General features: G+C 50.5%; 95 protein-coding genes, 2 tRNA genes, 2 pseudogenes and 3 riboswitches (1 of these 102 cut by a window edge). Of the genes and pseudogenes, 62 read left to right on the forward strand and 37 right to left on the reverse strand.

The window, feature by feature from the left end; translation table 11 throughout:
* Positions 1-18: the 5' end (the start) of a lipoate--protein ligase gene (gene lplA, locus KJS57_RS19265; protein WP_213656023.1), read on the reverse strand. Its footprint begins 987 nt before the window's first position; the window shows 18 of its 1,005 coding nt (coding positions 1-18); its start codon is at positions 16-18; its stop codon lies off the left edge, out of view.
* 372 nt (positions 19-390) lie between these two features.
* Here lplA and cobD point away from each other — a divergent pair, with 372 nt between their 5' ends.
* From cobD to KJS57_RS19355, 18 genes are all read left to right on the forward strand, one after another.
* On the forward strand, positions 391-1,488 hold the full coding sequence (gene cobD / locus KJS57_RS19270) for a threonine-phosphate decarboxylase CobD (RefSeq protein WP_505871468.1): 1,098 nt from the start codon (positions 391-393) through the stop codon (positions 1,486-1,488).
* Positions 1,489-1,490: 2 nt separating this feature from the next.
* Positions 1,491-2,219 carry an adenosylcobinamide amidohydrolase gene (locus tag KJS57_RS19275; protein WP_213656025.1) on the forward strand — a complete coding sequence of 243 codons (729 nt, stop codon included), beginning with the start codon at positions 1,491-1,493 and terminating at the stop codon, positions 2,217-2,219.
* Complete coding sequence (gene cbiB / locus KJS57_RS19280; RefSeq protein WP_213656026.1) at positions 2,216-3,187, forward strand: adenosylcobinamide-phosphate synthase CbiB; 972 nt, start codon at positions 2,216-2,218, stop codon at positions 3,185-3,187. The genes KJS57_RS19275 and cbiB overlap by 4 nt, the downstream gene beginning before the upstream one ends.
* Positions 3,188-3,200: 13 nt before the next feature.
* Positions 3,201-3,770, forward strand: a complete 570-nt coding sequence (locus KJS57_RS19285; protein WP_211021914.1) for a histidine phosphatase family protein — start codon at positions 3,201-3,203, stop codon at positions 3,768-3,770.
* Positions 3,771-4,067: 297 nt separating this feature from the next.
* On the forward strand, positions 4,068-4,673 hold the full coding sequence (locus KJS57_RS19290) for a MarR family winged helix-turn-helix transcriptional regulator (RefSeq protein ID WP_211021916.1): 606 nt from the start codon (positions 4,068-4,070) through the stop codon (positions 4,671-4,673).
* A 13-nt stretch (positions 4,674-4,686) separates the two neighbouring features.
* Complete coding sequence (locus KJS57_RS19295; RefSeq protein WP_213656027.1) at positions 4,687-6,132, forward strand: aryl-sulfate sulfotransferase; 1,446 nt, start codon at positions 4,687-4,689, stop codon at positions 6,130-6,132.
* Positions 6,133-6,152: 20 nt separating this feature from the next.
* On the forward strand, positions 6,153-7,241 hold the full coding sequence (locus KJS57_RS19300; protein ID WP_244861629.1) for an ABC transporter substrate-binding protein: 1,089 nt from the start codon (positions 6,153-6,155) through the stop codon (positions 7,239-7,241).
* 12 nt (positions 7,242-7,253) lie between these two features.
* Positions 7,254-8,063, forward strand: a complete 810-nt coding sequence (locus KJS57_RS19305; RefSeq protein ID WP_211021920.1) for an ABC transporter ATP-binding protein — start codon at positions 7,254-7,256, stop codon at positions 8,061-8,063.
* 13 nt (positions 8,064-8,076) lie between these two features.
* Positions 8,077-8,853 (forward strand): ABC transporter permease, encoded by a 777-nt coding sequence (locus tag KJS57_RS19310; RefSeq protein WP_211021922.1) that lies wholly within the window; start codon positions 8,077-8,079, stop codon positions 8,851-8,853.
* A 71-nt stretch (positions 8,854-8,924) separates the two neighbouring features.
* A complete protein-coding gene (locus tag KJS57_RS19315; protein ID WP_213656028.1) occupies positions 8,925-9,911 on the forward strand; it encodes a TRM11 family SAM-dependent methyltransferase in 987 nt (328 codons plus the stop codon).
* Between the two features lie 165 nt (positions 9,912-10,076).
* A complete protein-coding gene (locus KJS57_RS19320; protein WP_213656029.1) occupies positions 10,077-11,666 on the forward strand; it encodes a methyl-accepting chemotaxis protein in 1,590 nt (529 codons plus the stop codon).
* A gap of 117 nt (positions 11,667-11,783) precedes the next feature.
* A riboswitch (cobalamin riboswitch) is annotated at positions 11,784-11,988 on the forward strand.
* Between the two features lie 200 nt (positions 11,989-12,188).
* On the forward strand, positions 12,189-13,199 hold the full coding sequence (locus KJS57_RS19325; protein ID WP_213656030.1) for an ABC transporter substrate-binding protein: 1,011 nt from the start codon (positions 12,189-12,191) through the stop codon (positions 13,197-13,199).
* The gene (locus KJS57_RS19330) at positions 13,196-14,242 is read left to right on the forward strand and encodes a FecCD family ABC transporter permease (RefSeq protein ID WP_213656031.1); all 1,047 of its coding nucleotides are present in this window, start codon (positions 13,196-13,198) and stop codon (positions 14,240-14,242) included. The genes KJS57_RS19325 and KJS57_RS19330 overlap by 4 nt, the downstream gene beginning before the upstream one ends.
* Positions 14,239-15,045 (forward strand): ABC transporter ATP-binding protein, encoded by an 807-nt coding sequence (locus KJS57_RS19335; RefSeq protein WP_213656032.1) that lies wholly within the window; start codon positions 14,239-14,241, stop codon positions 15,043-15,045. Before KJS57_RS19330 ends, KJS57_RS19335 begins: the two co-directional genes overlap by 4 nt.
* A gap of 88 nt (positions 15,046-15,133) precedes the next feature.
* The gene (gene cobT / locus KJS57_RS19340; RefSeq protein ID WP_213656033.1) at positions 15,134-16,222 is read left to right on the forward strand and encodes a nicotinate-nucleotide--dimethylbenzimidazole phosphoribosyltransferase; all 1,089 of its coding nucleotides are present in this window, start codon (positions 15,134-15,136) and stop codon (positions 16,220-16,222) included.
* Positions 16,219-16,830, forward strand: coding sequence for a bifunctional adenosylcobinamide kinase/adenosylcobinamide-phosphate guanylyltransferase (gene cobU, locus KJS57_RS19345; protein WP_213656034.1), 612 nt, complete (start codon positions 16,219-16,221; stop codon positions 16,828-16,830). Before cobT ends, cobU begins: the two co-directional genes overlap by 4 nt.
* Complete coding sequence (locus KJS57_RS19350) at positions 16,827-17,669, forward strand: adenosylcobinamide-GDP ribazoletransferase (protein ID WP_213656035.1); 843 nt, start codon at positions 16,827-16,829, stop codon at positions 17,667-17,669. Before cobU ends, KJS57_RS19350 begins: the two co-directional genes overlap by 4 nt.
* 396 nt (positions 17,670-18,065) lie before the next feature.
* Positions 18,066-19,595, forward strand: coding sequence for a cobyric acid synthase (locus KJS57_RS19355; protein WP_244861636.1), 1,530 nt, complete (start codon positions 18,066-18,068; stop codon positions 19,593-19,595).
* A 57-nt stretch (positions 19,596-19,652) separates the two neighbouring features.
* Here KJS57_RS19355 and KJS57_RS19360 read toward each other — a convergent pair whose 3' ends face one another.
* The gene (locus KJS57_RS19360) at positions 19,653-21,344 is read right to left on the reverse strand and encodes a methyl-accepting chemotaxis protein (RefSeq protein ID WP_213656036.1); all 1,692 of its coding nucleotides are present in this window, start codon (positions 21,342-21,344) and stop codon (positions 19,653-19,655) included.
* A gap of 272 nt (positions 21,345-21,616) precedes the next feature.
* On the opposite strand from KJS57_RS19360, the gene KJS57_RS19365 reads away from it, so the two are divergent.
* Positions 21,617-22,318: a queuosine precursor transporter gene (locus KJS57_RS19365; protein ID WP_213656037.1), complete on the forward strand. Its 702-nt coding sequence runs from the start codon at positions 21,617-21,619 to the stop codon at positions 22,316-22,318.
* 63 nt (positions 22,319-22,381) lie between these two features.
* On the opposite strand, the gene KJS57_RS19370 is transcribed toward KJS57_RS19365, so the two are convergent.
* Positions 22,382-23,467 (reverse strand): M24 family metallopeptidase, encoded by a 1,086-nt coding sequence (locus KJS57_RS19370; protein WP_211021946.1) that lies wholly within the window; start codon positions 23,465-23,467, stop codon positions 22,382-22,384.
* A 214-nt stretch (positions 23,468-23,681) separates the two neighbouring features.
* Between KJS57_RS19370 and KJS57_RS19375 the strand changes: the two genes are divergently transcribed.
* The 3 genes from KJS57_RS19375 (at position 23,682) to KJS57_RS19385 (ending at position 26,195) form a co-directional block, all read left to right on the forward strand.
* Positions 23,682-25,208, forward strand: coding sequence for an MDR family MFS transporter (locus KJS57_RS19375; protein ID WP_213656038.1), 1,527 nt, complete (start codon positions 23,682-23,684; stop codon positions 25,206-25,208).
* Positions 25,209-25,220: 12 nt separating this feature from the next.
* The gene (locus KJS57_RS19380; RefSeq protein ID WP_213656039.1) at positions 25,221-25,799 is read left to right on the forward strand and encodes a PadR family transcriptional regulator; all 579 of its coding nucleotides are present in this window, start codon (positions 25,221-25,223) and stop codon (positions 25,797-25,799) included.
* A 135-nt stretch (positions 25,800-25,934) separates the two neighbouring features.
* Positions 25,935-26,195: a YczO family protein gene (locus KJS57_RS19385; protein WP_244861630.1), complete on the forward strand. Its 261-nt coding sequence runs from the start codon at positions 25,935-25,937 to the stop codon at positions 26,193-26,195.
* 88 nt (positions 26,196-26,283) lie between these two features.
* Here KJS57_RS19385 and KJS57_RS19390 read toward each other — a convergent pair whose 3' ends face one another.
* The 5 genes from KJS57_RS19390 to queC are packed head-to-tail and all read right to left on the reverse strand — an operon-like array spanning position 26,284 to position 29,734.
* Positions 26,284-27,252: a 2-hydroxyacid dehydrogenase gene (locus KJS57_RS19390; protein ID WP_211021952.1), complete on the reverse strand. Its 969-nt coding sequence runs from the start codon at positions 27,250-27,252 to the stop codon at positions 26,284-26,286.
* Positions 27,253-27,302: 50 nt separating this feature from the next.
* Positions 27,303-27,800, reverse strand: a complete 498-nt coding sequence (queF, locus tag KJS57_RS19395) for a preQ(1) synthase (protein WP_213656040.1) — start codon at positions 27,798-27,800, stop codon at positions 27,303-27,305.
* 17 nt (positions 27,801-27,817) lie between these two features.
* A complete protein-coding gene (gene queE, locus KJS57_RS19400) occupies positions 27,818-28,564 on the reverse strand; it encodes a 7-carboxy-7-deazaguanine synthase QueE (RefSeq protein WP_213656041.1) in 747 nt (248 codons plus the stop codon).
* Positions 28,557-29,051: a 6-carboxytetrahydropterin synthase QueD gene (queD, locus tag KJS57_RS19405; protein WP_213656042.1), complete on the reverse strand. Its 495-nt coding sequence runs from the start codon at positions 29,049-29,051 to the stop codon at positions 28,557-28,559. Before queD ends, queE begins: the two co-directional genes overlap by 8 nt.
* 2 nt (positions 29,052-29,053) lie before the next feature.
* Complete coding sequence (queC, locus tag KJS57_RS19410) at positions 29,054-29,734, reverse strand: 7-cyano-7-deazaguanine synthase QueC (RefSeq protein ID WP_213656043.1); 681 nt, start codon at positions 29,732-29,734, stop codon at positions 29,054-29,056.
* 116 nt (positions 29,735-29,850) lie between these two features.
* Positions 29,851-29,894, reverse strand: a riboswitch (PreQ1 riboswitch).
* 183 nt (positions 29,895-30,077) lie between these two features.
* Here queC and KJS57_RS19415 point away from each other — a divergent pair.
* Both KJS57_RS19415 and KJS57_RS19420 read left to right on the forward strand, forming a co-directional pair.
* Entirely contained in the window at positions 30,078-31,592 is a 1,515-nt protein-coding gene (locus KJS57_RS19415) for a copper amine oxidase N-terminal domain-containing protein (RefSeq protein WP_244861631.1), read from the forward strand.
* Between the two features lie 177 nt (positions 31,593-31,769).
* The gene (locus tag KJS57_RS19420) at positions 31,770-32,792 is read left to right on the forward strand and encodes an ABC transporter substrate-binding protein (RefSeq protein WP_213656045.1); all 1,023 of its coding nucleotides are present in this window, start codon (positions 31,770-31,772) and stop codon (positions 32,790-32,792) included.
* A 63-nt stretch (positions 32,793-32,855) separates the two neighbouring features.
* Here the strand turns inward: KJS57_RS19420 and KJS57_RS19425 are convergent, their stop codons facing one another.
* The gene (locus KJS57_RS19425; RefSeq protein WP_213656046.1) at positions 32,856-33,344 is read right to left on the reverse strand and encodes a flavodoxin domain-containing protein; all 489 of its coding nucleotides are present in this window, start codon (positions 33,342-33,344) and stop codon (positions 32,856-32,858) included.
* Positions 33,345-33,549: 205 nt separating this feature from the next.
* On the opposite strand from KJS57_RS19425, the gene KJS57_RS19430 reads away from it, so the two are divergent.
* On the forward strand, positions 33,550-33,960 hold the full coding sequence (locus tag KJS57_RS19430; protein ID WP_213656047.1) for a NusG domain II-containing protein: 411 nt from the start codon (positions 33,550-33,552) through the stop codon (positions 33,958-33,960).
* A gap of 31 nt (positions 33,961-33,991) precedes the next feature.
* On the opposite strand, the gene KJS57_RS19435 is transcribed toward KJS57_RS19430, so the two are convergent.
* Positions 33,992-34,903: a TIGR03943 family putative permease subunit gene (locus KJS57_RS19435; RefSeq protein WP_244861632.1), complete on the reverse strand. Its 912-nt coding sequence runs from the start codon at positions 34,901-34,903 to the stop codon at positions 33,992-33,994.
* 9 nt (positions 34,904-34,912) lie between these two features.
* Positions 34,913-35,929, reverse strand: a complete 1,017-nt coding sequence (locus KJS57_RS19440) for a permease (protein ID WP_213656048.1) — start codon at positions 35,927-35,929, stop codon at positions 34,913-34,915.
* Positions 35,930-36,097: 168 nt separating this feature from the next.
* Between KJS57_RS19440 and KJS57_RS19445 the strand changes: the two genes are divergently transcribed.
* Positions 36,098-37,342, forward strand: a complete 1,245-nt coding sequence (locus KJS57_RS19445) for a GTP-binding protein (protein WP_213656049.1) — start codon at positions 36,098-36,100, stop codon at positions 37,340-37,342.
* A gap of 42 nt (positions 37,343-37,384) precedes the next feature.
* Positions 37,385-37,535 (forward strand): annotated as a pseudogene (gene rpmG / locus KJS57_RS19450) (50S ribosomal protein L33).
* Between the two features lie 50 nt (positions 37,536-37,585).
* Here rpmG and speD read toward each other — a convergent pair.
* The 6 genes from speD to KJS57_RS19480 form a co-directional block, all read right to left on the reverse strand.
* Positions 37,586-38,392, reverse strand: coding sequence for an adenosylmethionine decarboxylase (gene speD, locus KJS57_RS19455; protein WP_213656050.1), 807 nt, complete (start codon positions 38,390-38,392; stop codon positions 37,586-37,588).
* A gap of 136 nt (positions 38,393-38,528) precedes the next feature.
* Entirely contained in the window at positions 38,529-38,879 is a 351-nt protein-coding gene (locus tag KJS57_RS19460; protein ID WP_211021977.1) for a DUF2087 domain-containing protein, read from the reverse strand.
* Between the two features lie 210 nt (positions 38,880-39,089).
* Complete coding sequence (locus KJS57_RS19465) at positions 39,090-42,080, reverse strand: glycoside hydrolase family 48 protein (protein ID WP_213656051.1); 2,991 nt, start codon at positions 42,078-42,080, stop codon at positions 39,090-39,092.
* Positions 42,081-42,177: 97 nt separating this feature from the next.
* A complete protein-coding gene (locus KJS57_RS19470; protein ID WP_213656052.1) occupies positions 42,178-44,913 on the reverse strand; it encodes a glycoside hydrolase family 9 protein in 2,736 nt (911 codons plus the stop codon).
* Positions 44,914-45,212: 299 nt separating this feature from the next.
* Entirely contained in the window at positions 45,213-45,614 is a 402-nt protein-coding gene (mscL, locus tag KJS57_RS19475) for a large conductance mechanosensitive channel protein MscL (protein WP_211021983.1), read from the reverse strand.
* 143 nt (positions 45,615-45,757) lie between these two features.
* Positions 45,758-46,102: a DUF805 domain-containing protein gene (locus KJS57_RS19480; RefSeq protein ID WP_213656053.1), complete on the reverse strand. Its 345-nt coding sequence runs from the start codon at positions 46,100-46,102 to the stop codon at positions 45,758-45,760.
* 274 nt (positions 46,103-46,376) lie between these two features.
* Between KJS57_RS19480 and KJS57_RS19485 the strand changes: the two genes are divergently transcribed.
* From KJS57_RS19485 to sdaAA, 6 genes are all read left to right on the forward strand, one after another.
* A complete protein-coding gene (locus tag KJS57_RS19485; protein WP_213656054.1) occupies positions 46,377-48,104 on the forward strand; it encodes a cellulase family glycosylhydrolase in 1,728 nt (575 codons plus the stop codon).
* A 207-nt stretch (positions 48,105-48,311) separates the two neighbouring features.
* Complete coding sequence (locus KJS57_RS19490; protein ID WP_211021989.1) at positions 48,312-49,088, forward strand: ABC transporter permease; 777 nt, start codon at positions 48,312-48,314, stop codon at positions 49,086-49,088.
* Positions 49,085-49,885 carry an ABC transporter permease gene (locus KJS57_RS19495; protein WP_213656055.1) on the forward strand — a complete coding sequence of 267 codons (801 nt, stop codon included), beginning with the start codon at positions 49,085-49,087 and terminating at the stop codon, positions 49,883-49,885. Before KJS57_RS19490 ends, KJS57_RS19495 begins: the two co-directional genes overlap by 4 nt.
* Positions 49,886-49,900: 15 nt before the next feature.
* Positions 49,901-50,890, forward strand: coding sequence for an ABC transporter ATP-binding protein (locus KJS57_RS19500; RefSeq protein ID WP_213656056.1), 990 nt, complete (start codon positions 49,901-49,903; stop codon positions 50,888-50,890).
* A 61-nt stretch (positions 50,891-50,951) separates the two neighbouring features.
* Positions 50,952-51,067: riboswitch (glycine riboswitch) on the forward strand.
* A gap of 164 nt (positions 51,068-51,231) precedes the next feature.
* On the forward strand, positions 51,232-51,897 hold the full coding sequence (sdaAB, locus tag KJS57_RS19505; protein WP_211021995.1) for an L-serine ammonia-lyase, iron-sulfur-dependent subunit beta: 666 nt from the start codon (positions 51,232-51,234) through the stop codon (positions 51,895-51,897).
* A 15-nt stretch (positions 51,898-51,912) separates the two neighbouring features.
* Complete coding sequence (gene sdaAA, locus KJS57_RS19510; RefSeq protein ID WP_213656057.1) at positions 51,913-52,794, forward strand: L-serine ammonia-lyase, iron-sulfur-dependent, subunit alpha; 882 nt, start codon at positions 51,913-51,915, stop codon at positions 52,792-52,794.
* Positions 52,795-52,888: 94 nt separating this feature from the next.
* On the opposite strand, the gene KJS57_RS19515 is transcribed toward sdaAA, so the two are convergent.
* Positions 52,889-53,473: an LOG family protein gene (locus KJS57_RS19515; RefSeq protein WP_211021999.1), complete on the reverse strand. Its 585-nt coding sequence runs from the start codon at positions 53,471-53,473 to the stop codon at positions 52,889-52,891.
* 177 nt (positions 53,474-53,650) lie between these two features.
* Between KJS57_RS19515 and KJS57_RS19520 the strand changes: the two genes are divergently transcribed.
* Positions 53,651-54,574 carry a GNAT family N-acetyltransferase gene (locus KJS57_RS19520; RefSeq protein WP_244861633.1) on the forward strand — a complete coding sequence of 308 codons (924 nt, stop codon included), beginning with the start codon at positions 53,651-53,653 and terminating at the stop codon, positions 54,572-54,574.
* A 60-nt stretch (positions 54,575-54,634) separates the two neighbouring features.
* Here the strand turns inward: KJS57_RS19520 and KJS57_RS19525 are convergent, their stop codons facing one another.
* From KJS57_RS19525 to KJS57_RS19535, 3 genes are all read right to left on the reverse strand, one after another.
* Positions 54,635-55,210: a 50S ribosomal protein L25 gene (locus KJS57_RS19525; RefSeq protein WP_213656058.1), complete on the reverse strand. Its 576-nt coding sequence runs from the start codon at positions 55,208-55,210 to the stop codon at positions 54,635-54,637.
* 554 nt (positions 55,211-55,764) lie between these two features.
* Positions 55,765-56,334, reverse strand: coding sequence for a YdeI/OmpD-associated family protein (locus KJS57_RS19530; protein ID WP_213656059.1), 570 nt, complete (start codon positions 56,332-56,334; stop codon positions 55,765-55,767).
* Positions 56,335-56,796 carry a VOC family protein gene (locus tag KJS57_RS19535; RefSeq protein ID WP_213656060.1) on the reverse strand — a complete coding sequence of 154 codons (462 nt, stop codon included), beginning with the start codon at positions 56,794-56,796 and terminating at the stop codon, positions 56,335-56,337.
* Between the two features lie 103 nt (positions 56,797-56,899).
* Here KJS57_RS19535 and KJS57_RS19540 point away from each other — a divergent pair, with 103 nt between their 5' ends.
* Complete coding sequence (locus tag KJS57_RS19540) at positions 56,900-57,811, forward strand: helix-turn-helix transcriptional regulator (RefSeq protein WP_213656061.1); 912 nt, start codon at positions 56,900-56,902, stop codon at positions 57,809-57,811.
* 69 nt (positions 57,812-57,880) lie between these two features.
* On the opposite strand, the gene KJS57_RS19545 is transcribed toward KJS57_RS19540, so the two are convergent.
* Positions 57,881-60,958, reverse strand: coding sequence for an EAL domain-containing protein (locus KJS57_RS19545; RefSeq protein WP_213656062.1), 3,078 nt, complete (start codon positions 60,956-60,958; stop codon positions 57,881-57,883).
* Between the two features lie 230 nt (positions 60,959-61,188).
* Between KJS57_RS19545 and KJS57_RS19550 the strand changes: the two are divergent.
* A pseudogene (locus tag KJS57_RS19550) lies at positions 61,189-61,882 on the forward strand (hypothetical protein).
* Between the two features lie 72 nt (positions 61,883-61,954).
* Here the strand turns inward: KJS57_RS19550 and rlmD are convergent.
* The 5 genes from rlmD to KJS57_RS19575 all read right to left on the reverse strand — a co-directional run bounded on the left by rlmD (position 61,955) and on the right by KJS57_RS19575 (position 67,617).
* Entirely contained in the window at positions 61,955-63,388 is a 1,434-nt protein-coding gene (gene rlmD, locus KJS57_RS19555; RefSeq protein WP_213656063.1) for a 23S rRNA (uracil(1939)-C(5))-methyltransferase RlmD, read from the reverse strand.
* Between the two features lie 111 nt (positions 63,389-63,499).
* A complete protein-coding gene (locus KJS57_RS19560) occupies positions 63,500-63,685 on the reverse strand; it encodes a CLC_0170 family protein (protein WP_211022018.1) in 186 nt (61 codons plus the stop codon).
* A gap of 12 nt (positions 63,686-63,697) precedes the next feature.
* A complete protein-coding gene (locus tag KJS57_RS19565; RefSeq protein WP_213656064.1) occupies positions 63,698-64,909 on the reverse strand; it encodes a Ger(x)C family spore germination protein in 1,212 nt (403 codons plus the stop codon).
* The gene (locus tag KJS57_RS19570; protein ID WP_213656065.1) at positions 64,902-65,999 is read right to left on the reverse strand and encodes a GerAB/ArcD/ProY family transporter; all 1,098 of its coding nucleotides are present in this window, start codon (positions 65,997-65,999) and stop codon (positions 64,902-64,904) included. Before KJS57_RS19570 ends, KJS57_RS19565 begins: the two co-directional genes overlap by 8 nt.
* Complete coding sequence (locus KJS57_RS19575) at positions 65,947-67,617, reverse strand: spore germination protein (protein WP_244861634.1); 1,671 nt, start codon at positions 67,615-67,617, stop codon at positions 65,947-65,949. Before KJS57_RS19575 ends, KJS57_RS19570 begins: the two co-directional genes overlap by 53 nt.
* A gap of 209 nt (positions 67,618-67,826) precedes the next feature.
* Between KJS57_RS19575 and recQ the strand changes: the two genes are divergently transcribed.
* The 4 genes from recQ to KJS57_RS19590 all read left to right on the forward strand — a co-directional run bounded on the left by recQ (position 67,827) and on the right by KJS57_RS19590 (position 77,479).
* The gene (gene recQ, locus KJS57_RS19580) at positions 67,827-69,671 is read left to right on the forward strand and encodes a DNA helicase RecQ (protein WP_213656067.1); all 1,845 of its coding nucleotides are present in this window, start codon (positions 67,827-67,829) and stop codon (positions 69,669-69,671) included.
* 11 nt (positions 69,672-69,682) lie between these two features.
* A complete protein-coding gene (locus tag KJS57_RS19585) occupies positions 69,683-71,455 on the forward strand; it encodes a B12-binding domain-containing radical SAM protein (RefSeq protein ID WP_213656068.1) in 1,773 nt (590 codons plus the stop codon).
* Positions 71,456-71,636: 181 nt separating this feature from the next.
* Positions 71,637-71,768, forward strand: coding sequence for a hypothetical protein (locus tag KJS57_RS26630; RefSeq protein ID WP_280520396.1), 132 nt, complete (start codon positions 71,637-71,639; stop codon positions 71,766-71,768).
* A 212-nt stretch (positions 71,769-71,980) separates the two neighbouring features.
* The gene (locus KJS57_RS19590; protein WP_213656069.1) at positions 71,981-77,479 is read left to right on the forward strand and encodes a HAMP domain-containing protein; all 5,499 of its coding nucleotides are present in this window, start codon (positions 71,981-71,983) and stop codon (positions 77,477-77,479) included.
* Positions 77,480-77,556: 77 nt separating this feature from the next.
* Here the strand turns inward: KJS57_RS19590 and KJS57_RS19595 are convergent, their stop codons facing one another.
* From KJS57_RS19595 to mnmL, 4 genes are read right to left on the reverse strand one after another with little or no spacing between them, the layout of a single operon-like run.
* Positions 77,557-78,486 (reverse strand): alpha/beta fold hydrolase, encoded by a 930-nt coding sequence (locus tag KJS57_RS19595; protein ID WP_213656070.1) that lies wholly within the window; start codon positions 78,484-78,486, stop codon positions 77,557-77,559.
* A gap of 43 nt (positions 78,487-78,529) precedes the next feature.
* Entirely contained in the window at positions 78,530-78,928 is a 399-nt protein-coding gene (locus KJS57_RS19600) for a VOC family protein (RefSeq protein WP_211022032.1), read from the reverse strand.
* A complete protein-coding gene (gene mnmM / locus KJS57_RS19605) occupies positions 78,918-79,529 on the reverse strand; it encodes a tRNA 5-(aminomethyl)-2-thiouridylate-methyltransferase MnmM (protein WP_211022034.1) in 612 nt (203 codons plus the stop codon). Before mnmM ends, KJS57_RS19600 begins: the two co-directional genes overlap by 11 nt.
* A gap of 3 nt (positions 79,530-79,532) precedes the next feature.
* The gene (gene mnmL / locus KJS57_RS19610; protein WP_213656071.1) at positions 79,533-80,483 is read right to left on the reverse strand and encodes a tRNA modification radical SAM protein MnmL/YtqA; all 951 of its coding nucleotides are present in this window, start codon (positions 80,481-80,483) and stop codon (positions 79,533-79,535) included.
* A 397-nt stretch (positions 80,484-80,880) separates the two neighbouring features.
* Here mnmL and trmB point away from each other — a divergent pair, with 397 nt between their 5' ends.
* Positions 80,881-81,588 (forward strand): tRNA (guanosine(46)-N7)-methyltransferase TrmB, encoded by a 708-nt coding sequence (gene trmB, locus KJS57_RS19615; RefSeq protein ID WP_213656072.1) that lies wholly within the window; start codon positions 80,881-80,883, stop codon positions 81,586-81,588.
* 70 nt (positions 81,589-81,658) lie between these two features.
* On the opposite strand, the gene KJS57_RS19620 is transcribed toward trmB, so the two are convergent.
* Both KJS57_RS19620 and KJS57_RS19625 read right to left on the reverse strand, forming a co-directional pair.
* A complete protein-coding gene (locus KJS57_RS19620; protein ID WP_211022040.1) occupies positions 81,659-82,795 on the reverse strand; it encodes an MGDG synthase family glycosyltransferase in 1,137 nt (378 codons plus the stop codon).
* Positions 82,796-82,846: 51 nt separating this feature from the next.
* The gene (locus KJS57_RS19625) at positions 82,847-83,374 is read right to left on the reverse strand and encodes a phosphatase PAP2 family protein (protein ID WP_213656073.1); all 528 of its coding nucleotides are present in this window, start codon (positions 83,372-83,374) and stop codon (positions 82,847-82,849) included.
* A 612-nt stretch (positions 83,375-83,986) separates the two neighbouring features.
* Between KJS57_RS19625 and KJS57_RS19630 the strand changes: the two genes are divergently transcribed.
* The 9 genes from KJS57_RS19630 to KJS57_RS19670 all read left to right on the forward strand — a co-directional run bounded on the left by KJS57_RS19630 (position 83,987) and on the right by KJS57_RS19670 (position 92,526).
* The gene (locus KJS57_RS19630; RefSeq protein WP_211022044.1) at positions 83,987-85,219 is read left to right on the forward strand and encodes a glycosyltransferase family 2 protein; all 1,233 of its coding nucleotides are present in this window, start codon (positions 83,987-83,989) and stop codon (positions 85,217-85,219) included.
* Positions 85,220-85,704: 485 nt separating this feature from the next.
* Entirely contained in the window at positions 85,705-86,199 is a 495-nt protein-coding gene (gene infC / locus KJS57_RS19635; protein WP_211022046.1) for a translation initiation factor IF-3, read from the forward strand.
* Positions 86,200-86,271: 72 nt separating this feature from the next.
* Positions 86,272-86,472 (forward strand): 50S ribosomal protein L35, encoded by a 201-nt coding sequence (gene rpmI / locus KJS57_RS19640; protein WP_211022049.1) that lies wholly within the window; start codon positions 86,272-86,274, stop codon positions 86,470-86,472.
* A 33-nt stretch (positions 86,473-86,505) separates the two neighbouring features.
* Positions 86,506-86,865, forward strand: coding sequence for a 50S ribosomal protein L20 (gene rplT / locus KJS57_RS19645; protein ID WP_108464861.1), 360 nt, complete (start codon positions 86,506-86,508; stop codon positions 86,863-86,865).
* Positions 86,866-87,230: 365 nt separating this feature from the next.
* Positions 87,231-88,307 (forward strand): BMP family lipoprotein, encoded by a 1,077-nt coding sequence (locus tag KJS57_RS19650; RefSeq protein ID WP_211022192.1) that lies wholly within the window; start codon positions 87,231-87,233, stop codon positions 88,305-88,307.
* 121 nt (positions 88,308-88,428) lie between these two features.
* Complete coding sequence (locus KJS57_RS19655; protein WP_211022051.1) at positions 88,429-89,967, forward strand: ABC transporter ATP-binding protein; 1,539 nt, start codon at positions 88,429-88,431, stop codon at positions 89,965-89,967.
* Positions 89,960-91,033 carry an ABC transporter permease gene (locus KJS57_RS19660; RefSeq protein ID WP_211022052.1) on the forward strand — a complete coding sequence of 358 codons (1,074 nt, stop codon included), beginning with the start codon at positions 89,960-89,962 and terminating at the stop codon, positions 91,031-91,033. The genes KJS57_RS19655 and KJS57_RS19660 overlap by 8 nt, the downstream gene beginning before the upstream one ends.
* A gap of 1 nt (position 91,034) precedes the next feature.
* Entirely contained in the window at positions 91,035-91,994 is a 960-nt protein-coding gene (locus KJS57_RS19665; RefSeq protein WP_211022054.1) for an ABC transporter permease, read from the forward strand.
* Positions 91,995-92,220: 226 nt separating this feature from the next.
* A complete protein-coding gene (locus KJS57_RS19670; RefSeq protein WP_213656074.1) occupies positions 92,221-92,526 on the forward strand; it encodes a hypothetical protein in 306 nt (101 codons plus the stop codon).
* A gap of 4 nt (positions 92,527-92,530) precedes the next feature.
* On the opposite strand, the gene KJS57_RS19675 is transcribed toward KJS57_RS19670, so the two are convergent.
* Positions 92,531-92,986 carry a GNAT family N-acetyltransferase gene (locus KJS57_RS19675; protein WP_211022058.1) on the reverse strand — a complete coding sequence of 152 codons (456 nt, stop codon included), beginning with the start codon at positions 92,984-92,986 and terminating at the stop codon, positions 92,531-92,533.
* A gap of 671 nt (positions 92,987-93,657) precedes the next feature.
* Between KJS57_RS19675 and ilvB the strand changes: the two genes are divergently transcribed.
* From ilvB to KJS57_RS19715, 8 genes are all read left to right on the forward strand, one after another.
* Entirely contained in the window at positions 93,658-95,406 is a 1,749-nt protein-coding gene (ilvB, locus tag KJS57_RS19680; protein WP_211022060.1) for a biosynthetic-type acetolactate synthase large subunit, read from the forward strand.
* Positions 95,403-95,888, forward strand: a complete 486-nt coding sequence (gene ilvN, locus KJS57_RS19685; protein WP_211022062.1) for an acetolactate synthase small subunit — start codon at positions 95,403-95,405, stop codon at positions 95,886-95,888. Before ilvB ends, ilvN begins: the two co-directional genes overlap by 4 nt.
* 184 nt (positions 95,889-96,072) lie before the next feature.
* Positions 96,073-97,065: a ketol-acid reductoisomerase gene (gene ilvC, locus KJS57_RS19690; protein WP_211022065.1), complete on the forward strand. Its 993-nt coding sequence runs from the start codon at positions 96,073-96,075 to the stop codon at positions 97,063-97,065.
* A 177-nt stretch (positions 97,066-97,242) separates the two neighbouring features.
* Positions 97,243-98,352: a glycerol dehydrogenase gene (locus KJS57_RS19695; RefSeq protein ID WP_213656075.1), complete on the forward strand. Its 1,110-nt coding sequence runs from the start codon at positions 97,243-97,245 to the stop codon at positions 98,350-98,352.
* Positions 98,353-98,564: 212 nt separating this feature from the next.
* Positions 98,565-99,644, forward strand: a complete 1,080-nt coding sequence (leuB, locus tag KJS57_RS19700; protein WP_211022068.1) for a 3-isopropylmalate dehydrogenase — start codon at positions 98,565-98,567, stop codon at positions 99,642-99,644.
* 193 nt (positions 99,645-99,837) lie between these two features.
* A complete protein-coding gene (locus tag KJS57_RS19705; protein ID WP_211022070.1) occupies positions 99,838-100,383 on the forward strand; it encodes a peroxiredoxin in 546 nt (181 codons plus the stop codon).
* A 242-nt stretch (positions 100,384-100,625) separates the two neighbouring features.
* The gene (locus tag KJS57_RS19710; protein ID WP_213656076.1) at positions 100,626-101,048 is read left to right on the forward strand and encodes a hypothetical protein; all 423 of its coding nucleotides are present in this window, start codon (positions 100,626-100,628) and stop codon (positions 101,046-101,048) included.
* Between the two features lie 301 nt (positions 101,049-101,349).
* Entirely contained in the window at positions 101,350-102,456 is a 1,107-nt protein-coding gene (locus tag KJS57_RS19715; protein WP_211022074.1) for an ATP-binding protein, read from the forward strand.
* Positions 102,457-102,540: 84 nt separating this feature from the next.
* On the opposite strand, the gene KJS57_RS19720 is transcribed toward KJS57_RS19715, so the two are convergent.
* The 3 genes from KJS57_RS19720 to KJS57_RS19730 are packed head-to-tail and all read right to left on the reverse strand — an operon-like array spanning position 102,541 to position 105,021.
* Positions 102,541-102,711 carry a FeoB-associated Cys-rich membrane protein gene (locus KJS57_RS19720; RefSeq protein WP_211022076.1) on the reverse strand — a complete coding sequence of 57 codons (171 nt, stop codon included), beginning with the start codon at positions 102,709-102,711 and terminating at the stop codon, positions 102,541-102,543.
* Positions 102,712-102,757: 46 nt separating this feature from the next.
* The gene (gene feoB / locus KJS57_RS19725) at positions 102,758-104,782 is read right to left on the reverse strand and encodes a ferrous iron transport protein B (protein ID WP_213656077.1); all 2,025 of its coding nucleotides are present in this window, start codon (positions 104,780-104,782) and stop codon (positions 102,758-102,760) included.
* Complete coding sequence (locus KJS57_RS19730; RefSeq protein ID WP_211022080.1) at positions 104,779-105,021, reverse strand: FeoA family protein; 243 nt, start codon at positions 105,019-105,021, stop codon at positions 104,779-104,781. The genes feoB and KJS57_RS19730 overlap by 4 nt, the downstream gene beginning before the upstream one ends.
* A 234-nt stretch (positions 105,022-105,255) precedes the next feature.
* Here KJS57_RS19730 and KJS57_RS19735 point away from each other — a divergent pair, with 234 nt between their 5' ends.
* The 4 genes from KJS57_RS19735 to KJS57_RS19750 all read left to right on the forward strand — a co-directional run bounded on the left by KJS57_RS19735 (position 105,256) and on the right by KJS57_RS19750 (position 108,866).
* Positions 105,256-106,218: an aldolase catalytic domain-containing protein gene (locus KJS57_RS19735; protein ID WP_211022082.1), complete on the forward strand. Its 963-nt coding sequence runs from the start codon at positions 105,256-105,258 to the stop codon at positions 106,216-106,218.
* Between the two features lie 214 nt (positions 106,219-106,432).
* Positions 106,433-108,556: a putative bifunctional diguanylate cyclase/phosphodiesterase gene (locus tag KJS57_RS19740; RefSeq protein WP_213656078.1), complete on the forward strand. Its 2,124-nt coding sequence runs from the start codon at positions 106,433-106,435 to the stop codon at positions 108,554-108,556.
* Between the two features lie 120 nt (positions 108,557-108,676).
* Positions 108,677-108,753, forward strand: a tRNA-Pro gene (locus KJS57_RS19745).
* Between the two features lie 39 nt (positions 108,754-108,792).
* A tRNA-Gly gene (locus tag KJS57_RS19750) sits at positions 108,793-108,866 on the forward strand.
* The last annotated feature ends 169 nt before the right edge of the window (positions 108,867-109,035 follow it).

Genomic DNA, 109,035 nt, shown 5'->3' on the forward strand with positions numbered 1-109,035 from the left:
ATTGTCGATAAACAGCATGGATCTCTGGTCCCCCATTTGCTATGGATTGGTAACGATTTTCTATATCCTATTGTAAACCAAATAATCCGCGAAATGAAAGACGGTCCTGTGATCATCTGCTTATTCCGTCTTGATTTCACGTCAGGGTGTGATAGACTTCACCTAAAAGTGTGTGTTCAAAAAGTCGGCTTTTCAGCACCGAGAAGGTTGCGAGAACCCGAAGAAGGAGGAACGGAGTGTAGGCAAAACCTACATGAGTACCGGACTTCGAGGGTGAACGGAAGATTCGATGTCGATTCAACGACTTGAAATGCTTCGTGATCAAAAGATGACTTTTTAAACTACCGCTAAAAGTTGTGTTCATTTGGGTAGGAAAGAGGAGAGTTTATGATACTGGAAGTTTACGGACACGGCGGGGATTTACGGACGGCTTCCGCCAGATACGGGATACCTGCGGATCAATTTATCGACTTCAGCGCCAATATCAATCCGCTGGGTCCTCCGCCGGGGTTGTTCGACCGGTTGCGCGAAGCCCTGCCGACAATAACGAGTTACCCGGACCCGGGCCATAGGGCATTCATTTCGCGCTTAGCGGAAACGCTCGATACGGAGGAAGCCGGTCTGGTTATCGGGAACGGGGCGGCTGAAAACATGGCGCTCGCTCTGCTGGCTCTAAAGCCCGAGAAGGTTGGCGTTGTTGAACCGTGTTTCTCGGAATATAAGACATTATCGGAACAATTCGGGGCGCAGGTTCTGTCGGCATACGGAAGAGAAAAACTGGATTTTAAAGCATCGCCTGAAGAAGTGGAAGAGCTGATCAGTGCAAGTGACTTCGTATTTATCGGACAGCCAAACAATCCGAACGGCGTCCAGTACAGCCTGGATGAGCTGCGGCGATTCGCCGAGGCGGGGGAGCGTTGCCGTACATATATCGTGGTCGACGAAGCGTTTATTGATTTTATTCCGAGATCGGAAAGAAAGTCGCTGCTTAAGGAGATCGGACGCTATCCGCGCTTGATTCTGATCCGGTCGTTGACGAAGTTTTATGCAATTCCGGGACTGCGTCTCGGTTATGCCGTTGCTCATCCGGAGACGGCGGCAGCGATGCGGGGAAAGCAGGTGACCTGGAGCGTTAATTCGCTGGCCCTGATTGCGGGAGAAGCTTGTCTTGCCGCTGGACAAGAGTATGAGGAGGAGACGATTTCGCAGATTGCCCGGCAGCGCGCGATGCTGCGGAAGGAACTGGACGGAATGGGGTGCCGGACTTGGCCCGGCGAGGCCAATTTCCTGCTTGTGCGTTTGCCCGGGGACTGGACGGCTGCGGGGATGCAGGCGGCATTAGGAGCTAAGGGGATATTGGTGCGTAGCTGCGCCATGTATCCAGGGCTCGGGGAGCGGGATATCCGGATTGCCGTGAAAGACCGGGATGCTTGCATTAAGCTGCTAGATGCTTTGAAGCAAGTGCTGAATGGAGAGGGAGGAAAATAGAGATGGCTACGCCTTTTTTGAAAACCGGCGAAAGCGGGAGCTATGAATCGGCCGTGTGGCCGGGCTTGAAGCTGACCCGGGGAGACCGCCATATTTTGCTGGAAGCTCCAGCGGTAATGGATGGATTGGGAAGCTCTGTCTATGGCGGCGGCATGACGCCGCTGAGACGGATCGTCAACATCTATGTGGATCGTTTTTACCGGTGCGATGATCCGGAAAGAGATATTGCCGATAGTCTAAGAGCTTGGGGGTATCCTTCAATGGATACGGCAGGCCTGCTTACCGCGGTCCAATTGCCACACGCCTCCGTTGCGGAGGAACGGTGCGACGATTACGGCGTGTTCTGCTGCGCCACGGCCGGGGTATCCAATGCGGCTCGTGCGGGCGTGAAGCGGACGACGTTTCCGGCTTCTTGGACGCCGGGGACGATCAATTTGATGCTGGCGGTCGACGGGCGGATGACGCCGGGAGCGATGGTGAACGCCATCATCACGGCAACCGAGGCAAAGGCCGCCGCGCTTAGCGATCTCGGCGTGCGCGACGCCGAGACGGGCCTTTCGGCCACCGGCACCACGACCGATGCGGTTGTGCTCGGCGTAAGCCAGCGGCCGGATTGGCCGCTGCTGCACAGCTACGCCGGCACCGCAACGGACCTTGGCGGCACGGTGGGCCGCCTGGTCTATGCCGCCGTGAGCGAGTCGCTGCGCGTAGCGGCGGAGGCGCGCGCTTGACGGCGGCGTGGTGGGTGCTGCCGGTCGCGTATGCGCTGGACCGGCTGCTTGGCGACCCGCGCTGGCTTCCTCATCCCGTTATCGGGATGGGGAAGGCGATCAAGCGGGTCGAGGCGGCGATCCGCCGCCTGTTTCCGCCCCGCGCCTACAAGGCCGCGGGGGTGCTGCTGCCGCTCGTTATAGCGGGCGGCAGCTTTGCATTGACCTGGGCCGCGCTGCGCCTGCTGGCCGGGATCAACCCGTGGCTCGCCGCTGCGGCCGAAGCCGCGCTCATCTGGACGACGATCGCGGCCAAGGGGCTGCGGGACGCCGGGATGGAGGTGTGCGGCCATCTGCGCAATGGCGACCTGCCTGCTGCCCGTCGATCGCTAGGCATGATCGTCGGCCGCGATACCGAGCAGCTTGATTCGCCCGAAGTGGCTCGCGGCGCGGTAGAAACCGTGGCCGAAAACATCGTCGACGCGGTCGTGTCGCCGCTGTTCTTCGCCCTGCTGGGCGGAGCTCCGCTGGCGATGGCTTACCGGGCGGTAAATACCCTTGATTCGATGGTCGGTTACAAGAATGACAAATACATACATCTCGGTTGGGCATCCGCCCGCCTGGACGATATCGCAAACCTCATTCCCGCCCGATTGACCGCGCTAATGCTCATCTTCGCTTCCTGGTGCTTGAGATTTGACGCCGCCGGCGCATGGCGGTCCGTGCGGCGGGACGCCCGCTCGCATCCAAGCCCGAACAGCGGCTATCCGGAAGCGGCGGTGGCCGGAGCGCTCGGCATCCGGCTTGGCGGGGAGAACTCCTATCATGGGGTCAAATCGTTCCGGAGTTACATGGGCGACAAAACGCGGGAACTGGAGCCCGATGATATTTCAAGAACGTCCAGGCTGATGTTCTTCGTATCCGGATTGTTCATCCTGCTGGCAACCGGGGTATGGATTTGGGTGACCGGCGGTCCAGCCTGGATTTGAAGGAGGAAGCGTGATGGAGTTATGGCTGGTTCGTCACGGCAAGACAGAGTGGAACTTAGCGCATAAATATCAGGGAAATAGTGATCCGGACCTGCTGCCCGGGGACACTTCGGGACTGTCCTCTTTGCAGGCGTTGCTGGCGGGGATCTCCTTCTCCGCCGTATATTGCAGTGATCTCAGGCGCTGCAGGAGCACATTGGAATATTTGCGCCCGGATTTAAAAGCCGCTACCCATTATGACGCGCGGCTCAGAGAGATGAATTTCGGAGAATGGGAAGGCCGGACGTATGAGCAGCTTAAGCACAACCCGCATTACCGCAACTGGATTGACAGCCCCCAAACCGTCGTGCCACCGGGCGGTGAATCGTGGCCGGAATTTGAAGGTCGGATTCGGGAATTTGCCGGTGAGGTGGCGGTAGATTATCGCAAGCACCGAGCTAAAAGGCTGGCGGATGACCCCTGTCTGATCGTAACCCATGGGGGCGTTATTTCCATGCTGGGGACAATCCTGAAGCCGGGAACCGATTTCTGGGACGCCAAATACAAGATCTCGACGGGGGAAGTGCTGAAATTAAAGGTTTGAAATTAAGTGAAGTGTCCACTTTTAAGTGGGCATTTTTAATTTAAATATAATTCATACTTGACAGGTGTGAATAATGGGTTTAATATTCGTGATATAAAATCTTTTATCAATCATTTTCTTAGTGCTAAGAGAATACCGGGCAGCCGATTGGACCACCAAAGGCTCCTGAAAGAATCCCTCACGGGATTGCTTTCGGGGGCCTTTTGCGCATGCCGGGAATGCGGATGTACGAGTGAAAATGTTGGTTCCGAACCCGGAACTCAAACAGGGAATACTTTCGGGTTCGATTGGAGGAGCATGAATTTTACAAAAGGGGATGGGGCCGTCATTAGCAGATGCAACGCCGAGTTGGAGTTGATGGAGGAAGCGGATTGGCTGTTCCGGAGAATGGTCAGGCGATTCGTGAAGGAACGGGACAAAGTTGAAGTCGAGGGGATCTCGCTGCCCGGTTTGCTGGTATTGCAAAAAATGATCCGGGAAGGCCCCCAGCGTCTTGGGGATTTGGCTGAAGAGCTGGACTTCACCTCGGGTGCCGTGACCGGACTTTGCGACAAGTTGGAGAGAAAAGGGTTCGCTCTGAGAATCCGGCGGGACAGTGACCGCAGGTCGGTATGGCTTGATATTACTACGCAGGGCAGGGAATTCGTGAGCCGCAATCGAAACATCGGCACCCGGTGCATTGCGATTTTGTTTGAGGAATTATCGGTGGAGGAGCTGGGGCAAGTCCATGATCTGTTCAAAGGATTGATCGACCGGCTGGAACATTTTTCAGATACGTTGAACTCCCTTGCGGAGAGCAATTTACGGCAACCATCGGTTCATTCCACCGGTGTTCGGCCTGAAGATATCGATGAACAAACGGCCGGGGAAGAGAAACGGCAGGGGAAATATCTATCTTACTAAAGGGGCGGTATAAATGGGACATCCGACAATATATCCTACGGGAGCAACGGTATACAAACCGGAGAAAGCATGGAGCGGTTACACGATCTATCAGGCGGCGGACACGGGAGCGCTGCTGATCGACATGAGCGGAAAGGAGGTTCATCTGTGGAAGGGCCTGCGCGGATTCCCCAACAAGGTGTTTCCGGGAGGCTACGTGCTAGGGAGCACGGCTGAACGGGACCCCAAGCACGGTTTTCAGGACGAGGCCGACCTGGTTCAGGTCGATTGGGACGGCAACATCGTATGGCGTTTCAATCGCCATGAATGGATCGAGGATCCCGGGCATGAACCGCAGTGGATGGCGAGAGCCCATCACGATTACCAGCGAAGTGGTAATCCCGTAGGGTATTATGTTCCCGGCGCCGACCCGGAAGTTGGCGGGGGAAACACGCTAATTCTGGTTCATAAAAATGTGCACAACCCGAAAATCTCAGATAAGTTGCTGTTGGACGATTCGATTATTGAAGTGGACTGGGAAGGAAACATTGTCTGGGAATGGAACTGCCATGAGCATTTCGACGAACTCGGCTTTGACGAGCAGGCTAAAAACGTGTTGTTCCGCGATCCGAACACCCGGTTCTTCGGCGATGAATCGGGAGACTGGATGCATATCAATTCCATCTCGGTGCTCGGACCGAACCGGTTCTATGATGCGGGAGACGAGCGGTTCCATCCCGACAATATTATCTGGGACGCCAGAGAGAGCAACATTATAGCTATCGTTGACAAAAAGACCGGAGCGATCGTCTGGCGGTTAGGCCCGGATTATTCGGCTCCCGAATTTAAGCATCTGGGCTGGATTATCGGGCAGCATCATGCTCACTTGATTCCCCGGGGATTGCCGGGCGAAGGCAATCTGCTCCTGTTTGACAACGGCGGCTGGGCCGGGTACGGCGCTCCGAATCCGGCTTCTCCAATCGGCCAAAAGAACGCGGTTCGGGACCATTCCCGCATTTTGGAGATCGATCCGGTCACTCTCGAAATCGTGTGGCAGTATACTCCGACCGAGGCCGGATTTATTGCCCCGCTGGACTCTTATCGTTTCTATAGTCCTTATATCAGTTCCGCCCAGCGGCTGCCAAACGGGAACACGCTGATTACGGAAGGGGCGGACGGACGGATTTTCGAAGTGACCCGGGAGCATGAGCTGGTTTGGGAATATATTTCACCTTACAAAAATAAACGGAACTCCAATATGGTGTATCGCGCTTATCGCGTGCCTTACGAGTGGGTGCCTCAGCTTTCGCGTCCGGTCGAACAGGCGATTGAACCGTTGGACGTGGCTAGCTTCCGGGTTCCGGGTGCCGCTGGGACGGGTGCCGAATCCGTTGCTGTTGTGGACGGCACGATCTCTTACGAGGATGGAGCTCTGTGTGTCGCCCGCATCGACGAGCGGCCTCAGAACAAAGAAGAATAATTAAAGGAGGGGAAAGGACCATGCTGAACCAGAACCATAAGAAAAATAGGACTCGATCGGTGACTATGCTTGTTTCGCTATCTTTATTATTTATCATTGCCTTGACCGGCTGCGGTTCGTCGCCGGATTCCACGTCATCCAAAGCCCGTGCGGCCGAAAATGGAGAGAGCGCGGGGACAACCGAAACCGCAAGTGAAAAAGCGGAGAAGGTGAAGCTGAATATCGCCGATATTTCCTCAAATCCCGTGCTGCGGGTTGCAGCGAATCAAGGGATTTTTGAGAAGCACGGAATCGAAGCGAAACTGGTTACGTTTGCCACGCCGGCGGAAGGAATTAATTCATTGTTTATCAAGCAGGCGGATATCGCTTGGGGAGCCGACTTCCCGATTTTGAACGCCGTCAGCAAAGGAGAGTACGCGATCATCGCGTCGACGGGAAACTCTACCGATCTGAGCGCGAAACAGTGGAAGCTGTACGTGCGGAACGAAATAGAACGTCCGGAGGATTTGGCCGGAAAGAACCTGAGCTTTTTGCGGGGGACCTTCATTTCTTATTTATGGGATGAATACTTGTCCGAATACGGGCTCGAACCCGAGAATGTCAAGTTCATCGGCCAAGGAGGATTTGATGAAGCATACATTGCACTGAAAAAGGGCGAAGTCGATGCCGTTTGGGTTACCGGTGCAGCCATGGTGGATAAGTTTGAAGCTTTGGAGGGAGCGCATCAACTGACCGATATGTCGCAAACGAAGGTGCGGATCGGCAGCCAGATTATCGCCCCGGAATCGCTGATTGCCGACAAGCCGGACGTCGTGGCGAATTTTCTGGATGCGCTGGATGAATCGTCCCGGTTTGTGAAGGAGAACCCGGAGAAGGTTGCGGATATTTTATACAAGGAAGTCAAACAACCGAAAGAAGCGACGCTGAAGGATTTATCCGTCATTAATTGGAACGTCGAATTCACGGATTCCGCGCTCGACAGCCTGTCCCGCCAAAAGCAATACATGGTGGAGAACGGGATCATACAGCAGGACTTCGAATTGAGAGATAAAATCAAGCTGGATCCGCTGCGGACTGTTTTTCCTGACCGCGTGACGGCGGCACCTTAAGGAGGGATCGGGATGTCCTTGGCGTCTGTTAAACCTGTGGCTTCAAAGAAACATACGATCACAATCGAAGGTTTGAACAAAAGCTATCATGATCATCCCGGGTCCGGTAGTGGAAACGGGGATATTCACTACATCATCAAAGATGTGGACCTGGTGATCAAGGGCGGCGAGTTTTTTGTTCTCCTTGGGCCGAGCGGCTGCGGAAAATCCACACTGTTGAACATGATCGCAGGCTTCATTTCAAAAACAAGCGGAAATCTGCGGGTTGGTGGGTCTGATATCGATAAGCCGGGTCGCGACCGGGCGGTCGTGTTCCAGCAGGCCGATTCCTCGCTGTTCCCCTGGCTTACCGTCAGGCAGAACGTCGAGTTCGGGCTAAAGATGAAGAAGGTTCCGAAGCGGGACAGAAGGGTCGTCTCCGAGCAGTATATCGACCTGGTAGGGCTGACAGGACATGGAGATAAACTGCCGAGGGAACTATCCGGCGGGATGAAGCAGCGGGTGCAACTTGCCCGTGTCCTAGCCAACGATCCGGAAATCCTGCTTATGGATGAGCCGTTCGGCGCATTGGATGCGATGACCCGCAGAACGATGCAGAAAGAGCTGGTTCGCATTTGGCGGCAAACGGACAAAACCATCGTGTTCGTAACGCACGATATCCAAGAGGCTATCCTGCTCGGAGGACGGATTGGCATCATGTCCCCGGGCCCTTCATCCAAAATATCGCATATTTACGATATTCCGCTCACTTATCCAAGGGAAGTTTCGGCGGCGGAGTTTTACGAGTATCATTCACGGATTCAGGCGCACTTTGACGAATAGGGGGGGAAGAGTGATGACTTGGTTAAAAAAGAAATGGGCTGGCCTGCTCCTGCTTTGGATTTTCGTTTTGGCGGCCTGGCAAACCGGGGCGTTGCTTTACGGCCCTGAAGTAATTCCCGGCCCGGTAGAGACCGTTAAAGGTGGGGTTGAACTGTTCAAGGACGGCTCGCTCCCGAAATATATCGGTATCAGCTTTTACAGAGTGTTTAGCGGCTGGGCGCTCGGCAGCCTGATTGCGATTCCGCTGGGCGTCCTCATCGGCAAGGTGGATGTCATCCGTCATTTTGCCGAGCCGTTGCTCAATTTCATCCGGTTTATTCCTCCCATCGCATTCATTACGCTGTTTCTTGTCTGGTTCGGCATCGGGGAGCAGTCAAAAATCGCCCTGATCCTGTATGCCACACTATTTATCGTGATGATGAACACGCTGACAGGGGTGCTGTCCGTAGAGGAGGATAAAGTCCGGGCGGCCCGCAGCATGGGGGCATCGGAATGGCAGATCATCCTGCATGTCATCATCCCGGCGACGGCGCCCTATATGTTCACCGGAGTCCGGCTCGCCATGGGGACATCGTATATGGCCATCGTCGGGGCGGAAATGATCGCTTCCAATGAAGGCGTCGGCTATTTGATTTGGAACTCGCGGTTGTTTTTCCGCACGGACTGGATTTTTGTCGGCCTCATCAGCCTCGGATTAATGGGCTTTGTCACGGACCGGCTGTTTGGCTGGTTCGGACGCAAAGTATTGTGGAGGTATGGAGTCGTCGGCTCTACCCCGGTTCGGAGATAGGGTTCATATTTGAGCTTCCCGATAGTGATTTTGATACAATAAGAGCAAGGTCTTATATTTCGGGAGGAATCATGGAAAGTGCATCCGAGTCATCTCAACAACCAAAGTTTTTGACGAATTTACATTCTGATCGATATATTTATCCATTTGCTTGTCATGAAAACGATCGCGAATTGTGTAATATGGAATTCCGTGCCCTATTCGGACAAACGCCGGGAGTATACCCCTATATAGACAGTAATGTGGCGATTGCGCCGGAACGGAGTCCATTTATTTCCATGCGGATAGACGTATTGTTCACAGGGGTGGAACTTGAGGATATTGTTGCCCAAGCGGGGGGAATTCAGCTTGATGGACATACGTTTAAAGTGCTGTATATCAAGCACGGGTTGAAACGGAGTTATGGGGAGCAACGGCAGTTGGAGCGGCAAGTAGGAGCTCGTATCCGGGGGACCGCAGAAATGCGCACTCCGGATTTTACGTTTGGTTTGCTTTCTTTGGAAGAGGGCTGGCTGCTTGGAGTTTGCCGAATGGTGGATCCGGCCTGGCAGGGGCATAAGCATAAGCCGCAAAATTATTCTACCGGGCTTTCCGCCGCGCTGGCCCGATCCCTTGTCAACATCGCAGTTCCTGACCCGGCAGGGATTAGGGCGATCGATCCCTGCTGCGGGATGGGCAATGTCCTTATCGAAGCACTATCTATGGGAATAGACATCCGGGGCCGGGATTTGAATCCGCTGGCCGTTAAGGGAGCCCGGGAGAATTTGGCGTATTTCGGATACGATGCCTCGAGTCTTGTTACCTTCGGAGACATGAGGGACGTGAGCGATCATTTCGATGCGGCGATTCTGGATATGCCCTACAATCTGTGCTCTGTGCTGCCGCAAGAAGTCAAACAATCTATGCTGGCCGGCCTGCGGGGATTCAGCGACCGTGCTGTAATCATCTCAACGGAGGAGATAGAGGAGGATATTCTGGCATGCGGATTTAGAATTATGGACTACGGCCGTGCAGCCAAAGGTTCATTCATTCGAAAGATATGGGTATGTCAGGGATAACCGAATCCCAGTCAAAAGCCCGGATAAATATCACACTATGTGTAAAGTATTTGATGTTTTCAAAGGAAATTTATGAATATTTTTAATTTTTCTATAAAATTCCCTTTTTAAGTTCAGAATCCCGCTTTATAATGTTAGATAATCTGACATGAGGTGGCGAGGACAATGAGATATTTTGGTGTGTTCGAAAAAAATGTACGTCTGCTTGGCTTTATAGCAGCTATCGTATTATTCGTGGCGGCTTTGCTGCAGGATTCTTCCTGGTACATTCCTTTGACGGCCCTGATTGCCGTTCTTTGTTTTGTAATGCTGTCCCTGAATCTTCCGGTATCCTGGAGGAAAGGACAAACCCCTTCCGGTTCTATTCCTCCGGCAGCTCCGCAGGGATCGCACGAAGAAGCGCAGACGGCAAGCCAATGGGGGGCGATGGTGAACGAATCGCGAGTAGCGGCGGACCGGTTGCAAGCTGCCGTCGGTGAGGTGAGTGAGAGTATCGGGGAGCTCCAGCATTTATCCGATATATCTTCCGTTGAGGATATGAAGCTGAAAGCCAGCAGCGAACGGTCTTTGGAACAAGTGCAGGAGAGCCTGGCCGCGATGGAGGAGGTAGCTTCTTCCGCATTCCGGATTCAAGAGGCTGCGGAACAGCTGCGTTACCGCAGCGAAAGGACGCTGTCGGAAGCTTCAAGGATGTCGGAGGCGCTCGTAGCTGCAGACGGTACGATCCGCTCGCTGGCGGAATCCCAGCAATCCATTGCCGGCCCTATGAATGATCTTGAGAGCAATACACGAAAGCTCGGGGCCCTGTACCGGGAGCTTGAGGGAATATCCGGCGAGGTGTCGTTGCTGGCGCTGAACGCCTCTATTGAGGCGGCCAGGCTGGGGGAGCAGGGCAAAGGTTTCGATGTGGTGGCCATGCGGATGAGGCAACTCGCTGAGCAGAGCGGCAAGGCTATCGGCAGCTCCGCTCCCTTGTTCCGGCAAATCGTGGATGAGGTTGACAGGGTCAAGGAAACGCTGCATGAGGGAAAGAAGTCGGCTTTAGACGGCATTGAGTTATTGAAAATCATGGGGAGAGACATCCTGTTTATTTCCGATGAAGTGGCTGCGATCAACGATCACGTAGCAGAGACAGGGAAGCGCAGCAGGGAACAGACTGAGATGACTCGGAATATGGAAAGTATGATGAATGATGTCCATGCCGCGCTTAGCCGCAGCATTTCCCATGTGGAAGGTGCGTTGTCTCGCATGGAATCCCAAAGAATACATATCGGCAAGCTGCAAACCGTAGCCGGTGGTTTGCACCGGGCACAAGCCGAACTGATCACCTCGCTTGACGCGGTCCGGATCGGTTCATCCGGTGGTGAGGAGTCGGCAGAACAACGGGAGGCGGTCCGGGCTCTGGGTTTGACTTACGCCCGCAAACTTCAGGAGATTGCGCAAACTGAGCCACTCACCGGGATGTTGGAGGCGGATCACCGGACCGCTCTGGAGCTGCTCTTGTCCCGGGAATCCGGTCTGGAGGCGGCATGGACAAACCGGGTGGACGGTTCATTTGTTATTTCGATTCCGGAGGCGGGATTGCTGAATGCCAAGGGGCGTGAATGGTTCCGCAGTGCAAAGAGCGGGGAGACGGTCATTTCGGAGAGCTATGTCTCGGCTATAACGAAACGGCGATGCATCACCTTATCTGTTCCTATTGTGAAGGACGATATCGTGATCGGCGTACTTGGAGCCGATTTGTCAATAGAATAAGAGTTCCTGGGTGAGTCTCGAGAAACAGGGGATTCGATCATGAAGCTTGCCCGGGAGTATTGTAAGTTTGAGTCTTTTCCCCTATAATCCTATAGAGAAAGAAAGCCTTGATTCAAGCGAATAGAAGTGCCCGTAGGTCCTGGAGCAAGCTTAACCGCAAGCTTCGGGTTAAAAGGGAAGCCGGTGTAAATCCGGCACGGTCCCGCCACTGTGTACAGGGACGAAGCTCATCGATGCCACTGCCATACGCCATAGTATGATGGGAAGGCGGACTTCGTCGCAACCTGATAGTCAGGAGACCTGCCAACGGGAGATTAGACGGTCCTTCGAGGAAAGGATAACGTTCTGCTTAGAACACGGAGCCTGCTTTTCCGCTAGGGCAGTCAAGCCATTAAGCCAAGGCCTCCGATATGACTTTGTAGACGTAACCCATCCGCTCAGGATGGGTTTTTTTCTTAAATAATAGGGCTTCGCTAGGGTTAAGGCGTTTCTTAATAAAGAAACCCGAAGGAGAGGGACAAAATGAAGAAATGGACTAAGATTTGGGGGATTTGGCTGCTGGCGCTGTTGTTGCTAGTTACGGCCGGCTGCGGTACAAACGGAAAGAATAACGCGGCGGATAATAGCGGCAATACGTCACAAACGGAACAGAGTCAAAATAACGAAACTTCCGCGCCGGAGCAGGAAGGGCAGCAGACTTCTTATCCGCTTACAGTAAAGGATGCTTTCGGAACGGAATTTACGTTTGAATCCGCACCGCAGCGGATCGTATCGTTGGCGCCATCGGAGACAGAAGGGCTGTTCGCGCTTGGTCTGGATGAGCAGGTGGTCGGAGTTTCCGATAATGACGATTATCCGGAAGCTGTAAAGGACAAGCCAAGAATGGGCGGGTTCCAGGTGAATGTGGAAGCTGTAGTTGCGGCTCAGCCTGACCTTGTGCTTGCCGGGAACCTGATCGGGGAAGATACGGTCAAGAGCCTGAGCGACCTGGGGATGAAAGTATACCGCTCCAATCCGAAGACGATTGACGGAGTGATGGAGAATATCCGGACGATCGGCGAGATCACCGATCATCAAAAAGAGGCAAACGAAGTAACCGCACAAATGCAGGCCGAATTGGATAAAGTGACCGAGGCCGTGAAATCTTTGCCGGCTGATCAAAAGAAAAAGGTATATATCGAATTTTCTCCAGGCTGGACGGTAGGCAAGGGAGAGTTTATGGATGAGATGATTCAGGTTGCAGGCGGGGAAAATGTGGCATCCGACATTACCGGCTGGAGCGAAATTAACGAAGAGAATATTATTAAGGCAAATCCGGACGTTATTTTATATGCGAAAAGCGTCGTAGATGAGAACAACCGGACGTTAGCCGAGATTATCAAAGGCCGCGGGGGATGGGATCAGATCACGGCCGTGAAGGAAGATCGCATTGTGGCAATGGACGACAATTTGCTCAGCCGTCCGGGACCACGGGTAACCCAAGGTTTGATTGAAGTGGCTAAAGCGATCTATCCGGACCTGATTCAGCCATGAGGACCAGGCTGGCAGGTTACGGATTTATCGGCCTAGGATTGCTTATATTCTCACTGCTGATCTGCATCGGGTTCGGTTCCGTTCACTTGCCTGCCGGGGAAATCGCTCGTATCCTGCTCCATCAGTTGCCCGGTCTCGGGCGGTGGATTCAGCCTGACTGGAGCGTGGCTTCGGAGCAAATCGTGATGCAGGTTCGCCTGCCGCGCGTGCTGCTCGGCCTGTTGGTGGGAGCTTCGCTTGCCGTCGCGGGCTCCGCATTTCAAGGGGTGCTCCGCAACCCGCTTGCCGATCCGTTCACGCTGGGCGTATCCTCGGGTTCCGCGGTAGGCGCGGCCGTATTGATCTTTTTCGGTTGGCAGTTTTCTTTGCTGGGGATATTCACGTTGCCGGTAGTCGCTTTCCTGACGGGGGCGGCAACGCTGTGGATCGTGATGTGGCTGGCGAGAGAGAATGGAAAAATACCGATCGAAAGCCTGATTTTGTCGGGGGTAGTGATGCAATCCTTTCTCGGGGCGGTCGTTTCTTTTCTTACGGCCATGTCGAAAAGGACGATCAACGAAATATTGTATTGGACAATGGGAAGCCTGAGTCTTCGAGGATGGTCGTATACGGCCATCCTGCTTCCATATTTATTGCTTGGCGGACTTTATCTCTGGAGCCGTTCGCGTTCATTGAACCTGCTGGCTTTAGGTGAACGTCAAGCGGCACATTCCGGACTGAACGTGGAGTCGACAAAACTGGCCGTTCTGCTCGTGGCCACGTTGATGACGGCAGCGGCTGTTTCCGTTTCCGGAGTAATCGGCTTTGTCGGGCTAGTCGTTCCTCATATGATCCGGCTGGTTACCGGTCCCGATTATCGTCTCATCATCCCGTTGTCTGCGCTTGGAGGCGGGATCTTCATGATGTGGAGCGACCTCGCGGCCCGTTCGCTGCTTGCGCCAACGGAAATACCGCTCGGCGTAATTACGGCCTTTATCGGCGCGCCGTTTTTTGCTTATTTGTTATATAGGAAGAAAAAAGCGAGAGAGAGGGAAATGCGATGATCGAGGTCCAAAACGCCGCTAAATCGTATGGCCGTCTCCATGCGCTGAAAGAGATCAGCTGGAAGGTTGAGCCCGGCGAGTTCTGGGGGGTTATCGGTCCTAACGGAAGTGGCAAAAGCACGCTGCTGAGCCTGATTTCCGGCATTGAAGCCCCGGATCATGGAGAGATCTCGTTATCCGGTCAACCCATAGCATCCTATAACAGAAAGGCGTTGTCCCGGAAGCTGGCCGTATTGCAGCAGGATGGGCTTCCTCCGGTTTCTTTTACCGTGCGCGAAGTGATCGAAATGGGGCGGTTTCCGTTTCTGGACTGGCGGGGCAGAGAGAAGGACGGACATGCGGAGAAGCTGATGCAGAGCATAATGGACAGGCTGGAGCTCGGGGACTTGGCGGATCGTCAGCTCAGCAGCCTGAGCGGCGGACAAAGGCAGCGGGCCGCGTTAGGAAAGGTAATGGCGCAGCAGCCGGAGGTAGTTCTGCTGGATGAACCGACGACGTATTTGGATATTCGCTATCAACAGCAATTTATGGAGCTTGTCGCGGGGTGGCAGCGTGAAGAAGGATTAACGGTCATCTCTGTCATGCATGATTTGAATCTCGCCTCACTTTACTGCGATCGCCTGCTGGTCCTGAATGCGGGTTCATTAGTGGCCATGGGCGCTCCCTCGGAAATATTGAATTCCGATACGATGGAATCCGTATTTGATGTCAAATCGCACATTGTTGCCCATCCTGATACCGGGGTTCCGCAATTGCTGCTGCAAAAGGATGCCAAGAACGGCTGGTCCGAAGCGGGCGATTAATTGTCAGGGCTTTTTTGTATTTCCTGAGGGCAGGAATGGTAGAATGGTATAAAAGAATCATAGGCGAGAAGAAGAGAGGGGTTATTGGATGAGTCGCTCTATTATGGATATAGCCGGATCGGTACGAGCGTTGGATCCGGCGGCTTCGGCAGCCGCGGCAGCACATTTGGACAGTTTGACCAAACCGCCGGGAAGTCTTGGCAAGCTTGAGGCTTTGGCGGTCAAGCTGGCGGGGATTACAGGCGAAATGCAGCCGAAATTCCCGGGACGCGGTGTGGTTGTTATGGCTGCGGATCACGGCGTATGCGAGGAAGGGATCAGCGCATTTCCAACTGAGGTGACACCGCAGATGGTGCTCAACTTTCTATCCGGAGGCGCGGCAGTAAATGTTCTTGCCCGCCAAGCGGGGGCGGAAGTCATGTGCGTCGACGTGGGCGTCAATGCGGAGCTGGAACATCCGGACCTCATCTCGCGGAAGGTTCGCTTCGGCACGGCTAATATGGTATCCGGTCCGGCTATGACCCGCGAAGAAGCCGAGGCCGCTATAATGGCCGGGGTGGAGATCGTGGAAGAAGCCGTATCGAGAGGGATAAGATGCTTTGTAACGGGTGAGATGGGCATCGGGAATACGACGGCCAGCGCCGCGCTTATGAGCGCGTTTACCGGGGTCTCCTCCCTGGAAACGGTCGGCCGGGGAACCGGAATCAACGAAGAACGGATGCGCCATAAAGTTCTGGTCGTTGAACGTGCATTGGAATGCAATCGTCCCGACCCGTCGGATGCGATAGATACGCTTGCCAAAGTAGGCGGCCTGGAAATCGCAGGATTGACGGGTGTTATCTTGGGCGCAGCCGCGAACCGCTGTCCGGTTGTTCTGGACGGGTTTATTTCCGGTGCGGCTGCGTTGGCTGCTGAGCGTTTAGCTCCCGAGTCGGTGAATTATATGATCGCATCCCACGTATCGCAGGAGCAGGGACATGTTCACCTGCTGAAGGCGCTCGGCCTGGAGCCGATGCTTCATCTGGACATGCGGCTCGGCGAAGGGACGGGAGGCGTACTCGCTTTGCATCTGGTGGATGCGGCTTGCCGGATTATGACGGAGATGGCGACGTTTGAAAGCGCGGGAATTTCATCGGGAAATGATCAGGCGGGGTCTTCCGGGGAGTCGCAGATATGATCGTCACGGTTACCGGCGGAGCCCGCAGCGGAAAGAGTGCATTTGCTGAAAAATGGTGCATGAAGCATGGCGATTCCGGGTTATACGTCGCAACCGCCCAAGCCTTCGATTCGGAGATGAGGCAGCGTATTGCGCATCACCGGCTGCAGCGTGAGGAGAGCGGGTTCCAATGGTCCACGTTAGAGGAGCCGCTCCATGTAGCTGACTTGCTGGAAGGAACGTCTGGTCAAAGGGGGATTATTCCTGCCACGGCTCAAACCGGGGAAGCATTAGCCCCGGTTGTATTGATCGACTGTCTGACGTTGTGGCTGTCAAACGTGATGCTTATGCCGGAAGACGGCGATACGAACGGAGATGGAATGGCCAGCGATCATGCGGTGCAAAAGGAAATGGACCGCCTTGTTTCAGCCGTGGCGAGCTATAGCGGCCAGTTAGTGATGGTAACGAATGAAGTAGGAAGCGGGATCGTGCCGGAATATCCGCTTGGACGTAAATACCGCGATTGGGCCGGAATTTTGAACCGGAAGATGGCCGAAATCTCCGATCAGGTGTTTCTGGTTACCGCAGGTATCGCCATAGAGCTCAAAAGCAGGGAGTATAAATTATGAGTCAAAAAGGACGGCCGATTTTGGCCGCTTTTCAATTTTTATCCCGGTTTCCGGTGAAGGCCGAGCTGGACTACTCGCCGGAACTTTTAAGGCGCAGCGCCAAGTATTACCCGCTGGTCGGTGCAGCGATCGGCCTTGCCGTAGCATTGGCGGGAGGACTTGCCGGCTGGGCGATTCCGTCCCTGCCTGCAGCGGCAGCGGCTCTGATCATATGGGTGTGGCTGACTGGCGGCCTGCACCTCGACGGCTGGATGGATTCAGCGGATGCTCTCCTTAGCTACCGCTCTCGCGAGCGGATGCTGGAGATCATGAAGGACAGCCGGGTCGGCGCGATGGGGGTGTTGGCCTGCGTGCTGCTGCTTCTGTTCAAAGTAACGCTGATTTCATCGCTCCTGGACTCCGGCCGATTTGCATTGGCCGCAGCGATGCTGACGGCACCCGTCTGGAGCCGGTGGTTTATGGCCTGGGCCATGCACCGCTTTCCGACCGCGCGGGCCGGGGAAGGATTGGCAGGACGGTTTCGCGGGCTCGGCACAAAGGACATGGCCATCGCTACCTTGTTGGCCCTGCTGCTGACCGGCGCCGGTCTCGGAATAGCCGGAATTGCAAACGGGCTAATTTCAGGAGTTATATCGGGCAGTGCTCCCGGCGGAATGGGTTTCTGGCTGCCGATCGGGGGGTATTTTGCCGCCGCGCCTTTGGTGACTTTGGCTGCAGGCTCTTTGGCTGCGAGTAAAATCAGTGCAAGGCTTGGCGGACTTACAGGAGATATATACGGAGCTCTGAATGAAGGCCTGGAGGCATTGCTGCTGCTTGTTGCGGTCATTTTTTTCTGCTAACGGACATAAATGACCTTAATTCTTACAAATACGCTGCTTTCATCAGCTAACGGACATCAGAGCTGTTATTTAGGGATGAACAGGCAGTTTAGGGTAGAAATTCGCAAAATAACGGCCGCTGTGTCCTTTAGATTAAAAAAATGATAAATTTAGGGCGCTAAGCGTCCGTCATGTCCGTTAGAGTTAAACACATAACGGGCATGTTTTAGATGAGCGCGAGAGATATCTTTTTACTGGAAGGGAGGCGATGGGATGAGTGAGCGAGTGTGGGACGATGCGGGGACAAGGGCCGAAATCAAAATGACGGCGGAATCGGCCGAAGTAATTGCGGATGCCGAGGCAGGTGACGAATTGAGAGCGGAGAAGGCGGTAACCAGTCCGCAAGGCGCAGTTCTGATGGTGCAAGGTACAGCGTCGGATGTGGGCAAAAGCGTGATTGTCACGGCGCTATGCCGCATTTTTACGCGAGACGGGCATTCCACGGCCCCGTTCAAATCGCAGAATATGGCCTTGAACTCGTACGTAACCCCGGACGGCAAGGAGATCGGGAGGGCCCAAGGCATACAGGCGGACGCCTGTGGCATTCCGGCAACGACGGATATGAACCCGATCCTGCTAAAGCCAACGGGCGAGATGCATTCGCAGGTCGTCGTTCATGGTAAGCCTTATCGCGATCTCAGCGCGGCGGGGTACCGGGAGAATTTCCTGCCGCTTGCCAAGCCGTTGGTGATGGAGGCACTGGGACGCCTGCGCCGGCAATTCGATATCGTGGTGATGGAAGGCGCCGGCAGTCCGGCTGAAATCAATTTGAAGCACCGGGATATCGTCAATATGAATCTCGCCGGATGGGCGGATGCTCCCGTCATCCTCGTAGGGGATATCGACCGCGGCGGCGTGTTCGCGTTTCTTGTAGGGACCCTGGAGCTATTGGAGCCGGAAGAACGGGCCCGGGTGAAGGGATTAGTGATCAACAAATTCCGGGGCGATTTGTCCCTGCTGCAACCGGGGCTGGAATGGCTGGAACATCGGACAGGCATACCGGTGCTTGGCGTGTTGCCGTTTATGCCGGACCTGGATGTCGAAGCCGAGGATTCGGTGGTTCTGGATTCGTATCCGACCCGGCCTATACCGGGCAAGGACCTGGACATCGCTGTAATTCGCCATCCCCGGTTATCGAATTTCACCGATTTTGATATTTTGGCCGCCGAGCCCGATGTTTCCCTCCGGTATGTGCAGAAATTATCTCAATTGGGAGAGCCGGATGTCATCATTCTTCCCGGTTCCAAAGATACGATCGGGGATCTGGAATATTTGCGGGAGCAAGGACTCGACGAAGGGATTGCGGAAATGATAGCAACGCGGCCGCATACCAGGCTTGTCGGTATATGCGGGGGTTATCAAATGCTGGGCGCGGAGCTTCATGATCCGGCTGCTGTAGAATCGTCCGTACCGCGCCATGCGGAAGGGCTTGGCTGGCTGCCGGTTGCGACGACCTTTATCCCCGGTAAAACGACTCTTCGGGTAACAGGAACAGCCTTCATGAATCATGAAGACTTTGCGGGGCGTCCGACCGGAGACATTTCTATCAGCGGATATGAAATTCACTCCGGAAGGACAGTAACATGCGGCGTCCATGAGAAGGAGACCGTGCCCGTTTTCCGAATCCGTGAGGAAGGCGGGACGGAGCGGAATGAAGGCTGCGCTACGCCGGACGGGCGGGTTTTCGGAACGTATTTACACGGCTTGTTCCAAAATGATTTATGGAGACGGACATGGCTGAATTCCGTCCGCAAGGATAAAAGGCTGTCCCCGCTGACCTCGGAGATTTCAGCGGAGTCGCGTAAAGTAGCCGCTTTTGACAGGCTGGCCGACCACGTTAGCCGGCATTTGGATATGGAGCGGATTTACGAATTGATTCGTAATTAGGCTAGGATCAAAAAAGACGTATCCCCTAAATAACAGGGATACGTCTTTTTGCACTTGTTACATTTTGAACTTTTCGACGGACGCCTTCAAAGTCAAAGCCTGATCAAACAGCGCCTGTACCGTCTTGGAATGGATTTCCGTTTCGGAGATTTGCTGTCCGGAATAATTGGCGATTTCTTCGATGCTTTGCAGCGATTTTGCCGTAATATTCGCGGCCTCTTCCACTGAAGCGGTGACCTCCTCGGTTCCGGCGGACACTTCCTGGGTGGAAGCGGAGACCGATTGGATGGTCATGTTGATGTTGTAAATCAAATCCGTCAACTGCCCGAAAGCTAAGCTGGCTTGGTTGACCCGCTCTCTGCCCGATTTGATCTCTTCGCTGACATGATCCATGGCATTTACCGAATTTACCGCCTCTTCCCGGATGCTGAGCAGGTATTCTCCGATTTGATCCGTGGCGTTTCGGGATTGTTCGGCTAATTTGCGGACCTCCTCGGCCACTACGGCGAAGCCCTTGCCGTGCTCGCCCGCGCGAGCCGCTTCAATCGCGGCATTCAAAGCCAAAATGTTGATTTGCTTGGTTATTTCCATAATGACGCTCACTACGCTGGCGATGGATTCCGACCGTTCGTTCAGTACGGCAATGGAATCCCGGGATTGAATGGCCGCTTGCTCCACCTGTTTCATCTGCTCGACGGCGGTCTTGGCAAGCTCATTGCCTGAGCCGGCTTCTTTCGAGGCCTGGCCGATCTTTTCCGAGACTTCCGCGGAAGAGGTGGCAATATGCTGTACGCCTTGCGAGATTTCTTCCATGGCCCGGGCGTTCTCGGCTGCGGTGGAAGCGATAGTGTAGCTGCCTTCTTTAATTTCAAGTGTAGCCGCTCCGGATTTTTCAGTAAGTTCTTTGTACATCGCGGTAGAATGAAGCAGTTGATCCGATCCGTTGACGACGGATTGAGAGGTCTCCAGCACTTTCCCGATCATCTCTTTGAGCTGAGCGGTCATCGTCCGGAAACTGTCGGCCAGATGTCCCACTTCGTCTTTGGCGACGATGTCGATCTGTTCGCGAAAATCGCCTTGCGCCATCTTTTCCGTAACAGCGGCGAGCTTCTTGATCGGGTTGGTGATTCTCCGGCTGTTGAGGTAGGCGACGATCATGCCGACGGCGATAACGAAGATTGAGATCCCGAAGCAAATCCAGTAGATTTCGGTTCTTTTTTCCTCGATAAATGTTGCATCCATACCGACGGCCAGAAGGGCCGTACTGCCGGGAAGAGCTATGTAGGCGGTTTTATGGGAGCCGAACTGGTCGGAATACAATTCGCTGATTCTGGCGTTCCCTTTGGATTCGGCGGCAAGCATGGCTTCCTGGATGGCAAGTGAATCGCCGATCTTCATCTTGGAGTTTTCGTTTACGCCGATGACCGTCGCTTTATCCTTCTGCAAATCAAGAATGTAAGCGGTATGTAACTGATATTCTTCCACTTTGTCCGAAAGGTAGGATTCCACGACAAAGCGGGAATTTTCTTTACCCTTCAGCAACTGGAGAGCCTGGGTTGTGTCCAGATTTTTGAAAATGTCTTTTGAACTGGTCTGAAGCACCTTGTCGAACTGAGGTAGAACGTTCTTGTTGATGATTCCCATGGAAACAACTAAGAAGCTGGTACTGAACAATACCGATGACAAAATGATGACGACAGCAAACGTGAACATGAATTTGCGGTTAATGGAATGTTTCGTCTTAAACATGGAAATCCTCCCCGTATCCTAATTTTCTGTTTAGTTCTCTCTATACAGTATGGTGCGCCTCAGGTCTTATTTGACCGGTGTTCATTATTGTTATTCTATAGAAAAAGTAGGCTTTTGAAAATGATGTTTTTCATTATTTTTCATTTTCAAAATTGAGCGGAATGTTAGGGGTAGAATCTTGAGCGGAGATATGGTATCTTGGGACTTGCTGTGCTAATTCACGGCCGCGGTTCGTAACCATCCCGCGTAATCAAAACTAGGAGGAATTCTGTTTGTTCAACATCGGATGGGGCATATTTTATATGCTCGTCAACTTTTCTTTTTTTCTGCTTTGTTACAAGCTGTTCGGAAAAAAGGGTCTTTATGCCTGGATCGGCGTGGCTACGGTCGTAGCCAACATTCAAGTCGTTAAGACGGTGGAGATGTTCGGCATCGTCATGACGCTCGGCAACACGATGTATGTCAGCCTGTATCTGACCAGTGATCTGCTCAACGAGAAATTCGGGCGCCAGGAAGCGAAAAAAGCGGTCTGGTTCGGGTTTTTTACGCTGATCATGACCACGATTCTGATGCAGATGGTCCTTGCCTTCCAGCCTCAGGAGACCGATATCGCCCAAGGTTCGCTCGAGACGATCTTTGGTCTGATGCCGCGGCTTGCCCTAGGCAGCCTTACCGCTTATTTCGTCAGCCAGTTCCTTGACGTACGACTGTACGCCTGGATTCGGAAGTTTTATCCGAAAAGGAACCAGTTGTGGATCAGAAACAACGGCAGCACGATGGTAAGTTCGTTCGTGGATACCGTGATTTTCTGCTCGATCGCTTTCATTGGAGAGTACAGTCTCCAAGTCTGGTTTGAAATTCTGCTGACGACGTATGTGTTCAAATTCGTCCTGACGGCGGCGGGGACTCCATTCCTGTATATCGCCCGGAATTTCCGCCACGAAGAAGACGAGCCGTCAACAGCTCCGCAATAAAACAACAAACCTCCAGGCTATTCAATATAGCCGGAGGTTTGTTTTCTTTTATAGGCCTATAGATTACAGATACGTCAGCTGTTTGGGGAAGCTCGTCAATACTTCCACGCCGGTATCCGTTACGAGACAATCGTCCTCGATACGCACCCCGCCTACGCCAGGAACGTAAATTCCGGGCTCCACCGTAAATACATTGCCCTCGCTGAGCAGGTATTCGTTTTGCCCGTGAACCGAAGGGAATTCATGCACATCAATGCCAAGTCCGTGGCCCAGCCGATGAATGAAATATTGGCCATACCCGGCATTCTCGATGACATCTCTGGCGGCTTTATCGATGGACGCATAAGTGACGCCGGGACGGATAGCCGCAATCGCTGCTTCGTTCGCGGCAAGCACGGTCTCATAGATTCGGATCTGCTCCTCAGTCAGCTCGCCGAACGCGAAAGTTCGCGTTATATCGGACGCATATCCTGAGGCATATACGCCGATATCAAACATGAGCATATCGCCGCGGCGAAGTTTGCGTTCTCCTGGAACTCCGTGGGGCAGCGCCGTTTTTTCGCCGGACAGCACCATGGAATCAAAGGATGGACCGTCCGCACCCAGCTTGCGGATCTGGTATTCCACTTCGGCTACGAGTTCGTTCTCGGATACGCCTTCTTTTACCTGCTTGAGCGATTCCTGAAGCACTTCCTCGATGAGCCGGACCGCATGGCGTATTTTGCCGATCTCTCCGGCCGTTTTTCGGACGCGCATATCACGGAGCCAAGGCCCCACGTCGTGATATGTAGTGAAGCCCAGCGACTCTTGAAGCTGTTCGAAGCGGGCTACCGTGAGGTTTTCTTTTTCCAGTCCGACAGTTCCGACCGGAGCGTGAAGCTTATTTTTTAACAAAAGATAAGGGTTATCCGTATCCAGGTGGGTGATGATCTCCATATTTCCGGTCGCGGCGCGCGCGGCCTCTTCGTCAAGAGCGGGGGCCACCAAAATCGGTTCATTGCCGGGTTGGAAGAGAATCCCCAGAAACCGTTCATGCGGATTGCTCAAAAACCCCGTCAAATAATATACATGCTTGGGATCGGTAATGAGCAGCGTTTGAATCCCTTGCTGCCGCATGCTTTGTTCTAATCCTGACCAATGTTCATTCATGTCGAATACTTCCTTTCTTACTCTGTTCCTATATATTATAGGCTACACCTTCCCGGAAAGAAAAAAAAGTTGCCTCAAAGGGACAATGTTGAACGGCAGCGGATTGCAATTGCAATAAATCGGAAATGATTTTTCAAAAAATATTTACTTTTTATCAATATTCACTAAAATAAAATAGGTATTCAAATTTGAATAGGTACAAGGGGGGCCAAGAATGGCTGCTGAGAAAAAGGACTACACCAAATTTATTCTGATCGGCCTCATGTTAGGCATCCTGATGTCGGCCATGGATAATACGATTGTAACGACGGCCATGGGAACGATCGTTTCCGAGCTTGGAGGAATGGAGCAATTCGTTTGGGTTACCTCCGCCTATATGGTGGCTGTCATGGCAGGTACGCCGATCTTCGGCAAGCTGTCCGATATGTACGGACGAAAGCGGTTTTTCCTGTTCGGAATCATTATGTTTCTGATCGGATCAATCCTGTGCGGGATGGCGGGAAGCATTGTGCAGCTCAGCATTTACCGGGCGATCCAGGGGATCGGCGGCGGGGCGCTGATGCCGATTGCGTTCACGATTATTTATGATATTTTTCCCGTGGAGAAACGGGGGAAAATGACAGGGCTGATGGGGGCCGTCTTCGGCACCTCCAGCATATTCGGTCCGCTGCTCGGCGCTTATATTACCGACTCGCTCGGCTGGAATTGGGTATTTTACATTAACGTACCGATCGGTCTCGTATCGCTGGTGCTGATCATTCTGTTCTACAAAGAATCCCTCACGCATGCCAAACAGCAGATCGACTGGAGCGGTGCGTTTACACTGGTTGGAGCTGTCGTCTGCTTGATGTTCGCGCTGGAACTCGGCGGAGAGAAATACGCCTGGGATTCGGCGGTCATTCTGGGCCTGTTTGCCGGGTTTGCGCTGTTGTTCGTAGTTTTCCTGGTTGCGGAAACAAGAGCGAAGGAGCCGATCATTTCGTTTGATATGTTCCGGAACCGGCTTTATGCGACAAGCAGCCTGCTGGCGTTGTTCTATGGCAGTGTCTTTATCGTGGCAACGGTGTATATCCCGATTTATGTGCAAGGCGTATTCGGGGGAAGTGCCACGAACTCGGGCCTCATTCTGATGCCGATGATGATCGGCTCCGTCGTAGGCAGCATGATGGGCGGCATGTTGACTTCAAAAGTGTCTTACAAGGGCGTTATGTCCATTTCCGTTATCTTTTTTGTATCGGGCATTTTTGCGCTCAGTACGCTGAGCGGCGATTCGTCGCGGATGCTCTTGACAATCTATAGCATTTTGACCGGATTTGGCGTCGGATTCTCCTTTTCCGTGCTTGGTATGGCTGCGGTACATCCGTTCGATATGCGCAAACGGGGTGCGGCAACCTCGACCAACTCTTTTCTCAGATCGCTTGGCATGACGCTCGGGATTACGATCTTCGGCATTGTGCAGCGAAATCTGATGGCGAATAATATGGCGGAAGCATTTCAGGGAATGGGGCAGGCAGGCCAGGCCTTTGGAGATACCCGGGAAGCATTGTCTCCCGAAAAGCGGGCGCTGATCCCGCCGGAAATTTTGGATAAATTGACGAATGCGATGGCTACTTCCATCGGTCATACCTTCATGTGGGCGTTGATTCCGGCCGTTCTGGCCGTACTCGTCGTAATCGCGATGCCTAACGACCGGATGGTAGCTAAGGCGAAGGCGTCCGAAGTGTCCAAACAGCGTGTTTGAGGACGGTTTGATATGCAAGCTTTATCGATCCGTCTAAGTATTCTCGGTTTGTTGATGGAAGAGGATATGCATCCTTATGAAATCCGGAGCCGGATGAAGGACCGCTTTCTGGATTTCCAGGGCAGATTCAAAATCGGTTCGCTCTATTATGCTGTTGATCAACTGGCGAAACAGTCGTATATCGAAGCGGTGGAAACCATACAAAGCGACACCCGTCCGGACAAAACCGTCTACCGGATTACGGACAAGGGGAGGGCTTATTTTCACAAGCTGCTGCTGGACCGGTTCAAGGAGGAGGATATTCCTTTTCATCCGATGTACATCGCCCTGGTGTTTGCCGGAAAAGGGGACCGCGAGAAGATCGCCGCTATTCTCCGGGACCGGGTACGGGAGGCCGAGCATCACGTGAATTACTGTTATCAGGTGTATTGCGAGCATAAGGGGACCGTCCCGCGGAGCGTTCTGCATTTAATGGCCGGGCGATATGAACATGCCAAAACCGAGCTCGCCTGGCTGGTCCGGCTGTTGGAAGATACCGAGGCGGGCCGGTTAAACGAAGTAGCTTTCTCGCCGCTGTTGGACGAGGATTAAGCGTTTCTATCGTAATGGCCTCGTTTCTGTTACTCTCGTTTTTGCTCCCGTTTTTGCTCTCGTCCGCGTTCCGTGTTTATTCCGGAAGGTTTTGAGGTATAAAGGAAGTACAAAGCCGTAGACGAGGTGAAAATAATGGACGATAAACAGAACGGTGCAGGTTTCCCGGATCGCTCGAAAGAAACCCGGAAGACCGGAGAGATACCTAACAGGGATCATCCTGAGCAATATCCTACGGAACAACCCAGCTTGTTCGATATGTTCGAAAGCGAGCAAAACGTCGATCCGATTCCGGTCGAGGATTTGAATCTTGAAGTCCGCGAGGAGAAGGACAAGGAAGCGACGAAGCACGCCTCTTCCAGCGAACGGAAGTATCATACGGGATTTGAAGATTAATTTACCGGAATGCCAAAAACTCCCCAAGCCCATGATTCATGGAGCTTGGGGAGTTTTTGAATTTAGGGATGATCGTTTCTCTGTTTCTCTACCTCAGTTCCTTTACTACATTCGGAGGAGTATGCCCTTGCAGCGCCAACACCAGGTTTTTGGCGGCGGCCATGGCCATCTCGCGGCGCGTATGCTCCGTGGAAGAGCCGATATGCGGCAGGGTTACGACGTTCGGTAAGGTTAGCAGCGGATGGTCAGCCTCGATCGGCTCCCGCTCAAATACATCCAGCCCGGCTCCGTAAATTTGTTTGTTCTTCAAAGCCTGGATCAAAGCCGATTCATCCACAGTTGCACCGCGCGATGCATTGATGAACACCGCCGTACGTTTCATGAGATCAAACTCCGGCTGTCCGATGAGTCCGCGGGTTTCCGGCGTCAACGGCGTCATTATCACGACGAAATCGGATTCACTCAGCAGTTGGTGAAGAGTGCGGTATTCCGCTTGCAGTTCTGCTTCGGCCTCCGGCTTGCGGTGACGGTTATGATAAAGCACCTCCATGCCGAAGCCGAGTCTGCACCGGCGTGCGACCGCCTCTCCGATGCCGCCCATCCCGATAATGCCGAGCTTTTTATGATGGACGTCCAATCCGAAGAAGATCTCGTCATCGCCCCGCTTCCAGCGGCCATCCTTTACATACTTGTCCAATTCCGCGATCCGGCGGGCCGTGGACAACATGAGCGCCATAATCAAATCGGCTACCGTTTCATTCAGCACCCCGGGCGTATTCGTACCGAGTATCCGCCGCGCCTTCATCGCTTCAATGTCGAAATTGTTATAGCCGACACTGATCGTACTGACCGCGCGCAACAGAGGGGCGCGTTCCAGCAGCTCTGCGTCGATTTTGCCGCCTGAGGTGAGGAGCCCCTCAGCATTTCCCAGGCTTTCAAGCAGGCGTTCGCGGGGAATGGGCTTGGGTTGATCCCACTTGCTGCAATCGCAATGTTCTTCAAGATAAGCTTCAACTTCAGGGGGAACTTTTCTGGCAATAAACACTTTAGGTTTCATGAGCGTTCTCCTCTCCAAGTCAGGGACGATAACGTGATCAAAACATGAATTTAGCGATTATCCACCTTTTCGGGATAAAGGTCATGATTCAGCAGGCGATGTTCGGCCATAGCTTCATATTTTGATCCGGGACGGCCGTAGTTGCAGTACGGATCGATGGAAATTCCGCCGCGCGGCGTGAATTTTCCCCATACCTCAATATATTTGGGATCCATCAGCTTAATCAGATCGTTCATTATAATATTAACGCAATCCTCGTGAAAATCACCGTGATTACGGAAACTGAACAAATACAATTTGAGCGATTTGCTCTCCACCATTTTGATATCCGGAATATAACTGATGTAAATGGTGGCAAAATCGGGTTGACCGGTAATCGGACAAAGGCTGGTGAATTCCGGACAATTGAATTTTACAAAGTAATCCCGATAAGGATGCTTGTTATCAAAGCTTTCCAACATTTCGGGCGCATAAGTCATCGGGTATTGAACTCCCTGATTGCCCAACAGACTAACATTTTGCATTTCTTCGGGTTGTCTTCCTGACATTCTTATATCCTCCTTTATTAAACTCCCCGCTTGTTGCCCCATACCAGGGCATGAAGCTGGGGAAGAACACGTACATCGTTCAAATCGCTCATAGACATAACCCGGTCTATGAGTGCTTCGTAACGATGCAGCAAGTCAGCGGCGTGGTGGCCGATGTCCATACGCCGCACATCGGGGTTGCCGACCTGCAGGAACATCGCAACGCCCGGATAACGGGCGTGCACCTGCTTGGCGTAGGCGAGGTCGGCATCGTCGAACACGACGACCTTGAGGCTCACCGCCAAGGGAGCAGGTCGTCCGTTGAGCCTGGCGACGATCTCGTCCAGCATGGCCCAATCGGTATTCATTCCCGAGCTGGGCGGCTTAGGGGAGATCGTCACATGGTGAATGTCGCTCAGCCAGTCCTGCCACCGGGAGCCTTGCGTCTCTACGGCCACCGTGATGCCTTTGCTCCGGAGCAAAGAGACAAGTCCCTCCAACTGAGGCAGGAGGGCAGGATTCCCGCCGGACAAGGTCACGTGCGAGAACCGGTCGCCTCCGATCCGGTACAGTTCGTTCCAAATCTCCGCAGGGGTCATCCGGGAGATCAACTCTTTGGCGCTGCCGTCCCAGGTGAAAGCGGAGTCGCACCAGCTGCAGCGATAATCGCAGCCTGCGGTGCGGACGAACATCGTCTTTTGTCCGATAACCATGCCTTCGCCCTGAACGGTCGGGCCGAATATTTCAAGCACGGGAATGTGCTGTTGTTTGATTTCTTCATTCATCCCTCATCCACTCCCGTCTAGCTTCCGCGTAACTTGTCGGTGTCTCGTACAGGCGTACGAATTCCGTACGGGCCTCCGGGAGAGAAGAGCGGTAGCGTTCCAAATCCATAGAGGCTTCCATTTTTTCAAAGAGCCAAACGACCATATTCTCGGCCGTCGTATTCATCGGAGGCAGCGTTTCATTCAAATAGCGGTGATCCAAATAGCCTTCAATTTCTTCCTTCCAAATTTGCTTGATCGTGCCGAAGTCGACGGTGATCCCCACCTCGTCGGGCTTTCCGCTGATACCAAAGACTACTTTGTACGTATGGCCGTGCAGGTTTTTGCATTTTCCGTCATAAGCGTGCAGATGGTGGGCCGCATCGAAGGTAAACTCCTTGCTGACGAGCACTCGCCGACGATGATAACGGAGCTGCTCTTTGGCGATGTCCTGACCAAGCACCTGCAACTGTTCTACGATGCGAAATTCTCCGGGTGTCCGTTCCATATTTAGAACTCCTCCTTGACGGAGCCGCCGGTACCGCGAGTCTGAAGATAGCTGTCCATTCCGGCTCTTCTGAGCTTGCAGGCGGGACAGTCGCCGCAGCCGTCCCCGATGATTCCGTTATAGCAGGTCAGCGTAAGTTCGCGGACAAAATCGAAGGCGCCCAGTTCATCGGCCAGTTGCCAGGTTTGGGCTTTGTCAATCCACATCAGGGGCGTATGAATGACGAAATCAAAGTCCATCGCCAGATTCAAGGTCACGTTCAGCGATTTAACGAAAGCGTCCCGGCAGTCCGGGTATCCGCTGAAGTCGGTCTCGCATACACCAGTTACCAGGTGGCGTGCCCCGACGCCTTTGGCCAGTACCGCAGCAAAGCTGAGGAATAGATGGTTCCGGCCCTCCACAAAGGTGCTGGGAAGCTCCCCTTCCTCATGCGTGATCGGGATGTCGCTGCGGGTGAGCGCATTTTGCGTCAATTGACCGAGGAGGGACATGTCCAGGACGGTCAATTTAACCCCCAATTCATCCGCGATTCCTTTGGCGCATTCGATTTCCAGAGAATGGCGCTGACCGTAATCGAAGGTGACGGCTTCGACTTCACGGAACTGCTCAAGCGCCCAAAACAAGCAGGTGGTACTGTCCTGGCCGCCGCTGAAAACAACGACCGCTTTTTCATTTTTAAGCATAAAAAAACCTCTCATTCTTCTTGGATTGATCCGAAGGCGAGCAAACGCCTTCTGGGAAGAAAGAGAGTTCTTGAACTTACACCGCAAAAAAACAAGCCCATGCTACTCAGGCAGGGGCACCATTAGTTTTTTATAGAGGGAGTTCGCGAACCTCTTCCGTGCGATAGCCGCAAGGATCCTTTTTTTCAATTGTCACAGGCTTACGCCCGCAGCCATTATAACATACTTGCCGCCTCAGGCGGTATGGTAATGTAAGCAAATAAATCCGCCTAATTCTCTATTTACAAACCCGAAACCGTTGGATGATAATGGAATAATATGATGAAGAGGGGGACTCATGGGGATGAAGACAATAAAATTTAAATGGCTTGCGCTTCCGCTGACGCTTCTGATGATTGCGCTCGCGGGCTGCCAGGCAGTGGCGGGCTTTGATATCAACAAGGCGTTGGTTCAAAGCATCCAGCCGACATCAAGTGAATCCAAGCAGACTCTGTCGGTAGAGCTTGTTCCGGCGACAGGAACGCTCTCTGCGGAAGATAAGAAGACGATCGATCTGATCAATTCCTTCTCGCTGAATGTGGATAGCGCCAAGATGCAGGATGCTTCCAATATTTCGATCAAGGGATCGGTCGGGTACGACGGTAACAAGCTGCCTTTCCATTTGTCGATGGACGATAAAGGAATGGCGATTCAGGTTGAAGGAGCCAAGCAGCCGGTATACATATCGCTTGATCCCGCCGACACAGGCATGCCGGATATGACGGAGTATCAGGATCAAATCCAGCAATTAACGAAGAAGGCGAGCGAGTTTGTTCTGAAGCATTTGCCGAATCCGAGCAAGGTATCGGTAAAGCAGGGCAGTGAAACCGTAAACGGGGAATCCTTGAATTTGACCAACCTGCAGGTTGAATTGCGGGGGGATGAGCTGATCGGTTTGATCAAACCGTTTCTGACGAGTGTCGCCAAGGATGAACAGGGAGTCAAAGACCTGATCGGAACTTTTTACGATGTATTCTATCCGCTGATGAGTTCGGGAATGGGTACGGATATCATCGATTCCTATGCAACGGACATTCTTCCCGAATCCAAAGCGGTAACTGTAGCGGCAATGGCTGCAGCTCTTCAGGAAGAGCTGAACAATCTGTTAGCCGATTACGACCAGCAAATGGCGGACCTGATGGCGGAGACGCCGGAGCTTTCGACGATACTGGGTAAAGACACTGTACTGAAGATGAATCTTTATTTCGACAGCAAGCTGAATATCCGCAAGGAAAAGGTGGAATTGAATATCGCCCTTCCTGCGTCGGAAGATTTGCCCGTTCAAGCGGTTAAAGTCCATGTGGACAGCGAGATATGGAACGTCGGTGGAACCGTGAAAACGGATGAAGTGAATACCGCGGCCGGAGTCATCGACGCCATGGACCCATACTTGACTCCTGGGCAAATTCTGCGCAATTTTGATACGAATTCGGTGATATACAAAATCTTGAAGGATGAAATGCAAATTTCGTATAAGTATATTTTGCTCGATCCTTACAACGACTATTATGAGGTCATCTCCAAAAAGAACACCTCCTTCGTACCGCTCCGCTACTTGTCGGAACAACTGGATGCCGATGTGAAGTGGACGCCGGGCTCCAATCAAATCGTCATTACCGACGATATCACCGGTGCGAAGATCGCCGTGACTAAAGGCTCTAACAAGGCTACCGTGAATGGCCAGCCGGTTACGCTGCCGCAGGCCGTGTTTGTTCATGAAGATGGAACAATGTATGTGCCGCTGCGTTTTATTGCGGAATCGCTTGGAGCAACGGTCAACGTTGACGAAGAGGGCTGGATTACGGTGGAGCGCCCATAAGCGCAACTGATTTTATGAAATTCCGGATTTCGAATATTATCCTTTAAAGAAGATGGATTTGCTTCGACTAAGCTCGAAGCATCCATCTTTTTTTTGTAGACAAGGGGGCGCTCCTGATATAATATGAAACCATAAAGAAAATGATAATCATTATCAGTGACAATGGAGGGTCAAACTATGCGTTACATGAAGCACAGCTTTCTATCTTTGACGGCGATCTTGTTACTGTCCATCGTCCTATCCGCTTGCGGGGGACAGAATGGCGGGAATAAAGCCGGAAATACAGACAATGCACCAGCAAATCAAACCAATCAGAATTCAGGCAACCAGGCCTCGAATACAGATGCAGCGAAGACGAAAACGTTCAAAGATCTGAACGGGGACATTGAAGTTCCGACGAACCCGCAGCGGATCGTTTCGATTACTCACCTGGGCGATTTGGCGGCACTTGGCGTTAAGCCGGTCGGCGCAGGCTCGGTGGCATTGGAGAATTCCGTGCTCTTGGAAAAAGAGCTGGAGGGTGTGGTCAATGTAGGCGATATCTCCGTCGAGAAGGTATTGGAACTGAATCCGGACCTGATCATTATCCCTTCCTATACACCTGCTGATATCGCAGAGCAATTGAAAAAAATCACGACGACAGTAACGCTGGCTACCACCGGATGGGAAGGCATCGATCCGATTGACGAAGTGAGAACGATGGGTGATTTGCTTGGCCGCGAAAAAGAAGCGGAAGAATTCATCGCACGTTATCAAAAGAAAGCGGAAGAAGCTAAGCAAAAGCTGCAAGAGGTCATCGGACCGGACGAAACAATCGGTACGTATTCGATCTGGGCCAAAAACTTCTGGGTATGGCCGGCTACAAGAGATGCCGGATTCAATTTGTATAAAATGTTCGGGCTGAAGCCGTTGCCGAAGATCGAATCCGAAGTGTTCCCTGGAACTGGCAGCGATATCTCGCTTGAGGTGCTTGGAGATTATGCGGCCGACCATATGTTTGTTACCGTATATGAACCGGACGGAGGGGCGGAACGGGCGAAGGAAGTCATGAACGGGGCAGTGTGGAAGAACCTCCCTGCGGTTAAGAATAATCACGTTTATATGCTGGATATGAAGCAATTCTGGATGGTTGACGGTCTGAACCTGGAGAAACAGATCGACATCCTGACGGATCTGATCATTAGCCAAAATCAAAAGTAAACCTTTAATTAAACGGGCTGCCGTATTCTTAAGATCCCTTAAGATTGCGGCAGCCCTTTAATTTTATGCTTTATTCATGGCAGTTGAAAAATCAACAATAGCTTCCTGCAGTATAGTTGAGGGGGGAGCGTTCTTTTTGGCGGCGGATCTCGCTACCATGGACGTAACGAACCGGTCCCACCAGTTCATATCGTCCGGTTTCAGTTCTCCTCCGAAACACGAGATCTTCAGGGCGGAATCCCGCAATTCGGACGGCAGGGCACGGGCGATAAACTGGTCTGCTTGCTCGGGGGACCCGCAGCAAATGAACACCCCGACCTTTTTTTGCAAGAGAGTCTTCAAATGTTCCTGGCAGAGCCGGACGCAAGGCTTTTGCCATTGCCCGTAGTAGATTGATCCTCCGATAATTATCTTTTCAAAAGCAGCGAGGTCGGGAAGGGGGTCATGTTGCAAATTAACGATACTTATCGGACCCGTCAACCGGCTTTCCAGCATAGACGCGCATTTTGCCGTACAGCCGTACTTTCCGGCATAAGCAATCAATACACTCATAGCGAACCTCCTGTTCAAATCGCATTTTCCAAATTATATATAATGGAGCTTCAAAGAGATAAGAGATTTATCATACTGCTAAGCTTGCGACCATATCTTTGCGCATTGACAAATGAATAAGAAATTTTTTAATATTGTCCTATATTCGTAATTATTACAATTAAACGGGATTGAGCCCGGATCCGTGAAGGGAAGATTGACATACATGCTGAAGTTGAAAAAGGGCGATCTCTGGCTCATCGCTGTGCTTGTCGCAGTAGGTATCCTCTGGCTGGGGCTCCGCTATTTTAACGAACAGAGTCATACATATAATCCGGCAGACCTGAATGCGGTCATCACGGTGGACGGTCAATTGTACAAAAACGTTCCCCTGAATGGAGCGACGGAACAAATCGAGATTAAAACCGAGTTCGGGCACAATATTCTTAAAAAGTTTGACGGGGGCATCCAGATGATTTCTGCGGATTGTCCCAAAAAAATTTCCATGGCCATGGGATTCATATCCCGTCCGAATGAGACTATCATCTGCGTCCCGAACCGAGTCTACGTGGAAATTGCCGGAAATAAAGGTAGCAAGGAGAATGAGGAAGATGAAGTGGATGCTTATGTCCGTTAAGCGGGAAAGCCCAAGCTTGGAGTTTGTGTTTTTACGAGTCATCCCCAGCCCCCGGCTTAATACCTCCAGAAGACTCCCTTGCCTCTTGGATCCATTGTTCCACCGCTTTACTGTTGAGATAAATATAAGGAGTATCCGGTCGTGGAATTTCGGTCACCAACTCAGCTTCAACCGCCATAACTTCCCTATCTTCGCGAATTACCGTAACCAAGTTCCCCTCGACTTCTAACCATGCATCGTTTCGGACGGCGGGATGGTTAGCCTGAAGAAGGACCGGAACGCCGAAGGGATAAGCATCTGCCGTGCAGCATTGCACGAGAAAACGTCCCAGGACAAATTCATCATCCGGCGAAACGCCCGCATCACGGTAAACAAAACCGCTCAGCCTGATCCTCTTTCCCTTGAACTCCTCTTTGAACAATTGTATTGACCCTACGATTTCCGAATATATTTCCGGTTTAACTTCGATTGGATCCTGCACATATAGCAGCTTGGCCAGTTCGGCAAATTCCACATTGTACTTGTCCGGTGCTTTGAATTTGCCGTCCAGCTGTTCTCTGGTCAGTACGGGCGATCCGAGAATCATGCCTTTTTTTGCTGCGGCCGTAACCCCGAGAGCCTGGTCGGGAAGCAGGCTTCCTAATAGTATCGGAAGAATAAATAGGGCATAAATCGCCGCATGTTTGAGTTTGGAACCGGTGACGGGGTGTTCGCAATGGCAATCCACACCGTGCTTCGTCCCGAACATAGTCCGGTACGCAAGATTGACGGATAGCATGACGAGCGGTATGACGCTCAGCCGAAGCCAAGGATACATTTCCGGTGCAACGTAATATTGAAGATATCCTGTGGCAGACAGACGAGCGATATATATGGCGAAGCCGAGTAAGATGAGACTGCGGAACAGTTCATGGCTCTGGAAGACGGGCTCTTCATTCATCATAATTCCCTCCTATTGGCTTAAAAAGAAAGCATCTACAGCAACTGCCCCCGTAAAGACCACCGTACAAATCAGAAAAGCCAAGTAAATGACGAATTTCGTTTTGAAAACGGACAGCAGCATTAACGTATTTTTGAAATCGAGCATCGGACCGAAGACGAGGAAAGCGAGCAGGGAGCCGGAAGAGAACGAATGGAGAAACGTTTGGGCGACAAAAGCATCGGAAGTGGAGCAAAGGGACAGCAGAAATGCGAATCCCATCATGAACACATAGGCGCTGACCGGGCCGCTGCCGATGGATTCAAGGCTTTCTTTGGCCACAAAGGATTGAATTCCTGCGGTAAGCATGCAGCCTAGCAACAAATATTTGCCCATATCGAAAAATTCATCCGCCGTGTGGACAAAGATGGAGGTCCACTTCTTTTTACCTTGATTTGAATGGGAGTGGTGAGCGGGATGGTCTTGAGCGGTTGCTCCGGATGCAGAAGCCATTTTAAGCGGGTCTGTTTTCCAGGTGACGTAAATCATGACCCCGATGGAGGCGGCTACGAAAAAGGCCAGTCCCATCCGGGCGTAAACCATCTCGGGATACAGCCGGAAAGCCATGTAGGTCGCGCCGAAGACGACCGGATTGATAATCGGCCCGGATAGAATGAAAACTGTCGCAATATATACGGGCATACCTTTCTGGATGAGTCTGCGGATCAGCGGAATCATGCCGCACTCGCAAACGGGGAACAAGAGCCCGAGAATACAGGCGGTCAAAATTCCGGCGGCCGGATTTTTGGGGATCCACTTTTTCAGCAATTGTTCGGATACGTATAAATGCACCAGTGAGGACAATAGCGAACCTAGCAGGACAAACGGCAGTGCCTCCAGCAATATGCCGAGAAAGCTTGTCCGGAACGTATATAGGTAGGTTAAATCGACGGAGCCTGCGGCGAGAGGCAAGAGGACGGTCATACAAGCCAAAATGAACGCGGCAGGCGCCAAAATGGGAAGGATGCGGAGCGGAAAGAGTTTGTTCATCGACGGGATCTCCTTTTCGGGATTCTTAATCATAATAATTACTATTTAGCTGGATAAGAGTTCAGAACAGAAAAGCAAAATTTTCGTGAACCGTTGACAACTTGGTTAGCGGGGGATATAGTAATTGTTATTAATCGTAACGGTTACGAATAAGAAATTACACTTAAAATGAAAGGGGCAAATGAGTTAGTGACATTGGATACGAAAATAATACCGGTCACCGTGCTTTGCGGCTATCTGGGGTCAGGCAAGACTACGCTGCTTAACCACGTACTGAACCAGCGCGGCGGCATGAAAGTTGCCGTGATCGTAAACGACATGAGTGAAATTAATATCGATGCCGGCCTTGTGAGCAACGGGGCCCAATTATGCAGAACGGAAGAGAAGCTGGTGGAGTTGTCCAACGGCTGCATCTGCTGCACGCTCCGGGACGATTTGCTGCGAGAGGTCCAAAAGCTGGCGGCGGAAGGCCGGTTTGATTACATTTTGATTGAATCGACCGGAATCAGCGAGCCGGTTCCCATAGCCCAAACCTTTACTTATGAAGATCCTGATACGGGAATCGACTTGACCGCCTTTGCCCGACTGGACACCATGGTGACCGTGGTGGATGCCTATCGGTTCTGGCATGATTTCGGCTCGGGCGAAACGCTACTCGACCGGGGACAGGCGACAGGGGAAGAGGATACCCGGGACGTGGTCGATTTACTGATCGACCAGATCGAAACCTGTGATGTGCTGATCCTGAATAAATGCGATCTGGTGAGCCAGGACGATCTCGAAGAGCTTAAGGGAGTGCTTCGCAAACTGCAGCCGACGGCCAAGCTGATTACTTCAAGCAACGGCGTGGTCGATCCGAAGGAGATATTGAACACGGGCCGGTTTGATTTCGAAAAAGCCAGTCTGTCCGCCGGTTGGATCAAAGAGCTTCAGAGGGAAGAGCATACGCCCGAGACGGAGGAGTACGGCATCGGTTCCTTCGTTTACCGGAGATCGAAACCTTTTCATCCGGAAAGGCTCGCCAAGGTGCTGGAAAATTGGCCGGTTGAAGTCGTGAGAGCCAAAGGAACCTTATGGCTTGCAGTAAAGCATGATCTGGCGGCAAGCCTGAGCCAAGCCGGCCCCTCGATCCAATTCGGTCCGGCCGGCAGGTGGGTGGCTGCTCTGACTGAGGAAGAACGGCAAATGGTGTTCGAGACGGAACCGGAGGTACTGGTGAAATGGGACTCCGTCTGGGGTGACCGTTTGAACGAAGTCGTGTTAATCGGCATAGATATGGATCGAAGCGGGCTGGAACGGGACCTCGACGATTGCCTGCTTACGGCGGAGGAGATGGAGCTGGATTGGTCCGGTTTCAACAACCCGCTCCCCTGGATCAGCGATGAGGATTATGAGGCCGCCATGGGTAACTGAACCGGATTTTAAAGGATTGTACTGAAAAGGGAGGTGAAGATAATGCGCGTAGTTGTCACTTTGGCTTGCACGGAATGTGGGGACAGAAAACTATACGACCACCAAAAACAAGAAAACTCATCCGGAGCGTCTGGAGTTGCGTAAATATTCGCCGCGGCTGAGAAAATATACGATTCACAGAGAAACAAGATAGCCTGGGGATATTGGACAATATCATAATAAATAAGACCGGCCCCAGGCCGGTCAAATAATATTTTTCCCATAAAATATTTCGTCCATCTCGATCGTCAAACGCTCCGTATTTTCCAGTTGCTCCTGCGGACTAAGTGTGTCCTTGGTGTAGCCGAACAGGTAATTGTTCAGATCGAATTCCTTCAGTTTGCATTTGGTATGGAAAATATGCTCCTGGTACACATTGACGTCAATCATATGGTACTGGTCAAGCACCTCGTCGGGGATATAGTTCTGGATAGAACTGATATCATGGTCGATGAACAGCTTCTGACCGTTGATATCGCGCGTGAAGCCCCTGACTCTGTAATCGATCGTCATTATATCGGTATCGAAAGAGTGGATTAAATAATTCAGCGCCTTCAGCGGTGAAATTTCACCGCAAGTCGAGACATCGATATCCGCCCGGAACGTGCAAATTCCTTCATTCGGATCGTACTCCGGATACGTATGGACGGTAATATGGCTTTTGTCCAACTGGATGACTACATTATCCGGCAGAGGTCCGGGCGATTCCTCGAACGATTCGTTCGGCACCTCCACCACCGGCCCCTCCGAAACAAGCACGGTAACGCTGGCCCCTTGAGGGACATAATCCTGCTTTGCCACATTAAGAACATGGGCGCCGATAATTTCCGCAACGGTGGTCAAAATTTTCGTAAGCCGGTCGGAATTGTACTGTTCGTCAATGTACGCGATATAGGCTTCCCGTTCTTCTTTGGTTCGCGTATAGCAAATATCATACATATTAAAACTTAGCGATTTGGTCAAATTGTTAAACTCGTGCAACTGGATCCGCTGTTCCTGGGTCAGTTTCATGAGGGAATCCCCCTTTTCATGGCTGTTCTCAAGGTAAAGTTTGTTTGCATTACCTTACTTTTATACCCATTCTGTCCCGGAAAAAACGTCTCGGAGGGAGGTAGAGGCAAATAGTTAGCCGCGGGGGGAAGTAACTTCAGTTCAAATCATCCCATCTTTCCCATTGATCCCGGGGATTTACTTCATAAACCTCCTGATCCCGGGACATCAGCCGGTGAATGATGAATTCTCTGCGGATGGTGGCATAATCGCCGTGAAACTGCTTGATAAATTCGTTGATCTCTTTTTCCGCATATTTCCGCACCGGATCCAGCAAGGATACAAGATGATGTAATACGATCAGCTTCTTCTTGTATTGGGCGGGCAGGTGTTTCAATGTACCCTCCGCGGTAAAAAAGTTTCGGATAACGCTGTTTTGCAGTGCCTGCTGTTTAGACTCTAAGGTCAACCGCTCCGTCTCTTGTTTTTCGTTTGGCTGAAGTTGCATGAATAAGACCCTCCTTAAGTTGTTCGAATTGAACAGAGAATGAAGTCAATTAAATTCGATAAATGTTTAATTAGATAATAATCTAATAAGTTAAAGGAGTCAAATACGAACTTGCTCCATGCCCTTTAACAGTTAATCGTTTTGAACCTAACCAAGAACAAAAAAAGCCCGGCGGAGGCATCCGCCGGGCTTTCATTGCGATGATTGCGATTAAGGCTCGATTCCCCAAACCAGACTGCCGTTCAGGTAAGCAGGAACGCGCTCCCAGTCGGCATATGCCGATTTGGTCGAATCATAAGAGAAATCGTCCGCTTCCGCATAATTAGTCCAGTCGGTTTTATTGATGCGGACTTGGATTTCTCCGGAGTCCGCACCGGGGGCCAGACTTCCGGCTCCGGCACCGAAGGAGATCTCGATATAGTAATCTCCTCCCGGAAGAGCAGGGTCCACCTTGACGAAAGTGCCGCTGACATTACCGCTTCCGATCGCGGCATAGTCGCAATGGAACTGCTGGGCTTTGTCTCCATCGATGGTGTAATAATAACGCAGCTTTACATCGCTTAACGCAATAGCTTCGTCCCCGTTGTTGACGATTTTGAATTGGGCCCGGATTTGATTGTCGTTCGCGTTGTTGTCATTCGTCCGGTATTGGACGGTCAAATCGCCTTCCGCGGGAATCGGCGCCTCTGTCGGCGTCGCGCTGACTTCTGCGGAATCCGGGCTGGAACCTGCCGCATTGCCTGCGCTTACCACATAGTAGTAAGTCGTGTTGTTGACCACGTCGAAATCGGTGTAAGCCGTTTCGGAAATCGTGGCGATGTCGGTGTATGGTCCGCCGCTGAGGGTGGCCCGTTTGACCGTATAAGACTCGGCGCCGGCCGGTTTGTTCCAGGTCAAACCGACTTGAGCGTCGCCGGCTGTCGCCTTAAGGCCTGTCGGCGCTTTAGGAGCCACAGGCTCTACCGGGCCTCCTCCGCCGCCGTTGATCAGCCGGTCATATTCGGCATAGGCTGTTGCCATGTCGACTTGGGACCAGAAGCGATGGTACGTGAATTCCGGAGTCCCGTTATCCCATTGTTTGGTTTGCGGGTTCCAGGACGTGTTGAATTTGTTTTCGAGATAGGACCAGGCCGGATCGTTTGTAATTTCCGGACGGACATCGATATAGCTGGCGTACACCCCGTCTCCGCCTTTGGCAGGATCGGAAGGAACGGTGCTGCTTCCCGGAATGGCGTTGCCCTGGCCGAAGGTTCCGTTCCATCCGTTCGGAAAGTAAATTTCCTTCATGAAATATCTGTAGTAATCGCTGCGAGGCTCTACCGTTGTGATGCCGACACCGTCATTGTATCCCCAAGCCGCATCCAGCAGCGATTTGGCCAATTGTTCGGCCTGGCTGCCGAGTGCGGAGTAGCTGCCGTTTTCCGCCTTCGTAGCGGCTGCAAAGAAGGTTAAAGCTTTGATGTAGCTGCCGAGCACTCCGGCGTCTTGTCCCGGGTTTTTCGTAACCACGTGAAGACCCGGATTGCCGGTGTGATTGCTGAATCCGTTCCAGCTATCCGGTTTGCCTTGCCATTCCAGATTGCTCGGAATCCAGAATTCCCCCGGAGCGGACACGGTATCGATTTGCGGATCGTTGCCGCCGAGTACCCGGTTCCCTTGCTGATCGAGGTAATAGCCCTCCGAATCGGTCACCGGGCGGCTGTTGGCGAAGGCGTAATCCATCGACCAGTCGACCCAGTTTTCAACGACCTGCTTGGCCATTTGGAAGTTTTCGGACGAGGTGTCTCCATTGGAAGCGAGAATATAGTATAACTCCGCGATCCGTTCCACCGGCCAGGCTTGCATACCGAACCAGTTGTTGGAAGGAGGATCATGATAGACCGGCGCATCGTCATAGGCCATTCCGTAGAACGTACTGGTTCCTGCCGGATAAGCTTTATAGGCACCGTCATAGCTGTTGGTCGCCCCGCCGGCTATGGCGCCTTCGCTGGACTGCAGCCAGGAGTAGAATTCAAGCTGACGTTTCAGCGAAGTGGCCCAGTCCGTCCCCGCCGTCGGCGAAGACGGGATCAAGCCGCCTTCCGGATCGGACAGGGCATAGGCTGCGACTACGTTCTGATAGCCTTGATGCGCATGGCTGGCACCGATGCGCCATGCCCAGTTGCCGGTGCTTCCAAGCCCGCCGCCCCAGGCGGTATACCAGGCCATCAGATAGTGCGCGGCATCTTTGCCGGTACCGGCCGAAGGCGAGCCGTCGGAGGCGCTGCCGATTTGCTGGAAGTACTTGTCGTACATGCCGTAGCGCAAATAGTCGCCCATTTTTTCGGCCTTTTGCAAATAAACTTCATTGTCATAGCCGAGCTCCTTAGCCCAATACATGGCTTGAATGGCCCGGGCATCGGCATCCGTCGCGTTGGTATAACGCCATTGTGGTGCCGGCGTGTTGCTCTCTTTCGTGAAGAGGGTCATAAAACCTTCGCCGGGTTTACCGAACGATTTGTCGTCTTGGGAGGGGTGAGGGACCGCTTCCCAAACCGATTCCTGTTCGCCGCGCTGGAAGGTGTTTACGTATGCGGCGGTATGGCTGGGGTTCAGCAGGTTTCCGAATCCGTACCAGTTGTCCACATCGACGAGCCAATGCATAAGATAGGTTTGGTTATTGCCGTAGGTCGCCTTCAGCTCGGCATCGAGCGGGTCCTTACCTGCGGCATATTGTCCGCTTAGCTGGCTCGGATACTTGTCCGGCTGGTCATATTCTGCGGCATAGGTTGCCGGACTGTTAGGGTTATAATAGCTCATGGTCGGCTGTTCTTCTTTACCGTCGCCTTCATTCACCGGGATAATATATTTCTCCATGTTATCCCAGGCTTCTTCCAGCTTGCTCCAGTCTCCCGTATAGTGGCCATACAGTACTTCTAGCCACATCCAGTAACTGTAGGCTTCGGAGGTCGTCATATGCCCGTAGTCCGGGGCTTCGCTCATCAAGGTTTCAACAGCGTGATAGGGGATGCCCTCGGGCGAAAAATATCCGCTGGCGGGATCTTTAAGCTGATCGTAAAGCTGCAGAAAGCGGGTTTCTTCCGGGGAGGCGGCCATCGCTTTTGGAGTCCCGGCACCGAACACACCGGTTATCAAAGAAAATAATAATGCGGCAGTCAAGGCAAGCGAGAGAGGTTTCCTGAACACGTTCGATCTTTTCATAAATCCATCATCCCTTCAATTTAATTTGGGTAAGGATTGAATGGCTTTGCTTATCGATCTTGGCAGTCAGTTTGATCAGATTCTGGCTAGGCTTGGCTCAGGGCTCTGCTCCCCACACGAGAGTTCCGTTCATGTATAATGGCGTCTTGTCCCACTCGGCATAACTTTGCCTTGTTCCGTCATAAGAATAATCATCGCCTTCGCTAAAATTGGTCCAGTCGGTTTTATTGAAGCGAATTTGAATTTCCCCGGTGTCGGCACCCGGTGCCAGGGTGCCCGCACTTGGGCCAAAGCTAATTTCAAGATAATAATCGGCCCCCGGAAGAGGGGAGTCCAGTTTAACGAAAGAACCGCTCACGTTTCCGCTGCCGATGGCGGCGTAATCGCAGTGGAACTGCTGCGCTTTGTCCCCGTCGATCGTGTAATAATAACGCAGCTTCACATTGCTGAGCGAAATGTCTTCGTCTCCGGTGTTGACGATCTTGAACTGGGCCCGGATCTGATTATCTCCGGCATTGGTGTCGTTGGTGCGATATTGAACTTTTAAGTCCCCTTCCGCAGGAATGGGGATTTCTCGTGGCGTCGCGCTGACTTGAGCGGAAGGAAGGCTGCTGCCGACCTGATTTCTCGCCGTAACGACGTAGAAATAGGTTGTACCGTTGCTCAGGCCGCTATCGCTGAACGAGGTGCCGGTCACGCTGCCTACGGTAGTATAAGGACCGCCGCTCGCTTCCGAACGTTGAATCACGTAATCGGCCGCTCCCGATACCGCATTCCAGAACAAGTCTACCTTTCCGCTGCCCGGAGTCGCTTTTACTCCTTTAGGCGCTGCGGGGACTTGGGGTTCGCCCGGATTTCCGCCACCCGGCGGTATTTCGCCGAATACCCGGACGCCGGCGTCGAACACCGGAATATTTGCGCTTTTTACCGGTCCGGCGCTGTTCGTTCCGATTCCCTGATACGAAAAGTCGTTGCTGTTATCCCAGAAATTCGTGTTCAGCGGGCCGGCGATACGGAATTGCACCTCTTTGCGGTACGCCGATTGGCCGCCCGGATAGATGCGCGTTCCGGTGAAATCCACGTTCGTATAATAAATGTGGTTCGCTTCATCGTGCGGCTGCAATTGGGATACGGTAGCTCCCTGGTTGTAGCCTCCGGCCGTTACCGTAATGTCTTCCGGTCCATACCCGGCGGCGACGGCTTCACTGAGATCAAGGTAATATTTGAAGGACATGTTTTCGCTGGCGCGTGCAGGCCATCCGGAGCGATTGTTCAGCAAAGCCCGGATTTCGATGAAGTTGCTGCCGCTGGCGTTGACCGAGGCCTCAACGAACATTTCGTCCTCGCGGGTTTCCGGGGCAGGGAACGAGGAGAGAGGCTGTTGGCCGGCGCCGTGAAGCAGCATCATTTTGGCCAAAGCACCGGTGAAGCCGGCATTGTAATCCGTCGCAACTTCGTTGGACACATAATCCCCGATCGAGTCGGTGTAGGCGTCGGTTTTTGAAGGTCCGCCAACTAGCGCGCCGTACAGCACATGCCGATGATTCGCCGGTACGGACTGACTGTCCGCCCAGGACCCGTGAGAGGTACGATGGTGCGGATGCTGCGGCGAATTATCGCCGAAGCCGATAACATAGCTGCTGTTCCGAGGATTGTCGCCAAGCATGTACAGGATCTGCTGTTCAGCGAATGAACGCGCGTTTATTTTCTTCGCGGCATCACTCACCCAATCGGAGTACACAAAGGCGAGAAATGCCTGGTTGGCGGAATACCGCAGAGCTCCCCATTGATCGAGATGGGCAAGGCCGCCGGGGGTGTACGATACCTTTTCGCCCGTACCGCTAACGCCGGTGGTCCAAAACTCCATATTTCGTTCCGTGGATTGAACGAAACGGGGGTCTCCGGTGATCCGGGCCAGCAGGAGCTGGGCTCCATAATGTTTGTCATCCCAGGCGTGGGTCCATTTGTAATCCCATTGCCCCTGCTGATTGGTGCCCCACAAGTCGCTGGCGGCGATCGCTTTGTCCAGATAATTCTGGTCCTGGGTAGCGAGGTATAGCCAAACCGCTCCCCAACTCAGCTCATCGGCGTACCCGCTCCAGGAATTATAAAACTGTGTGGCGTCCGTGATACTATCGGAGTATTTGCCGCGGTATTGATCCGCGAAGCTATACAATTCCTTGGCATGACGGAGCAGCTCGGCTGAATAAGACGGATCGCTGTCTTTAAAAATGATCGAAGCGGCTGCCAGCGCGGCTGCCGTTTCACCGGCCAGATCGGAACCGGGATGGGCAGCGTCGATTTTATATGCCGGGCGCTGCATCGGCATCACCTCGGCCGGTCCCCACCAGTTATGGTCAGCTGTTCCGTTACCGACTTGCCCCCATAACTCATTCGGAGCTGTATGCGCTTTCATAAAATAGTCCGTTGCCCAGCGAATATTGTCCAGTATTTCGTCCAATTGTCCGGATTGTTCATAGCCGTCCCGGTATTCATACACCGACCAGGCAAGGAGGGTTGCCGTGGAAGCCATCGGAAATCCGAACTTGACGTGATCCCCTGCATCATACCACCCGCCGGTCAAATCATGCCCAACGTCCGCACCGTCCTGCATTCCCGAATCCCCGCGCCATTCCACACGGTTGTTATCGGGAAGCTCTCCGGACCGCTGCGTTTCATAGAAATAGATCGATTTTTGCAGCGCCTCGGCATAATTGTAATCGGAAGCGGCCGCGCTTGCCTTGCCGGGAAGGGATGACCATCCCGAATAACTTGTAAGCGCTAAGAAAATACTGAATGACAGTGCACTACTTTTCCTGAACCATTTGCCCATAGCAGATTTCATCCTCTCTTAGAGTGATTCTACTAAACAAACGACTTTCGGCTGTACACAAAAAAATAGCCCGTTCACCTCACTTTCGGTAAAGTAGAGGACGCGCTGTCTTCAGCATGGGGTGGGATTTCTCTTGTCCCATCCATAATATACCATGTAAAACTAATATTTTCTAGTTTTTACAGTAAAAAATTTCTATAAATTCCATTTGAATGTGAAAAGTCCCTCATGCTTAACATGAGGGACTCTTGTCACTGCATACCAATTGTCAAATTGATAGGTGTACCACGCTGATAGACTTAAGCCTCCGGCTTGTTCAACTGGGCGTTTTGTTTTAACAGATCCCGAATTTCGGCCAGCAGCAATTCTTCATTTGAGGGAAGAGGGGCTTGCTCAGGTTTGACTTCCTCTTCTTTGCGTTTGAATCGGGATACTCCTTTGATGAAAAGAAAGATGGAGAACGAAATGATCAGGAAATCGACGACGGTTTGTAAAAAAACTCCGTAATTCAGCGTGGCATTTCCAAACGTGAATGTTAGACCGGAGAGGTTGACGCCCCCAAGTAGCAGGCCTACCAGAGGCATGAGGATATCGCTCACGAGAGAAGCAACGATTTTGCCGAAGGCCGCCCCGATAATGACCCCGATGGCGAGATCCAGTACATTTCCTTTCAACGCAAAAGCTTTAAACTCTTTCCACATACAAGTACACCGCTCCTGTTTCATATTTAGATTACATTCATTGTATCCAATAATAGAAAGCGAGCCAAGAGTCCATAAAAAGAAAACTGTCCCCCATGGAAGTAGGAGACAGTTTTCGACTAAAGATTGGATCGATCCGGTAATTAATACTTCGGATTCGGACCGTATTGGTTGGTGCCTTCTTCGCTGTCCAGGCACATGAATACGAGCAGGACAATCGCCCCCACAAACGGAACTAAGGCGATTAAAAGCCATAAGCCGCTCTTACCCGTGTCGTGCAGTCTGCGGGCGCCTACCGCCAATGACGGTAGTAAAATAGCCAGAGAGTAAAGATAGTTTAAACCGTTGCCCAGGCCGATTACGGCTCCTAAGATGCCTAGGACAATACCGATAATGAAATTGAACAGAAAGAACATCCAGTATTCTGTCCGCCGGGCTCTTCCTTGAAAGCCCACATAATTTTGCAAAACCTTGAGATACCAATCCATGAAATAAATTCCCTCCTAAGTAACTGTTTTTTATGAACTATGTATATTCGGAGAATAACTTGTTCTATTTATATATAATTGAAATTCCAAAATTCGACAATATCTATTTTAAAATTTATGAGTCTATTATTTAAGATATTCATTTCAACCACTGATTTGTACATGATTTCCCTTTAAATTTATACGGTATCTTCTACTGGGTACCCATGGTAAATTATTTTATAGAAAACGCTTACATAAAATCGATGGCAAACGAGAGGGGAGTAATGAGTTCATGAGTAAAAAGCATAATCGTTCTTTTTTATCGCTGACGATGGCTGTGGCTATGTTGGTATCGATCTTTTCGTCGGTAGCTTCGGCCGATTCGAAACCGGTCGCGGCTTCCAAGGAAAATGCAGCAATCAACATTCAGGCTTATGTCGAGGACATGCAGCCAGGCTGGAACCTGGGAAATACGCTTGACGCTACGGGAGACGACGAGACGAGTTGGGGCAATCCCCGCGTTACGAAGGAATTGATTCAAGAAATTGCCGGCCAAGGTTATAAGAGCATCCGCATTCCGGTGACCTGGGGCCAGCACATGGGTGAAGTACCCGACTATAAGATCGATCCGGCGTATTTAAACCGGGTAGAGGAAGTTGTAAACTGGGCTCTGGAAGCCGATCTGTACGTCATGATTAATATGCATCATGATTCCTGGCAGTGGATCAGCCATATGGAGAAGAATCATGACGAAGTGCTCGCAAAGTATAAATCGGCATGGACTCAGATCGCCGACCGGTTTAAGAATCATTCCAACAAGCTTATGTTTGAAGCGATCAACGAGCCTCGGTTCACGGATGGCGGGACTACGGATCATGCCAAGCAATATGAAATGCTGGAGGAACTGATCACTTCTTTCCATGTTATCGTTAGAAATTCCGGCGGACTCAACGCGGAGCGCCCCTTGGTGATTCCGACCCGCGAGACTTCGCCGCAGCAGGAAGATTTGACGGTTCTGTACAACACGATCAATAAGCTTAACGATAAGAATTTGATTGCAACCGTACATTTCTATGGTTTCTGGCCGTTCAGCGTGAACATTGCCGGGTACTATAAGCTGGAGAAGGATACGCTGAATGATTTGACAACCACTTTTGACAACGTTTACAACACGCTGGTTGCCAAAGGAATCCCGGTTATCCTTGGCGAATACGGGTTGCTCGGCTTCGACAAAAACACTGGTGTCATCGAGCAGGGCGAGAAACTGAAGTTCTTCGAGATTTTGACCAATTATCTTAAAGAAAAGAAAATTACGCATATGCTGTGGGATAACGGGCAGCATTTTGGCCGGACTACGTTTAAATGGTCTGACGAGCAATTATTCAACATTATGAAAGCCGGGTGGACAGGACGTTCGTCCACTGCCGAAAACGATCTGATTTACCTGAAGCAAGGGGCGGAAATTCAAGATGCGAAAATCCTGCTGAATCTGAACGGAAACCAGTTGACCGGATTGTTCGCGGGCAGCGAAAAACTGGTTCAGGGCGAAGATTACGAATTGAACGGGGAAGAGCTGATTCTTAAAGCCAGCCGGCTCACGAAATTGACGGCGGCCGGACATTTGGGCCAAAACGCTATTGTCAACGCACGTTTCAGCTACGGTCCGGAATGGAATTTTAAAATCGTTGTCAACAAAACGCCTGAGCTCTTCAATGCCTCCGGGTCCACTGAAGAATTTGCGATTCCTACAGTATTTAACGGGAACCAGCTTGCCACGATGGAGGCGGTATATCCTGGCGGCGGGAATGCCGGACCGCAGGATTGGACTTCTTTCAAAGAGTTCGGATACACCTTCGCACCTTCGTTCGCGACCGACCAAATCAAGCTTTTGCCTGAATTTTTCAAAGAGGTGAAAGACGGAGAGGTCATTCTGAAATTCCATTTCTGGAGCGGCGAGATTGTGAATTACAAGCTCACAAAGAAGGGAACCGTCGTAACGGGGCAAGTTTTGACAGAATAATGGATTTTTAATCGAAGTCCTGTGCCTGTAAAGGCCTGGACTTCTTTTTTTCGTAACGGAGCGAATGTGCGAACTACTTATTTTATCTCAAGAAACCTCTTGTCCGGCTTGGAATATTAAGGTATGATAGTGTCCTTCTTGCAAAATCGCCTTGTCTGAAGTGGACGGATTTCAGCGTCTATTATGCTTATCGGAGGTGCTATACTTATGCTCTATTTCACGCTGGCTTCCAAAGCCTATGCCCGCAACCTTCAATACCGCGGCGCGCATATGGTGCACAATCTCGCTAGCGCCATGTTCGGGTTCATGTACGCGTGCATCTGGATCGGCCTGGGCCGGGATCACCCTTTGGGAGAATACGGAACGCAGGGAATGGTCGGCTACATCGGCTTTACCCAGGCGGCGCTCTGGATTACCAGCTTCATCTCGAACGGTCTCGGTATTCCGCAAGCCGTTAGGACCGGTCAAATCTCGCTTGATCTGATGCGTCCCGTTCATCTGTTCAGCCATATGGCGGCCAGGGAATGCGGGCAAATCGCCTACCAGCTTCTTTACAAATCCATTCCGATTTATCTCCTGTACTTTTTTGTGTTTTCGCTTCAGACTCCACAGCATGGAATTACTTATTTGCACACCGCTGCCGGATTGTCCGGAGCTGCCTACTTATCCATTTGCTTGAATTATCTCATTGGAGTCAGCGCATTATGGACAACCGAGTCGTCATGGCTTTATTGGGGCAATCACGCGCTTATCAATCTGCTTGCCGGATTTTTTATTCCGCTCGAATGGCTGCCGGGACCGCTGGAGAGTCTGGCCTGGATGTCTCCTTATCCTTATCTGTTATATGTGCCCACGACTGTGTATCTCGGCTATGGTAATGCCTTTTGGTTATGGGGAACCCTGTTTTGGTGCGCGCTTCTGACGGTTCTCTGTCTTCTGGCGACCAAAGTGGTGCGACGGAAAGTGGAGGTGCAGGGAGGATGAAGCTTAAATCCTGGTTGACCTTGTACCGGCTGTTGATCCGCACCAGTATCCGAAGCCGGATGCAATATAAGTTTAATTTCCTGCTTGCGGCGGTGTTGGCCGCCCTAATCCAGATCTCCGAGTTTCTGATGGTCGCGATTGTACTGCATAAATTCGGCGCTATCCAGGGTTGGTCCATCTATGAGGTGGGTTATTTATTCGCGGTAATGACCTTGTCCAAAACACTGTACCGGACCTTTGCCGATGAGGTGCATCATTTGGAAAAATACCTCGTCAGCGGCGATTTCGATCAGCTCTTGACCCGGCCAATGCCGGTGTTGCTTGCATTGATGCCGCAAAACTTCCGGATTATGCTCGGCGAAGTGTTGCAGGGCGGGTTCATTCTTTGCTGGTCCCTCGGAGGGATGATGAAGGGCGGACAAGTCAGTTGGACCGCTGTGCCATCCACTTTGTTTATTATTGGCACGGGCGCGGTCATCTTGTTCTCGATCGGTCTCGCGACGGCTACGATCGGCTTTTGGACTACACGGATCGGTGAGCTGCAGACATTCACGGAGGATGCGGCCCGTACGGCGGCACAGTACCCGCTCTCGATATATCCCAAGTGGATGTCCTCTCTGCTGCTGATCGTAATCCCGGTAGGCTTCGTGAATTACATTCCGTCCCTTTATATTTTGCGGGGCGAGTTGGGGGCATGGGTGCTCGCGGCATCGGCAGGCGTGGCGATCGTCTGTCTTGCGGCAAGCCTGCGCTTCTGGCGGTTCGGCATCACTAAATACCAAAGTACGGGAAGCTAGGGGAGGGGTTAAGCAATGATCGAAGCCCGGAATTTATATAAAGAGTTTAAGACCCCGGTTGTTCGGGAAGGCCGATTTTCCGGCATACGCACGTTATTTTCCAGGGAATACCGGCATAAAGAGGCGGTGTGCGGCATCAGCTTTCAAGTGGAACGGGGAGAATCTGTCGGCTATATCGGTCCGAACGGAGCGGGAAAGTCGACCACAATAAAGATGTTGACCGGGATCCTGCACCCCACCTCCGGCGAGGTGTCCGTGGGCGGCTTGAACCCGCACAAGGACCGCCGGAAAGCGGTGCGGCAGCTCGGCGTCGTGTTCGGACAGCGGAGTCAGCTTTGGTGGGATCTTCCGGTTAAGGATTCCTATGATATTTTGGCTCAGATGTACGATGTCAGCCCGGCCGATAAAAATCAAAGATTGAATCAGTTCGCAGAGTTGCTGGATCTGAATGAATTTTGGGAGACGCCGGTGCGAAAGCTGTCCCTTGGTCAACGGATGCGGGCGGATATTGCAGCCGCCATGCTCCATGATCCCGAGCTGCTGTTTCTCGACGAGCCGACCATCGGGCTGGATGTGCACGCGAAAGTCAATATCAGGCAGTTTTTGCGCACACTGAATCAGGATTTCGGCAAAACGATTTTGCTGACCACGCATGACATGGACGATATCGAACAGCTGTGCAATCGGGTCATGGTCATTGATCACGGGCAACTCACGTATGATGGAACCATCCCGTCCTTGCGGGAGATGATCGGGCTGCCGACATCCATCCGGATCAAGTTCCGTGGGGCTTATCATGTACCGGAGGATTTGGACCGCCGCGCTCATTCTCATTTGTTCCGTGTGACGGGCATGGAGGACGATACCGTTATGATCGAGGCAAACCGTACCGAGGTCAGCACGATGGAGATCATCCGAATCGTGGGCACCTGGGGCGAGATCGACGATATTGCGATGGAGGAGCCGGAATTTGAGGAGGTTATCCGCAGCTATTCGGCCTCCTGAGCCAGAACTTGACATTTCTACCTGCTCAAATTACATTTAATACAAACTATAATATACGCGAATGACGATTATGGGAGAGCCCGCTATCCTTGCAGGAATGAGCGGCACCGAAGGAGCAAAGGGCAGGCCTTGCGCGCCAGTCATGAATCTCTCAGGTAACAGGACCATAATCCGACGCGACTCTGGAGAGAGCGTTCAGCCACCCAAGGGGTACGTGTCCGAGTGAAGAAGGACATTAAACTTTCTGGTAACCGGGACAGAGAAGAGGCAATAGGCCTTTTCCTGTCCTTTTTGCATGACTTGAATTTCTTGAAGATTATGAGCAGCCGGGGGAGATATCGATGCGATTCAAGAATGTGTTCTCAATTATCGGGCCGGCGATGATCGGCCCATCAAGCTCCCATACCGCCGGAGCGGTACGGATCGGACGCTTTGCAAGACAATTGCTCGGTGCCGAGCCGACGGAGGCCGATATTTGTTTCTATGGTTCGTTTGCCGAGACCTTTAAGGGGCATGGCACGGATCTTGCGGTAGTGGGCGGTATCCTGGATTACCGCACGGATGACGAGCGGATTCGCAATTCTCTGCAAAACGCGGAGGAGGCCGGAGTGAACCTGCACTTTTCAACCGGCACGGCGCCTGGAGCTCATCCGAATACAGTAAAAATAAATTTGACCTCCGGAGAAGAGCGATGCGAAGTGATTGGGGCTTCCATCGGCGGGGGGACCGTCGTGATCCGCAACATTAACGGATTCGAAGTGAAAAGCTCCGGCGAGCTGCCTACGCTGGTGGTGGCTCATGCCGACCGTCAGGGCGTGCTGGCAGGGATTACCGCTTTGTTTAGTAAAGCGGACGTCAATATAGGTTATATTATTACCGACCGGAAGGGCAGGACAGGAGAAGCGCTTACTGTGGTGGAAGCGGACTCGGCCATTCCTGAACCGCTGATTGGCGAGGTTACCTCATTGCCTTACGTCAGCCGGGTTTCATATATTCATCTGACTTAGGAGGGAGCGGGTACGATGCGGTTTCGCAATTTGCAGGAACTCATGGAACTGTGTGAGAGTGAATCCAAGACGATTTCGGAAATTATGATTCAGGATCAGTCTGAAGAGACCGGCCAATCCGCGGCCGAGATAATGACGGTCATGACGGAATATTACCAAATCATGAAAAGCGCGGTGCATAAAGGATTGACGGAGGAAACGAAATCGCCCAGCGGATTGACGGGCGGTGATGCCAAAAGGGTGGAGGCATACCGGAAGCGTGAAGAATCGTCAGCAGGAGCCATCGCCTGCCAGGCGATGGCTTATGCCCTGGCCGTGTCGGAGGTCAACGCTTCCATGGGGCGGATCGTCGCGACGCCGACGGCAGGCTCATGCGGTATCATTCCCGGCGTATTCGTAAGCGCCCAGGAACGTTTCGGCTGGGACGACGAGCATCTGGTGCGGGGGCTGTTCTGCGCCGGGGCGATCGGTTACGTGATCGCCAACAATTCGTTCATCTCCGGCGCCGAAGGCGGGTGCCAGGCGGAAGTCGGCTCGGCGATCGGCATGGCGGCCGGGGCTATGGTGGAACTGCGCGGAGGCACGCCGGAGCAGGCGGTGCATGCGGTCGGGCTGGCTCTTAAAAATACGCTCGGCTTGATCTGTGATCCGGTCGGCGGCCTCGTCGAAATCCCCTGTATCGTCCGTAACGGATTCGGGGCAGTCAATGCGCTGGCGGCTGCAGATATGGCGCTGGCCGGTGTGCGAAGCGCCATTCCGTCCGACGAGGTGATCGACGTGATGCTGGAGGTCGGCTCCGCCATGCCGAGCCGGCACCGGGAGACCGCCCAAGGCGGTCTGGCTCAGACTCCGACCGGCCGCAAGATCATGAAGGAACTGCGAGCACGCAAAAAATAGCTGCCCTTTTGGGCGGCTGTTTTTTTATACTGAAATTATGTTATACCTCTTCGGCATTCCAGGCCATCTGTCAGGTTGTACAGTTATTTTGAGATTAAACCTGTTGCTTGGTTGTCATAAACGTTTTTACCGCAGGAGGTTCATAAGATAGAAATTGATCCAGCAGTCCTTTGGGAGTCGTGTCGCTAAGCGTCATGGAACGGAACTTTTCCTGAAGGAACTGCTCGTCGGCCATATGATTGATCATGGTGATCAGGGGATCGTAGTAACGGTTCGTGTTCAGCAGTCCGCAGGGCTTGCGATGCAGGCCCAACTGCGCCCATGTGAATATTTCGAAAAATTCGTCCATCGTGCCCGCTCCTCCCGGCAGAACCACGAAGCCATCCGCCAGTTCGGCCATCTTGGCCTTTCTTTCGTGCATGGAATCCACGATATATAGTTCGGACAGGTTCTTGTGAGCAATTTCCCGGTTTTCCAAAAAAGTCGGCAGCACGCCGATGGCTTCTCCGCCTTCCGCAAGCACCGTATCGGCAACAGTACCCATCAACCCCACGCTGGAGCCCCCGTAAACAAGAGTAAGCTTCCTTGCAGCCAGTTCTTTGCCCAGCTCGGCCGCCCCTTGGCCGTAAACTTCAGATGCTCCGGCACTTGATCCGCAAAATACGGCTATTCTTTTCATTCCATCGCCTCCTTAAGTTCATTAAAATTATAGCCTACTTCTTAAGCTTGTTGAATAACCGGACTAGGCTCTTTTGTAAATTGTAAAAGACGTTTATATGCAAAGTATCTCTGTCTCTACTTCGGAGAGCATGATATTTTGAATCTAATACTAGATATGCATGTAGGAGGTAATGTAATGAACCATTCTGCGATAAGCAGAACCATTCGAAATTTCAGACAGGATGATATGCAACTGCTGGGCGATTTATATACAGCCGTAAGTTCCAGAGCCAATGCCGTGTTTTGGTGGGTAGGGAATGAAGAGAATTGGAATAACGTGTACTGTGCATTTGAAAACGGCAGAATGGTAGCCAAAGGCCAGGTAGGCGTCATTAACTCGGTCCCGCCCGGACGTTCCCCGGACAGCAGGCACTCGATTTATCTCAATCTGAAGACACTCCCGGAACGGGAGACGGACGCGGAATTGCTGGAACAAATCTACGCTTGTCTCGTTGACCGGGCCTATGAATTGAAAAGTACTTTGTCGCCGGAATACGGTACGAATTTATGTCTCGGAAATGATGCATCGGAAAAAGAGAACAGCTCGTTTTTCATAGAAAAGGGCTTTATCCATCTGAACAGTTTGTTTCGCATGAATCGCAATCTGTCGGAACCGATTTCCGATTTCGAACTGGATAAGGAGTTTGATTTTTCTTGTTGGGACATGGCTGCTCCCAGTGAAGAGGATGAATATCTGAAAATCGAGAGTGAAGTATGGCCGGATACCCCGCTCGGCAAAGATAGGCTTGCTCAATATAAGGGGAATACGCTTTGGACTTCCATGGTGGTCCGGAAAGAAGGGGCGGTAGCCGGAGGGTTGATGGCCTGGAAAGAAGAAGATACCGGTGTTATTGAGGACGTATTCGTTCGTGAACCTTGGCGAAAGCGGGGGCTAGCGAAATATTTGCTTACTGAGGCTCTGAGGTATTTGAAATCCAACAATCTTAAAAACACATACTTGATGGTTTTAACATCTAACCAGTCGGCGTTGTCCCTCTATGAATCTGTCGGTTTTTACCCGGTAAGCGAGGAAATCAGGTATTTCATAGAAATGAATTAAATATTGAAATATGTAATAAGGGGCTACCTATGCAGGTAAGCCCCTGAAATGCGTAATTGGTTATATAGCTTCGGCAGTTTCCGGCTGAAGCTTAGGGGTGACAACCGAGACGAGAAGTTCATTTTCGGAAGATATAAGGAGGACACCTTCAGGTAGTTCCAGATCACGCACGTACAAAGAGTCTCCGATTTCGAGATGACTTATGTCGGCCAGAATCGACGCTGGAATTAGTTCAGGTAAGGATTCGATCTCAATGAACGTGCTTTGTGTTTGAACGATGCCGCCCAGCTTGGAGCCCTTAGCGATCCCTGCATATTCGATATTGATCTTGGTACGGACCCGTTGATCTTTATCCACGCGAAGAAAGTCCGCATGAATATATTCCTGGGTTACCGGATCCCGCTGTACGCCTTCCAGCAGAACGAGAACTTGGTCTTGTGCGCCAAGGTCCAATTCTACCATACCGCCGCTGCCGTTTCTTACCCACTTCCCAAATTGTTTAGCGGAAAGGTGGATCATGTCATTGTCTTCTCCGAGCCCGAAAATGACAGCGGGAAGTCTTCCCGATTCCCTTAGACGCTTCAAGCCCGTCTTATTCGTTGGCGTGCGCCGTTCTACCTGAAAACTTGTTCTCATCATCATAAACACTCCTCTTAGAAATGGTATTTCATGCATTCAAAATCTATCGTCTTTGCGACTACGGATTCCGCCCCCCGTAGCAGGGGAAGCACGAGCACCATTACATCACCGCCTTTAGACATTTAATGTAAAAATCCCGCAAAATACGCGAGAAGGCACCTCGTTCCGAAGGAACGAAATGCCTTGTTTATAGCTACCATATCATAGAAAGCAGGTTCTGTCGAACATGCTGTGCTATAGTAAAGAGCACTTTGCGATGAGAAAATACATCCTTCCTCGGACTGATCGCTTCCCGACTTAAGACCGGCTGCAATTACCGTCCTAGGTCCATTTTGTCATTTCTGAATTCGCCTACAATAAAACATGAGGGCGGGGAAGGTATTTCCTGGAAAAAAGGCGATATACGAGGAGATGGATAAGTGAACAAGTTAATCGAATTCAGAAATGTAATGAAAGAGTCTTTAAAAAGTGTAGAATAAGACGTATTACTTACTACTAGCTGAAGCTGAAAAGCCCAGACACTAACTTTATCTGGGCTTTTTCGAAGTAGATCAGTAATCAAGCAGACGACCATAATCATTCCATTGACCGTACATTTTATTATCTCGGGTGTTATTTATGAATTTCTCCAGCCTTCTCCGATATAATTCCGGCTGATTTTTATTGCTTTGGATCGTATCGATCCGAACCCTTTTATAAAGATCCGGGAAGGCCATGAAATTTTCGTATACTTGCGTTTCCTCCATAAGCCTTTGCTCGATAATGCTGTCTATTCTAAAAGAATCGTAAGCCATGTCAGGAAGAACCATTCTTCCTTCGTCTCTCATGAACCCCAGTTTTTCGAGGCGGCGGACCCTTTCCTTATTCAATTCCGTCCATGATGTTTTTTTGCTTCTAGGTGACAGTTTCTGGGCCAGATCGGTTTGTGATATTTTCTTTTTCACGGAATCGATCCAGCCAAAGCACAACGCTTCCTCAACGGCGTCCAAATATAACAACTTATCAGGGGCGGGGGACATGCTAACCAAAACCCAGCAAGACTTGGCGGCCTTACTATGTTCCAGAAGCCAGTTCCTCAAATCTTCTCTCGATTTCGTTGGAATTAAGTTTTCGATTTCCATCTATTTGTTGGAGATCACACTATCCAGAAATTGATCCGCATCGCTATTGAATTTCCAGGAAACCCCGAATTTATCGACCAGCATCCCAAAGCAGGAAGACCAAGGCGTATGGGATAACGGCATGATGACATGGCCGCCAACCGACAGCTTACTGAAGTATTCGTCCAGCTTTTGTGGATTGTCATTGATCAGACTGATCAGCGTTTGATTTCCTTTTACCAAATCACCGGTCACCGTCTTCATGGAAGGCAGCATGTCCGACATCATTATTTTTCCGCCTGCGAAGGTTAGGGAAGACTCCATGATCATATCCAGCTCATTTTCCGGCAATGGATAGTTGGGATCTTGCGGGAAATCCTTGAATTTCACCTTTTTAACTTCTGTTGCACTTAAAGCCTCGGAATAAAATTCAATCGCCTGTTCTGCATCTCCGTCAAAATTTAAATATGTAACAGCTGACATAGGGTAAAACCTCCTTCATGTGATGACTGTAGTATAATTCATGATAGGTGACATACGATGGTCACCATTCGTGAAATTCTTCAAAAAAGAGGGGAAGTTTTATTTGGAAAAGATCGAGCGATTGATAGCTATAATCATGATTTTGCTGAAAAAGGATATCGTTTCAACCAAAGAATTCACCCAGTTGTTCAACGTTTCCAAAAGAACGATTCTTCGGGATATGGAAACCTTGAGTTTATCAAACATCCCCATCTATGCTGTCCATGGAGTTAATGGCGGCTACGGTCTTATGGATGAATACAAGGTGGACAAAAGACTTTTAAGCAGCTCCGACTTAGAGAATATATTGACTGCGCTCGGCGGATTGGAACAAATCCTAATTAGCGAGGAAGTTGAAGTAACCATCAAAAAAATAGAATCCATGGTAAGCCCGTTGTCTCTGAAAAGTTCAATTGAACTGTCATTTTACGATTGGGAGGGGAGGTCTGAGATTCTTCAAACCTTGAGGATCTGCCAGGAATCCATACTAAAGAGCAAGTTGATTTCATTTGATTATATAGATAAAAGTGGTATGAAAAGTAATCGGATTGTCGAGCCCTATCAGCTTCATTTTAGTGAGTCGAGTTGGTATTTGAAGGGATTCTGTTTGGATCGTCAGGGATATAGAACCTTTAAATTATCCCGGATCGACCATCTTCATGTGGATGTAACAACGTTTAACCCTCGTGACTATTTATTGGAACAAGAACATACCGCGGGGTATCAACCGCAATTAGTCGAGGTCAAGGCGTTGATTTCGCCCAGCGTAAAAGATCAATTCATTGAAAGATACGGTCGAAAGAGTATTGAAAATTACAATTCTGAACTTCTTTTAGCAACCATCTATGTTCCGCAGGACAGCGCCGGGTTTCAGTTTTTGGCGAGCTTCGGTACCCATTTAGAAATCGTAGAGCCTAAAACGTATATAGAAGATTTTCGAAAATTTTTAAATCAAATGGTGGAGAAGTATGGCTGAATTGGAATGAGCTCAGGGAATCAAAAAAAGACACGGAAGATCAATTCCGTGTCTCTCAGGAACAGGTGCTTAACCAGGTTTCGTCAGCCCCATCAAAATGGACTCTATTTCTGACGCAGGCATCGGTTTATAGAAATAGTATCCCTGAATCTCATCACACTTGTATTTGTTAAAAAAATCGAATTGCGACTCCGTTTCGACCCCTTCGGCTATCACATTAAGGTTCAGGTTTTTAGCCAGCTGAATAATCGTCTTTGTTATAGCCTCATCTTTGTTCCCTTTTGCGATGCCGCGTACAAACTGCATGTCAATTTTGATCCGATCTACGGGCAATGTCTTTAATCGACTTAAAGAAGAATACCCGGATCCGAAATCATCCACAGAAATCGTTACTCCCAGCCCCTTCAATTTATGAAGCACATGGATAAGATGATTATCTCCTTCCGCTGCAGCACTTTCAGTGATTTCCAATTCCAGATATTTCGAATCAAGGCCTGTTTCACTAAGTGTTCTGTCAACAATACCAAGCAGATTCCGATCCTGAAACTGAACAGTAGAGAGGTTCACAGCCATGCGTACAGGCGGCAGCCCCATAGCCTGCCACTCCTTGTTCTGCCGGCATGCCGTCTCGAGAACCCACTGCCCAATCGGGATAATCAGTCCGGTATGTTCTGCCAAGGGTATAAATGTAGCCGGTGAAATCATTCCTAATTCCGGGTTGTTCCAACGGACCAAAGCTTCAAGACCTACGATTTCTCGGGTTTCAACACTCACCTGGGGCTGGTAGTAGAGGACAAACTCATTTCTTTCCAGCGCCCTGTACAGACTGTTTGTCAGTTGTGTTTGCTGCAGTACTTCCTCTTTCATAGCCGATGAGCATAAGGTCGTTTGATTCTTTCCTTTTTCTTTCGAAGCGTACATGGCGAGATCGGCATTCTTAATCAACTCTTCCGTACTTTCGCCATCTGCAGGATATACTGCGATACCCGCACTGGACGTAATGAAGAATTCCTGTCCTCTAATCATTACAGGCTGAGAAATCGACTTCATGATCGTATCTGCGATCTCCATAATGTTTTCCACTCGATCCATTTTGGCAAGCTGGATTAGAAATTCATCCCCGCCAAAACGCGATACTATATCATGCGGCCTCAAACACCTGGATAGCCTGCCTGCCACCTGTTTTAGCATCTCATCTCCGCCAAGATGGCCTAGGGTGTCATTAATGACTTTGAACGAATCCAGATCAATGAAAAGAACACCAATGAGGTCTCCGGTTTCCTTAGCTGCTTGGATCGTCTGTTCGAGCTGTTTTTTGAACAAGGTATGGTTAGGAAAACCTGTCAAAGCGTCGTAATACGCCATATAGCTTATTTCTTTTTCGGCTTCCAATTTGACCAGTGCATCTGACAATAAATTGGCCAGAATCCTTAGCAGCTCCTGATGATTTTTCCCCCAGGTTTTTGCCGCCTTAACGGATACAAAGAACAAGATACCCAGAATTTTACCTTTATTTCTTACGGTAATGGACATTAGCGATTTCATATTACGGGCGTAAAATAATTCTTTTTCACCACGGGCCTCTGGGGGAAGCTGTTCCACGTCCGAAATATTTAACAGGTTCGTCTTCAAGATCTCATTCTTCCACCACGGAAATGCTTCGCCGGTCAACTCGGGTATACTGTCGATCACGGATTCGACGCCTTCATTGCACCATTCATATTTAATTTGCTCTTTACCTAATCGGATGAAGACCGTCCGATCTACTTGGAAGTGTCTCCCGCTCAATTCCAACAGTTCATTGATTTTCTCATCCAGATCTGATTCTGTGACTTTAACAAAATCCCCCGAAATTTGAGAAACCATCTTCTGAAACTTGATCTGAGCTTCATTTTCTTCAAGACGCTGGATATATACCCGGTTGACGAAATAAGCCAGCCAAAGGGTGATACCCAGGATGCCGATTCTCGCAATATAATCCGATCCATCCACCTGAACGATGGCTTTCGGCACACTCACCCAAATAAAAATTTGCGTAGCCAGAATGGAAAGACCTATCCAAAGAATCATAAACCGCTTGTTGAACACAACGGACAGCATGATAACAATAAAAGGAGTAGCCCATACAGTAATACTTGCCGTATCAATAAAATGAAGCGCGATCAGAAGGAGGGACACTAACATGATAAGAACGAAGCTGTATTCTTTAATGCCCGCCTTAATAGGCAGAAATTTAATGATCGTCAATAAAGCGCCTATGACAAAAAGAAAAAAACTGAATGATAAAATTATGTTGAGATGAGGAAATTGCTGATTGAAAAAATATTGTGAAGCGAAATTCAACATTCCGCCAATGATGCACACGAAGGACATTATTTTTATGAATCTGTCCATGTTTACTTCACTCAATATTTTACCCGGCTCAACTCTATCGCTCTTTCCCAGACCCAATAATCCATACCGCCTGATGGCGTAGAAAATAGCTGTGGTGGGCAAAAGTACGATAACCGGCGCCATTTGAGGAAGCGGATATGAAGTATATGTATTAAGAATCACATCTGTCATCGTCCCCAATACCATAGCTACGATATAAGAGATCATAAACAGGTATGCCTGCTTTTTCTTTAACGGGTCAGTTGTCCTTATCCCCCAATTTCCGAGCATTATCAATCCAGAAATGGTAAATGAAATATAGTATAGGTTGAAATACAAGTCGCCCCAGCTGCTCGCCGAAACATTAACCCAGCCCGCCGCAGTCTCAACCAGCTTGTAATGTTCCCTTGCCGTATCGCTAAAACCAAAGGCAAACACATTCACCAGCGCCGGCAGATACAGCACCGCATAAATCCACTTTTTCTTCAGAATTCCGGTTCTCTCCGTCAGGATGAGGTAAAAATTCAGCAGTATGCTGTACACCGTTCCCCAACCGACAGAAGCCAGTCTGCGCCAAAACATAGCCATCTCGTAATCCTGCGCTGAATTGGCAATAGAGAAACTGAACGCCCATACGGAAAGGGACACACATGCCGCAAAGTATAACCGGTTCAACATGCTTTTCGTGTTGAGAGAGATCGTGTAGATCCCCAACAAAAAATAGATGGCAGAAGCAATAAAAAACACTAGGGAATAAACATAAGGTAAAGACATATTCGGCCCCTCACTTTTCCGTATACTGTGACTGTCTTAGGGAAACCTAAATAAATTAGACCATATCTACTATTTCGGTAAAAATATGAATCTCTATTAGCATCAATTTCCTCATGCAAACAGAAAGAGTAAGTCATTGGACCTATTCCTATCCCGGATTTCTTATTAGTGCTAATAAGATTTTTCTCATCATATTTTAGAAAATAGCACTTCAACCAGGGGGTATTTAGTTGAATAGAGTTAAAGTCAGTTTACGGCCTATGGTTAGTAGGATAAACTTACCCACTGTATTGAAAACAACTTTCCTTCCGGGGGATTCCATCGAGAGCCTAATAATTGCAACACAAGTCGGGGAGATCTTTTATATTAGAAACGGAGTTATCGGTACTTTTTTGGATATCCGGCACCGAATCTTAAAACTGGGAGGTTCCAGCGGCGGATACGACGAACGAGGGCTGATCGGTCTGGCTTTTCATCCCGGTTTTAACTACAACGGATTGTTTTATCTCCATTACTCGCTGGCTGGAACCCAAGGTCCGGTTGCTTTTTCCGAATCCTTTAAGCCTAACCCGTGTGATCCCCAAACTTTAAACCTAAAGTGGGTCGATAGAGAAGTAAAATATGATCATATCGATACCGTTGAAGAATGGATTCTACAATCGAATGGGAAGCGTCGTGTTTACCGATCTGGCTCAAGCTTTTACAGAGCCTGTTAGGGGAGTATTAGCTTATACCAGGGTAACCGCCGACTGCAGACAAAACGATTACAATGTAATAGAAAAGGATTATAATTTTGGATCCAATGCTGCGTATTACGTTAGTTTAGGGGCAAATCTGAATCAAACCCGGCTATATCTGGCGGTTTATGGCTCTACAAAAGTAGCAGAATCGAATCAAGGTACTGTATTTGAAATTGTTCCATGATCCAACCATAATGATAAACAAAAAAGAAGCGGGGAGTACCCGCTTCTTTGCTGTATAAACCCATCTCAACAATTAGTCTTTCTTGACCAACAGTGTGCAGCTCTCCACATGACTGGTTTGCGGGAACATATCGATCGGCTGCACCCATTCGATCTGGTAGCCGCCGTCCGTTAATACTTTACAGTCCTTGGCCAGTGTGGAAGGGTTGCAGGACACGTAGACGAACCGCTTCGGCTTCGTGCGGAGCACCGCTTCAAGGAAGCGCGGGTCCAGACCGGTGCGCGGCGGGTCGGCGACGATGACGTCCGGGGCGTAGCCGGCCTTTGCCCAGCGCGGAAGCAGCTCTTCCGCCTGGCCCTGGTAGAAGGTCGTATTCGTGCGTCCGTTTCGCGCGGCATTCTCCTTCGCATCCTCCACGGCCTCGGGGATGGACTCGATCCCGCGGATCTCGCGTGCATAAGGGGCGAGCCACAGGCCGATCGTTCCTGTACCGCAGTAGGCGTCGACCACCGTCTCCCGGCCGGTCAGCTTGGCGGCGGCGCGTACCGATTCGTACAGCTTCACCGTCTGAATCGGATTAAGCTGGAAGAAGGCGCGCGGGGACAGGGTGAAATCCAGGTCGCCGAGCGACTCCTGGATACTGTCCTCGCCCCACAGGATGAACGTCTTATTGCCGAACACGAGCGACGTGTTCTTCGGATTGACGTTCATTGCAATGCTTGTCAGCTCGGGCATCGCGAGCCGGAGCTCCTTGACAAGCTGCTCGCGCTGCGGCAGCTTGTCGCTTGATGTGACCAGCGTCACCTGCAGCTGGCCGGATTGGAATCCCCAGCGGACGACGATGGTCCGCACCAGTCCCTGGTTGCTCTTCTCCCGGTACACCGGAATTTGGAGCCGCTGCAGGACATTCCTTGTCCGGTCCACCGCTTCGTTGACCTTCGGATGCTGGATCGGGCAGCCCGTAATATCGATCAGCCGGTGCGAATCCATGGCGTACAATCCGGCAATCATGCCTTCCTGCTGCATGCCCAATTGGAGCTGGGCCTTGTTGCGGTAATCCCAAGGATGATCCATGCCGAGAATCGGCTTCATCCGGAGATCCTGAAACCCGGCATACCGGGAGAAGGCTTCGCGGACAATATCCTCTTTGGCAGCCATTTGTCCTTCATAGGACAGATGCTGAATCTGGCATCCGCCGCAGATGCCGAATACCGGACAAGGGGCGTCAACCCGATGGGGGGAACGCTTCTCGATGTCCGTGATTTTGGCGGTGATATATTTTGGCTCCGCACGGATAACCTCGGCCTTGATGACTTCGTCCGGCAAAGCTCCCTGGATGAATACTGCTTTGCGGCGGTAGTAGCCTACCCCTTCGCCGTTAATGCCAAGCCGCTTGATCGTTACGACGATTATATCGCCGGCCCGAAGCTCCTCCGCCGTTTGCCGGTTGGAGATCCGGGAATTGGGCTTGGAATGATATGTCTTTTCGTTCTTGGATTTTTTCATACTATGATAAATTCTCCATTTTGTTAGTTTTGTCCGACTTAACTATACCACGCAAACCGGACGAGCACCATGATTCCTGCGCCCGGACTGGCCGTCAGACGGATGTCAGCATCATCTCAGCCACAGAAATATAAGGAGCAGCACAAGCGCACCGGACAGATTAATCCATCCGAAGAGTGAAGAATACGTCGCTTCCTTATTCTTGTGTTCGGTTTTGTAAATCCTGCGGTCCACTGTCAGCAACAACATTCCCGACAAAAAGAACATGATGCCGTCGAACCCGATAACCCGAATCATGGATGTTCCCCCCTAATTTTTTAATCCGACGCGGCGTATTTTCATATGAAGCCGAACCTCGACAGGAATGCCGGAATAGATTTTCTCCCAATCCCGTTTTTCGTGGACATGTTGATTCCAGTAAGCCGGTTGACGTGCACGGACGATTTCCCCGATGCCGAGAATATCCGAATGTTTGGTCTGGGTATCCCGGATCAGCTTATTAACGATTTTAATGCCATCTTCGGCGAAGATTTTCTCAACGAGATCCAGCTTGTCGGGCGAATCAATCTCCGAAGCCGACCCGAAATGTTCCGAGATCATACCTTCCAATTTAATATTCAGATAAGCTTTGGGAATTCCGTTTTGGATTTCAACCTTCATGTTCGTATGCCGCTCCTGGGTTTTTACCATTACGAAGCCCATCTGCGGGACATTGACCAAAACGGAGTACCCGCCGGGGTCCATTCCTTTGGCCGCCATGAATCCGCCGATTTCGATAGGGCTGGTTGTTCCGACTAGCCGGCCTTCGCTGAAATAAGCCATTCCCTTGATCAATATATTTTCTTTGCCGCGGATTGAAATGTAGGGGAGATAGCCGTCTTGTCCCCATTTGGATTCCGCAGTCCAAAATACACCCAAATAATCCAAAGGGAATTTGCCGGTCTTCACGGACTTCTCTACCATAGACAGCAGGTAAAGGGTAGGAACGCGCTCCAGAGGCGGGGCAACGTCCATGATTTTTGCGGCCTCCCCATCGGATACGAGGAGCCAGGTTCGGCGTCGGACTTCGGGATTGCGCCGGAGATAATCGTTAAGATCATCGAGTCCCTGTTTTGCGATCGCTTCGCTGATGACGATAACCCGTAAATGGATCAAATATCTGGGGTCTGCGATTTGCTGCTGCAAATTGTTCAGTGCATCGTCCAGACTGTGTCCGACCACTTGAACGACCCAAATTGAATTTTGGGTGCCTTCCCCGCTGGTAGCGCTGCTCGGGCCGAGCGGAACCCGGCCGGGAACGGCAATTTGCGCAGTTATGCGGATCATCTTGTTCGGCAGCTTCCCCTTTTCATGGGTCACATTGGTTTCCTTTTCCATGGTTTCTGGAGGAGCCTCGTCGATCGCCAAACCGAGAACCAGCGCCCTGTCTTCAATCTCCAGACTGTCCCAGCACCCCGTCAAGAGTACTCCGCAGCAAACGAAAAGCAGGCTAAGCAGTCCGGTTTTGACAATCTTATTCATGGGTCACGCCTCCTTTTCGGCGAAGGAGTGAAATGATAAGCAGCAGAAGAGGATAACAGGTCAGAAATAGTAAACCGCTAAATTCCAAGCTCTGGACGATATTTCGCTCCCGGAATACGTCTTGCGGCAGCAGGGAAATTCCCAGCAAGACAGGTAGCAAAAACGAAGAGGTAAGGCGCTGATCGGCAAATCGAAACAATTTGCTGAACGCAAAAGAAGCCAGGTAGTAGCTGGAATATAGCGTGGTGTACACGGTGACGAACCAGATGATGATAAATATGGCGTCAAATCGTTCCAGAACTCCGCCTCCCAAGGAAATGGAACGGGACAGTTCAAGCGTGGGATAGAGCAACTGCTTAGTCTCTTCGGAACCATAGATGCCGAGGACCGAGAATACCATGAGAATATAGAGTCCGCCGCTGATGAAAATTCCGTAAGTCCCCGATTTCAGGGCAGATTCGGGCTTTTTCATATAAGGGATTAGAATGGTGACGATAAAAGACCCAAGAAATAAGGAAGCCGCTTGAAAGAGGCCAGGATTAAATTTCATGGGGGCATTCCCTAGCAGCGGCTGCAGACTCAGTAAATCGATTCTTTTCAAAGAAATCAGCATAAGCAGCAGGTACGGAAAAAAGATAAAAGGAAAGTAGAAGATATGGATAAAACTGAACTTGACGATGTCACGCCGGCAGGAAAATGCGGTCGTCAATAAAATCAGGATGATGCTTACCTCTATCGGCGTTTTACGGAAGACAACGGTTGAGAGGACATCTCCGAATTGACGGGAAGAGAGGGCCGATGAAACAGCAAAGAAGAGGAACAGGAGCAGATTTGCCGCTTGGGCAGGCCATCTTCCGATGAGCAATTGACCGTATTCAAAAATGCTCTGCCCTTTGAAGCGAAGTCCTAATAAAATGATCAGCCACAGCGGAACCAGTGCGGCCGCGAGACCGCACAAAGTCATTAGCGGGGCGCCGCTTCCTGCGGCTTCGGCCATCGACCTGGGAAAGCTAAGCACGCCTACCCCGAATGTTGTACTAGCGACGACGATCGCGGTTTGGGTCGTTGAGATTTTCTGCTTCCTGTTCATTGGAATTCTCCTTCGACTGGAATATGCCATCGATGTAGGATTGTGTTTCCCCGTAAGGCGATCGGGTGGCATCGACCGGATGAAGATGGGAGGGACGTCGGTTCATCCACCATAGTGGTGCTCTGAACAGCGTGTCGGTCAGCCTCTCCCTCATGCCGGTAAGGAGGGTGAAGAGGTACGGCTTTCCGAACGACTCCAGATAGAGCAAATGGTTAATGATGAGAACGGTACCGATCATGACACCGTAGAGGCCGAACAGCCCCGCCAAAAAAATCAGCGGAAAGCGGAGCATCCGGAGCGCGATAGCTACGTTATAAGCAGGCGTGGCAAACGAGCCAATCGTGGTCAGAGCAACGATTACGACGGTGATGGGGCTGGCCAGTCCGGCAGATACCGCAGCTTGTCCGATGACCAGCACACCGACGATGGACAGGGCCCCGCCGATCATTTGCGGCAGGCGAATCGTCGCTTCTCGCAGAATCTCCATGGAAACTTCCATGATGAAGACTTCAAGCACGGCAGGAAAAGGTACGCCGGCCCGTCCGCCCGATATCGCCACGGCAAAATCGGTGGGCAATAGCTCGGGATTATATGAAATTACCGAAACGTACAGTGAAGGGAAGAACAAGGAGAACAACAGAGCGATCAGCCTTATGAATCGGACAAGGCTTCCGATGATGAATCGTTCGGAATAGTCGTCGATGGTCTGGAAGAATTGATCGAGCAGAGCCGGGATGATCAGAGCGAAGGAGGAGCCGTCAACCATAATGACGACGCGGCCTTCCAGCAAGGCGGCGACAGTTTTATCGGGCCGTTCCGTGTTCTGGATTTGCGGAAACGGCGAAATCGGCTGATCCTCGATAAACTGCTCGATGTAACCCGCATCGATGATACCGTCGAAATTGATTTTGGAAATCCGCAGCATCACCTCCGCCACGAGCTCCGGATCCGTGATGCCTTGGATATAGCAGACGGCGACACGGGATTGGGTCCGCTGCCCGACCGGCCCGGTTTCGATCTTGAGATCCGGAGTTTGCAGCCGGTACCGGATCAGCGACAGGTTAGTGTCGAGCAGTTCGATGAAGCCCTCGCGTGCGCCGCGGATTACTTGTTCGGTCTGGGGCTGTTCGATGCCCCGTTTTTCAATTTGGCGCATGGCAAAGGCCATCGACTGTTCGCATTGGTCCAGAAGCAGTACCACGAAGCCGGAAGAGACCAAATCGAAGACCCTGGATATTTCGGAGCACTTTTGGCCATCGCTGATATAGATCGTTTCGTTCCAGAGCCGGTCGAGCAGATGCTCCCTTAAGGGCTCTTCATCTTTAATTTCGGGTTCCTGCCATTGCATAAGCGGCTTTAGTACGTTCTCCCGAATGCCGTTCTGGTCGGTCATCGAGGACAGGAAAACAAGGGCCGCCTTGAATCGGTTCGCAATGAGAAAATTACGCACGCTAAGGTCGCCATTGACGCCGATCGCTTGTTCAATCTTGGCCAGATTATCGTCAAGCGAAGGGCTCAAAGGGAGGGAGAAGCCCCGGCTAGCGGCGGCTTCCCCGGAACCGGAAGAGCTATTCTCTTGATCTTTATAGGCCCGATAGGTCTCGCTCCACTTTTTCACGGCGTATTCCTCCAATAAAATAAGGACCCTCTCTTAACGGGTTAAAGTATATAATAGTAAGTGTGGATAAGGGACGGGCACTTTATGTACCCGGTGTGCAATTTGGCTGTATTAAACCGCAAAAGTTGCCCATTGTTTCAGGGCCCGGTACAATAAAATGCAACACTTGAGAGTTTAGAATATCTATAAGATATAAGGAGTTTAGTTCAATGAATGCTCAAACCACCCGTCTGGAACAAGCGCAGCTGCTGCTGCAAAAATATTACGGGTATCCCGATTTCCGAGAAGGACAGCGAAAAATCGTCGCCAGCATGCTGGATGGAGCCGATACGCTAGGCATTATGCCCACTGGTGGAGGCAAGTCGATTTGTTACCAGATCCCGGCGCTGCTGCAGCCCGGGTTGACGCTGGTCGTGTCCCCGTTGATCTCGTTGATGAAAGACCAGGTGGATGCGCTCATCGCAATGGGGATTCCGGCCGCTTATATTAACAGCACCTTGTCCGGCAAAGAGGTGAACGACCGCATCCGCGCCGCTAAGCGAGGCGATTTGAAGCTGCTCTACGTCGCGCCGGAACGGCTGGAGCTGGACTGGTTCCGCGAGGAGATGAGCGGGCTGGAAATTTCCTGTGTAGCCGTCGATGAGGCCCACTGCGTCTCGCAGTGGGGACATGATTTCCGGACGAGCTATCTGGCGGTCTCACCCTTTGTGAACGGACTGCCGCGCCGCCCGATTCTGGCGGCCTTTACGGCGACCGCGACGCCGGAAGTCAAAGAGGACATGATCCGCCTGCTCAGGCTGAACGATCCGTCTGTCTTTGTAACCGGCCTGGGCCGGGATAATCTGGCCATGTCGGTGCTGCGGGGCGAAAACAAGCGTGAATTCATCATGAATTACGCGGAAACGCACGGGCATCAACCCGGCATCATCTATGCCGCGACCCGAAAAGAGGTCGACGATCTGTACGGACGTTTGCGGGAAAACGGCATACCGGCAGGGCGCTATCATGCCGGTATGTCCGACCGTGAACGGGAGGAGAGCCAGGAAGCGTTCCTCTATGACGATATCCGGGTGATGGTTGCGACCAACGCTTTCGGAATGGGGATCGATAAATCGAATGTGCGTTACGTGATTCATTTCAATATGCCGAAAAATATGGAGGCATACGTTCAGGAAGCGGGCCGGGCCGGGCGGGACGGCGAACCGAGCGAGTGTATTCTGCTGTTCAGCCCGCAGGACATCATGACGCAAAAATTCCTGATCGAGCAGAACCCGCAGGATGAAGACCGTAAACGCAATGAGTACCGGAAGCTTCAGCAGATGATAGAGTACTGCTATTCCACGAGTTGCCTGCGCTGGGGGATGCTCGATTATTTTGGCGAAGCCCATAACCGGGATGTCTGCGGCATTTGCAGCTCCTGCCGGGACGAGCGGGAGCTCGTCGATATGACGGTGGATGCGCAGATCGTATTCTCGTGCATTCACCGGATGAGAGAGCGCTTCGGAGTTTCCCTGGTGTCTTCGGTGCTCAAGGGCTCCCAGAACAAAAAGGTGCTCCAATACGGCTTTGACGGTCTGCCGACCTACGGTATGATGCGCCGCAGAACCGAGAAGGAAATCTCCGAGCTGATCAACGTGTTTATCGCGGAAGGATATCTTGCCCTGTCCGAAGGGCAATATCCGATTGTCCGCCTGCAGCCGTTGGCGGGAGATGTTCTGCGAGGCCAGCATCAGGTCATGATGCGTGCGCCGGAGCCGGCCGCAGCCAATGCGGCATCCCGCACCAGAGGTTCCCGCCGGCGGGGCGCCGCTTACGACGATGGTCCTTCAGCGGTTAATGAAACGGTATTCGAGCAATTGCGGCTGATCCGGCGTGATTTGGCCGAGAAGGACCGGGTTCCCTCGTACATTATTTTCAACGATGCGACCTTGCGCGAAATGAGCATGATCTGCCCGACAAGCGAGGCCGAAATGCTGCGGATTAAAGGTGTAGGGGAAGTCAAATACCGCAAATACGGCTTGCCGTTCCTCGAGTTTTTTCAAAATATGGAATAGGGTTGTGAACGATGAAAGTTATTTTAGCTACATTAAACGCGAAATATATCCACACTTCACTGGCGATTCGACTGCTCAAAGCCTATAGCGGCGGTGAGTTCGATATCGATTTGGCAGAGTATACGATCAAGGATCCGGTGTTGAACATCGTATCCGATTTATATATGAAGCGGCCGGACGTGATCGGCTTTTCCTGTTATATCTGGAACATCGAAGAGACGATCAAGGTTATCGATATGCTGAAAAAGGTGCTGCCCGATACGGCGATCGTGTTGGGCGGGCCCGAGGTTTCCTATGACACGGCATATTGGATGGAGCGGGTGAAAAGTATTGATTATATCGTGATGGGTGACGGCGAAGAGACGTTCCATCACCTGCTGCAGGAGCTGTCCGGAGAACGCAAATTCCATTATGTATTCGGTGCGGCTTACCGGAAAGACGGAGAAGTTAGGGTTAATCCGGCCCGTCCGAAATCCGATCTAGACACACTGCCGTCGCCGCACCGGTTTCCGGAAGATATTCCGGATCTGGGCAAACGGATCGTCTACTTTGAGACAAGCCGGGGCTGTCCGTTCAATTGCCAGTTCTGCCTGTCCAGCATTGAGGTGGGCGTGCGTTATTACGATATTGAACGGGTAAAATCGGATATTCTGTATCTGATCGAACACGGTGCCAAAACGATCAAATTTCTGGATCGGACCTTCAACATCAACCGCAGCTACGCTATGGAAATGTTCGAGTTCCTGATCAACAATCACGGCGGCTGCGTATTCCAATTTGAAATCACGGCCGATATCATGCGGCCCGAGGTATTGGATTACTTGGCGGAGAACGCTCCGCCGGGCATCTTCCGGTTCGAAATTGGGGTCCAGTCGACAAACGATAACACCAATGAACTCGTTAAGCGACGTCAAAACTTTACCAAGCTGACGAGGACCGTCATGAAAATCAAGAACAGCGGAAAAATTGATCAGCATCTCGACCTGATCGCCGGGCTGCCCGAGGAGGATTACGCTTCTTTCCGTAAAACATTCAACGACGTATTTGCCATGCGTCCTGAGGAATTGCAGCTCGGGTTCCTGAAAATGCTGCGCGGTACGGGGCTTAGGAATGACGCCGCCAAGTACAATTACACTTATATGGATCATGCCCCTTATGAAATTCTGGGTAACGATATTATGCCTTTCTCCGATATCGTCCGGCTGAAGCGTTTGGAGGATGTGCTGGAGAAATATTGGAACGACCACCGGATGGACAATACGATGGAGTATTTGATTACCCGGGAGTTCGAATCGCCGTTCGATTTCTTTCAGGAATTGGGAGATTTCTGGGAAGGACAGGGGTGGCAGCGAATCGGCCATCAGCTGGAGGATTTGTTTACCCGGCTCTATGAGTTCCTGGAATGGCGCGGCATGAAGCAGCCGGAGATCGTGCTCGGTCTGATGAAGCTGGACTATTTCCTGGGTCACAAGTACAAGCCGCGCAAAATCTGGTGGGAAGACCGGATCGACAAACCGCGGCGGACCGCTTATTTCAAGGCTTTAACCGAGCGTCCGGCCGAAGTGTCTCCGGAGTTTGCGGCGCTTGATCTCGGCGAGCGGGAATTGCAAAAATGCGCTGTTCTGGACGAGCTTCCTTTTTCGCTTACGGATGTATTGGAAGGCAAAACGGACTTCGAAGAACGACAGGAAGGCACGCTGTTAGTTGTGTTGTACCAGCAGGATGATGCCGGCCATCAGAAGCCGGTCTACTATACGATGCCGGTTACTTCGGCTCTAGCGTAAGGAGTATAGTTTCTCTATTTTGCCGTCGTCTGATCCTGTTACATCATTCAGGCTAAAGCGGGGAATGGCTTAATATCCGGCGCAGCCGGCGCAGGCATAAGCCTATGTATTGGAATGGCCCAGTCAATCGACTGGGTTTGGAATAGAATAGGGTGTACTCTAAACCAAAGGAGGAATCCCTGTGAGTGGTGTAGTTGGTGGAAACGTTGGATGCGGCGGCGGAGGTTACCCAGGCGGTATTTTTACTTCAACAGGTGCCATTCTGGTACTGTTCATTTTGCTCGTGATCATCTCCAGAGCATTCGTATTGTAAGATAAATTTCTGATTTCCCGCTTAGCCTTCGGGCTCGGCGGGACTTTCTATTTATGGAAACATAAAATTTCTCCTTGATGTGGGTAATTTTTCCTTAGATGTCCCCGGAATAATGACAGGGTACTGAATTCCATAGTAATATATTAGATGTAACGAAAATGTCATACGTTGTAAATAAATCAATATACAACAATGTCGGGAGAGGATTGAAGATGTCGGATCAGGAACAACAGCGGACCCAGTCGTCGAACGATCAAATCGATGTCGCGGAATTGCTGAACGCTTTAATGGCTATGAAAAAAGGGAATTTCTCTTTCCGCTTGCCCTACGACCGGACGGGCATCTCAGGCAAAGTGGCAGACACGTTTAATGAAATTATGGACATGCAGGAAAGCCTGGTGGGAGAAATCCGCACTGTGGCCGAAGTGGTGGGCAAGGAAGGCAAGCTTACCCGCAGATTTAATCATAAAAATACCGGCGGTTCTTGGGAGCTTGTCGTTGAATCGCTCAATGGACTTGTCAGCGATTTAGTGCAGCCTACCGCCGAAGTTGCCCGTGTAATCAATGCGGTTGCACAGGGGGACTTGACGCAAAAGGTAGAGGTTGAATTCGAAGGAAGGCCTCTGACCGGGGAATACTTAAGAACCGCGAATAACATTAATATGATGGTCAACCAGCTTAGCACCTTTGCATCCGAAGTGACCAGGGTTGCCCGGGAAGTGGGTACCGAAGGCAAACTCGGCGGTCAAGCCGATGTTAAGGGCGTATCCGGGACTTGGAAGGACCTGACGGACAGCGTAAACAATATGGCTGCGAACTTGACCAACCAGGTGCGGAATATCGCCGCTGTGACGACGGCGGTCGCGACCGGCGATTTAACGAAACAAATTACCGTTAATGCGAAGGGCGAAATTCTGGAGTTGAAAGACACCATTAACACGATGGTCGACCAGTTATCGATGTTTGCCTCGGAAGTAACCCGGGTGGCCCGCGAGGTCGGCACCGAAGGTAAGCTGGGCGGTCAGGCTGATGTGAAAGGTGTATCTGGCACCTGGAAGGATTTGACGGACAGCGTTAATGATATGGCTTCCAATTTGACCGATCAGGTGCGGAATATCGCCGTCGTCACAACCGCGGTCGCGAACGGGGATCTATCGAAGAAGATCACTGCAAACGTGCAGGGTGAAATTCTCGAGCTTAAAAATACAATTAATACGATGGTGGATCAATTGTCGACCTTTGCATCCGAGGTAACGCGGATGGCGAGAGAGGTCGGTACGGAAGGCATTCTCGGCGGACAAGCCGAGGTTACCGGCGTGGCGGGTACATGGCGCGATTTGACGGAGAGCGTAAACTACATGGCGTCCAACCTGACGAACCAGGTCCGAAATATTGCGGAGGTTACGACCGCGGTAGCCAAAGGGGATTTGTCCAAGCATATTACGGTAAATGCGAAGGGCGAAATTCTGGAGCTGAAGAATACGATCAACATCATGGTGGATCAATTGTCCATCTTTGCGTCCGAGGTTACGCGGGTGGCCCGTGAGGTAGGTACGCTGGGGATGCTCGGCGGACAAGCCCAGGTTCGCGGCGTGGCCGGTACATGGCGCGATTTGACGGAGAGCGTAAACTACATGGCGTCCAACTTGACGAACCAGGTCCGAAATATTGCCGTTGTTACAACCGCCGTTGCGAACGGGGATCTCTCCAAGAAAATTACTGCGGATGTGCAGGGCGAAATTCTGGAGCTCAAAAATACGATCAACACGATGGTCGATCAGCTGTCTACCTTTGCATCCGAGGTTACGCGGGTGGCGCTGGAAGTCGGTACCGAAGGTAAACTCGGCGGACAAGCCGAGGTGAAAGGCGTCGGAGGTACCTGGAAGGATTTGACCGAGGGCGTGAATAACATGGCCCGAAATCTGACCGATCAGGTCCGCGGTATTGCCGAAGTAACGACTGCGGTAGCCAAAGGGGATTTGTCCAAAAAAATCACCGTAGATGCCAAAGGCGAAATCCTGGAACTGAAAAATACGATGAATACGATGGTGGACCAGCTAAGCCTGTTCGCGTCCGAGGTGACGCGCGTTGCGCGCGAGGTCGGCACGGAAGGAAAGCTGGGCGCTCAGGCGGATGTGAAGGACGTATCCGGTACTTGGAAAGACCTTACCGATACGGTAAATACGATGACCAGCAATCTGACGATTCAGATGCGCAATATCGCCGGCGTTACAACGGCGGTAGCCAACGGGGATCTATCGAAGCAGATCACCGTCGATGTAAAGGGCGAACTGCTTGAACTCAAGAATACGATCAATACGATGGTGGACCAGCTTAACTCGTTCGCGTCCGAGGTTACGCGCGTTGCGCGCGAGGTCGGCACCGACGGCAAGCTGGGCGGACAGGCACAAGTTCGCGGCGTCGGCGGCATTTGGAAGGATCTGACCGACAACGTTAATATTATGGCGGCTAACCTGACAGACCAGGTACGGGGCATCGCGAAGGTAGTCACGGCTGTCGCAAACGGGAACCTGAAGCAGAAGCTCACGGTGGAAGCTAAGGGTGAGATTGCGGAACTGACCGATACGATTAACAATATGATCGACACGCTCGCTACTTTTGCGGATCAAGTAACAACGGTGGCTCGTGAAGTCGGCGCGGAAGGCAAGCTGGGCGGACAAGCCAATGTGCCGGGAGCGGCCGGTACATGGCGCGATTTGACGTACAACGTAAACTACATGGCCAGTACGCTTACCTCTCAGGTTCGTGCGATCACGACTGTCGCTACCGCCGTAACCAAAGGGGATTTGTCGCGAAGCATTGATGTGGCGGCAGCGGGTGAAGTCGCCGAACTGAAGGATAACGTAAACGAGATGATCCGCAACCTGAAGGAAACGACCCGGATTAATACGGAGCAGGATTGGCTGAAGACGAATCTGGCCAAATTCTCAAGATTGCTGCAGGGTCAACGGGATTTGTATGCCGTATGCCGCATGATTCTATCCGAACTTGCTCCTCTGGTTTCGATGCAGCACGGAGTTATGTATATCAACGAGCCGGTGAACGGCGAAGCTACATTAGTGTTATTCGCCAGCTATGCTTATCAGCAGCGGAAGCATTTATCGAATCAGTTCCGGACCGGGGAAGGCCTCGTAGGCCAGTGTCTGATCGAGAAGCAGCGAATCCTGCTGACCAATGTTCCCGAAGATTATGTCATGATTTCCTCCGGCCTCGGCGAATCGGCACCGCTTAATATCGTGCTGCTGCCGATTATTTTTGAAGATCAGGTGCTCGCTGTACTGGAGCTTGCTTCGTTCCGTCGCTTCACCGATATCGATCTCGATTTCCTTGATCAGTTGACGGAATCGATCGGGATCGTAATCAATACGATGCAGGCCAACCGCCGGACGGAAGAGCTGCTGATGCAGTCCCAGTCCTTGACGGAAGAACTGCAAAACCAGCAGTTGGAGCTGCAGGAAACGAATGAAGAGCTGGAGGAAAAGGCGAAACTGCTCGTTCTTCAAAAAGCGGAAGTGGAGAGCAAAAACAACGAAGTCGAAATTGCCAGAAGGATCCTTGAGGAAAAAGCGGAACAGCTCGCTCTTACCTCGCGTTACAAATCCGAATTTTTGGCCAATATGTCCCATGAACTCCGGACTCCGCTGAACTCGCTGCTGCTACTTGCCGAGCAACTCTCCGAGAATCCCGACCAGAATCTGACGGACCATCAGGTGAAATTCGCGGAGACGATTCAGGATGCAGGGATAGAGCTGCTTGAACTGATCAATGACATTCTCGATTTGTCCAAAATCGAGTCTGGTACAGTAACCGCCGATTATAACGAATTCAAGATGAAGGATATCACCGAAGGGCTTGAACGAACCTTTGGCCTTATGGCCGATGACAAGAAGCTGGACTTCTTGATCAAGCTGGATCCAAGCCTTCCGGATAAAATGGTAACGGATCCGAAAAGGTTGCAGCAGGTTCTGAAAAACCTGTTGTCCAATGCCTTCAAGTTTACGGAAGAAGGACAGGTCGTCCTTCATATCCATAAGGCCGTTGATGGCTGGAGTGCCGGCAACGAGCGACTCAACCGGGCCAAAGAAGTGGTTTGCTTCTCGGTTAGCGATACGGGTATCGGAATTCCCATTGAAAAGCAGGGGATCATATTTGAAGCTTTCCAACAGGCCGACGGAAGCACGAGCCGGGAATACGGAGGCACGGGCCTGGGACTTGCTATCTCGCGCGAGATTGCGACTTTGTTAGGCGGAGAAATTACCTTGTACAGCGTGGTGAATAAAGGCAGCGTCTTTAATCTGTACCTGCCCTTGTATACCGATGTTCCCGGTCATGAGCCGGAGGAAGAATCGGGCCAGGAGACGCCGGTTCAGCCGCCGAAATACGTACCGGAAGTCATCGATGTAACTCCTCGCGAATCCAAACGGGGAAGCACGCCGAGGGAAGAGAAGGTCATCCAGGACGACCGGGATTCCATTGAGCCGGGGGACAGTGTATTTTTGATCGTGGAAGACGATGTTAAATTCAACGTGATTTTGCTTGATATTTTGCATAAAAAAGGAATCAAGGTGATCATTACAACCCGGGGCAACGGGGCATTGGAGCTTGCTCAGAAATACCGTCCGGATGCCATTACCCTTGATCTACGTCTAAAGGATATGGACGGCTGGCTGGTTATCGACCAATTGAAGAATGATCTGAGTGTCCGGCATATTCCGATTTGCGTTATCACGGTGGAAGAAGACGAAATTCCGCTGCGTCAGAAAGGCGTGTATGAGTATTTAGGGAAGCCTGTAACCAATGAAGAGCTGGAGTCGAAGCTGGATCAACTGAAACAGTTCTCGGCACGGGAGAAGCATCGTCTGCTTATCGTCATGAGCGACAACGACCGCCGCGATGAATCGGTGCAGCTTCTTGCCAACAACGATTTGGAGATCATTACTGCAGATACAGGCCGCAAAGCTTTGAATCAACTCAAAAATCACAGCTTTGACGTCATTCTGATCGACAATGATTTGAGCAATACGGACGTGCTTGGCCTGGTTCATGAAATTCATAAGAATATGCAAAATAAATCCGTTCCGATTATTCTGAACCGCAATCGGAAGTGGACTCAGGAGCAAGAGAGTCAGCTTGAGGATCTTATGAAATCGTCCGTGATCAAAGAAGTCAAAACGCCGATTCAAATGATGGACGAATCCAGCTTATTCTTGCACCGCAAGGCTGAGAACCTGCCGGCTGAGTCGCGGGAGAAGCTGGTGAAGCTGCATGAATCCGACGAGATGATCACGTCCAAGCAGGTGCTCGTCGTAGATGATGATATTCGGAATATTTTTGCACTGACAACGATTCTGGAACGTCATAACATGAAGGTAATCCCTGCGGAGAACGGGCAGGAGGCGATCCAGATTTTGGAGCAAACGCCATCCATTGAAATCGTACTGATGGATATTATGATGCCGATTATGGACGGGTACGAAACGACCCGGGCGATCCGTCAGAAGCCGGAGTTTCAAAATCTGCCGATTATCGCATTAACGGCTAAAGCGATGAGCGGGGACCGTGAGGCTTGTCTGGAGGCGGGAGCTTCCGATTATATTACGAAGCCTGTAAACAGCGCACAGCTGCTTTCCTTGATCCGGAGCTGGCTTGACCATCCGATCGAAGGGGAACCTGAAGCGGATAATAAGTAGAAGTTAAAAGGGACCGCCCAAGCCAGATGGCTTTGGAGCGGTCCCTTTGTCGTTAAAATATTTTTGAAGAAGGCAGTTTAACCCGTATGCCGGATCAGCCAATCCGCGGTATCGCGGCTCACCTCATCCCGGTTGCTTTCGTTGAGCATTTCATGCCTTCCTCCCGGGTACAGCCGGACATCAACATTCTGAAGCCCCAACTGTTCATAGAGAGCAACAAGTCTGCGGACGCCTTTTCCTTGAAGGCCTACGGGGTCCTGTTCGCCCCCGAAAATATAAACCGGCTTATCCTTTGGAATCTTGGCCATCCGGTCAGGACGGTGGATTTCACGCAGCAGGCCGAATAGCCCGTCGAAAAATCCGGCGCTGCAAACAAAACCGCAGAGCGGATTTTCTATGTATTTATCCACTTCCCGTTCATCCCTGGACAGCCAGTCGAATGGCGTGCGCATCGGCATGAAATTTTTGTTGAAGCTGCCGAAGGACAAAGCGTTCATGAGCAGGCTGGGATGATCAGGACCCTGAAGCTTAGACTGCAAAATCGCCAGGTTTTGGCCGAAGGAAAGGAGACCTCTCGGACCGTTGGTTCCGGTCAGAATAAACCCCTTGTATCTATCCGGTCCGGTATACATCGTTTTCTGCGTCAAAAAAGATCCCATGCTGTGTCCCATCAGAAAAAGAGGAAGGCCGGCATGCCTTTCTTGAATAATTTCGCCCAGGGCAATCATATCGCGGACCATGCCGTTCAGGCCGTCTTTGCCGGGCCAGCCAAGCTCTTCCGGCCCGGCGGCGGTTCGACCATGACCCCTGTGGTCATTGGCGTAAACCACGAAGCCGTCGCTCGTCAGAACCTCCGCAAACCGTTTATATCGCTCGGCCGTCTCGCTCATGCCGTGGGCGATTTGCAGCACTCCCCGCAGAGGGAGCGACGGGTCGGAGGGAGACCATTCATAGACAAACACCTCTTGCCCGGCATCATTTTCAAATTTGAAAGTTTGTTCCCGCATGCTCCAGCACTTCCTTCTTGGATATTTGGAAATCTCTTTCGCGTTAAGCCAAATGCGCCGGCTCGAAAAACTCGATCACTTCTCCGTCCGGTCCGTTAAAAAAGAAGAACCGGTTCCCGTTCGGTAAGGAACGGATTTCGGGATCAAGGCCCGATAGACCGAGCTTCGCGATCCGCTCATATTCATATTGTATGCCGCTGGCCGTAAATGCTATATGGTGTACTTTACCCTCACGCGGCAGATCTTCACCATCGCGGATATAAACCAGTTCAAGTTCTACGGATTCCTGACCCGGGAAGGTCAAGAAGGCCAGGCGGAGCGGCTCGTCAACCTCCCCTACGGTGTATAAGTGCTTAAGTCCGATCACCCGGACATAAAATTCAATGGAATCTTCAAGCGCTGTTACGCGGATGCCCACATGCTCCATCTTTTTAACTGGCATCGTTATCCCCTTCTTTACTTTGTTTTTTTTCGACTGCAATGAGATATGGCGACGCCGGCTTCTGCGGCTGCCGGTATAACATGGCTTGTCCTGCCGATTGCGGAAGTGCTGCCGCCCAGGCTTCCACAGCCGCCGCTTCCTCGTCGCCTCCGGGGTGGCCCGGATACAGAACAACGGTGAGCAGGCCGCGCGGCTTCAGAAGCCTTACAGCTGCGTTAAGCGCCTTTAAGGTGCTTTCCGTATGCGTAATTACTGCAGGGTCTGCCCCCTGTGCGGGTAAATACCCTAGGTTGAACATGACTGCGCCTAGCTTGCCCCGGACTTCCGGTGGCAGTGCCGTTTCCATGTCCGCATGGCTGCTCTCCAGCAGCGTCACGGGTGAGAGCGGGGCGCTTGCTTCCTTATCCAGTCTGGCTTGCGTCAATGCAAGAGCCTCGGCCTGGATGTCAAAAGAGAATACGCTCCCGCGCGGACCGCAAGCTTTGGCAAGGAAGAGGGTATCGGCACCCGTGCCTGCCGTAGCGTCTACTGCACTATCGCCAGGCTGCAATCGCTCGCCCGCCAGTTTGTGGGCAAAGCTTAGTACAGAGAGAAAGCCCATTTGTTATCCCCTCCAATATTTACCTTGCCAGGTGTCTCGTTGTTTAAGCTCATCATCGATCGCGTTCAGCACTTCCCATTTCTTGAGACTCCACATGGGACCGATTAACAGGTCGCGGGGAGCATCGCCGGTTAGGCGGTGGACGATCATTTCGGGCGGCAGAAATTCCAGCGTGTCTACGATGAGCTTCACATATTCGTCCTTTTCCAGGAAGCGCAGGAGGCCGGCATCATACTGCTTGACCATCGGCGTTTTGCGCATCAGGTGAAGTAGATGAATCTTGATGCCTTGCACATCCATTTTAGCGACGGCCCGGCCGGTTTCCAGCATCATTTCGTGGCTTTCCTGGGGCAGTCCGTAAATAATATGGGTGCAGACGCGGATGTTCCGCTTGCGCAGCTTCTCTACGGCTTCCAGATAACATTGGGTGTCGTGAGCGCGATTTATTAATGTGGAGGTGGATTCATGGATGGTTTGAAGTCCCATTTCCACCCACAGATATGTGCGTTCATTAAGCTCGGCCAAATAGTCGACGACATCGTCGGGGAGACAGTCAGGCCGCGTTGCGATCGAGAGACCGACTACGCCTGGTTGCTCCAGAATGGCTTCATAATATTCACGCAGATCTTCCACAGGCGCGTACGTATTCGTATAAGCCTGAAAATAACCGATATATTTGGCGTTGGGCCATTTCAGATGCTGTCTGTCCCGGATCGTGTTAAACTGCGTGACGAGATCGTCCCTGCGGCTTCCGGCAAAATCGCCGGAGCCTCGCGCACTGCAAAATGTGCATCCTCCTTTAGCGATCGAACCGTCCCGGTTCGGGCAGGTGAAGCCTGCGTCGAGCATCACTTTAAATACTTTTTCCCCGAACTGTTGCCGCATCTCTGTGTTCCAGGTATGAAATCGTTTGTCACCCCAAATAGCGGGTGTTTCTGATAGTGTTGTAGTCATCTTTACTCCCTTATCCTCGCTCTGCATGAGATTGTTATTAATTGTCACAAAATAAGTTTTTGTGTCGTATAAAGTGGTCCAAACCCTATGGTTAAGCGGGTTCACATGATTCATTGTATCAAAAATCAAGTAAAAAGGGGAATTTGCCTAGGGGTGTTTTCTTGCGATGAATTACAGATTATGTTATTTTAAGTGTAACTGACATACGTTTGGACCCCAATTCCAAAATATATCGAAAAAGGAATCTCGCGTACCGTCTCCCCGGCGGTGCGAAGTGATTCCTTTTTCATTTGTACATGAAAGAGTACTTTATCTCTTTACTTTTAGTTCGAACTTCGGCAAAATGTTTCAGTAATGGAGTAATGAGTTTGCATATACATGAAAGCGGAGGAATGACATGCGTTTACGCGGTAGAAAAGGAATCCGGGAGAATTTGGAGCAACAGCAAGACCTGGTCGTGCTGGATCCCCGGGAATATAAAGGAAAATGGTCGCAGATCTTCGGAAACGACCGTCCACTTCATATCGAGCTTGGCATGGGTAAGGGGCAATTCATTAGCGGAATGAGCTTTAAACATCCGGATTGCAATTTTGTGGGGATGGATATGTATGATGAATTAATCCGCCGGGCAAGCGAAAAGGTACGAAATATCTGGTCCGGACACGACGGAGAGAATCCGGCAAACGTCCGGCTTGCCTTAGGCAACATCGAATCCATCGAGGAGTTCTTTGCTCCGGGCGAAGTCGAACGGATTTATTTGAATTTTAGCGATCCTTGGCCGAAAAAGAAGCATGGGCGCAGAAGACTGACACACCCGCGCTTTTTGGATAAGTATCGGACGCTGCTGAATGAAGAAGGAGAGATTCATTTCAAAACTGATTCGCGGGAGCTGTTTGAATTCTCCCTGAATTCTTTTGCCGCGACCGGATTGCAGATGGATCAAATTTCGCTAAATTTGCACGGTGAAGGTATTAACGAGAACCATGTCATGACGGAATACGAGAGCAAATTCGTGGGACAAGGGATGCCCATTTATCGTTGCGAAGTCAAGGTTGGCGAGTCGGCCCTGCGCCGTTACCACGAACATAAAATGGATCAATTTTAACAATGGACAAACAGGCCTCCGGATTATTCCGGAGGCCTGTTTGTCTTTATAAACGGGGAAGGTTGCAATTTTAAGACGTCACCTTATTGCGTTCTATAAGATCCATAATGGCTTGCGCACTTTGCAGCGGATAATAACTGGCGATATGTTCGAGCACTTCTTCACGGTTTCGCACGACTTCGTCATAATTGTTAGTCAGCCGTTTAATCCACTTGGTAATGTCATCCAGCGAGCTGATCGGGGTACCCCATCCTTGCGAGGTGAAATACTGCGAATTTTCTTCCTCTTGCCCCGGAAGCGGCTTGTGGAACAGCATCGGAATTCCCTTGGCCAACCCTTCGGTGCAGGTCATGCCCCCGGGTTTGGTAATGAGGAGATCGGAAGCCTCCATCAGCTTGTCGATTTCCCTGGTAAATCCGAGCAGGTGGATATGCTCATGGATATAACGGGGATCCTTCTTCATCTTCTCCAGCGACTTGGTGTTGCTGCCGAAGCAAAAGATGATTTGGATTTGGTCCCGGTATGAGGCTAGGTGCGAATTGACCGCCTCATCTTTCATAAAGCCCCAACCGCCCCCCATAACAAGCACCGTCGGCATGTTTTTTAGGTTAAATTGGGCCCGGATATCATCTTTCCCGTGGCGTTCCCAGAAATTCGGATGCACCGGAATGCCGGTAATCCGGATCTTCTCTTCTTCGACTCCCCGCTCAAGCAGCTTCTGCTTAACTTGCTCGGTGGATACGAGATAGCTGTTTACTTCCCGGCTGACCCACGTCCCATGCGCATCATAATCGGTAATCACGGTGCAGAGCGGAACGTCCAGGAGCTCGAGCCTCTTGATCCGCGATATAATGGCGCTCGGAATCGGGTGAGTACAGACGATAACGTCGGGATGGAGCTGCCGGATTACTTGAATCGTACGGGTATAAAATATCCGATGGAGAGCAAGCGTCGTCAATCGGTTTAATGATTTCTTATAATTGCTTCGATACATCATTCGAACAAGCCGTGGCTGGGTGGATACCGTTTTCTTATAGGCGGTAATAATGATCGGCGCCACTCTAGGATTTAAGAAACTGCCCAGTTCTAGGACTTTAGTCTGCACATGTGGTGCCACTTTGCGTAAACTGCTGGAGAGCGCATACGCCGCCTGTGTATGTCCGGCTCCAAACCCCTCAGATAAAAGCAAGACTCTTTGTTTTTGCACTTTAGTTTCACCTTTTCCTGCAAGGTTTTTCTACCATTTACAATATCCCCTTTACGCCCATAATGCAACCGTTCCAAGGGCGACGGAAGATCCGATTACGGCCCCTGCAAGCACGTCGGAAGGATAGTGTAAACCCAAATAAATGCGGGATACCGCGACGATCAGAGCCAGCGGGCCGAGAATGAACGCAAGGGCCGGCTGCACTGCCATAAAGGTCATAGTCACCGAAAAAATGGCAGTCGTGTGTCCGGAAGGAAAAGAGTGGTCCGTGAGCGGATTCCGAAACGTATTGGTTCCGGGAAGGGTCAAATACGGACGGACCCTTGGATATGTTTTTTTAGCCAAAGCGACTGGAATATGGCTGATCGCCAGGGCGACACAGGCTTGAAGGCCTACTTTGTTCCATGGCGCCGGGGCGACGATCCAAATAAAAAGAGTAGATAAAATAGTAAACCAGGCGCCCCCCAAATGAGTGAGATGGTACAGCCAGAAATTAAGAAAGCTTCGGTGCAAGCGTCCGTTGATTCCTACAAAAAGTCGTTGATCCAGTTGTATTAATTTTTGAAGCAATCGGTTCATAAAGATCCCTCCGCGCTTGGTCTGCCGCAAGATACGGCCTAAATTTGCCGTTAATGTAGAAAGTGCAATGCAGTAATGGCATTTTCAGGTAAGTCTCATCATATTTTGATTCCGTGGCCTTTTTCAAGATCAGGGGACTTTGTGAGTTAATATACCCTTTTTTTGAATTCTTGTGAATCTCGCTTCTGGATATTGATTCAAATGATAGCAAAAAAGTTTAAAGGAAAATGAGTTATTGAGTAAACTTTTTTTGTTTTTTTTCGTTTGTGTATTAACGACTGATTTTATATAGAGTTAACAATTTGAAAAAAAGGGGGACTAAAGAAATAAAAAGCGTCAAAATTGATGAAAATAAGAACTAACCGCAATGATTGCTGGTTGCGGCGGTGCTTTGCGCGAATATAGGGTTACTTCCGTCGGATTTTGCTCTACGCAGGGTTTACAGCGGTTTGACAAATGATACAAAGTCATGGAAAATCGAAAAAGCGTTGAAAATGAAAAGAGATTTTCAGAATTCACACAGCATGTCACAAAGGGTCATAAAAACAAAACTCCGTAAGATCTAAAAAAACTAAAAAAATCAAAGGGAGTTAAAAGGGGGTACTAGAGATCATGATGGACGCCATTTTAATATCGCTGCAGGTCGTGCTTGCGGTGATCGGGGTGTACCAGTTCGGTTTATCGCTGTTTGGCATGTATAAGAAAAAGAAAAAAGAAAGCCATGCTCCATCCAAGTCCTTTGCAGTATTGGTAGCGGCACATAACGAGGAAAAAGTCGTCGGTGCCCTGATGGAAAATCTGAAGCATCTGAACTATCCGAAAGAGCTTTACGACGTATTCGTCATTTGCGACAACTGTACCGACAGTACGGCGGATATTGTCCGGAGTCACGGAATGAACGCTTGTGTCCGTACCAATACGAATTTGCGCGGCAAAGGCTACGCGATCGAATGGATGCTCAAGCAATTGTGGAAAATGCCACGGCAATATGATGCCGTCGTAATGTTTGACGCCGACAACTTGGCGCATCCCGATTTTCTGAGCGAAATGAACAATGACCTCTGCTCCGGCGCCCGGGTCATTCAAGGATACATTGACACCAAGAACCCGGAAGACTCCTGGATTACAGCTTCTTACGGGATCTCCTATTGGTATTGTAACCGTCTGTGGCAGTTATCCCGCCACAATTTGAATATGGCTAACTTCCTCGGCGGTACGGGGATGTGCTTTGAAACCGAGCTGCTGAAAGAAATCGGCTGGGGAGCAACGAGCCTCGTGGAAGACTTGGAGTTCACGATGCGCTGCGTGGAACGCGGGGTTTACCCGGTATTTAATTACGATGCCAAGCTGTTTGACGAAAAGCCGCTCACCTTCAAAGCGTCCGCGCGTCAGCGTTTACGCTGGATGCAGGGACACTTTACAGTAGCCCGCAGATATTTCTTCCCGCTTTTGTGGAAGAGCATCAAGGAACGTAACCTGGTTAAGCTCGATATGGCTATTTACGGAGCTAACGTATATATCGTGTTGCTGACTTTTCTGTTGACGGCTTTTATTTGGGCGGACCAGTCCTTGTTCGGCGGACCGAACTTTGAAACGCTGTACGCCAAGTTCCCGCTGTGGATCTCGTTTGTGGCGATTGCAGCTAACGTATTCATTTTCTTGGCAGCCATGATTCTCGAAAAGGTCAAGTTCAAGAAGGTGTACGCTTATCTGGTGCTGTTCCCGATTTACCTGATTTCCTGGTGGCCGATTACTTTCTACGCGTTCTTTACCCAGAACAACAAACAATGGAGTCATACGCAGCATACACGGGTAGTACGTCTAGAAGAAGTCCAAAAAGGATAGGAAGCTTAAAAATCGGATCTTTGATCACGAAGTGTTGCTGTGGAGCGGATTCGGCATCGAATCTTGAATTCAGCCGAGCCTTCCGGTGCTCACGTAGGTTGCCCTACGCTCCGCTCCTCAGTCTCGTCTTCATCCAACCTTCTCGGTGCTGAAAGCCCGATTTTTGAGCCTTGATTGGAATAGGTAACTCAAAAACCGGACTTTTGATCAAAACTCGAATCAAAGTCTTGACACGGCCTGACGGCATGTGTTAAAGTGTTTGAGTGTTGCAATGAATAGTATTTGGATTGCAAGCAGAGGCCATGGCTTCTCACCTGTCCGACGATTACGTTGGCTGGTTTTGATCCGATGATTTGTGAATGGTATGTTCATGAAGAATTGATCAATTTGGGATGCGGGCGGTAACCTGCATCCCTTTTTATTTTGCAATATCCGTCTTAAGACAAGAAAATCCTTGGAGGTGGAGAGTTATCAGTAAAGAACATTTGATCAATGATGAGATACGGGCCAAAGAAGTGCGTTTGGTAGGTGCGGAAGGCGAACAAATTGGTATCACGCCGATTCGCGAAGCGCTGCAAATGGCAATCGACTTGAATCTGGATCTGGTTAACGTGGCACCGACGGCCAAACCTCCGGTATGCCGGATTATGGACTACGGCAAGTTCCGTTATGAGCAACAGAAGAAAGAGAAGGAAGCCCGTAAGAATCAAAAGATAGTGGACATCAAGGAAGTATGGTTCCGCTCCAACATTGAGGAACACGACTTTCAGACGAAGCTTCGCAATGTGATCAAATTTTTGAAAGACGGCGACAAGGTAAAATGCTCGGTTCGTTTCCGCGGCCGTGAAATTGCCCATGCCGACATCGGAAAGAAAATTCTCGATCGCGTCAAAGAAGAGGTCGTTGAACTTTCGACGGTGGAACGTCTTCCAAAATTGGAAGGCCGCAGCATGATCATGATTTTGGCACCTAAAAACTAAACGCGGCTTCGTGACTTCGCCAAAGGCGAACTTCGCAAGCAAGCAACTCACAAATTTTGAGGGGGAAGTACAATGCCTAAAATGAAAACACACAGCAGTCTTAAAGACCGCTTCAAAATTACCGGTACCGGTAAAGTAAGACGTTACAAAGCGAATCGCAATCACTTGCTGTCCCATAGATCCAAACGCGCTAAACGTGTATTGGCGAACAGCCCTGTGGCATACTCCGGTGACGTTAGCCGTTTGAAACAACAACTTGCAAACCTGAAGTAATTATTAACACAACTTATTGGGAGGTTTATTGATATGGCAAGAGTAAAAGGCGGATTCGTGGTTCGTCGTCGTCATAAAAAAGTATTGAAATTGGCAAAGGGTTATTTTGGTTCGAAACACCGCATCTTCAAAACAGCTAACGAGCAGGTTATGAAATCCCTGCTGTACGCATACCGTGACCGTCGCACGAAAAAACGCGACTTCCGCAGACTGTGGATCGTTCGTATCAATGCGGCTGCTCGCATGAACGGTTTGTCTTACAGCAAATTGATGCACGGTTTGAAGTTGGCTGAAGTAAACATCAACCGTAAAATGTTGGCCGACCTGGCCGTAAACGACATTAACGCGTTCAACTCTTTGGCTACTGTAGCTAAAGAAAAAATCAACGCTTAATAAATACGGTACAAACAGCCGTCGTCCTGGTTGGAATTTAACCGGGAACGACGGCTGTTTTCATTTTATAGAGTCAACCGTCTTTTTACTGGGTTATTCTGTGTGTGTGGAGAACCCTGATATTGGGAAAGATGAAGGGTAAAGAAAAGGAAAGCGAATCTTCGACACTCCCAAATTGACACATAGCGAACGTTGGATGTGAATTGTGTCGAAGGTAAGCGTTTCATTTCACAAAAAGGCGAAACTTATTTAACCTATGGTCATTAAAGGTATGGATTTTAGGCGGTTTTAAATGTATAATCGTCCTGTACAGAGGTCAAAAATGGTCACAATATTTTAAGGGGGATTAATCGTCAATGAAGTCAATGAACAAAACCTTCAAATTTTCTTTAGTCATGGTACTTGCTGTGATGATGATTTTGGCGGGATGCGGCAACAACAAGAACAATGCAGCAAACAACGGTGGCTCGTCCAACAAAGGAACAGAAGCCAGCAATGGTGGTAACAACGGCGGAAGTAAAGCATCCGACATCAAGGTCGGTCTTGTTACGGACATTGGCGGCGTAAACGACAAATCCTTTAACGAATCCGCATGGGAAGCTCTTGAAGCCCTGAACAAGGAACAAGGCATCCAACACAAGTATTTGCAAAGCAGCAGCAGCTCGGACTACATCCCTAACCTGAACCAGTTTGTGCAAGGCGGTTATGACCTGACTTGGGCAATCGGTTTTGATTTGGGCGATGCGTTGAAGCAAGTGGCTGACGCCAACAAGGACGTTAAACTGGCGATCATCGACAGCGTTGTCGACGCGCCTAACGTTGAATCCGTTACTTTTGCCGAGAACGAAGGTTCGTTCCTGGTTGGGGTAGTTGCAGGCCTGACTACAAAAACGAATAAAATCGGATTTATCGGCGGTGCTGAAAGCCCGGTTATCAAACGTTTTGAAGTTGGTTTCAAAGCCGGCGTAGAAGCAGTTAATCCGGATGCTGAAGTGAAAATCACTTACGCAGGCGCTTATGATAAGCCGGACATCGGTAAATCGCTTGCCAGCCAGTTGTATGACAACGGCGCGGATATTATTTTCCCTGCTGCAGGACAAACTGGTAACGGCGTATTTAACGAAGCCACTGCACGTAACAATGCAGGCGGTGCTACAAAATTGTGGGTTATTGGCGTGGATAAGGACCAATCGCTTGAGTTTGGTGATGAAGTAACTTTGACATCGATGATCAAACGGGTTGATGTAGCGGTGAAGAACGTAACTCAACAAGTTATCGACGGAACATTCAAAGGCGGCGAAATTACGAACCTGACTCTGAAAGACGACGGCGTAGGCATTGCCGACACTTCCTCGAAGAATGTCAGCAAAGAAGTTCTTGATAAAGTGGAAGAGTACAAACAAAAAATTATCAATGGTGAAATCACAGTTCCGGCAGAATAATAAATCTATTCTTTACGGCGGTTTCGGCCGGATAGTAAAATAAAGCATAAGCAGGCAAGGCCAGTGTTGTATGAACTGGCCTTGTTGTTTGCGTAAATCCCAGAATGGTGAGGGTGATTTCATGAGCACCGCGGCTCCCGTAGTCGAGTTGAAGCAAATCACGAAGCGTTTTCCCGGTATAGTAGCCAACGATTCAATCAGCCTGACCTTGCGCAAAGGGGAAATTCATGCGCTTCTAGGGGAAAATGGGGCAGGCAAGTCTACTTTGATGAATATTTTGTTCGGGCTTTATCAGCCGGACGAGGGTTCCATTGAGATCGACGGGAAGCCGGTAACGATCGATAATCCGAACAAGGCGATAAAATTAGGAATAGGCATGGTTCATCAGCATTTCAAGCTGGTTCAGCCTTTCACGGTCACTGAGAATATTATTCTTGGTATGGAACCGACGAAAGGGCTTAATATCGACTATAAATCGGCGTCCGCCGAAGTGGCGAAATTGTCGGAGCAGTATGGTCTTCACGTTAATCCAAACTCCAAAATCCAAGATATTTCGGTCGGAATGCAGCAACGCGTGGAAATTATGAAGACCTTGTTCCGCGGCGCGGATATTCTTATATTTGACGAGCCGACGGCCGTGTTGACCCCGCAGGAAATCGTGGAATTAATGGCGATTATGCGGCGGTTGGTTGCGGAAGGAAAGTCAATCATCCTGATTACTCACAAATTAAAAGAAATTATGGAAATTTCCGACCGTGTAACGATTATTCGGCGCGGCAAAGTGATCGATACCGTGGATACCGACAATACCAATCCGAACGAACTGGCTGAGAAAATGGTCGGCCGCGGTGTTACGTTCAAAATTGAGAAAGACGCTCCGGTTATCGGACAACCTGTCTTGCAGTTAAATCAGGTGAAGATGAACGATAAACAAGGGGTCTCCGTTTTGAATGGATTGGACCTGGAAGTTAAAGCGGGAGAAATCGTCGGTATCGCAGGCGTGGACGGCAATGGACAATCCGAGCTAATCGAGGCAATTACAGGGCTTCGTAAAATTGACTCGGGCTCGATTAAACTGTCAGGCAAAGAGATCGCGAACCTGCCGGCGCGCAAAATTATCGAGAGCGGCCTGTCTCATATCCCGGAAGACCGTCACAAGCATGGGCTTGTGCTGGATTTTTCCATCAGTGAGAATATGGTGTTGGAGACGTATTACAAATCTCCTTTCAGCAAAAACGGGTTTCTAGATCGCCGGGTTGTTGATAAAAATGCTGAGAAACTGGTACAGGATTTCGACGTTCGTACACCGAGCATAGAGACCAAAGCCCGCTCCCTGTCGGGCGGCAACCAGCAAAAGGCAATTATTGCGCGGGAAATAGATAAAAATCCGGATCTGTTGATCGCCGCCCAACCGACACGCGGACTGGACGTAGGAGCTATCGAATTCGTCCATAAACAACTGATCGGTCAACGGGATCAAGGGAAAGCCGTATTGCTTATTTCGTTTGAGCTGGATGAAATTATGAATGTATCCGACCGGATTGCCGTCATTTATGAAGGCAGAATTGTCGGCGAGGTGCTTCCTCAGAATACGAATGACCAAGAGCTGGGTCTGATGATGGCGGGCTTCATGGAAAAGGGAGGACAATCGGATGAGTAGATTGCGCAGAATCTTTACCCTGGACAGCCTGATCGTACCGCTCGTGGCTATTCTCCTCGGCTTGATCGTTGGGGCGGTCGTCATGTTATTGGGCGGATACAATCCGTTCGAAGCATATAGTGCCCTAATCAAACGGGTTGTGGGTAATCCGTATGACTTTGGGGAGACGATCCGACAGATCACGCCTTTGATCTTTACCGGGCTTGCCGTGGCTTTTGCCTTCCGTTCCGGGATGTTTAACATCGGTGCCGACGGACAGGTTCTCATCGGGATGACAAGCGCTACGGCCGTATCACTGTCCATGTCGGGCGTGTCGTCGTCGATTGTCGTGCCCGTGTCCGTAATTGCCGGGGGAGTTGCCGGAGGCTTATGGGCAGCGATCGCCGGATACTTGAAAGCAAAACGGGGCATCAACGAAGTTATAACGACGATCATGTTAAACTGGACAGCCCTTTATTTATCCAACTATGTAATCCGTCATTTCTTCCTTCTTAAAGGGCAGAACCGTTCGGAAGACATCGGAGCTTCGGCTGCGCTGACGTTCCTATCCGGCATATTCAACAATGCCCGGGTACATTGGGGGATCGTGATCGCCCTGTTGGCTGCTTTGTTCTTCTACGTTTATCTCTGGAAAACAAAACAAGGCTACGAAATGCGTGCGGTTGGCTTTAACCAGAATGCGGCTGAGTATGCCGGAATGAACGTGGGGCGCAACGTCGTGAAAGCCATGTTCATCAGCGGGGTGTTCGCCGGCTTGGCGGGAGCCTTCGAAGTGCTTGGCGTATTTCATTATCAGTCGGTTTTCGCGGCTTCTCCCGGATACGGCTTCGATGGAATCGCGGTGGCGCTTCTCGGTATGAACCATCCGTTCGGGGTCGTCCTGGCTGCTATCCTGTACGGCGTATTGACTTACGGTTCGGCAGGAATGAGTTTTGCGGCGGGCGTTCCGCCTGAGCTGATCAAGATCATTATCGGTTCCATTATTTTCTTCATTGCCGCGCAAGGCATCGTCCGCTTTGTACTGAAGCCATTCTACCTCAAGCGCAAGAAAGAGAAGGTGTTGTAATATGGACGTTCTTACGCTGCTAGGTCAGCTGCTCAATTCAACCCTTGTATTTTCGACCGCGCTGATTTTTACGGCTCTGGGCGGGATTTTCTCGGAGCGTTCCGGCGTGGTGAACATCGGCCTGGAAGGTTTGATGATCTTCGGTGCGTTCGCGGCCGGGGTAGGGACTTATTACGCCCAGGAAGCAGGTCTAGGAGGCATGGCCCCATGGATCGGTGTTTTCGCCGCTATTCTGGTCGGTATTCTGGGCTCGCTTATTCATGCCGTCGCTTCGATTACGTTTAAGGCGGACCAGACGATCAGCGGTATCGTAATCAACTTTTTGGCGGCGGGCTTAACCGTCTATATCGTCAAAATGCTGTTTAACGGTTCTGCGGAAACGCCATTGATTAAGGTTTTTCACAAAATCGAGATTCCGTTCTTACGTGATATTCCGGTCATCGGTGAAGGATTTTTCAATTCGTATCCAACGACGTATCTGGCGCTGATTCTTGTTGGTGTCGCTTATTATGTGCTGTTTAAAACGCCATTTGGTCTTCGCTTGCGCTCTGTCGGCGAATATCCGGGCGCTGCAGATACGCTGGGTGTCAACGTATCGAGAATGCGTTATATCGGCGTAATGATCAGCGGCGCGCTTGCCGGCATCGGTGGTGCAACGATTACGCTGACTACGACAAGTACCTTTGCCCACAATACGATTTCCGGGCAAGGCTTTATCGCGATCGCTGCTATGATCTTCGGGAAATGGAATCCGGTGGGAGCTTTTGGGGCGGCTATGTTCTTCGGCTTCTCCCAAGCGATCCGGAACTACGTTCAATTGTTCGAGTGGTCGAGAAGCATTCCACAGGAATTCATTTTTATGATTCCTTATGTATTGACGATCATTGTGCTGGTCAGCGCGGTCGGCCGTTCTTCGGCTCCATCCGCATTGGGAGCACCTTATGATCCATCAAAAAGATAATATTTCAAAAAGCCCTGCAGGCAAACACCCTGCAGGGCTTTTTTTCATATTTGCCGCGGTTTCAAGAGGGGGGGCCGGCCTATTTTGGATAGTTCAAGGGCGATGGCGCAAGCCGAGACAGCCGAAAATGAATATGGTGACTTGAACGCGAAATAGCCGAATCGTAAGATCCCCACTGGATCGTAAACAAACCCGGCTATTTGATTACATTTTGAGGAGGGTTACCATGGGAAGAACGGTGACGAAGAAGGAAGCCGAAAAATGGCTGGGTAAAAGTATTGTCGCCTACAAAAAAGATGGCAGCATGGTTACCGGTAAATTGGTTAAAATAAGCGGCAACCATCTGATTGTGGCTCAGAATTCACGCAAAAAGGTAAAAACCAAAGCGATTATTCCGCTCGTGTTGTTTGACCTGCTTGCGATCGGATCGGCTCCTTACGGCTACGGCGGTTATGGTTATGGCGGCTACGGCGGATACGGAGGCTATGGTCCTTACGGTCCTTACGGATACCCTTACGGGGGATTCTGGTAATACATCAATAGCGAATCTGCAGTTTCTTTTCGAGTTCAAAACATTGGGACAATGGGACATAGCGGACCGTATGGTAACCGAGATTGCGATAGAATACGTGGGCACGGGTATTGTCCCGATCCACCATGACTTTGGCTCGTTTGCAACCCCGCGATCCGGCGAAATTTTCCGCCTGGGCCATCAAGGTCTTGCCATGGCGGTTACGCCGGTGCGCGGGTGCAACAGCCATCATGTCGATATATAATAGCTCGCCGTGCACCATAAAGTGGATGAACGCCACCGGGTCGGCTTCATAGTTGGGCGAAACCACCAGCGTTACCCCGCGGGTAAGCCGCTTTGGAATATCTTTAATGACCGTCTTTAATTCATTGGGGGGCAGGTGGGAATAGGGGACAAGCTCCTTATGAATCAGGTCGTTGATCACGGGGTCATCTTGTTTGGGCCTTCTGTAGCGTATCATTTCACTCGTAATCCTCCTCACTGTGAGTACCGGATCGGACTCACCACATGCATAAAAGTGGGCGTTATCTTTTATCATATGACAGGAGGGGGCGGAAGCGTTCCGACGGAAATAAGAAGCCGATGAAACCGGGGGCGGACGGGATCGATGCAGGATTGCAGGGTCTATTCCCGGGCCAGCAAAATCCGGATTCGAGGGAGAGTTTCTAAACTGTCTTTCAAAAGGGTATTGACTCTGGATGTAAACTAATCATATAATGTGTCTAAACATTTTAACGATTATATCAATCGGCGATGAAGAGGACGAAGGTTTAAGGGCTCTTTGCTCAGAGAGTGGATGGATTTGCTGAGACCATCCGCCATTACCCCTTAAATGCGAGCTCACCTCGGAGCTATTTTCCTGAAAAACTGCAAGCGTTCCTAGGCACCGTTTGCGATGAGTCTATTAGGGAGAATCGTCAGGTCTGCGTTAGAGACCACGGGTAGAAGCGTCACTGCTTGTACTCGTCAAGGCTCGGTGCTGTGAAGAACCGGGTGAAAATGGGTGGTACCACGGAAGCTAAACCTTTCGTCCCTCGGAATAGGAGACTATTCCGGCGGACGGAAGGTTTTTTTGTTATAACAAGGCAAATAAATTTTAGAAATACCTAAGTTTTGGAAGGAGGATGACTGATGAGCGCGCAAATTCCTGCAGTGCGGTCTACAGAACAATTACGTGAGAAATGGATGAAACCGGAAGTCATAACCGGTTCGGAAATCTTGCTTCGCAGTTTGCTTTTGGAAGGTGTCGAATGCGTCTTCGGGTACCCGGGGGGCGCTGTGCTATATATTTACGATGCGCTGTACGGATTCACTGATTTCCATCACCTGCTGACAAGACATGAGCAGGGAGCGATTCATGCAGCAGACGGTTATGCTCGTGCAAGCGGCAAAGTCGGTGTCTGCATCGCAACTTCCGGTCCGGGAGCTACCAATACCGTGACGGGAATCGCGACAGCCTATATGGATTCGGTTCCGCTCGTCGTCATTACCGGGAACGTAGTCTCCAGCCTGATCGGAACGGACGCTTTCCAAGAAGCCGACATCACCGGCATCACAATGCCGATCACAAAACATAGTTATCTGGTCAGAGACGTAGAGGACCTGCCGCGCGTGATCCATGAGGCATTCCACATTGCCAATACCGGACGCAAAGGGCCGGTACTGATCGACATTCCTAAGGATGTCTCGGCCAATAAAACATTGTTTGAGCCTTCGCAAACCATCAATCTTCGGGGGTATCATCCAACTGTCGTTCCGAATCGGCTGCAGCTCGACAAGCTGGCCTCGGCGATCAAGGAAGCGGAACGTCCGGTCATCCTGGCTGGCGGCGGAGTTGTATATTCCGGCGGACACGAGGCATTGCTCGAATTCGTCAATCGGACCGAAATCCCGATCACGACGACTCTGCTGGGACTTGGAGCATTTCCAAGCGGACATGAGCTTTGGATGGGAATGCCTGGGATGCACGGAACTTATACCGCGAACCAGTCCATACAGCAATCCGATCTCTTGATCAACATCGGAGCAAGATTCGATGACCGGGTAACCGGACGCCTCGACGGCTTCGCTCCAAAGGCGAAGATCGTGCACATCGATATCGATCCTGCGGAAATCGGCAAGAACGTTAAGACGGACATCCCGATTGTCGGGGATGTGAAGACGGTTCTCGAATTGCTGAACCCATTGGTCGGCCGCGCGGACAAAGCGGACGAATGGAGAGCGCAAATCAATCAGTCGAAACAGGATAAACCGTTCAAGTATAAAGATTCCGATACTGTACTTAAACCACAGTGGGTTATCGAGCTTCTGAACGACACGACTAATGGAGAAGCGATCGTAACTACGGACGTTGGACAGCATCAAATGTGGGCGGCCCAGTATTACAAGTTCAACCAGCCGCGTTCCTGGATCACTTCCGGGGGACTCGGAACGATGGGCTTCGGATTCCCTTCCGCCATCGGTGCTCAAATGGCGCATCCCGAACGGCTTGTTATTTCCATCAACGGTGACGGCGGCATGCAAATGTGCGCTCAGGAGCTGGCGATTTGCGCAATTAACAAGATTCCTGTTAAAGTCGTTGTAATCAACAATCAGGTGCTTGGGATGGTTCGCCAGTGGCAGGAACTGATCTACGAGAACCGCTACAGCCATATTGACTTGGCAGGCAGCCCGGACTTCGTGAAGCTGGCCGAAGCTTACGGCGTCAAAGGCTTGCGTGCGACGAACAAAGAGGAAGCCAAGAAGGTATGGCAGGAAGCTATGGAGACGCCGGGACCGGTATTGGTGGAATTCGTGGTCGACAAAGGCGAGAACGTATACCCGATGGTTACTCAAGGTTCCACCATTGATCAAATGTTGATGGGGGACGATGAACAATGATGACAAGCCATACAATTGCCGTTTTAGTGAATGACCAGCCTGGTGTTTTGCAGCGCGTGTCCGGCCTTTTCGGCCGGCGCGGCTTCAACATCGAGAGCATTACGGTTGGCCAGTCGGAGGAAGAAGGATTGTCCCGGATGGTCATTGTGACCCAAGGCGACGACAAAACATTGGAACAAATCGAGAAGCAATTGTACAAACTGATCGATGTTATCAAAGTCGTGAACCTCAGTTCCAAACCGATGGTTGGCCGGGAATTAGCTTTGATCAAAGTGAAATCCGAACCGGCGGAACGTCCGGAAATTATGGGCGTAGTTGAAACCTTCCGCGCGGCGGTCGTCGACATCGGAACGAACAGCATGATCGTTCAGGTGGTCGGAGATACGGAAAAGATCGATGCCATGATCGAACTGCTGCATCCATACGGAATCCGGGAATTGTCCCGGACAGGGGTTACCGCGATGATTCGAGGCAACGCTTAATTTTCAGCACATAAGAAATTGCAGTTTTACTAATATTTCCGCCGGGTTTGGCGGGGGATTGAAAGGATCGCGAGGAAGCGGCGACAAAGACCGGTCCTTTGAATCACCCGTCAAACAGGCGGAGGTTCAAAATCATTGGGACATGCGTTATGCATACCCGCATACTATGGGAGGGCTTTAGAAAATGGCAGTTACTTTGTACTATGAACAAGATGCAGAACTCAGCGTATTAAAAGGAAAAACAATCGCAATCATCGGTTACGGCAGCCAAGGCCACGCCCATGCGCAAAACTTGCGCGAGAGCGGACTTCAAGTCATCATCGGTCTTCGTGAAGGTAAATCCTTCAATAAAGCAAAGGAAGACGGATTCGAAGTTCTGCCTGTAGCGGAAGCTACAAAACGTGCGGATGTTGTTCAAATCCTGATGCCGGATGAAACTCAAGCGGCTGTTTACAACAGCGAAATCGCTCCAAACCTGAAAAAGGGAGCAGCTCTGTTGTTTGCTCACGGTTTTAACGTTCACTTCGGCCAAATCGTACCGTCCCCGGACACCGACGTTTTGCTCGTCGCTCCGAAATCGCCGGGCCACATGGTTCGCCGTACTTATGTCGAAGGCTTTGGCGTTCCAGGTCTGATCGCGATTCATCAAGATGCTACAGGCAAAGCTAAAGAAATCGGCCTTGCTTACGCGAAAGGTATCGGTTGTACTCGTGCAGGGGTTATCGAAACTTCGTTCCGCGAAGAAACCGAAACTGATTTGTTCGGTGAGCAAGCGGTATTGTGCGGTGGCGTTAGCGCCCTGATCAAAGCCGGATTCGAAACGCTGACAGAAGCGGGCTACGCTCCTGAAATGGCTTACTTCGAGTGCTTGCATGAACTGAAGCTGATCGTCGACCTGATCTATGAAGGCGGTTTGGCAACGATGCGCGATTCCATCTCCAACACAGCGGAATACGGCGACTATGTTACAGGTCCTCGCGTAGTTACAGAAGAAACGAAGAAAGCGATGAAAGAAGTGCTGTCCGATATCCAACAAGGCAAATTCGCACGCGACTTCATCCTGGAAAACCAATCGAACCGTGCCTTCCTGACGGCTACTCGCCGCAACGAAGCTAACCATCCGATCGAAGTGGTCGGCAAAGAGCTTCGCGGATTGATGCACTGGATCAAAAAGTAATAAATTAAGCACAAGAACATAGTAAAGGCTGCGGAGTCATAGGACCCGCAGCCTTTTTTCGTTTTTTTGCGTGAAAGAAAGTCCGGTTTTATGTTTAGTTTGGAGCGGAATCGTCCAACTTAACTTGGAGGCTCAGAATTTCTGAGGAATTCAGATAAGTAAAAAGGAGAAGACAACATGACCAAAACCGTAAAATCCGTAACCTCTCCCAAAAAGTTTATTATCGGGCAAGACTTGCTGGAGAAGATCTATGACTATATGAAGCATTTCGGCGACAGCGCCTATGTGATCTGCGACGAATTTATTTTGGAACGCGCCTCCAAGGAAGCGGGGCAATCCATTGCCGCAGGCGGGGGCAAATCCGTATTTGAGAAATTCAATTACGAATGCACCAAGGAAGAAATACAGCGTCATCGCGATCTTCTCCATAAGGCGGGGGCCAATATCGTCGTTGGTATCGGCGGAGGGAAAACGCTGGATACGGCCAAAGCCACTGCTTATTACGAAAAGCTTCCGGTCGTCATTTTTCCGACCATTGCTTCTACGGATGCACCTTGCACGGCGCTGGCGGTAATTTACAAGCCTGACGGTTCTTTTGACGAATATTTGTTTCTGCCCAGCAATCCCGATGTGGTGTTGGCCGATACCGGCATCCTGGCTGCCGCGCCGGCCCGTTTCTTTGCGGCGGGCATCGGAGACGCTCTGGCTACGTATTTTGAAGCGAGAGCCTGCTACCGTTCGGTGGGAGATAATTTGGTTCTGATGAAGCCTTCGCTGACCGGTCTTGGAATCGCCAAACTTTGCTATGACACCCTGTTGGAGAATGCAGTCCAAGCAAAAATTGCCGTGGATAACGGGGTTGTAACCAAAGCGGTAGAAAACACGATTGAAGCGACGATTTATTTAAGCGGAGTGGGAGCTGAATCCGGCGGGTTGGCAGCTGCGCATGCCATTCATAACGGAATGACCGCCGTCAAATCGCTGCATCATGCCCAGCACGGGGAGAAGGTAACGTTCGGTCTGCTGGCTCAGCTCGTCTTGGAAAATGCGCCCCATGAAGAAATCGAAATGGTGATCTCCCTGGTAAAACAGGTGGGACTTCCGTTGACATTGCAAGATCTCGGAGTTAAGAAGTTCGTTGAGGAAGAATGGCGTCAAGTGGCTGCGGACGCCTGTGCGGAAGGCGACACGATGGGAAATATGCCTTTTCCCGTAACGCCGGATGACGTTTACAATGCGATTGTTGCCGCCAATGCGCTTGCCGAAGCTTATGATGAGGAAATGTAAATGTAACTGCCAATAAAAACTCCAGATCTTCAGTGGGTTGAAGCCGCTAACGATTAGCGGCTTTTTTTTAATTTCTAAAGCTGCAGATCGCTTATAGTTAAAACCTATTAATCTAATAGATTCTATATCTTTGTTTTCTGGTCAAAGGTTATGATACAACTAGGTTAGGATCTTTACGAGTGAGCTACTGAGAGAAAGGGAGTTGTATTGATATGGCAGAAGTGAAAAAAATCGCGGTCATCGCCGGCGACGGAATCGGACCGGAAGTTGTTGCGGAAGCGGAAAAGGTATTGAAACGTACGGAGGAATTGTTCGGATACCGGTTTGAAACGGAGCATGCCTTGTTCGGGGGCATCGCCATCGATGAGAAAGGAACGCCGCTGCCGCAAGAAACGCTGGAAGTCTGTCAGAAGGCGGATGCAGTTCTGCTCGGAGCCGTCGGCGGTCCGAAATGGGACAACAATCCTAAGGAACTGCGCCCTGAAACCGGATTGCTCGGAATTCGCAAAGCGCTCGGCCTGTTCTCCAATCTCCGCCCGGCCGTTGTATTTGATTGCTTGAAGGATGCTTCGACATTGAAACCGGAAGTGTTGGAAGGGACCGACCTCATGGTCGTTCGCGAACTTACCGGCGGCATCTACTTCGGCGAGAAATTCCGCCGCGAAACAGAGAATGGACAGGAAGCGGTCGATACTTGCGCCTACAATGTCAACGAAGTGGAACGCATCGTTCGCCAAGCGTTTGAAATTGCCCAGAAACGCCGCAAGAAGCTTGCTTCGGTTGACAAGGCCAATGTATTGGAAACCTCCCGTTTATGGCGCGAGGTCGTAATCAAAGTCGCTCCTGAATATCCGGATGTCGAGCTGGAGCATGTATTGGTCGACAACTGCGCAATGCAGCTGCTTCGCCGTCCTTCGAGCTTCGACGTAATCGTTACGGAAAATATGTTCGGCGACATTTTGAGCGACGAAGCAGCGATGCTTACCGGATCGATCGGCATGCTGTCCTCGGCATCGCTTGGCGAAGGAAGCTTCGGCTTGTACGAGCCGGTACACGGCTCTGCGCCTGATATCGCGGGTCAAAACCTGGCCAATCCGATCGCAACAATCCTCTCGGTAGCCCTGATGTTCCGCATGACGTTCGGGTATGCCGATGCGGCTGATGCGATTGAGCGCGCTGTTTCGGACGTACTGAATGCCGGTCACCGTACGGGCGATATCGCGGTTGACAAGAGTAAAGCGATTGGCACGAAAGCCATGGGTGACCTGATCGTAGCAACAATGAAGAAATAATATATCGTTTATAAATGATGAATTGTTCAAGATAAAACCTTAATTATAATAATTATAATTAAGAAGTGGTTATAATATTGACTTTGATTTTATCGAATGATACCATTTGAAATGTAGTCTCGAACTGAAAATGAATGATGTGTATACAGAAACTTATCAGTTTCTTACATATTTCAAAAGGAGGCCTTTTCAAATGGCAGAACGTTTGGTTGGAAGACCCGCACCGGATTTTGATATGGCGATCGTAACCGGTGACGGTAAGGAATTCGGACGCAAGAAATTGTCCGATTATCAAGGTAAATGGTTGGTATTCTTCTTCTATCCATTGGATTTCACATTTGTTTGTCCTACAGAAATCACGGCGCTTAGCGAAGCTTACTCCCAATTCCAGGACCTGGATACTGAAATCTTGGGTGTCAGCGTTGACTCCGAGCACAGCCACAAGGCATGGATCAATACTCCGAAAGACAGCAATGGCTTGGGTCAATTGAACTTCCCATTGGCTTCGGATATTACCAAGAGCGTTGCCCGCGATTACGGCGTTTTGATCGAAGAGGAAGGCGTAGCTCTCCGCGGACTGTTCATTATCGATCCGGATGGCGAGCTTAAATATCAAGTGGTAAACCACAATGATGTAGGCCGCAGCGTAGAAGAAACTCTGCGTGTGCTTCAAGCCCTTCAATCCGGTGGTTTGTGCCCGATGAACTGGAAACCAGGGGACAAGAATCTCTTTGCGTAATATCAAGTAAATAGCTGTTCAGGCCCCCTGTAGACGCAAGCCGTTTGCAGGGGGCTTTTTGCCCGCATCTCCGGAGCATACAGACTGGACGCATTTTAGTACAAGTTTGAGCTTATCCTATTTAATGAACGAGCAGCAATTTGTTGGAGGAATTTACAAGCTGGATCTCGAATAATTATATGCAATCGACTTTTCAAGGAATCCAGGTCTTACAAAACCTGTATGGGAAAGGGTGATGGGGAATGAGTTTTTGCTGCGGTGCAAGCATGATAGGAACGAAAGGGACTTTAAAGCATTACCGGACCCAGGTTCATAACGTTCCCCTGCTATTTTGCCCGGTGTGCCATCGGGTGGAAGTTCACTATAAAGTGGAAAACGAGTATGAGGTATTGGCCGAATATGCGCATGGCGACGGACTGTCGGAGATCGATTTCCAGGATTTCGTGATGGAAGACGAGGAATCCATCTTCGGCAATTGCGTGAACCGTGAGGATGAGGATCCGCTGGATGTTGTTCAGAGTCAGATCGACATGTCGCTGGACTTACTGACGGTAGCAAAGCAGATCGGCGATTCGAAATGGGAAAATGAACTCAAAAAGCGGCTGGCCGTCATGAGCCGGCGTAGAGCGAGATTGCTGCAAAAGAATAGCAGAGAGATGAAATAGCTCCCCACCGGGGGGCTATTACTTTTTTATAGAGTTGTGCTTTTGCGAGAGTATCCCCTTTTTTTCGACAGTATCTCTGATTGACGATATTTGGAAGTCTTTACTATGATTGAAATAGGCCGTTTTCGTGCCCGTCAATCGTCATCGATTTATTATATAAATAGGACAAGCTCATGGAATAGGAAACAAGATGGAGAGGTGAAGTCTCATATCAGATCTGGGTGATATGGGCTTTCCGCATAGTGATCGTTAGTTGTCGTCAGAGGCTGAAAGATCATTCGGAGAAAAAGGGGGAACCGACTTGTTGAGCGAATTCCAGGAGACATTGCTCCAGTCCGTTAAAGCGTATCAATCAACCGAGTCTGTTAAGAATAAGTACGAAAACGTACTGCAACATCTTGACAGTGGTATTATGCTGTTTGACAGCGATGGTGTTTTGACTTTTATTAATGTGCAAATGGCCAGGCTGCTGGAAATTCCGCGTCATTCTCTGATCGGTTGTAATTTGCTCCAGTTGCTTCGACACCCGCATTTAAGCAAGTTCAAGAAAAGAAAAATTTTACGGCTTTATAGGGAGACGATCTTTTATCGCAAAAAGAATCATGAACTGATCGATGAATACGGCAGGTACTGGTTGACCACAGTTACATACGGAGACCAAATGGAAGGCGATTATTTGTTCAGCATCAAGGATGTTTCCGAATTCAAGCAGATCGAACAAACGGCATACCAGAACGACAAACTGGCGATGCTGGGGAAGATTTCGGCCGCGATCGCACATGAAATCCGTAATCCGCTCACGGCGATCCGGGGGTTCATACAATTACTCAGGCCTCATCTGGTCCAGTTAGGAAGGGATGAATACGCCCGCATAATTTTAAATGAGATTGATCGGGCTAACGATATTATTTATGAATTTTTAAATTCCTCGAAGCCCTCGGCCCCGCAAAAAGTAGCGATAAGCATCGCGTCCCTTTTAAAAGAGGTCATTCTTCTGACCGAGAGCGAGGCGCTCATGATGGGTTGCGAAATTAAATTAAAAGAGGCTGAGGCGGGTCTAAAGGTATCGATTGATGTAAAACAGATCAAGCAGGTGCTTCTCAACATGATCAAAAATGCAATGGATGCGATCGAAGAAGTCGGCGGGGAGCATGCCGGCATGATTGAGATAGAGGCCGTGCCGGACGGGAAATATGTCAATATTTCAATCCGGGATAACGGGAACGGAATGGAGAAGGCGATGCTGAGCCGCTTGTTTGACCCGTTCTTTACGACTAAGGAAAAAGGGACTGGCCTGGGGTTATCGGTCAGTTACCGAATTATTAGAAATCACAGGGGGAATATTTACGTCGATAGTATGAAGGGCACGGGAACCGTATTCGTGATCTCCCTTCCGCTAGTTCAATAGTTATATTAATAAAGGGGCTGCCTTGGCGTGAAATCACGTCAGGGCAGCCCCTTTATTCATTATGCAAACGAGTAAGCAGGATGCTTATTTCGATTTAGGAGTCGATGGCGGTGCCGGAGAATCACTGCAGACCGCGGAACAAGATTTCCGCTGGGAGCAGGACGAGCAGGCCCCTTTTTTGCTTTTGCGGATTCCGCGGTATAGAGCAAACGCCGCATAAGAGAAAACAATCGTGATAATAACAATATCAGCCATTTGAACAGACTCCTTTCATTACTTCCCTTATCAATAAATGCAGCATCTATGTTAGTCCGATCCATTTTCCGCCTTGATAAATGATTACAGCCACCGTATACGCGAGGACCAAGGAATAACCGACAGAGAACAACGTCCATTTCCATGACGCCGTCTCTTTGCGCAACACGCCTACCGTAGCCAGACAAGGTGTGTAAAGAAGGACGAAAGCCATGAAACTGTAAGCTTGCAGCGGTGTAAAAGCCAGTGAAATCTGTTCCTGAAGGCCAGCCATATCAGGCACATGATAGATGATATTCATCGTGGAAACGACGACCTCTTTCGCCATAAACCCGGTAACCAATGCGGCGCCCGACTGCCAAGTTCCAAAGCCCAATGGCTCCAGCAAGGCTGCGAACAGACCGCCGATGGAAGCCAGGAAGCTGTCATCCATTTCTGCCGCGATTCCTCCCGGGCCGAGATAGGTCAATAGCCAGATAAGGACAGAGCCTCCTAGAATAAAGGTTCCGGCTTTACGCAGGAAGCCTTTTCCCTTTTCCCAGGTGCTCCGGAATAACGTTACCGTCTGTGGCATTCGGTATGGAGGTAGCTCGACCATAAAGAAGGATTTGCTGTCCTTGAACAGGAACAGGGAAAACAGCTTGGCAAGAACCAGTGTAAGCACAATGCCCATCACATAAAGCGATAAAACGATCAAAGCCTGGGAATTTGCGAAAAAGATGCCGGCAAATAACGCATAAACGGGAAGGCGTGCGGAGCAGGACATCAACGGGACCAAAAGCATGGTCAGCGTTCGTTCCTTCGGCTGTTCAATGCTTCTTGAAGCCATGACCGCCGGAACATTGCAGCCAAATCCGATAATAAAAGGAATTAGCGCTTTACCGTTTAAACCGACCATTTCCATTAATTTATCCATCATAACGGTAATCCGGGCCATGTATCCCGAATCCTCGATAAACGAGATAATCAGAAACATAATGAATATTTGCGGCATAAATACGAGAACCCCGCCCACCCCGCCGATGATGCCGTCAATAATAAGGGCGTGTGTAAAACCGGAGGCACCCACTGCTGTTAGCCCCTGCTCAACAAGAGTGCTTAACGGTCCGGAAATGAAGGCATCGAGCAGATCGGAAAGCGGGTTGCCAAGCCAGTCGAAGGTCAGCTCGAAGGTGAGTAGCATGAAGGCCAGAAAGATCGGAATTCCCCATACCGGATGGGCTGCGAAGGTATCAATCTTTTCCGTTAAAGTATGCGGTTTCCGGTTCGACTGATCGACTGCGGATGCGCAGATGTCCTGAATTATCTCCGTACGCACGGAACGGATGTAATCCTGTAGGGATGACGTATCTTCTTTCATGCGGAGCTGTTTCAGCGCATCTTCCTTAATTGCCCGAATGCGGGACAGAGTCGCTTCTGTAAGAGCTAAAGAGTTCATCACTGCGGGGTTATCTTCAAGTATTTGCAGTGCAATCCAACGAGGGGATAAGCCTGAGAAAGTCAGCTCCGAATTTACTTCCCGGGAAATACCGAGAATGGCTTCTTCGATAACGGCTCCGTAATGTATCGTAAAACAGGGCGATAAATCCTTTTCTTCTGTTTTGTTCATGCATGACAGCAACTCTTTGCTTCCAACTCCGGTTCGGGCTATCAGTGGCACAATCTCAGTATGAAGACGTTCCGATAAATAGGCCGTGTCGATAGCTAGCCCGCGGGCTTTCGCTACATCGATCATGTTCAAGCCGATAATGACGGGTTTACCGTATTCAAGCAGTTGAATCGTAAGATATAGATTCCGCTCAAGTTGGGAGGCATCGACGATATTGATGAGCAGGGAAGGGGAGTCCGTGACCAGATATTCAGCGGCCACGCCTTCATCCCGGGATAGAGGATGGAGTGAGTATATGCCAGGGAGATCGGTAAGAGGGCCGCTCTTGTCTTTGAGCTGTCCGATTTTCTTCTCTACGGTCACGCCGGACCAGTTGCCCACATACTCGTATGAACTTGTAAGCGTATTGAACAGAGATGTTTTACCCGTGTTGGGGTTTCCGATTAATGCAGCTCCGCTCATGATACCGACACCTCAATCTTCGCCGCTTCCTTCTGACGAATGCCCAATAGCTGTCCGTCGCATTCGAGCAGGATAGGTCCACCCCATAAGCAGCAACGCTTGACGGTGATATTCGAACCTTCGGCTACGCCCAGGTCGGCAAGGCGCCGCTTAAGAATGGGGTCTATGTTGCCGAATCTGCAGATGGACCCCGAATTGCCGGGTTGTAAGCTTGTTAAACAGCTTTGGCATGGTATCATCGGTCATTTTTCGCTCCTTTTTTAGGATGTTAAAAAAATCATTTATGTTTACGTATATATGTCTTCATTCAATCATTGAGAATCACTCTCAATTGGATTCAATTCAATATATCATGGCAGGAAAAGTCGAACTGTGATAAATATCATACCTAAAAATGATTCTTCATCTTTACTTTTTGATTTCGATTCAAGTAAGATGGAAAGTAAAACAGACAGGGAAAGGGATCGGTAGGGATGAAGGAAAATCAAAGCAAGATTGTCGACTGTACGATACGCGACGGAGGTTTAGTCAATAACTGGGATTTCAGTGTGGAGTTCGTGCAGAAATTGTACGCCGGCCTGAATGAGGCGGGTGTGGATTATATGGAAATCGGCTACAAGAACTCGCCCAAGCTTTTAAAGGGAGCCGATCAAGCGGGTCCTTGGCGGTTTTTGAACGATGATTTTCTCAAGAAGGTCATTCCTCAAAAAGGAAATACCAAGCTGTCCGCTTTGGTGGATATCGGCCGTGTGGATGAGAATGATATTTTGCCGCGGAGCGAAAGCCTGCTGGATCTGATCCGGGTCGCTTGCTATGTCAAGGATGTGGACAAGGCCCTGAAACTGGTTCAGGTTTTCCATGATCGGGGTTATGAAACTACTCTTAATATCATGGCGTTGTCCAACGTGATGGAAAACGAGCTGCTTGAAGCCTTTGAAATGATTAAAGAAAGCGTTGTTGACGTTGTATATATTGTAGATTCGTATGGAAGTCTCGATTATAAAGATATGGATTACCTTGTTAATAAATTCAAAACTCATTTGCCGAATAAGCGCCTGGGCGTGCACACGCACAACAACATGCAGCTTGCATTCTCCAATACGCTCGTTGCCGCCGATCTGGGAGTTGAATTCCTGGATGCGTCGGTATACGGCATGGGAAGAGCAGCAGGAAATTGCCCGACAGAGCTTTTGGTAACCCATCTGAAGAATACCAATTACAAGCTGCGGCCGATGCTCGAAGTGTTGGAGCAATTGCTTATTCCGCTTCGCGAGAAAGAGGAATGGGGCTATCTCATTCCGTACATGATTACCGGATCATTGGACGAGCATCCTCGTTCTGCCATGGCTCTCCGGGCTTCAGAGGATAAAGACAAGGCGGTTGACTTCTACGATAAATTAACGACGCCAGAAGTCAGCTTCGATAACAAAAAATAATAGATTCAGGGTAAAAGTTCGGCCCATTTTGTGCCGGACTTTTACCTGTTATGGCATTCTTTCAAAACACCGTTTCGTGAATTTTGAACAAAATTTATGAATATTCATGCGCTTTTTACAAGGTTTTAATTTCGCCGGCAGGAAAAGGTCGGTTTTTGTTGAATTGTACTACAAGGAAGCTTTACAGATAATTACCTCCGGGGGTTGAACACGAATGGGAATCAGGACAGAGGAGAGGGCAACGATCATCCAGGGAGGACTCGGTTTGGCGGTGATGCTCGGTGTCGTTATGTTTGCCGCCGGGAGTGGAAACCGTTCAAATGCCGCGGAATCGCTGCAAACTTTGCAGCTTGTAGCAGGTTTGGTCTGCGGTGCCGTTTCTTTCGCGATTTTTACCCAAGGGTGGATTTTGTTCACGGATAAGTTGTCAAAACAGCGGCTTTACTCTGCGGTGTTATTCTCCATCCTGGGAATACTGAGCTTTCTCAATGCCGCAGGAACGAGCGGGATCAAGCTGTTCGGTCTGGAGACCGGACTGCGCTTGTCAAATGCATTTTTAATCATTTCGCATCTATTGTGTGCGGCGGGAATGTTGATCATATTTTCAACGTCAGACCGGCAGGTTTCAGGCCAACATAAAATATTCGTGTTTTCGGGTACCGCTCTTGTTGCAGCGGCCGGAATTGTCTCATTATATACATATCAGAACCATCTGCCTGCGGGTTTGCTTGAGTTTCAGAATATCACAGTCAAAATGGTTTTAATGTCTGCGATATTGGCGTTATATGCCACAGGCATTTTCTCCATTCTTTATCGTCACCGTAAAGAGCGCCCTAGAGCGGCTCTGACAGTGATTCGCGCCTTGATGTTCATGATGATGGGCTTCACCCTGCTGATGACAGGCATTCCGGGGGATTCCAGACTGGCCCATGTCCTGGGCAGCTGGTATATCGTAATTTCTTATTATTTCGTGCTTAAGGGCGTTTATCATTTGACGATTGATGAACCGTTTCGGGGCCAGCGGGCGATCGAAGCGAAGATGAAGTATATGGCTTATCACGATGATCTTACAGGTCTTCCTAATCTCAGACGTATGAAGGAATTTCTTGGATCGCTGTTGACGTCCCACGGGAAGGATGAGCCGGTGAGAACGGGCGTGGCGGTTATTAATATCGATCGGTTCAAGGCAATAAACGATTCTTTGGGCTACAGCGCGGGAGACAAGCTCCTGATGGAAGTGGGAGAGCGCTTGAGCGGACTATGCCTTCAAGGAGAAAAGGTGTTCCGGATGGGGGAAGATGAGTTTGCCGTTATTTTTCCCGGTCCCAAAGAGGTAACCGAACTGGAGTCGCGTGCTGAGCAGCTGCTTGTGTCGGTGGATCCATCTATTTTGATCGATGAGACCGAGTACCACATCTCGTTAAGTATGGGGCTTTCGATTTATCCCGAAGACGGTGATTCCGTAGATCAGCTGATCCAATACGCGGATATGGCGGTTCACCATGCGAAAGAGCATGATCAGATATTCATCCGGTATACGGAAGCTATGAAGAAGCGTACCCAATCCAGAGTGGAATTGGAGAACGATATGCGAAAAGCGCTGGAACGGGACGAATTCTTTCTGGAGTATCAGCCTCAATTCAGTCTGCTCACCGGAAAGATGGTCGGCATGGAAGCGCTGGTCCGCTGGAATCATCCCAAACGGGGATTGCTTCCGCCCAATGACTTCATTCCGTTGGCCGAAGATTCCGGTCTGATCGTACCTCTAGGCGAATGGGTGCTTAAAACGGCTTGCGAGCATAACAGGAAATGGCAGTTGGATGGATATGAGCCGGTTTGCGTTTCGGTGAATTTATCCATGCGCCAGTTCCGTCAGTATAATTTGGCAGACAAGGTGGATGCGATCTTGAGAGAGGTTGGCCTGGATGCCAAATATTTGGAACTGGAGGTCACGGAGAGCATGACCTTCGATATCGATACGGCCTTGAACCAGCTCCAAAGTCTGAAGCGTTTGGGAGTACATATTAGCATCGACGACTTCGGAACAGGCTACAGCTCGCTTAATTATTTGAAAAGCCTGCCGATTGACCGTTTGAAAATCGACCGCTCTTTTGTAAAAGAGGTTATGCTGGATGGAAATGATGCCGCGATCGTTTCCACCATTACGACGATGGCGCATCATTTGAAACTGAAGGTCACCGCGGAAGGTGTGGAAAGCGAAGAACAGCTTGAATTTCTTAAAGGTCAAAACTGCCACGAAGGCCAAGGGTACTTGTTCAGCAAACCCGTCCCGGCCCGAGTGCTTGAAAGTCAGTTCCTTAGCCGGCTTGCCGGCTAAGGATTTTTCTTTCTATTTTCATGCCTTAGGAAGGACATCAAAAAAGGTGTTGCAACGTAAAGGGAAAAGTGATATATTATATTTTGTCTTCACGAACGATATTTTTCAAAAGTGAAGCTTCGGGACGTAGCTCAGCTTGGTAGAGCACCTGGTTTGGGACCAGGGGGTCGCATGTTCAAATCGTGTCGTCCCGACCATGATTATTTAGACTCAGCGGGTCTGATTTTCATACATACGCGGGTGTAGTTCAATGGTAGAACTCCAGCCTTCCAAGCTGGTAGCGTGGGTTCGATTCCCATCACCCGCTCCATACATCACTAACGACAAAGTTGCCGGTGGGCAACTTTTTTTGTTGTCTGCGTGCCCAGCTAAGCACGCATCTTCTAGCCGGTGAAAGTCCGGTCGCGGGAGGAGCCAAGTCCCCGCGTAGCTAGGATACTTGCGTACGGCGAGATCTGTGCGTAAAAGCGTATCGACAA

Source organism: Paenibacillus vini (assembly GCF_018403325.1).
In the GTDB taxonomy this organism is placed as follows: domain Bacteria; phylum Bacillota; class Bacilli; order Paenibacillales; family Paenibacillaceae; genus Fontibacillus; species Fontibacillus vini.

Excerpts from the sequence above, each read along its gene's own strand:
- KJS57_RS19370 (WP_211021946.1), bottom strand. The coding sequence starts at position 23,467 with ATGAATGAACATTGGTCAGGATTAGAACAAAGCATGCGGCAGCAAGGG.
- KJS57_RS19585 (WP_213656068.1), top strand. The coding sequence starts at position 69,683 with ATGAAAGTTATTTTAGCTACATTAAACGCGAAATATATCCACACTTCA.
- KJS57_RS19360 (WP_213656036.1), bottom strand. The coding sequence starts at position 21,344 with ATGTTTAAGACGAAACATTCCATTAACCGCAAATTCATGTTCACGTTT.
- KJS57_RS19275 (WP_213656025.1), top strand. The coding sequence starts at position 1,491 with ATGGCTACGCCTTTTTTGAAAACCGGCGAAAGCGGGAGCTATGAATCG.
- KJS57_RS19720 (WP_211022076.1), bottom strand. The coding sequence starts at position 102,711 with ATGGCTGATATTGTTATTATCACGATTGTTTTCTCTTATGCGGCGTTT.
- KJS57_RS19525 (WP_213656058.1), bottom strand. The coding sequence starts at position 55,210 with ATGAGAACAAGTTTTCAGGTAGAACGGCGCACGCCAACGAATAAGACG.
- KJS57_RS19735 (WP_211022082.1), top strand. The coding sequence starts at position 105,256 with ATGAAGGAAAATCAAAGCAAGATTGTCGACTGTACGATACGCGACGGA.
- KJS57_RS19315 (WP_213656028.1), top strand. The coding sequence starts at position 8,925 with ATGGAAAGTGCATCCGAGTCATCTCAACAACCAAAGTTTTTGACGAAT.
- rplT (WP_108464861.1), top strand. The coding sequence starts at position 86,506 with ATGGCAAGAGTAAAAGGCGGATTCGTGGTTCGTCGTCGTCATAAAAAA.
- KJS57_RS19330 (WP_213656031.1), top strand. The coding sequence starts at position 13,196 with ATGAGGACCAGGCTGGCAGGTTACGGATTTATCGGCCTAGGATTGCTT.
- KJS57_RS19445 (WP_213656049.1), top strand. The coding sequence starts at position 36,098 with ATGAAAGGGGCAAATGAGTTAGTGACATTGGATACGAAAATAATACCG.
- cobU (WP_213656034.1), top strand. The coding sequence starts at position 16,219 with ATGATCGTCACGGTTACCGGCGGAGCCCGCAGCGGAAAGAGTGCATTT.
- KJS57_RS19655 (WP_211022051.1), top strand. The coding sequence starts at position 88,429 with ATGAGCACCGCGGCTCCCGTAGTCGAGTTGAAGCAAATCACGAAGCGT.
- KJS57_RS19500 (WP_213656056.1), top strand. The coding sequence starts at position 49,901 with ATGATCGAAGCCCGGAATTTATATAAAGAGTTTAAGACCCCGGTTGTT.
- KJS57_RS19460 (WP_211021977.1), bottom strand. The coding sequence starts at position 38,879 with ATGCAACTTCAGCCAAACGAAAAACAAGAGACGGAGCGGTTGACCTTA.
- sdaAB (WP_211021995.1), top strand. The coding sequence starts at position 51,232 with ATGCGATTCAAGAATGTGTTCTCAATTATCGGGCCGGCGATGATCGGC.
- mnmM (WP_211022034.1), bottom strand. The coding sequence starts at position 79,529 with ATGGGCTTTCTCTCTGTACTAAGCTTTGCCCACAAACTGGCGGGCGAG.
- KJS57_RS19465 (WP_213656051.1), bottom strand. The coding sequence starts at position 42,080 with ATGAAAAGATCGAACGTGTTCAGGAAACCTCTCTCGCTTGCCTTGACT.
- KJS57_RS19560 (WP_211022018.1), bottom strand. The coding sequence starts at position 63,685 with ATGATTCGGGTTATCGGGTTCGACGGCATCATGTTCTTTTTGTCGGGA.
- KJS57_RS19630 (WP_211022044.1), top strand. The coding sequence starts at position 83,987 with ATGATGGACGCCATTTTAATATCGCTGCAGGTCGTGCTTGCGGTGATC.
- KJS57_RS19665 (WP_211022054.1), top strand. The coding sequence starts at position 91,035 with ATGGACGTTCTTACGCTGCTAGGTCAGCTGCTCAATTCAACCCTTGTA.
- KJS57_RS19710 (WP_213656076.1), top strand. The coding sequence starts at position 100,626 with ATGAGTTTTTGCTGCGGTGCAAGCATGATAGGAACGAAAGGGACTTTA.
- KJS57_RS19305 (WP_211021920.1), top strand. The coding sequence starts at position 7,254 with ATGTCCTTGGCGTCTGTTAAACCTGTGGCTTCAAAGAAACATACGATC.
- KJS57_RS19660 (WP_211022052.1), top strand. The coding sequence starts at position 89,960 with ATGAGTAGATTGCGCAGAATCTTTACCCTGGACAGCCTGATCGTACCG.
- KJS57_RS19295 (WP_213656027.1), top strand. The coding sequence starts at position 4,687 with ATGGGACATCCGACAATATATCCTACGGGAGCAACGGTATACAAACCG.
- KJS57_RS19705 (WP_211022070.1), top strand. The coding sequence starts at position 99,838 with ATGGCAGAACGTTTGGTTGGAAGACCCGCACCGGATTTTGATATGGCG.
- KJS57_RS19300 (WP_244861629.1), top strand. The coding sequence starts at position 6,153 with ATGCTGAACCAGAACCATAAGAAAAATAGGACTCGATCGGTGACTATG.
- KJS57_RS19415 (WP_244861631.1), top strand. The coding sequence starts at position 30,078 with ATGAAGACAATAAAATTTAAATGGCTTGCGCTTCCGCTGACGCTTCTG.
- KJS57_RS19485 (WP_213656054.1), top strand. The coding sequence starts at position 46,377 with ATGAGTAAAAAGCATAATCGTTCTTTTTTATCGCTGACGATGGCTGTG.
- queE (WP_213656041.1), bottom strand. The coding sequence starts at position 28,564 with ATGAATGAAGAAATCAAACAACAGCACATTCCCGTGCTTGAAATATTC.
- KJS57_RS19470 (WP_213656052.1), bottom strand. The coding sequence starts at position 44,913 with ATGGGCAAATGGTTCAGGAAAAGTAGTGCACTGTCATTCAGTATTTTC.
- KJS57_RS19545 (WP_213656062.1), bottom strand. The coding sequence starts at position 60,958 with ATGTCTTTACCTTATGTTTATTCCCTAGTGTTTTTTATTGCTTCTGCC.
- KJS57_RS19515 (WP_211021999.1), bottom strand. The coding sequence starts at position 53,473 with ATGAAAAGAATAGCCGTATTTTGCGGATCAAGTGCCGGAGCATCTGAA.
- KJS57_RS19325 (WP_213656030.1), top strand. The coding sequence starts at position 12,189 with ATGAAGAAATGGACTAAGATTTGGGGGATTTGGCTGCTGGCGCTGTTG.
- KJS57_RS19355 (WP_244861636.1), top strand. The coding sequence starts at position 18,066 with ATGGTGCAAGGTACAGCGTCGGATGTGGGCAAAAGCGTGATTGTCACG.
- ilvC (WP_211022065.1), top strand. The coding sequence starts at position 96,073 with ATGGCAGTTACTTTGTACTATGAACAAGATGCAGAACTCAGCGTATTA.
- KJS57_RS19310 (WP_211021922.1), top strand. The coding sequence starts at position 8,077 with ATGACTTGGTTAAAAAAGAAATGGGCTGGCCTGCTCCTGCTTTGGATT.
- KJS57_RS19535 (WP_213656060.1), bottom strand. The coding sequence starts at position 56,796 with ATGTCAGCTGTTACATATTTAAATTTTGACGGAGATGCAGAACAGGCG.
- recQ (WP_213656067.1), top strand. The coding sequence starts at position 67,827 with ATGAATGCTCAAACCACCCGTCTGGAACAAGCGCAGCTGCTGCTGCAA.
- KJS57_RS19390 (WP_211021952.1), bottom strand. The coding sequence starts at position 27,252 with ATGAAACCTAAAGTGTTTATTGCCAGAAAAGTTCCCCCTGAAGTTGAA.
- KJS57_RS19385 (WP_244861630.1), top strand. The coding sequence starts at position 25,935 with ATGGACGATAAACAGAACGGTGCAGGTTTCCCGGATCGCTCGAAAGAA.
- queF (WP_213656040.1), bottom strand. The coding sequence starts at position 27,800 with ATGTCAGGAAGACAACCCGAAGAAATGCAAAATGTTAGTCTGTTGGGC.
- KJS57_RS19335 (WP_213656032.1), top strand. The coding sequence starts at position 14,239 with ATGATCGAGGTCCAAAACGCCGCTAAATCGTATGGCCGTCTCCATGCG.
- KJS57_RS19530 (WP_213656059.1), bottom strand. The coding sequence starts at position 56,334 with ATGGAAATCGAAAACTTAATTCCAACGAAATCGAGAGAAGATTTGAGG.
- mnmL (WP_213656071.1), bottom strand. The coding sequence starts at position 80,483 with ATGACTACAACACTATCAGAAACACCCGCTATTTGGGGTGACAAACGA.
- KJS57_RS19695 (WP_213656075.1), top strand. The coding sequence starts at position 97,243 with ATGACCAAAACCGTAAAATCCGTAACCTCTCCCAAAAAGTTTATTATC.
- KJS57_RS19675 (WP_211022058.1), bottom strand. The coding sequence starts at position 92,986 with ATGATACGCTACAGAAGGCCCAAACAAGATGACCCCGTGATCAACGAC.
- feoB (WP_213656077.1), bottom strand. The coding sequence starts at position 104,782 with ATGAGCGGAGCTGCATTAATCGGAAACCCCAACACGGGTAAAACATCT.
- KJS57_RS19435 (WP_244861632.1), bottom strand. The coding sequence starts at position 34,903 with ATGATGAATGAAGAGCCCGTCTTCCAGAGCCATGAACTGTTCCGCAGT.
- rlmD (WP_213656063.1), bottom strand. The coding sequence starts at position 63,388 with ATGAAAAAATCCAAGAACGAAAAGACATATCATTCCAAGCCCAATTCC.
- queC (WP_213656043.1), bottom strand. The coding sequence starts at position 29,734 with ATGCTTAAAAATGAAAAAGCGGTCGTTGTTTTCAGCGGCGGCCAGGAC.
- sdaAA (WP_213656057.1), top strand. The coding sequence starts at position 51,913 with ATGCGGTTTCGCAATTTGCAGGAACTCATGGAACTGTGTGAGAGTGAA.
- KJS57_RS19290 (WP_211021916.1), top strand. The coding sequence starts at position 4,068 with ATGAATTTTACAAAAGGGGATGGGGCCGTCATTAGCAGATGCAACGCC.
- rpmI (WP_211022049.1), top strand. The coding sequence starts at position 86,272 with ATGCCTAAAATGAAAACACACAGCAGTCTTAAAGACCGCTTCAAAATT.
- KJS57_RS19375 (WP_213656038.1), top strand. The coding sequence starts at position 23,682 with ATGGCTGCTGAGAAAAAGGACTACACCAAATTTATTCTGATCGGCCTC.
- KJS57_RS19420 (WP_213656045.1), top strand. The coding sequence starts at position 31,770 with ATGCGTTACATGAAGCACAGCTTTCTATCTTTGACGGCGATCTTGTTA.
- KJS57_RS19650 (WP_211022192.1), top strand. The coding sequence starts at position 87,231 with ATGAACAAAACCTTCAAATTTTCTTTAGTCATGGTACTTGCTGTGATG.
- leuB (WP_211022068.1), top strand. The coding sequence starts at position 98,565 with ATGGCAGAAGTGAAAAAAATCGCGGTCATCGCCGGCGACGGAATCGGA.
- KJS57_RS19490 (WP_211021989.1), top strand. The coding sequence starts at position 48,312 with ATGCTCTATTTCACGCTGGCTTCCAAAGCCTATGCCCGCAACCTTCAA.
- KJS57_RS19380 (WP_213656039.1), top strand. The coding sequence starts at position 25,221 with ATGCAAGCTTTATCGATCCGTCTAAGTATTCTCGGTTTGTTGATGGAA.
- cobT (WP_213656033.1), top strand. The coding sequence starts at position 15,134 with ATGAGTCGCTCTATTATGGATATAGCCGGATCGGTACGAGCGTTGGAT.
- KJS57_RS19425 (WP_213656046.1), bottom strand. The coding sequence starts at position 33,344 with ATGAGTGTATTGATTGCTTATGCCGGAAAGTACGGCTGTACGGCAAAA.
- mscL (WP_211021983.1), bottom strand. The coding sequence starts at position 45,614 with ATGTGGAAAGAGTTTAAAGCTTTTGCGTTGAAAGGAAATGTACTGGAT.
- ilvN (WP_211022062.1), top strand. The coding sequence starts at position 95,403 with ATGATGACAAGCCATACAATTGCCGTTTTAGTGAATGACCAGCCTGGT.
- KJS57_RS19600 (WP_211022032.1), bottom strand. The coding sequence starts at position 78,928 with ATGCCAGTTAAAAAGATGGAGCATGTGGGCATCCGCGTAACAGCGCTT.
- KJS57_RS19320 (WP_213656029.1), top strand. The coding sequence starts at position 10,077 with ATGAGATATTTTGGTGTGTTCGAAAAAAATGTACGTCTGCTTGGCTTT.
- KJS57_RS19440 (WP_213656048.1), bottom strand. The coding sequence starts at position 35,929 with ATGAACAAACTCTTTCCGCTCCGCATCCTTCCCATTTTGGCGCCTGCC.
- KJS57_RS19285 (WP_211021914.1), top strand. The coding sequence starts at position 3,201 with ATGGAGTTATGGCTGGTTCGTCACGGCAAGACAGAGTGGAACTTAGCG.
- KJS57_RS19495 (WP_213656055.1), top strand. The coding sequence starts at position 49,085 with ATGAAGCTTAAATCCTGGTTGACCTTGTACCGGCTGTTGATCCGCACC.
- speD (WP_213656050.1), bottom strand. The coding sequence starts at position 38,392 with ATGAAACTGACCCAGGAACAGCGGATCCAGTTGCACGAGTTTAACAAT.
- ilvB (WP_211022060.1), top strand. The coding sequence starts at position 93,658 with ATGAGCGCGCAAATTCCTGCAGTGCGGTCTACAGAACAATTACGTGAG.
- KJS57_RS19595 (WP_213656070.1), bottom strand. The coding sequence starts at position 78,486 with ATGCGGGAACAAACTTTCAAATTTGAAAATGATGCCGGGCAAGAGGTG.
- queD (WP_213656042.1), bottom strand. The coding sequence starts at position 29,051 with ATGGAACGGACACCCGGAGAATTTCGCATCGTAGAACAGTTGCAGGTG.
- KJS57_RS19625 (WP_213656073.1), bottom strand. The coding sequence starts at position 83,374 with ATGAACCGATTGCTTCAAAAATTAATACAACTGGATCAACGACTTTTT.
- KJS57_RS19350 (WP_213656035.1), top strand. The coding sequence starts at position 16,827 with ATGAGTCAAAAAGGACGGCCGATTTTGGCCGCTTTTCAATTTTTATCC.
- KJS57_RS19590 (WP_213656069.1), top strand. The coding sequence starts at position 71,981 with ATGTCGGATCAGGAACAACAGCGGACCCAGTCGTCGAACGATCAAATC.
- KJS57_RS19740 (WP_213656078.1), top strand. The coding sequence starts at position 106,433 with ATGGGAATCAGGACAGAGGAGAGGGCAACGATCATCCAGGGAGGACTC.
- KJS57_RS19430 (WP_213656047.1), top strand. The coding sequence starts at position 33,550 with ATGCTGAAGTTGAAAAAGGGCGATCTCTGGCTCATCGCTGTGCTTGTC.
- KJS57_RS19520 (WP_244861633.1), top strand. The coding sequence starts at position 53,651 with ATGAACCATTCTGCGATAAGCAGAACCATTCGAAATTTCAGACAGGAT.
- KJS57_RS19570 (WP_213656065.1), bottom strand. The coding sequence starts at position 65,999 with ATGAACAGGAAGCAGAAAATCTCAACGACCCAAACCGCGATCGTCGTC.
- KJS57_RS19670 (WP_213656074.1), top strand. The coding sequence starts at position 92,221 with ATGGGAAGAACGGTGACGAAGAAGGAAGCCGAAAAATGGCTGGGTAAA.
- KJS57_RS19565 (WP_213656064.1), bottom strand. The coding sequence starts at position 64,909 with ATGAATAAGATTGTCAAAACCGGACTGCTTAGCCTGCTTTTCGTTTGC.
- trmB (WP_213656072.1), top strand. The coding sequence starts at position 80,881 with ATGCGTTTACGCGGTAGAAAAGGAATCCGGGAGAATTTGGAGCAACAG.
- KJS57_RS19730 (WP_211022080.1), bottom strand. The coding sequence starts at position 105,021 with ATGATACCATGCCAAAGCTGTTTAACAAGCTTACAACCCGGCAATTCG.
- KJS57_RS19480 (WP_213656053.1), bottom strand. The coding sequence starts at position 46,102 with ATGGATTGGTATCTCAAGGTTTTGCAAAATTATGTGGGCTTTCAAGGA.